99 protein-coding genes and 2 tRNA genes (1 of these 101 only partly in view) are annotated in these 99,689 nt (G+C 74.7%); 60 read left to right on the top strand and 41 right to left on the bottom strand.

Going from position 1 to position 99,689, the window contains the following annotated elements; all coding sequences use genetic code 11:
* Nucleotides 1–260 precede the first annotated feature (260 nt).
* Both LPA27_RS01070 and LPA27_RS01065 read left to right on the top strand, forming a co-directional pair.
* Nucleotides 261–1,880, top strand: a complete 1,620-nt coding sequence (locus tag LPA27_RS01070; protein WP_082503379.1) for an MDR family MFS transporter — start codon at nt 261–263, stop codon at nt 1,878–1,880.
* Complete coding sequence (locus LPA27_RS01065; protein WP_228941182.1) at nt 1,880–2,332, top strand: MarR family winged helix-turn-helix transcriptional regulator; 453 nt, start codon at nt 1,880–1,882, stop codon at nt 2,330–2,332. Before LPA27_RS01070 ends, LPA27_RS01065 begins: the two co-directional genes overlap by 1 nt.
* A gap of 85 nt (nt 2,333–2,417) precedes the next feature.
* Here LPA27_RS01065 and LPA27_RS01060 read toward each other — a convergent pair whose 3' ends face one another.
* Both LPA27_RS01060 and LPA27_RS01055 read right to left on the bottom strand, forming a co-directional pair.
* Nucleotides 2,418–4,040: an alpha-amylase family glycosyl hydrolase gene (locus LPA27_RS01060; RefSeq protein WP_228941181.1), complete on the bottom strand. Its 1,623-nt coding sequence runs from the start codon at nt 4,038–4,040 to the stop codon at nt 2,418–2,420.
* 68 nt (nt 4,041–4,108) lie between these two features.
* The gene (locus LPA27_RS01055) at nt 4,109–5,467 is read right to left on the bottom strand and encodes a cryptochrome/photolyase family protein (protein ID WP_228941180.1); all 1,359 of its coding nucleotides are present in this window, start codon (nt 5,465–5,467) and stop codon (nt 4,109–4,111) included.
* A gap of 107 nt (nt 5,468–5,574) precedes the next feature.
* Here LPA27_RS01055 and LPA27_RS01050 point away from each other — a divergent pair, with 107 nt between their 5' ends.
* Both LPA27_RS01050 and LPA27_RS01045 read left to right on the top strand, forming a co-directional pair.
* Nucleotides 5,575–6,261 (top strand): metal-dependent transcriptional regulator, encoded by a 687-nt coding sequence (locus tag LPA27_RS01050; RefSeq protein WP_056865706.1) that lies wholly within the window; start codon nt 5,575–5,577, stop codon nt 6,259–6,261.
* A gap of 255 nt (nt 6,262–6,516) precedes the next feature.
* The gene (locus LPA27_RS01045) at nt 6,517–6,900 is read left to right on the top strand and encodes a hypothetical protein (RefSeq protein WP_156698073.1); all 384 of its coding nucleotides are present in this window, start codon (nt 6,517–6,519) and stop codon (nt 6,898–6,900) included.
* 36 nt (nt 6,901–6,936) lie between these two features.
* On the opposite strand, the gene LPA27_RS01040 is transcribed toward LPA27_RS01045, so the two are convergent.
* The 3 genes from LPA27_RS01040 to LPA27_RS01030 are packed head-to-tail and all read right to left on the bottom strand — an operon-like array spanning nt 6,937 to nt 10,105.
* On the bottom strand, nt 6,937–7,830 hold the full coding sequence (locus tag LPA27_RS01040) for an NAD-dependent protein deacetylase (RefSeq protein WP_082503378.1): 894 nt from the start codon (nt 7,828–7,830) through the stop codon (nt 6,937–6,939).
* The gene (locus LPA27_RS01035) at nt 7,827–8,096 is read right to left on the bottom strand and encodes a DUF2277 domain-containing protein (protein WP_228941179.1); all 270 of its coding nucleotides are present in this window, start codon (nt 8,094–8,096) and stop codon (nt 7,827–7,829) included. The genes LPA27_RS01040 and LPA27_RS01035 overlap by 4 nt, the downstream gene beginning before the upstream one ends.
* Nucleotides 8,097–8,116: 20 nt before the next feature.
* Entirely contained in the window at nt 8,117–10,105 is a 1,989-nt protein-coding gene (locus LPA27_RS01030) for a beta-propeller domain-containing protein (RefSeq protein WP_228941178.1), read from the bottom strand.
* A 163-nt stretch (nt 10,106–10,268) separates the two neighbouring features.
* On the opposite strand from LPA27_RS01030, the gene LPA27_RS01025 reads away from it, so the two are divergent.
* Complete coding sequence (locus LPA27_RS01025; protein ID WP_228941177.1) at nt 10,269–11,441, top strand: saccharopine dehydrogenase family protein; 1,173 nt, start codon at nt 10,269–10,271, stop codon at nt 11,439–11,441.
* Nucleotides 11,442–11,468: 27 nt separating this feature from the next.
* On the opposite strand, the gene LPA27_RS01020 is transcribed toward LPA27_RS01025, so the two are convergent.
* Both LPA27_RS01020 and LPA27_RS01015 read right to left on the bottom strand, forming a co-directional pair.
* Complete coding sequence (locus LPA27_RS01020) at nt 11,469–12,212, bottom strand: SDR family NAD(P)-dependent oxidoreductase (RefSeq protein ID WP_228941176.1); 744 nt, start codon at nt 12,210–12,212, stop codon at nt 11,469–11,471.
* 85 nt (nt 12,213–12,297) lie between these two features.
* Nucleotides 12,298–12,370 (bottom strand) — tRNA-Arg (locus LPA27_RS01015).
* A gap of 178 nt (nt 12,371–12,548) precedes the next feature.
* Here LPA27_RS01015 and LPA27_RS01010 point away from each other — a divergent pair.
* A complete protein-coding gene (locus LPA27_RS01010) occupies nt 12,549–13,778 on the top strand; it encodes an LCP family protein (protein WP_228941175.1) in 1,230 nt (409 codons plus the stop codon).
* Nucleotides 13,778–13,972, top strand: a complete 195-nt coding sequence (locus LPA27_RS01005; protein ID WP_228941174.1) for a hypothetical protein — start codon at nt 13,778–13,780, stop codon at nt 13,970–13,972. Before LPA27_RS01010 ends, LPA27_RS01005 begins: the two co-directional genes overlap by 1 nt.
* 43 nt (nt 13,973–14,015) lie before the next feature.
* Here LPA27_RS01005 and LPA27_RS01000 read toward each other — a convergent pair whose 3' ends face one another.
* The 3 genes from LPA27_RS01000 to LPA27_RS00990 form a co-directional block, all read right to left on the bottom strand.
* The gene (locus LPA27_RS01000) at nt 14,016–14,387 is read right to left on the bottom strand and encodes an MscL family protein (protein ID WP_228941173.1); all 372 of its coding nucleotides are present in this window, start codon (nt 14,385–14,387) and stop codon (nt 14,016–14,018) included.
* Nucleotides 14,388–14,438: 51 nt separating this feature from the next.
* Nucleotides 14,439–15,146: an SAF domain-containing protein gene (locus LPA27_RS19200; protein ID WP_267477171.1), complete on the bottom strand. Its 708-nt coding sequence runs from the start codon at nt 15,144–15,146 to the stop codon at nt 14,439–14,441.
* Between the two features lie 77 nt (nt 15,147–15,223).
* Nucleotides 15,224–15,574, bottom strand: coding sequence for an FmdB family zinc ribbon protein (locus LPA27_RS00990; protein WP_228941172.1), 351 nt, complete (start codon nt 15,572–15,574; stop codon nt 15,224–15,226).
* Nucleotides 15,575–15,670: 96 nt separating this feature from the next.
* Between LPA27_RS00990 and LPA27_RS00985 the strand changes: the two genes are divergently transcribed.
* On the top strand, nt 15,671–18,361 hold the full coding sequence (locus tag LPA27_RS00985; protein WP_082500539.1) for a penicillin acylase family protein: 2,691 nt from the start codon (nt 15,671–15,673) through the stop codon (nt 18,359–18,361).
* A gap of 33 nt (nt 18,362–18,394) precedes the next feature.
* Here the strand turns inward: LPA27_RS00985 and LPA27_RS00980 are convergent, their stop codons facing one another.
* A complete protein-coding gene (locus tag LPA27_RS00980; protein WP_228941171.1) occupies nt 18,395–18,991 on the bottom strand; it encodes a 5-formyltetrahydrofolate cyclo-ligase in 597 nt (198 codons plus the stop codon).
* A 23-nt stretch (nt 18,992–19,014) separates the two neighbouring features.
* Between LPA27_RS00980 and LPA27_RS00975 the strand changes: the two genes are divergently transcribed.
* From LPA27_RS00975 to LPA27_RS00945, 7 genes are all read left to right on the top strand, one after another.
* Nucleotides 19,015–20,433, top strand: coding sequence for a UTP--glucose-1-phosphate uridylyltransferase (locus LPA27_RS00975; protein ID WP_228941170.1), 1,419 nt, complete (start codon nt 19,015–19,017; stop codon nt 20,431–20,433).
* Complete coding sequence (gene glp, locus LPA27_RS00970; protein WP_056865806.1) at nt 20,426–21,658, top strand: gephyrin-like molybdotransferase Glp; 1,233 nt, start codon at nt 20,426–20,428, stop codon at nt 21,656–21,658. The genes LPA27_RS00975 and glp overlap by 8 nt, the downstream gene beginning before the upstream one ends.
* Nucleotides 21,658–22,137, top strand: a complete 480-nt coding sequence (moaC, locus tag LPA27_RS00965) for a cyclic pyranopterin monophosphate synthase MoaC (protein WP_193663813.1) — start codon at nt 21,658–21,660, stop codon at nt 22,135–22,137. The genes glp and moaC overlap by 1 nt, the downstream gene beginning before the upstream one ends.
* Nucleotides 22,134–22,646, top strand: coding sequence for a MogA/MoaB family molybdenum cofactor biosynthesis protein (locus tag LPA27_RS00960; RefSeq protein WP_228941169.1), 513 nt, complete (start codon nt 22,134–22,136; stop codon nt 22,644–22,646). Before moaC ends, LPA27_RS00960 begins: the two co-directional genes overlap by 4 nt.
* The gene (locus LPA27_RS00955) at nt 22,643–23,248 is read left to right on the top strand and encodes a GNAT family N-acetyltransferase (protein WP_227489022.1); all 606 of its coding nucleotides are present in this window, start codon (nt 22,643–22,645) and stop codon (nt 23,246–23,248) included. Before LPA27_RS00960 ends, LPA27_RS00955 begins: the two co-directional genes overlap by 4 nt.
* A gap of 78 nt (nt 23,249–23,326) precedes the next feature.
* Nucleotides 23,327–24,343, top strand: a complete 1,017-nt coding sequence (locus LPA27_RS00950) for a hypothetical protein (protein WP_056865719.1) — start codon at nt 23,327–23,329, stop codon at nt 24,341–24,343.
* A gap of 83 nt (nt 24,344–24,426) precedes the next feature.
* Nucleotides 24,427–24,499, top strand: a tRNA-Ala gene (locus LPA27_RS00945).
* 25 nt (nt 24,500–24,524) lie between these two features.
* Here the strand turns inward: LPA27_RS00945 and LPA27_RS00940 are convergent.
* The 3 genes from LPA27_RS00940 to LPA27_RS00930 all read right to left on the bottom strand — a co-directional run bounded on the left by LPA27_RS00940 (nt 24,525) and on the right by LPA27_RS00930 (nt 26,726).
* Nucleotides 24,525–25,361, bottom strand: coding sequence for an alpha/beta fold hydrolase (locus LPA27_RS00940; RefSeq protein WP_228941168.1), 837 nt, complete (start codon nt 25,359–25,361; stop codon nt 24,525–24,527).
* Between the two features lie 4 nt (nt 25,362–25,365).
* Nucleotides 25,366–25,530 (bottom strand): hypothetical protein, encoded by a 165-nt coding sequence (locus LPA27_RS00935; RefSeq protein ID WP_156698075.1) that lies wholly within the window; start codon nt 25,528–25,530, stop codon nt 25,366–25,368.
* 248 nt (nt 25,531–25,778) lie between these two features.
* The gene (locus LPA27_RS00930; protein WP_228941167.1) at nt 25,779–26,726 is read right to left on the bottom strand and encodes a universal stress protein; all 948 of its coding nucleotides are present in this window, start codon (nt 26,724–26,726) and stop codon (nt 25,779–25,781) included.
* A 162-nt stretch (nt 26,727–26,888) separates the two neighbouring features.
* On the opposite strand from LPA27_RS00930, the gene LPA27_RS00925 reads away from it, so the two are divergent.
* On the top strand, nt 26,889–27,848 hold the full coding sequence (locus LPA27_RS00925; protein WP_228941166.1) for a TauD/TfdA dioxygenase family protein: 960 nt from the start codon (nt 26,889–26,891) through the stop codon (nt 27,846–27,848).
* Nucleotides 27,848–29,224: an aldehyde dehydrogenase family protein gene (locus LPA27_RS00920; RefSeq protein ID WP_228941165.1), complete on the top strand. Its 1,377-nt coding sequence runs from the start codon at nt 27,848–27,850 to the stop codon at nt 29,222–29,224. Before LPA27_RS00925 ends, LPA27_RS00920 begins: the two co-directional genes overlap by 1 nt.
* 45 nt (nt 29,225–29,269) lie before the next feature.
* On the opposite strand, the gene LPA27_RS00915 is transcribed toward LPA27_RS00920, so the two are convergent.
* Nucleotides 29,270–29,563 carry a YiaA/YiaB family inner membrane protein gene (locus LPA27_RS00915; RefSeq protein ID WP_193663790.1) on the bottom strand — a complete coding sequence of 98 codons (294 nt, stop codon included), beginning with the start codon at nt 29,561–29,563 and terminating at the stop codon, nt 29,270–29,272.
* Between the two features lie 386 nt (nt 29,564–29,949).
* On the opposite strand from LPA27_RS00915, the gene LPA27_RS00910 reads away from it, so the two are divergent.
* Complete coding sequence (locus LPA27_RS00910; RefSeq protein ID WP_228941164.1) at nt 29,950–32,073, top strand: DEAD/DEAH box helicase; 2,124 nt, start codon at nt 29,950–29,952, stop codon at nt 32,071–32,073.
* Between the two features lie 31 nt (nt 32,074–32,104).
* On the opposite strand, the gene LPA27_RS00905 is transcribed toward LPA27_RS00910, so the two are convergent.
* Nucleotides 32,105–33,109 (bottom strand): hypothetical protein, encoded by a 1,005-nt coding sequence (locus tag LPA27_RS00905; protein WP_228941163.1) that lies wholly within the window; start codon nt 33,107–33,109, stop codon nt 32,105–32,107.
* A gap of 252 nt (nt 33,110–33,361) precedes the next feature.
* Between LPA27_RS00905 and LPA27_RS00900 the strand changes: the two genes are divergently transcribed.
* On the top strand, nt 33,362–34,180 hold the full coding sequence (locus tag LPA27_RS00900) for an alpha/beta hydrolase family protein (protein ID WP_228941162.1): 819 nt from the start codon (nt 33,362–33,364) through the stop codon (nt 34,178–34,180).
* Here LPA27_RS00900 and LPA27_RS00895 read toward each other — a convergent pair.
* The 3 genes from LPA27_RS00895 to LPA27_RS00885 all read right to left on the bottom strand — a co-directional run bounded on the left by LPA27_RS00895 (nt 34,092) and on the right by LPA27_RS00885 (nt 38,592).
* Nucleotides 34,092–36,332 (bottom strand): acyltransferase family protein, encoded by a 2,241-nt coding sequence (locus LPA27_RS00895; protein WP_228941161.1) that lies wholly within the window; start codon nt 36,330–36,332, stop codon nt 34,092–34,094. The two genes, LPA27_RS00900 and LPA27_RS00895, sit on opposite strands and share 89 nt — an antisense overlap.
* A gap of 71 nt (nt 36,333–36,403) precedes the next feature.
* The gene (locus LPA27_RS00890) at nt 36,404–36,829 is read right to left on the bottom strand and encodes a pyridoxamine 5'-phosphate oxidase family protein (RefSeq protein ID WP_193663781.1); all 426 of its coding nucleotides are present in this window, start codon (nt 36,827–36,829) and stop codon (nt 36,404–36,406) included.
* Between the two features lie 44 nt (nt 36,830–36,873).
* Complete coding sequence (locus LPA27_RS00885) at nt 36,874–38,592, bottom strand: dolichyl-phosphate-mannose--protein mannosyltransferase (protein WP_228941160.1); 1,719 nt, start codon at nt 38,590–38,592, stop codon at nt 36,874–36,876.
* Between the two features lie 94 nt (nt 38,593–38,686).
* Here LPA27_RS00885 and rsmI point away from each other — a divergent pair, with 94 nt between their 5' ends.
* The 8 genes from rsmI (at nt 38,687) to LPA27_RS00840 (ending at nt 47,676) form a co-directional block, all read left to right on the top strand.
* A complete protein-coding gene (gene rsmI, locus LPA27_RS00880) occupies nt 38,687–39,631 on the top strand; it encodes a 16S rRNA (cytidine(1402)-2'-O)-methyltransferase (protein ID WP_228941159.1) in 945 nt (314 codons plus the stop codon).
* Nucleotides 39,628–40,509, top strand: coding sequence for an alpha/beta fold hydrolase (locus tag LPA27_RS00875; protein ID WP_228941158.1), 882 nt, complete (start codon nt 39,628–39,630; stop codon nt 40,507–40,509). The genes rsmI and LPA27_RS00875 overlap by 4 nt, the downstream gene beginning before the upstream one ends.
* Nucleotides 40,506–41,429, top strand: a complete 924-nt coding sequence (locus tag LPA27_RS00870) for a TatD family hydrolase (RefSeq protein ID WP_228941157.1) — start codon at nt 40,506–40,508, stop codon at nt 41,427–41,429. Before LPA27_RS00875 ends, LPA27_RS00870 begins: the two co-directional genes overlap by 4 nt.
* A 329-nt stretch (nt 41,430–41,758) precedes the next feature.
* The gene (locus LPA27_RS19330) at nt 41,759–42,946 is read left to right on the top strand and encodes a ubiquitin-like domain-containing protein (protein WP_324251229.1); all 1,188 of its coding nucleotides are present in this window, start codon (nt 41,759–41,761) and stop codon (nt 42,944–42,946) included.
* Nucleotides 42,947–42,969: 23 nt separating this feature from the next.
* Nucleotides 42,970–43,899: a 16S rRNA (adenine(1518)-N(6)/adenine(1519)-N(6))-dimethyltransferase RsmA gene (gene rsmA, locus LPA27_RS00855; RefSeq protein ID WP_056865734.1), complete on the top strand. Its 930-nt coding sequence runs from the start codon at nt 42,970–42,972 to the stop codon at nt 43,897–43,899.
* Nucleotides 43,896–44,804: a 4-(cytidine 5'-diphospho)-2-C-methyl-D-erythritol kinase gene (locus LPA27_RS00850; RefSeq protein ID WP_056904896.1), complete on the top strand. Its 909-nt coding sequence runs from the start codon at nt 43,896–43,898 to the stop codon at nt 44,802–44,804. Before rsmA ends, LPA27_RS00850 begins: the two co-directional genes overlap by 4 nt.
* A gap of 1 nt (nt 44,805) precedes the next feature.
* A complete protein-coding gene (locus LPA27_RS00845; RefSeq protein ID WP_056865736.1) occupies nt 44,806–46,635 on the top strand; it encodes an ABC-F family ATP-binding cassette domain-containing protein in 1,830 nt (609 codons plus the stop codon).
* A gap of 126 nt (nt 46,636–46,761) precedes the next feature.
* On the top strand, nt 46,762–47,676 hold the full coding sequence (locus LPA27_RS00840; RefSeq protein WP_228941156.1) for a patatin-like phospholipase family protein: 915 nt from the start codon (nt 46,762–46,764) through the stop codon (nt 47,674–47,676).
* Between the two features lie 32 nt (nt 47,677–47,708).
* On the opposite strand, the gene LPA27_RS00835 is transcribed toward LPA27_RS00840, so the two are convergent.
* A complete protein-coding gene (locus tag LPA27_RS00835; RefSeq protein ID WP_056865738.1) occupies nt 47,709–48,194 on the bottom strand; it encodes a MarR family winged helix-turn-helix transcriptional regulator in 486 nt (161 codons plus the stop codon).
* Nucleotides 48,195–48,270: 76 nt separating this feature from the next.
* Here LPA27_RS00835 and LPA27_RS00830 point away from each other — a divergent pair, with 76 nt between their 5' ends.
* The 5 genes from LPA27_RS00830 (at nt 48,271) to LPA27_RS00810 (ending at nt 53,104) form a co-directional block, all read left to right on the top strand.
* Complete coding sequence (locus tag LPA27_RS00830; RefSeq protein ID WP_228941155.1) at nt 48,271–49,104, top strand: methyltransferase domain-containing protein; 834 nt, start codon at nt 48,271–48,273, stop codon at nt 49,102–49,104.
* On the top strand, nt 49,101–49,499 hold the full coding sequence (locus LPA27_RS00825) for a VOC family protein (protein WP_228941154.1): 399 nt from the start codon (nt 49,101–49,103) through the stop codon (nt 49,497–49,499). The genes LPA27_RS00830 and LPA27_RS00825 overlap by 4 nt, the downstream gene beginning before the upstream one ends.
* Before the next feature lie 311 nt (nt 49,500–49,810).
* A complete protein-coding gene (locus LPA27_RS00820; RefSeq protein WP_228941153.1) occupies nt 49,811–50,332 on the top strand; it encodes a hotdog fold domain-containing protein in 522 nt (173 codons plus the stop codon).
* Between the two features lie 73 nt (nt 50,333–50,405).
* Complete coding sequence (miaB, locus tag LPA27_RS00815; protein WP_267477170.1) at nt 50,406–51,968, top strand: tRNA (N6-isopentenyl adenosine(37)-C2)-methylthiotransferase MiaB; 1,563 nt, start codon at nt 50,406–50,408, stop codon at nt 51,966–51,968.
* A gap of 191 nt (nt 51,969–52,159) precedes the next feature.
* Nucleotides 52,160–53,104 (top strand): DUF559 domain-containing protein, encoded by a 945-nt coding sequence (locus LPA27_RS00810; RefSeq protein WP_228941152.1) that lies wholly within the window; start codon nt 52,160–52,162, stop codon nt 53,102–53,104.
* A 46-nt stretch (nt 53,105–53,150) separates the two neighbouring features.
* Here the strand turns inward: LPA27_RS00810 and LPA27_RS00805 are convergent, their stop codons facing one another.
* The 4 genes from LPA27_RS00805 to LPA27_RS00790 form a co-directional block, all read right to left on the bottom strand.
* On the bottom strand, nt 53,151–53,447 hold the full coding sequence (locus tag LPA27_RS00805) for a hypothetical protein (RefSeq protein WP_228941151.1): 297 nt from the start codon (nt 53,445–53,447) through the stop codon (nt 53,151–53,153).
* Between the two features lie 77 nt (nt 53,448–53,524).
* Nucleotides 53,525–54,052, bottom strand: coding sequence for an NUDIX hydrolase (locus LPA27_RS00800; RefSeq protein ID WP_228941150.1), 528 nt, complete (start codon nt 54,050–54,052; stop codon nt 53,525–53,527).
* On the bottom strand, nt 54,049–54,213 hold the full coding sequence (locus LPA27_RS00795; protein WP_156718300.1) for a hypothetical protein: 165 nt from the start codon (nt 54,211–54,213) through the stop codon (nt 54,049–54,051). Before LPA27_RS00795 ends, LPA27_RS00800 begins: the two co-directional genes overlap by 4 nt.
* A complete protein-coding gene (locus tag LPA27_RS00790; protein ID WP_056865743.1) occupies nt 54,210–54,488 on the bottom strand; it encodes an antitoxin in 279 nt (92 codons plus the stop codon). Before LPA27_RS00790 ends, LPA27_RS00795 begins: the two co-directional genes overlap by 4 nt.
* A gap of 91 nt (nt 54,489–54,579) precedes the next feature.
* On the opposite strand from LPA27_RS00790, the gene miaA reads away from it, so the two are divergent.
* The 6 genes from miaA to LPA27_RS00760 all read left to right on the top strand — a co-directional run bounded on the left by miaA (nt 54,580) and on the right by LPA27_RS00760 (nt 60,664).
* Complete coding sequence (gene miaA, locus LPA27_RS00785) at nt 54,580–55,548, top strand: tRNA (adenosine(37)-N6)-dimethylallyltransferase MiaA (RefSeq protein ID WP_056865744.1); 969 nt, start codon at nt 54,580–54,582, stop codon at nt 55,546–55,548.
* Complete coding sequence (locus tag LPA27_RS00780) at nt 55,545–56,087, top strand: dihydrofolate reductase family protein (protein ID WP_056865745.1); 543 nt, start codon at nt 55,545–55,547, stop codon at nt 56,085–56,087. Before miaA ends, LPA27_RS00780 begins: the two co-directional genes overlap by 4 nt.
* A 131-nt stretch (nt 56,088–56,218) precedes the next feature.
* A complete protein-coding gene (gene ggt, locus LPA27_RS00775; RefSeq protein ID WP_228941149.1) occupies nt 56,219–58,141 on the top strand; it encodes a gamma-glutamyltransferase in 1,923 nt (640 codons plus the stop codon).
* 16 nt (nt 58,142–58,157) lie between these two features.
* Nucleotides 58,158–59,030: a diaminopimelate epimerase gene (gene dapF, locus LPA27_RS00770; protein WP_228941148.1), complete on the top strand. Its 873-nt coding sequence runs from the start codon at nt 58,158–58,160 to the stop codon at nt 59,028–59,030.
* Between the two features lie 85 nt (nt 59,031–59,115).
* Nucleotides 59,116–59,892 carry an SDR family NAD(P)-dependent oxidoreductase gene (locus tag LPA27_RS00765; RefSeq protein ID WP_056865811.1) on the top strand — a complete coding sequence of 259 codons (777 nt, stop codon included), beginning with the start codon at nt 59,116–59,118 and terminating at the stop codon, nt 59,890–59,892.
* 79 nt (nt 59,893–59,971) lie between these two features.
* Nucleotides 59,972–60,664, top strand: coding sequence for an alpha/beta hydrolase (locus LPA27_RS00760; RefSeq protein ID WP_056865747.1), 693 nt, complete (start codon nt 59,972–59,974; stop codon nt 60,662–60,664).
* A gap of 18 nt (nt 60,665–60,682) precedes the next feature.
* On the opposite strand, the gene LPA27_RS00755 is transcribed toward LPA27_RS00760, so the two are convergent.
* Entirely contained in the window at nt 60,683–61,390 is a 708-nt protein-coding gene (locus LPA27_RS00755; RefSeq protein WP_228941147.1) for a nucleoside/nucleotide kinase family protein, read from the bottom strand.
* Between the two features lie 292 nt (nt 61,391–61,682).
* Here LPA27_RS00755 and hflX point away from each other — a divergent pair, with 292 nt between their 5' ends.
* Both hflX and LPA27_RS00745 read left to right on the top strand, forming a co-directional pair.
* A complete protein-coding gene (gene hflX, locus LPA27_RS00750; protein WP_228941191.1) occupies nt 61,683–63,062 on the top strand; it encodes a GTPase HflX in 1,380 nt (459 codons plus the stop codon).
* Nucleotides 63,063–63,115: 53 nt separating this feature from the next.
* A complete protein-coding gene (locus LPA27_RS00745; protein ID WP_228941146.1) occupies nt 63,116–63,844 on the top strand; it encodes an SGNH/GDSL hydrolase family protein in 729 nt (242 codons plus the stop codon).
* Here the strand turns inward: LPA27_RS00745 and LPA27_RS00740 are convergent.
* Complete coding sequence (locus LPA27_RS00740) at nt 63,819–64,718, bottom strand: alpha/beta fold hydrolase (protein WP_228941145.1); 900 nt, start codon at nt 64,716–64,718, stop codon at nt 63,819–63,821. The two genes, LPA27_RS00745 and LPA27_RS00740, sit on opposite strands and share 26 nt — an antisense overlap.
* A 108-nt stretch (nt 64,719–64,826) precedes the next feature.
* Between LPA27_RS00740 and LPA27_RS00735 the strand changes: the two genes are divergently transcribed.
* Nucleotides 64,827–66,869 (top strand): ATP-dependent DNA helicase, encoded by a 2,043-nt coding sequence (locus LPA27_RS00735; protein ID WP_416383221.1) that lies wholly within the window; start codon nt 64,827–64,829, stop codon nt 66,867–66,869.
* 4 nt (nt 66,870–66,873) lie between these two features.
* Here the strand turns inward: LPA27_RS00735 and LPA27_RS00730 are convergent, their stop codons facing one another.
* From LPA27_RS00730 to lexA, 4 genes are all read right to left on the bottom strand, one after another.
* The gene (locus tag LPA27_RS00730; RefSeq protein WP_228941144.1) at nt 66,874–68,199 is read right to left on the bottom strand and encodes an alkaline phosphatase family protein; all 1,326 of its coding nucleotides are present in this window, start codon (nt 68,197–68,199) and stop codon (nt 66,874–66,876) included.
* Nucleotides 68,199–69,980, bottom strand: a complete 1,782-nt coding sequence (locus LPA27_RS00725) for an alkaline phosphatase D family protein (RefSeq protein WP_228941143.1) — start codon at nt 69,978–69,980, stop codon at nt 68,199–68,201. Before LPA27_RS00725 ends, LPA27_RS00730 begins: the two co-directional genes overlap by 1 nt.
* Before the next feature lie 83 nt (nt 69,981–70,063).
* Nucleotides 70,064–71,761, bottom strand: a complete 1,698-nt coding sequence (locus tag LPA27_RS00720) for an MXAN_6640 family putative metalloprotease (protein ID WP_228941142.1) — start codon at nt 71,759–71,761, stop codon at nt 70,064–70,066.
* Between the two features lie 134 nt (nt 71,762–71,895).
* Nucleotides 71,896–72,672: a transcriptional repressor LexA gene (gene lexA, locus LPA27_RS00715; RefSeq protein WP_228941141.1), complete on the bottom strand. Its 777-nt coding sequence runs from the start codon at nt 72,670–72,672 to the stop codon at nt 71,896–71,898.
* A gap of 370 nt (nt 72,673–73,042) precedes the next feature.
* Here lexA and LPA27_RS00710 point away from each other — a divergent pair, with 370 nt between their 5' ends.
* The gene (locus LPA27_RS00710) at nt 73,043–73,372 is read left to right on the top strand and encodes a LysM peptidoglycan-binding domain-containing protein (protein ID WP_228941140.1); all 330 of its coding nucleotides are present in this window, start codon (nt 73,043–73,045) and stop codon (nt 73,370–73,372) included.
* Nucleotides 73,373–73,509: 137 nt separating this feature from the next.
* Here the strand turns inward: LPA27_RS00710 and LPA27_RS00705 are convergent, their stop codons facing one another.
* Complete coding sequence (locus LPA27_RS00705) at nt 73,510–73,875, bottom strand: hypothetical protein (RefSeq protein WP_228941139.1); 366 nt, start codon at nt 73,873–73,875, stop codon at nt 73,510–73,512.
* A gap of 116 nt (nt 73,876–73,991) precedes the next feature.
* On the opposite strand from LPA27_RS00705, the gene LPA27_RS00700 reads away from it, so the two are divergent.
* Nucleotides 73,992–74,495, top strand: coding sequence for a mismatch-specific DNA-glycosylase (locus tag LPA27_RS00700; protein WP_228941138.1), 504 nt, complete (start codon nt 73,992–73,994; stop codon nt 74,493–74,495).
* A 4-nt stretch (nt 74,496–74,499) separates the two neighbouring features.
* On the opposite strand, the gene LPA27_RS00695 is transcribed toward LPA27_RS00700, so the two are convergent.
* A complete protein-coding gene (locus LPA27_RS00695) occupies nt 74,500–75,519 on the bottom strand; it encodes an alcohol dehydrogenase catalytic domain-containing protein (protein ID WP_228941137.1) in 1,020 nt (339 codons plus the stop codon).
* Nucleotides 75,520–75,954: 435 nt separating this feature from the next.
* On the opposite strand from LPA27_RS00695, the gene nrdR reads away from it, so the two are divergent.
* Together nrdR and LPA27_RS00685 are read left to right on the top strand one after the other, a co-directional pair.
* On the top strand, nt 75,955–76,455 hold the full coding sequence (gene nrdR, locus LPA27_RS00690; protein ID WP_056904883.1) for a transcriptional regulator NrdR: 501 nt from the start codon (nt 75,955–75,957) through the stop codon (nt 76,453–76,455).
* Nucleotides 76,456–76,659: 204 nt separating this feature from the next.
* Nucleotides 76,660–79,563 carry a vitamin B12-dependent ribonucleotide reductase gene (locus LPA27_RS00685; RefSeq protein WP_056904882.1) on the top strand — a complete coding sequence of 968 codons (2,904 nt, stop codon included), beginning with the start codon at nt 76,660–76,662 and terminating at the stop codon, nt 79,561–79,563.
* A 150-nt stretch (nt 79,564–79,713) separates the two neighbouring features.
* Here LPA27_RS00685 and LPA27_RS00680 read toward each other — a convergent pair whose 3' ends face one another.
* On the bottom strand, nt 79,714–79,866 hold the full coding sequence (locus LPA27_RS00680; protein ID WP_228941136.1) for a hypothetical protein: 153 nt from the start codon (nt 79,864–79,866) through the stop codon (nt 79,714–79,716).
* Nucleotides 79,867–80,036: 170 nt separating this feature from the next.
* On the bottom strand, nt 80,037–80,900 hold the full coding sequence (locus LPA27_RS00675; RefSeq protein ID WP_228941135.1) for a tryptophan 2,3-dioxygenase: 864 nt from the start codon (nt 80,898–80,900) through the stop codon (nt 80,037–80,039).
* Between the two features lie 182 nt (nt 80,901–81,082).
* Between LPA27_RS00675 and LPA27_RS00670 the strand changes: the two genes are divergently transcribed.
* The 4 genes from LPA27_RS00670 (at nt 81,083) to LPA27_RS00655 (ending at nt 86,465) form a co-directional block, all read left to right on the top strand.
* Complete coding sequence (locus LPA27_RS00670; protein ID WP_228941134.1) at nt 81,083–82,381, top strand: T3SS (YopN, CesT) and YbjN peptide-binding chaperone 1; 1,299 nt, start codon at nt 81,083–81,085, stop codon at nt 82,379–82,381.
* Between the two features lie 122 nt (nt 82,382–82,503).
* On the top strand, nt 82,504–83,463 hold the full coding sequence (locus tag LPA27_RS00665) for a nuclease-related domain-containing protein (RefSeq protein WP_228941133.1): 960 nt from the start codon (nt 82,504–82,506) through the stop codon (nt 83,461–83,463).
* A 166-nt stretch (nt 83,464–83,629) separates the two neighbouring features.
* Nucleotides 83,630–85,006 carry an NAD-dependent succinate-semialdehyde dehydrogenase gene (locus tag LPA27_RS00660; RefSeq protein ID WP_056904877.1) on the top strand — a complete coding sequence of 459 codons (1,377 nt, stop codon included), beginning with the start codon at nt 83,630–83,632 and terminating at the stop codon, nt 85,004–85,006.
* 304 nt (nt 85,007–85,310) lie between these two features.
* Nucleotides 85,311–86,465 (top strand): magnesium and cobalt transport protein CorA, encoded by a 1,155-nt coding sequence (locus LPA27_RS00655; protein ID WP_228941132.1) that lies wholly within the window; start codon nt 85,311–85,313, stop codon nt 86,463–86,465.
* 55 nt (nt 86,466–86,520) lie between these two features.
* Here the strand turns inward: LPA27_RS00655 and LPA27_RS00650 are convergent, their stop codons facing one another.
* On the bottom strand, nt 86,521–87,183 hold the full coding sequence (locus LPA27_RS00650; protein ID WP_228941131.1) for a hypothetical protein: 663 nt from the start codon (nt 87,181–87,183) through the stop codon (nt 86,521–86,523).
* Nucleotides 87,184–87,388: 205 nt separating this feature from the next.
* Here LPA27_RS00650 and LPA27_RS00645 point away from each other — a divergent pair, with 205 nt between their 5' ends.
* The gene (locus LPA27_RS00645; protein ID WP_228941130.1) at nt 87,389–89,041 is read left to right on the top strand and encodes an alkaline phosphatase D family protein; all 1,653 of its coding nucleotides are present in this window, start codon (nt 87,389–87,391) and stop codon (nt 89,039–89,041) included.
* A 24-nt stretch (nt 89,042–89,065) separates the two neighbouring features.
* On the opposite strand, the gene LPA27_RS00640 is transcribed toward LPA27_RS00645, so the two are convergent.
* On the bottom strand, nt 89,066–89,473 hold the full coding sequence (locus LPA27_RS00640) for a VOC family protein (protein ID WP_056904876.1): 408 nt from the start codon (nt 89,471–89,473) through the stop codon (nt 89,066–89,068).
* A 385-nt stretch (nt 89,474–89,858) separates the two neighbouring features.
* Here LPA27_RS00640 and LPA27_RS00635 point away from each other — a divergent pair, with 385 nt between their 5' ends.
* The 5 genes from LPA27_RS00635 (at nt 89,859) to LPA27_RS00615 (ending at nt 94,415) form a co-directional block, all read left to right on the top strand.
* Nucleotides 89,859–90,416, top strand: coding sequence for a C40 family peptidase (locus LPA27_RS00635; RefSeq protein WP_228941129.1), 558 nt, complete (start codon nt 89,859–89,861; stop codon nt 90,414–90,416).
* 212 nt (nt 90,417–90,628) lie between these two features.
* Complete coding sequence (locus tag LPA27_RS00630) at nt 90,629–91,663, top strand: hypothetical protein (protein ID WP_228941128.1); 1,035 nt, start codon at nt 90,629–90,631, stop codon at nt 91,661–91,663.
* A 31-nt stretch (nt 91,664–91,694) separates the two neighbouring features.
* Nucleotides 91,695–92,819: a 23S rRNA (uracil(747)-C(5))-methyltransferase RlmC gene (gene rlmC / locus LPA27_RS00625; RefSeq protein ID WP_228941127.1), complete on the top strand. Its 1,125-nt coding sequence runs from the start codon at nt 91,695–91,697 to the stop codon at nt 92,817–92,819.
* 62 nt (nt 92,820–92,881) lie between these two features.
* Nucleotides 92,882–93,877 (top strand): aldo/keto reductase, encoded by a 996-nt coding sequence (locus tag LPA27_RS00620; protein WP_228941126.1) that lies wholly within the window; start codon nt 92,882–92,884, stop codon nt 93,875–93,877.
* A 55-nt stretch (nt 93,878–93,932) separates the two neighbouring features.
* Nucleotides 93,933–94,415, top strand: coding sequence for a winged helix-turn-helix domain-containing protein (locus tag LPA27_RS00615; RefSeq protein WP_228941125.1), 483 nt, complete (start codon nt 93,933–93,935; stop codon nt 94,413–94,415).
* Nucleotides 94,416–94,439: 24 nt separating this feature from the next.
* On the opposite strand, the gene LPA27_RS00610 is transcribed toward LPA27_RS00615, so the two are convergent.
* A complete protein-coding gene (locus LPA27_RS00610) occupies nt 94,440–95,060 on the bottom strand; it encodes a hypothetical protein (protein ID WP_056904870.1) in 621 nt (206 codons plus the stop codon).
* Between the two features lie 17 nt (nt 95,061–95,077).
* Between LPA27_RS00610 and LPA27_RS00605 the strand changes: the two genes are divergently transcribed.
* The 5 genes from LPA27_RS00605 to LPA27_RS00585 all read left to right on the top strand — a co-directional run bounded on the left by LPA27_RS00605 (nt 95,078) and on the right by LPA27_RS00585 (nt 98,087).
* Nucleotides 95,078–95,254, top strand: a complete 177-nt coding sequence (locus tag LPA27_RS00605; RefSeq protein ID WP_228941124.1) for a hypothetical protein — start codon at nt 95,078–95,080, stop codon at nt 95,252–95,254.
* A 154-nt stretch (nt 95,255–95,408) separates the two neighbouring features.
* A complete protein-coding gene (locus LPA27_RS00600) occupies nt 95,409–96,074 on the top strand; it encodes a SprT-like domain-containing protein (RefSeq protein WP_056904869.1) in 666 nt (221 codons plus the stop codon).
* An 85-nt stretch (nt 96,075–96,159) separates the two neighbouring features.
* Nucleotides 96,160–96,846, top strand: a complete 687-nt coding sequence (locus LPA27_RS00595) for a DUF6629 family protein (RefSeq protein ID WP_228941123.1) — start codon at nt 96,160–96,162, stop codon at nt 96,844–96,846.
* Nucleotides 96,843–97,175, top strand: a complete 333-nt coding sequence (locus LPA27_RS00590; protein ID WP_228941122.1) for a TraR/DksA family transcriptional regulator — start codon at nt 96,843–96,845, stop codon at nt 97,173–97,175. Before LPA27_RS00595 ends, LPA27_RS00590 begins: the two co-directional genes overlap by 4 nt.
* 105 nt (nt 97,176–97,280) lie before the next feature.
* Entirely contained in the window at nt 97,281–98,087 is an 807-nt protein-coding gene (locus LPA27_RS00585; protein ID WP_228941121.1) for a PT domain-containing protein, read from the top strand.
* 24 nt (nt 98,088–98,111) lie between these two features.
* Here LPA27_RS00585 and LPA27_RS00580 read toward each other — a convergent pair whose 3' ends face one another.
* The 4 genes in view from LPA27_RS00580 to LPA27_RS00565 are tightly spaced (at most 23 nt apart) and all read right to left on the bottom strand, a layout consistent with a single transcriptional unit that may run on beyond the window.
* Nucleotides 98,112–98,417 carry a contact-dependent growth inhibition system immunity protein gene (locus LPA27_RS00580; RefSeq protein WP_228941120.1) on the bottom strand — a complete coding sequence of 102 codons (306 nt, stop codon included), beginning with the start codon at nt 98,415–98,417 and terminating at the stop codon, nt 98,112–98,114.
* Nucleotides 98,414–98,788 carry a contact-dependent growth inhibition system immunity protein gene (locus LPA27_RS00575; RefSeq protein ID WP_228941119.1) on the bottom strand — a complete coding sequence of 125 codons (375 nt, stop codon included), beginning with the start codon at nt 98,786–98,788 and terminating at the stop codon, nt 98,414–98,416. The genes LPA27_RS00580 and LPA27_RS00575 overlap by 4 nt, the downstream gene beginning before the upstream one ends.
* 11 nt (nt 98,789–98,799) lie before the next feature.
* Nucleotides 98,800–99,096 carry a contact-dependent growth inhibition system immunity protein gene (locus tag LPA27_RS00570; RefSeq protein WP_228941118.1) on the bottom strand — a complete coding sequence of 99 codons (297 nt, stop codon included), beginning with the start codon at nt 99,094–99,096 and terminating at the stop codon, nt 98,800–98,802.
* A 23-nt stretch (nt 99,097–99,119) separates the two neighbouring features.
* A protein-coding gene (locus LPA27_RS00565) for an RNase A-like domain-containing protein (protein WP_228941117.1) crosses the window boundary here: on the bottom strand, nt 99,120–99,689 show its 3' portion. The gene runs 861 nt beyond the window's last position; 570 of the gene's 1,431 nt are visible here — the last part of the coding sequence; the start codon falls outside the window, past its right edge; it ends in the stop codon at nt 99,120–99,122.

The raw sequence follows: 99,689 nt of genomic DNA, 5'->3' as shown, positions 1-99,689 counted from the left end.
CACCCTCGAGTCCGCCACCGCCCTGGCCACCATGGCCACCGAGCTCAAAGCCCTCGTGGCCCGCTTCCAGGTCTGAGAGGGAGGCGTCACCGGGGTCGGCGTGACCCGACCCACAGGAAGAATGGTTGTCGGGGGCAACGGTCGGGAATACCGTTGCCCTCGACAACCTTCTACCCGTCGTGAAGCGAGCAGACCCCGTGACCCAGACGTCCCCGTCCACCCCGGCCCCTCCGGCGGCCCCGCCCGTGGCGGACGCGCCGATGACGCACCGCCAGATCCTGGAGGCGATGAGTGGCCTGCTGCTGGCGATGTTCGTGGCGATGCTGTCGAGCACGGTGGTCACCAACGCCCTGCCGACCATCGTCGCCGACCTCGACGGCAGCCAGACCGGCTACACCTGGGTCGTCGTCGCCACGCTGCTGGCCATGACCGCCACCACCCCGATCTGGGGCAAGCTGGCCGACCTGTTCAGCAAGAAGCTGCTGGTGCAGCTCGCGCTGGTGATCTACTCGATCGGCTCGCTCATCGCCGCCTTCGCGCCGTCGATGGAGGTGCTGATCGGCTCCCGTGTCATCCAGGGCCTCGGCGTCGGCGGCCTCACCGCACTCGTGCAGGTCGTCATCGCCAGCATGGTCTCGCCGCGCGAGCGCGGTCGCTACTCCGGCTACATCGGCGCCACGTTCGCGCTGGCCACGGTCAGCGGGCCCCTCATCGGTGGCCTCATCGTCGACTCGCCCCTGGGCTGGCGCGGCTGCTTCTTCGTGGGTCTGCCCGTCGCCGCGCTCGCCTTCGTGCTGCTCCAGAAGACCCTGCACCTGCCCGTGGTGCGGCGCCAGGTCTCCATCGACTACCTCGGCGCCACCCTCATCATGGCCGGCGTCAGCATCCTGCTGGTCTGGGTCAGCCTCGCCGGCAACCAGTTCGCCTGGGCCTCGGCCACCACCGCCGCCATGGTCGTAGGCGGTCTCCTGGTCATCGCCGCCGCCCTCTACGTCGAGGGCCGGGTCGCGGCGGAGCCGATCATCCCGCTGCACCTGTTCAAGGACCGCACCATCGCGCTCGCGACCGTCGCCTCCACGCTCATCGGCGTGGCGATGTTCGGCTCCACCGTCTACCTCAGCCAGTACTTCCAGGTCGCCCGGGGCATGACCCCGACCGAGGCCGGCCTGATGTCGATCGCCATGGTCGGCGGTCTGCTCGTCTCCAGCATCGTCACCGGCCGGATCATCTCCGAGACCGGCCTGTGGAAGCGCTACCTCGTCGGCGGCATGGTGCTGGTCGTGGTCGCCCTGGGCCTGCTCGGCACCATCGACGACACCACCAGCCTGGTCGTCATCGGCCTCTTCATGGCCGTCCTGGGCGTCGGCCTGGGCGCCACGATGCAGAACCTCGTGCTCGCGGTGCAGAACAACGTGGCGCTCAAGGACATGGGCGCCGCCAGCTCCGTCGTCGCCTTCTTCCGCTCCCTCGGCGGCTCGGCCGGCGTCTCGGCCCTCGGTGCGCTGCTGAGCGTGCAGGTGGCCGACAAGGTCGCCAGCGGCCTCGCGGCCATCGGCGTGAGCGGGGGCAGCGAGACCGAGAGCCACTCCATCCCCGACCTGGACACCCTGCCCGGCCCGGTGCGCGAGATCTTCCAGTCGGCCTTCGGCGAGTCCTTCGGCCACCTGTTCCTCGTGGCCACGCCCTTCGCGGTGCTCGCCCTGGTCTGCGTGCTCTTCATCGAGGAGGTGCCGCTGCGCACCACCAACGACCTGGTGCCCGACGAGGCGGCCGACGGGTCCGACGGGGCCTCCGACCCCCTCGACGGCCTCGAGGACGCGCTCACCGACGGCGGGCGCCACCGCGCCGACGCCGAGCACCCCACTACGCTGCGGTCCTGATGACCGCGCGCACGGAGCACCTGATGAAGCTCGAGCAGGAGGTCGGCGTGCTGATCCGCCGGGTCCGCCGCGTGATCGGCGAGCGCGCGCTCGCCGTCCACGAGGAGCTGCAGCCGGCCTCCTACCTCATGCTCAGCTACCTCGCCGACCACGGCGCGATGCGCTCCTCGTCGATGGCGGAGGCCTTCCACATCGACAAGGGCGCCATCAGCCGCCAGGTGCAGCACCTCGCCGACCTGGGGCTCGTGGAGCGCACCCGCGACCCCGAGGACGGCCGGGCCTCCCTGGTCGCCGCGACCGACGAGGCGGTGCGCCGTCTCACCGACGTGCAGGAGCACCGCCGCAAGTTCCTCGACGAGCGGCTCGGCGACTGGGACGAGAGCGAGCTGGCGGCCTTCGCCGACGTCCTCCACCGCTACAACAGCGCGCTCAACCAGCCGACCGACCGCTGACCGTCTGCCGACGGACCGCCGACCGGCCGCCGGCCCGGGACTCCCGGGACCGGCGGCCGGTCGGTGTCGTACGGTGGGCGGGTGCTCAGTCGCCGGTGGTGAGCCAGACCGCGGTGTCGACCGGCAGCAGGTCGGAGACCGGGCCGCTGCTGGCCACGACGTCGCCAGCGGGGCGGGTCACCGGCGTCTCGCCGCAGTTGACCACGACGGTGAGCGGGCCGCGGCGGAAGGCGAGCACGTCGCGGCCGAGGTCGAGCAGCTCGACCTCGTCGCCCGCGGTCTCCGCGAAGGCACGGCGTGCCGCGAGCGCCTTCTGGTAGAACGCCAGCGTCGAGTCGGGGTCGGCCTGCTGGGCGGCCACCGTCAGCGGGGCCCAGTCGTCGGGCTGCGGCAGCCACGGCTGGGCGTCGCCGGGGCCGAAGCCGTAGGGGGCGGCGTCGCCGCTCCACGGCACCGGCACGCGGCAGCCGTCGCGGCCGACCTCGCCGGTGCGGAACCACGACGGGTCCTGGCGGTGCTCGGGCTCGACGTCGACCTGCTCCAGGCCCAGCTCCTCGCCCTCGTAGAGGTACGACGAGCCCGGCAGCGCCAGCATGGCCAGGGTGGCGGCGCGCGCCCGCGCCAGGCCGACCGCACCGCCGCCGTAGCGCGTCACGTGGCGCACGACGTCGTGGTTGCTCAGCACCCAGGTGGGGCTCGCACCCACGCCGGAGAGGGCCTCGAGGGTGCCGGTGACGACCGAGGCGAACTCCTCGGCCGACCAGGGGGCGAGCAGCCAGGAGAAGTTGAAGGACTGGTGCATCTCGTCGGGGCGCACGAAGCGGGCCATCGACTCGGCCGACTGCGTCCACGCCTCGGCGACCATCATCCGGTCGCCCTCGTAGGAGTCGAGGACCGTGCGCCAGCGCCGGTAGACCTCGTGCACCTCGGGCTGGTCCCACATCGGCTCGTCGCGCATGGTCCGCTCGACCATGCTGGAGACCGCCTCGGGGTTGATCTCGCCGCTGGCCGGGGTGTCGCCCTCGTCGACGACCTGGTCGCGCAGCGACTCCTCCTTGACCAGGCCGTGGGCCACGTCGACCCGGAAGCCGTCGACGCCACGGTCGAGCCAGAAGCGCAGGACGTCCTCGAACATGTCGCCGACCTCGGGGTTGCGCCAGTCGAGGTCGGGCTGGGTGGAGTCGAAGAGGTGGAGGTACCACTGTCCGTCCTCGACCCGCGTCCAGGCGGGCCCGCCGAAGACCGAGCTCCAGTTGTTCGGCGGCTGCGAGCCGTCCTCGCCCCTGCCCTCCCGGAAGAGGTAGCGGGCGCGCTCCGCGCTGCCCGGCCCGGCGGCCAGGGCGGCCTGGAACCACACGTGGGCGTCGGAGGTGTGGTTGGGCACGAGGTCGACGATCAGCTTGAGGCCGAGCTCGTGCGCGGTGGCGACGAGACGGTCGGCGTCCTCGAGGGTCCCGAAGAGGGGGTCGATGTCGCGGTAGTCGGCCACGTCGTAGCCGTGGTCCTTCTGCGGCGAGGTGTAGAAGGGCGAGATCCACAGCGCGTCGACGCCGAGGTCGCGCAGGTAGGGCAGGCGCGAGGTGATGCCCGGGAGGTCGCCGATGCCGTCGCCGTCGCTGTCGGCGAACGAGCGGGGGTAGACCTGGTAGATGACGGCGTGACGCCACCACTCCGGGGCCTCGGGGCTCTTTGGATCGTTCAAAGTCATGCCCACAAGTCCATCACACGATCCGGCCCCCTGCCCAGCCCTCGCGGGCCGGGCCGGACCGCCTCGTGTCAGCGGTCCTTGATCGCCGCGTAGCGGTCCAGCGCCTCCAGCCGCTCCGCCTTGTGGTCGACGATCGGCTCGGGGTAGCCGGCCGCCTCCCGGTCCTGCGAGGACGGCTCGTGCGGGTCGGCGGCCTCGGCCAGCTCCGGCACCCAGCGACGCACGTAGGCGGCCTCGGGGTCGAACTTGCGGCCCTGGGTCGTGGGGTTGAAGACCCGGAAGAAGGGCGAGGCGTCGGTGCCGCTGCCGGCGGTCCACTGCCAGCCGTGGTTGTTGCTGGCCAGGTCGCCGTCGACCAGCCAGTGCAGGAAGTGGCCGGCGCCCAGCTGCCACTCCAGGTGCAGGTCCTTGACCAGGAAGCTCGCGGTGATCATCCGCACCCGGTTGTGCATCCAGCCGGTCGCCCGCAGCTGGCGCATGCCGGCGTCGACGATCGGGAAACCCGTGCGGCCCTCCTGCCAGGCGGCGAGCTGCTCGCCGGGGGAGTCGTAGGCCATCCGGGCGTACTCCGGCTTGAGGTAGTCGCGCGCCGTCTCGGGGCGCCGCGCCAGCACGTCGGCGTAGAACTCGCGCCACGCCAGCTCGGTGCGGTAGGTCGCCGCGCCCCGCGAGCGGCGCTGCGCCAGGTCGGCCAGCAGCGTGCGCGGGTGGACCTCGCCGTACTTGAGGTGCACCGACATCCGGCTGGTGCCCTCCACCCCGGGGCGGTCGCGGTCGTCGTCGTAGTCGTCGACACGGTCCAGGAACTCCTCCCAGCGGGCGCGCGCGGCCCTCTCGCCGGCCTCGGGCAGCTCGAGCCCGGCGGGGAGGTCGGGGTCGGGCACGTCGGTGGTGCCGTCCTCGAGCTCGACCCAGCTCCCGCCCGACGGCGGGTCGACCGGCGCCCGCCAGCCGTGGTCGTTCCAGGCACGGGAGAAGGGGGTGAACACCTGGTAGGCCTTGCCGGAGCCGTTGACGACCCGACCCGGCGCCACGGCGTACGGCGAGCCCGTGCGCACCAGCTCGATCCCGGCCTCGCCGAGCGCCTCCTCCACCCGCTCGTCGCGCTCGCGGCCGTAGGGCCCGAAGTCGGCCGCGACGTGCACGCGCCGTGCGCCGACCGCCTTCGCGGCCAGCACCACCCGGCGCACCGGGTCGCCACGCACCACCGACAGCCGCGTGTGCCGCTGCCGCAGCTGCGCGTCGAGGGCGCGCAGCGAGGCGCCGAGGTAGGCGCGGCGGCTCGGCCCGGCCGGGTCCCACAGGTGGGGGTCGAGCACGAAGAGCGGCAGCACCGCCCCGTCGGAGGCGGCCTCGAGCAGCGCGGGGTTGTCGCCCAGGCGCAGGTCGCGGCGGAACCACATCACGGAGGTCGTCGAGTCAGCCACCCGGCGACCCTGCCACCACCGCGTCGCCGCGGCCTCCCCCCTCCGGTCCCGTTCCGCCACGCCGGGCGCCGGTCGGGACGAGTCGCGCGATGGGGGACAATGGGGGTGTGAGCGACCTCATCGACACCACCGAGATGTACCTGCGCACGATTTACGAGCTCGTCGAGGAGGGCATCGTCCCGCTGCGCGCGCGGATCGCCGAGCGGCTGCACCAGAGCGGCCCCACGGTCTCGCAGACGGTGGCGCGCATGGAGCGCGACGGCTTGCTGACGGTGCAGGGCGACCGGCACCTCGAGCTGACCGAGGAGGGTGACCGGCTCGCCACCCGCGTCATGCGCAAGCACCGCCTCGCCGAGCGGCTGCTCATCGACGTGATCGGCCTCGACTGGGAGCTGGTGCACGAGGAGGCCTGCCGCTGGGAGCACGTCATGTCGGAGACCGTGGAGCGCCGGCTGCTGGAGCTGCTCGACCACCCGACCGAGTCGCCCTACGGCAACCCCATCCCGGGCCTGGAGGAGCTGGGCCAGAGCCGGGTCGGGGAGGAGTTCATGGCCGGGGTCGAGTCGCTGGCCGACGTCGCCTCGGCCGAGGAGGGCCGGGTGCTCGTGCGGCGCATCTCGGAGGAGATGCAGAAGGACGAGGCGCTGATGAGCGCCCTGCGCCGGGTCGGCGCCCTGCCCGACAAGACCGTCACGGTGGTGCAGACCGGCGAGGGCGTGCTGGTCGGGTCCGGTGGCGAGACCGCCGAGATCGTCCTCGACGCCGCCGACCACATCTTCGTCAAGCGCCTCTGAGCCTCGGCCGTCGCCGACCGGGCCGTCCCCGCACTGCGGGGATGGCCCGTTGCTTTACCCCTGTGCTGCGGAACGCGCACCACGTGCGGTGTCGGGTGACCGAAATCGCGGCGCTCTCAGGGGCGGGCGGGCATGATGGTGCTCGACGCACGACTCTCGGAGCACTGGTCCAGACCGGTGCGGTGCGCCGTGACCGCCGGCGTCCCCCCTCGTTGTCCCTGCACACGCACGTACCTGGACCTGAGGGAGGTCGCCATGAGCATGGCGAGGGGAGTGCTCGAGATGGAGCTCGTGGAGGTGCCGGCGACGGCGCTCGAGCTCGGTGTGCTCGAGGGAGACATCGTGGTCAGCCACGTCGGCACGCGCCTCACGCGCGGCCTGGAGATCGACGAGGAGGTCGTCGTGCTCACCGCCGACGGCGAGTTCCTCAGCGCCCGCGTGGTCGACCTGGAGTTCGACCTGGCCGACACCCGCTACGTCCTGCGCCGCGGCGTGCGGATGCCCCCCGAGCTGGCCTGGGAGCGCCTCGAGCAGGGCGACGGCCTCGCGCCGCGCGGCCCCGCCGCCGGGTCGGGCGAGTCGGTGCAGTCCCTGCTCGACCTGCTGGGCGACCTGCGCGACCGCGACCGCCGCGACTGACCGGTCGCAGGACCCGACCCGGGTCCGGCCCGGGACTCAGCCGACGCGCCGCGCGGCGAGGTCGGCCAGGAAGCCCGAGCACCCGGCCTCCACGGCGTACGTCGCGAGCGCGTCGCCGCGCGTGGCGCCACGGTTGACCACGACCACCGGGGTGCCGGCGCGCGCCGCCCGGCGCACGAACCGGAAGCCGCTCATCACCGTCAGGCTCGACCCGACGACCAGCAGCGCACCTCCCGCGCCCAGTGCGTCGACGGCGTCGTAGCAGCGCTGCACCCGCGGGGCCGGCACGTTCTCGCCGAAGAACACCACGTCGGGCTTCAGGATGCCGCCGCAGTCGCAGTCGGGCACCACGAAGGACTCCGTGAGCGACGCCTCGAGCTCGACGTCGCCGTCGGGCCGGGTCTCGGCGTCGTCGTGCCCTGCGCCGAAGTCGGGGTTGAGGGCGCTGAGCCGCTCGTGCAGCGCCGCGCGCGAGGTCGTGCGGCGGCAGCCCAGGCAGACCACGTCGGCGATCCGTCCGTGCAGGGCCACCAGGCGCGGGCTGCCCGCGCGCTCGTGCAGTCCGTCGACGTTCTGGGTGATCAGCAGGTCGGGGTCGACCTCGACGAGCGCGCGGTGCCCGGTGTTGGGGTCGGCATGACGCATCCGGCCCCAGCCCAGGTGGCTGCGGGCCCAGTAGCGGCGGCGAGCCTCGGGGGTGGCCACGAACTCCTGGTAGGTCATCGGGGTGCGGGTCGGCGCCTGCGGCCCGCGGTAGTCGGGGATCCCGGAGTCGGTGGAGAGCCCGGCGCCGGTCAGCACGACGAGGTCGCGGTCGGCGAGCAGGTCGAGGGCGGCGGCACGGGTGGCCGGGTCGTGGGCGGTCGCGTCGGGGTCGCGCTGCTGCGACGGGGAGGTCGCGGCGGGGGAGCGGGTGGGCAGCAGGCTCACCGGGCGTACCTCACCTCGGCCCGCGCACGCGCCTTGGTCGCCTCGACCTCGCGGTCCTTGGGCGGCGCGGCGGTCACGAGGTCGTCGAGGAGGTGCTGGGTCAGGTGGGCGATCTCGCGCACGGCGCGGTCGAAGGCCTCCTGGTTGGCCTGCGAGGGCTTGGAGCTGCCGCTCACCTTGCGCACGTACTGCAGCGCCGCCGCCGTGACCTCGTCTCGCGTGGCCGGCGGCTCGAAGTTGTGGAGCTGGCGGATGTTGCGGCACATGCGACGAGCCTACGCCGCCCTCAGCGGGCCGGCGGCTGCTCGGAGCCCGGTGCCGGATCGGGCACGGGGGCGAGCCGGGCCGCGTCGAGCAGGGTCGTGGACCGGTCGGTGAGCAGCACGACCCGCCGGTCGGCCAGCAGCACCGTGCGCACGCCGCGGGCCTCGGTGCCACGCGGCAGGGGCAGGGTGCGGGCCGAGACGCGACCGTCGGTGAGCGACACCACGGCCAGGTGCGGTCGGGTGCGACCCGGTCCGTCGACCACGCTCAGCGCGGTCCGGGCGCCGGGCAGCCAGGTCAGCTGCCGCGGGTCGACCGACGCGCCCAGCGTGGTGCCGGCGGCGAAGTGGTGGACGCCCAGGGGGCGGGGGTCCGCGAGGTCGCCCAGGTCGAAGAGACCGACCTGCGCACCCCACGCGCCGCGGTCGGGACCCTCGCCGATCCCCAGCAGTCGGCGCGGCCCGAGCGGGTGGAGGTGGGCGGAGAACCCGGGCACCGTCAGGGTCCCGAGCAGCCGCGGCCGGTCGGGGTCGGAGAGGTCGACGGTGTGGAGCGGGTCGACCCGGCGGAAGGTCACCACGATCGCGAGGTCGTCGAACCACCTCACCGACTCGATGCTCTCGAAGCGGCCCAGCCCGTCGACCCGGCCCGCCTCGACGAGCCGGTCGCCGTCGCGGCGCAGGGTGGCCACGGCGTTGGCCGGCCCGGTGCCGGCACCGGGGCCGAGGGCCAGGCGGAGCACCCCGTCGGCCTCGTCCATGGCCCACCGGTCGGCGAGCGTGCCGAGCACCTCACCGGAGGCGACGTAGGAGGTGGAGACGCCCTCGAGGTCGAGCTCGTGCACCGTGGTGAGCCCGGTGCCGGTCGCGCCGGTGGGGTCCCAGCCCGCCCAGGCGGGGGCGGTGGCGACGTAGAGCCGCTCGGCGGAGGCGTAGGCGAGGTCGGTGTCGACCAGCAGGCCGGAGCCGCTCGGGTCGACCAGGCTCCGCGCCGCCGCCTCCGGGGTGGCCGCGTCGAGGCCGAGCACCGCCAGCGTGCCGAGACCGGCCTCCTGCGACGGCACGGCGACGTCGTCGCAGGTCACGGCGGGCGCGGTGGTCGACGCGCCGTCGGCAGTCAGGTCGTCCACGGTGGCCCCGGGCAACCAGTCGGCCGCGGTGGCGGCGCGCACGACCTCGCGGTTGGCCAGGGTGGCCGCGGTGCTCCCGCCCGCGCGGCGCGGCGTGGTGAAGGGCAGGTCGGGCAGGCCAGAGGACAGCACGAGCCGCACCACCGTGCCGTGCTGCACCGCCCGCACGAGGCCCGCGTCGTACGCCGTCGACGCGGTCACCCGCGGGTCGGTCGGGTCGGAGACGTCGACGGTCAGGACCCTGGTCGAGGGCGCGGTCGAGGTCGACGCCGGCGTGCCGGCGATCCGCGGGGTGGTCGCCGCGGCCCGGTCGCGGCCCACGACCACGACGGTGTCGCCCACCAGCAGCAGCTCGGGGTCGACCAGCGACGTCGCGGTCAGGTCGAGCGAGCCGAGCCCGACGACCTGCGCGCCGCCCACGTCGTGGGTGCTCAGCGTGCCGCCGGCGACGCGCACCAGCAGGGAGCCCTCGGTCTTGACGGTGTCGGGCTCGTCGACGCCGGCCTCCTGCACCGTGGTGCCGGTGGCGCTGGGGTCGGCCCGGGTCATGCCCGCGGTGGGGCCGCTCGCCGCCCGGTCCGACGCGGCGAGCTCCGGCGCGCCGCCCCGCGCCGCGAAGAAGGGGGAGTCGAGGAAGAAGTACGGGTCCTCCCAGCCGTGGGGGCCGACGAGGTCCTCGCCCAGGTCGGCGTACGCCGCTGCGAGGTCGGCGCACGAGTCGGCGGGTGCCAGGTCGCCGCCGAGCCAGGTGGCCTGTGCGGTCCCGTCGCCGGTGGTTCGGAGGCCGGCGGTCCCGAGGGCGGGGCCGGCCGGGCCGGCGGCGGGCCCGTCGTCCGCCGGCGCTGCGCCGCACCCGGCCGCGAGCGCGCCGGTGAGCAGCACGGCGAGCAGCGTCGCGACCGGGGGGCCGGGCCGCCCGGCGCGGGCCCGACGGGGCGCGACGACGGGGCGGAGGAGGCGGTGCGTGGGGGTGGCGGGCACGGGGCTGTGACGGCGGGTGGCCCGCGCTGGTTCCCGGCGACGGCGCGGTGCGAGGATGACGGGCATGCCCGACTCCCGCGAGCTCGACCTCGTCCTCTTCGGCGCCACCGGCTTCACCGGGGGCCTCACCGCCGAGTACCTCGCCCGCACCGCGCCCACCGGGCTGCGCTGGGCCCTGGTGGGTCGCAGCCGCGACAAGCTCGAGCGCGTGCGCGCCCGCCTGGTCAGGATCGACCCCGCCCTCGCCGACCTGCCGCTCCTCGAGGCCGACGCCACCGACGCCGCGGGCCTGGCCGACCTGGCGGCACGCACGAAGGTCGTCGTCACCACCGTCGGGCCCTACCTCCAGCACGGCGAGCCGCTGGTGCGCGCCTGCGCCGAGGCCGGCACCGACTACGTCGACCTGACCGGCGAGCCGGAGTTCGTCGACCGCATGTACGTCGCCCACCACGCCACGGCTGCCCGCACCGGTGCCCGGATCGTGCACGCCTGCGGCTTCGACTCGATCCCGCACGACCTCGGTGCGCTCTACACGGTGCAGCAGCTGCGGGCCAGCGGCCCGGTGGCCATGCGGGGCGTGGTCCGCGCCAGCGGCATGGTCTCGGGCGGCACCTTCCACTCCGCCATCGGCGCCTTCGCCCGGGCCAAGCAGATGAGCGAGGCCCTCAAGGCCCGCCGCCGTGCCGAGCCGCGACCCGAGGGCCGCTCCTCGCGCGCGGTCGCCGGCAAGCCCCACCGCGACAAGGCCCTCGGTCTGTGGCTGCTGCCGATGCCCACCATCGACCCCCAGGTCGTCGCGCGCAGCGGGGCGGCGCTGGAGGCCTACGGGCCGGAGTTCCGCTACTCCCACTTCGCCGGCACCAAGACGCTGCGCTACGCCGCCGGCGGTGCGCTCGGCGTCTCCGCGATCGGCCTGGCCGCCCAGGTGCGCCCGCTGCGCAACGCGCTCCTCGGCCGGATCAAGCAGGGCGAGGGCCCCGACGAGAGCCGCCGTGCGCGGTCGTGGTTCACCGTCGACTTCGTCGCGGAGAGCGAGGGACGCTCGATCCACACCCGCGTGTCCGGCGGCGACCCGGGCTACTCCGAGACCGCGAAGATGCTCGCCGAGTCGGCGCTGTGCCTGGTGCTCGACGAGCTGCACGCCACCGCCGGCTGCGTCACCACGGCCCAGGCGATGGGTGACGCGCTCGTCGCGCGGCTGGTCGCCGCCGGCCTCACCTTCGAGGTCGTGGCCTGAGTCCCGCCTCGGCGGGTGGGTCGGCGCCTAGGCCCACAGCGACCCGGGTCGGCCCCCGTCGAGGGTGACCACGCCGCCGTTGACGATCGCGGCGTGGGGCGAGCAGAGGAACGTCACCGCCGTCGCCACCTCGTCGGCGGTGATCGCACGCCCCAGGGCGTTGTCGGCGGCCTTGACCAGGTAGTGGCCGTCGTCGGCGTTGCGCTCGGTGACGGTGAGGCCGGGGTGCACGCACACGGCGCTGACGCCCTGCGGCCCGAGCTCGTCGGCGAGGTTCTTGGTGAGCGCCACGACCGCGATGTTGCGCACGGAGCCGGTGATCGAGCCGGTCTTGCGGGCGTTCATGCCGGAGACGTTGACGATCCGCCCGCCCCCGTCGAGCAGGTACGCCGCCGCCGCGCGCACGACGCGGGCGTAGCCCAGCGCCTTGGTGTCCATCTCCACCAGGAACTCCGCGTCGTCGAGGCCGGCCAGCCCCGGGGTGCGCCCGCCGCTCGCCCGCGGAGCGGCGGCGTTGACCACCACGTCCAGGCCGCCGAGCTCGCCCGCGGCGCGCTCCACCGCGGCCCGCACGGCGGCGTCGTCGGTGGTGTCGGCCTGCACCGTCACCGCCCCCTCGAGCGACGCCGCGGCCCGCTGCAGCGCCTCGCCGTCGCGGGCCAGCAGCGCCACCCGCGCCCCCTCCGCGCTGAGGCGACGCGCCGTCGCCAGGCCGATGCCGCGGTTGCCGCCGGTGACGAGCGCGCGGGCGCCCGAGAGTCCCAGGTCCATGTGCCCGAGCCTAGGTCGCCGCTGCCAGCGCGGCGCCGTGGCCGGACGGCCGGTCGTGTGGACCGCCGACCGCGCCAGCCGTGGGTGCCCCAGGCAAGAGTCGAACTTGCGACCTTTCGCTTAGGAGGCGGCTGCTCTATCCACTGAGCTACTGGGGCGGGTGCGTCGTGCGCGCCGACATCCTGCCACGTCGCCGACCTCCCTCCACGCGCAGACCGCGATGTGCGGCACGTCCGGCGCGGCGGTTGGGCGCGCGAGGTGATTTGGGTGTAACGCGGCTGTCGCCCCACACTAGGTCGACCCGTCTACCGTGGGTCCGCATCCCCGACTCCCGAGGTGACAGTGCCCGACCAGACCGAGCGCGGCTCGACCGGCCAGCCCGACGTGGCGACTCCCGACACCGCCGTGACCCGCACCGGGAAGCGACGCGCTCGACGACGCCGCTCCCACACGGTCCTCAAGGTCGTGCTCACCACGGTGCTCGTGCTCGGCATGGTGTCGGGGCTCTCGGTGACCTACCTCTACCGCCACCTCAGCGGCAACCTCACGGTGCTCGACATCGACGACCAGATCGTGGGCGAGCGCCCCGACAAGGTCGAGGTGGCCGGACCCCAGGAGCCGCTCAACATCCTCGTCATGGGCTCCGACAGCCGCGACGGGGAGGGCAACAACATCGACGGGCTCACCGGCGGCGGCGAGCGCTCCGACACCACGATCTTCCTGCACCTCTCGGCCGACCGCGAGCGCGCCTACGGCGTGAGCATCCCGCGCGACTCGATGGTCGACCGCGCCAGCTGCAGGACCGGCGACGGCGAGACCATCCCGGCGGCGTCCTACCAGATGTGGAACACCGCCTTCGAGCTCGCCGGGCCCGCCTGCACGGTGCAGCAGTTCGAGCACCTCACCGACATCCGCCTCGACCACTTCGTCGTCGTCGACTTCGAGGGCTTCGAGGACATGGTCGACGCCGTGGGCGGCGTCGAGATGTGCATCCCCGAGACCATCGACGACCGAGCCCACGGGATCTACCTCGAGGCCGGCACCCGCGAGCTCGAGGGCCGCGAGGCGCTCAACTACGTGCGCGAGCGCTACGCCGTCTCCGGCGGCAGCGACATCGGTCGCATGAAGCGCCAGCAGGCCTTCATCGCGTCCATGGCCCACACCGTGGTCTCGGCCAACACCCTGGCCAACCCCGCGCGGCTGCTCGGCTTCCTCGAGGCCGCCACCGAGTCGCTCACCCTCGACGACGACATGGGCAGCCTGGCCAAGATCGCCAAGCTGGGCTACGAGTTCCGCGACATCGGGCTGGACAAGATCCAGTTCCTCACCATCCCCAACACCGTCGACCCCACCGACCCCAACCGGCTGGTGTGGACCGACCAGGCCAACGACGTCTGGAACGCGCTGCGCAAGGACGAGCCCCTCACCAAGGAGCTCACCAGCAGCGCCATCAGCGCCGGCAACGTGCCCGGCACGACCGGGGCCGGCGGCTCCGGGGGCAGCGGCGAAGGGGCCGGCTCCGCGGCGAAGGCCGAGGAGCTGCGCGCCGCCGGTCTGTGCGCCTGATGGCGACCGCGGGCGACGCGCCGGGTGCCCTCCCGCCGGAGACGGCGTGGCAGCGCCGCAAGCGCCTGGCCGAGATCTTCGGCGACGCGCTCCCCGAGACCACCCGCGACGAGCGGGACGCCTCGGGGGAGCGCGAGCGCCGCGACGGCGACACCTGGCTGCGCGAGCAGGTGCCGCCGCACCACGGGTCCTGACCGACGGGTCCCGGCCCGCCGGGCGGGCCGGTCCCGGCCCGGATCAGGCGCCGGGGGTCTGCTGGCCCTTGAGCGCGTCGCGGATCTCGCGCAGCAGCATCGTGTCCTCGGGCGTGCCGGGAGGGGCGCTGGGGAAGTAGCGCTCCTTGGCCTTGGTGAAGGGCGTGACGATGAAGAAGTAGACGACCGCGGCCATGATCACGAACGAGATGAGCGCGGTCAGCCACGCGCCGACGGAGACGCCGCCGGGGTTGTAGCTGGAGAAGTTCGGCGTGCCCCCGATCTTGCCGATCAGGTCCATCAGCACGTCGACGGTCGCGGTGACCACGGCGGCGAAGGCTGCGGCCATGATGAAGGCCGTGGCCAGCTCGACCAGGTTGCCGCGGAGCAGGAAGTTCTTGAATCCACCGAGCATGGGCTCTCCCTCGGGTGCGCGGGACGAGCCGGTCCCGCCCCGGGCGGCACGTTAGCGGGCCCACGCCCAGGTGAGGAAGGTGCGCACGGCCGCGTCGGCCAGACCCGCGACCAGCACGTCGGGTGCGGCGACCACCACCACGCGACCGGTCGTCCCCAGCCCCGCGCCTCCCTGGCCGCCGGTGCCGGTCGACGCCGCGTCGCCCGGCAGCGCGACCACCTGCACGCCCGGCGCCACCACCCGGGGCTCGGCGCCCTGCGGGTCGGTGGCGATGAGGTCGATCCGGTCGCCCACGCGCAGCAGGCCGGCCATCTCGGCGTCGGGCAGCCGCACCGGCACCGCGGTGAGGCCCTCGGGGGCGAGGGCGGGCCCGACCAGGCGCACGTCGGTCACGGCCTCGCCGCGGCGCAGCGGCGCCGCCAGCACCCGCCCCACCGGGTCGGGCGCCAGGCCGGCCGGCTGCGTGCCCGGCACCTGCTCGACGCGCACCAGGTCGGCGGCGGTGAGCTCGGTGCCGGCCGGCAGGTCGTGCGCCGCCACGAGCAGCGGGCGGGTCGGCGCCGCCGGGGCGGTCGCGGCCCGGAGGCCGGCGACCACCGCGATCGCGGTCAGCAGCGCGGCGAGCACCCGGCGCCGGGCGAGCACGGCGCGCCGGACGGCGCGCAACGGCTCCCGCCACCGGCGACGCGACCGGGCGTGGGGCCCGTCGGCAGCCGTCGTGCGTGGCCGGTCGGCGACGGACGCGGGGAAGGAGCGCATGGCCCGACGCTAGGCCGGATCGCCGGGCCGTGCGGCGGCCTCTCCACAGGCGCGGTGCCCGGCCGGGTCGGCCCGGGTCAGCTCGAGCTGGCGGCCGGCTTCGCGGAGGAGGACGAGGAGGTCGACGGCGTGGAGGACGAGCCCGACGAGGACGAGCCGGAGTCCGACCCCTTCGACGAGCCCGACCCGCCCGAGGCGGCCGGCGCGGCGGGCGTGGTCGAGGACGACCCGGCGTCGGAGGAGGTCGTGGTGGAGCGGCTGTCGTTGCGGTAGAAGCCGGAGCCCTTGAAGACGACGCCCACGGCGTTGAACACCTTGCGCAGGCGCCCGTGGCACTGGGGGCACTCGGTGAGCGAGGCGTCGGAGAAGCTCTGGAACTGCTCGAAGGCGTGCCCGCACTCGGTGCAGGCGTACTGGTAGGTCGGCACGGTTCTCCCCGGTCGGACTCGACGGCTTCCGGGGGAGGGATTGGCACTCCGACCCGGCGACTGCCAATGCTACGCCAAGGCACAATGAGGTCCACCATGACCGACCCCGCCGCCCCGTCCTCGCCCGATCCGACCCAGGTCGGCCCGGCCTCGTGGCCGCGGCGCACCCGCCGGGCCTGGGCCTCCGGCTGGGTCGTCTTCCGCGGCCTGCCCCGCTCGCTGCGTGTCTCGACGTACGTCGTGGTGGGTCTCGTGCTGGTGCTGCTCGCGGGCCTGGTGACGGCCACGGTGGTGGTGCGCCGGCCCTTCCCGCAGACCACGGGCGAGGCCAGCCTGCCGGGCCTGGAGGGCGAGGTGGAGGTCGTGCGCGACGACCACGGCGTGCCCCAGCTCTACGGCGACTCGGTGGAGGACCTCGTGCGCGCCCAGGGCTACGTGCAGGCCCAGGAGCGCTTCTACGAGATGGACGTGCGCCGTCACGCCACCGCCGGCCGGCTGGCCGAGCTCTTCGGCGAGGCCGCCCTGGAGAGCGACCTGGTGGTGCGCACGATGGGCTGGCGCCGGGTGGCCGAGGAGGAGCTCGGCCTGCTCGAGCCCGAGACCCGCGCCGCGCTGGAGGCCTACAGCGAGGGCGTCAACGCCTACCTCGACCAGCACGACCCCTCCGAGATCGCGATCGAGTACACCCTGCTCGACCTCAGCGGCCTCGACTACCGCCCCGCCGACTGGACGCCGGTCGACTCCCTCGCCTGGCTCAAGGCCATGGCGTGGGACCTGCGCGGCAACATGTCCGACGAGATCGACCGGGTGCTCACCGCCGCCGACGTCGGCCCGGAGCGCGCGGCCGAGCTCTGGCCGCCCTACCCGTACGACGAGCACGCGCCGATCGTCGACCAGGGGGCGGTGGTGGACGACGTCTTCGAGCAGGACGCCGAGCGGGGCGGCTCCCGCAACCCGGTCCGCCCGCCGTGGCGCGCCGACCAGGTCGCGGCCCTGCGCGCGGTCGGTCGCGGTCTGGAGGACCTGCCGGCGTGGCTGGGGCGCGGCGACGGCGTCGGCAGCAACTCCTGGGTCGTCGACGGCGAGCACTCCACGACCGGCGCGCCGATCCTGGCCAACGACCCCCATCTCGGGGTCGGGCTGCCCGGGGTCTGGATGCAGATGGGCCTGCACTGCCGCACGGTGTCGCCCGCCTGCGCCCTCGACGTCGCCGGCTTCACCTTCTCCGGGGTGCCGGGGGTGGTGATCGGCCACAACGCCGACATCGCCTGGGGCTTCACCAACCTCGGCCCCGACGTCACCGACCTCTACCTCGAGCGCGTCGACGGCGACAGCTGGATCCAGGACGGCGAGCGCCGCCCGCTGCGCACCCGCACCGAGACCGTGGAGGTGCGCGACGGCGACGACGTCACCCTCGAGGTGCGCGCCACCGCCCACGGGCCGATCCTCTCCGACGTCTCCGAGGCGATCGGCCGGGTCGCCGACGCCGAGGCGGCCGACCCGCCCGGGGGAGCGGTGCGCGAGGGCGAGGAGCTCGCGGTGTCGCTGCAGTGGACCGCGCTGCGCCCGGCCCCGACCGCCGACGCGATCCTCCAGCTGAACCTGGCCACCGACTGGGACTCCTTCCGGGCCGCGGCCTCCTCCTTCGCCGTGCCGGCGCAGAACCTCGTCTACGCCGACCGCGAGGGCCACATCGGCTACCAGGCGCCGGGGCGGATCCCGATCCGCAAGTCGGGCAACGACGGGCGGCTGCCCGCCGCGGGCTGGCGCTCGGAGAACGACTGGACCGGTGACTACCTGCCCTTCAGCTCGCTGCCCCACGTGCTCGACCCCGAGGACGGCTTCGTCGTCACCGCCAACCAGGCCGTGGTCGCGCAGGACTTCCCCTCCTTCTTCACCGACGACTGGGACCGCGGCTACCGCTCCCAGCGCATCCGCGACGTGCTGGAGGACCGCTTCGCCGACGGCGGCACGGTGTCGGTGGGCGACATGACCGACCTGCAGCTCGACACCGCCAGCGCGCTGGGGCCGGTGCTCACGCCGTACCTGCTCCAGCAGCGGATGCCCGGCGGCTACTACACCGGCGGGCAGCGCCAGCTGCGCGACTGGGACTTCACCCAGCCCGCCGAGGGTCCGCAGAGCGCGGCGGCGGCCTACTTCAACGTCGTGTGGCGCACGGTGCTGCAGCAGACCTTCGACGACGAGCTCTCACCCGAGGTGCGCCCCGACGGCGGCCAGCGCTGGTGGGCCGTCATGGAGCGGCTGCTGCGCGAGCCCCGGGACCCGTGGTGGGACGACGTCACCACCGAGGACGTGGTCGAGACCCGCGACGACGTGCTGCGCCAGTCGATGCTCGACGCCCGCGACGAGCTGACGCGCCTCGACGCCCACGACGCCGACGACTGGGAGTGGGGCCACCTGCACCGCCTCGAGCTGCGCGAGCAGACCCTCGGCGACTCCGGCATCGCGCCCGTGGAGTGGCTGGTCAACCGCGGCGGGTGGAAGGCCGGCGGCGGCGGCTCCGCGGTCGACGCCACGGCGTGGGACGCGGCCGAGGGCTACACCGTGACCGCGGCCCCCTCGATGCGGATGGTGGTGTCGCTGGCCGACCTCGACGACTCGCGGTGGATCAACCTCACCGGCGTCAGCGGCCACCCCTTCCACCCCCACTACACCGACCAGACCGACCTGTGGGCGCGCGGCGAGACCCTGGCCTGGGCCTTCAGCCCCGACGCCGTGCGCGCCGCCGCCGACGACACGATGACGCTGGCGCCCGCCGAGGAGTAGACCCGAGGAGCAGGCCGCGTGTCAGGCCGCGGGTCAGCGCAGTCGCACCACGCCGGCGGGGCTGACGGCGGCGGTGACCGGGAGGTCGTGGGCGTCGACGGGCACGTCGAGGCCGACCTCCTCGTCGTGCAGCAGCACGCAGGTGAAGGTGCCGACCGGCACCCGCGCGAGCGCCCGGTCGTAGGAGCCGCCCCCGCGGCCGAGCCGCTCCCCGCGCGGTGAGACGGCCAGGCCCGGCACGAGCACCACGTCGGCGGTCGCGACGGACTCGGGGCCCAGCCTCCGGCCGACGGGCTCCAGCAGGCCCCGGCCGGCGCGGGCGAGCGAGCCCGGCCCGGCGTACGCCGCCCAGTCGAGGTCGTCGTCGGGGAGCAGCACGGGCAGCAGCACGCGGCGCCCCGAGGCCTCGAGGGCGTCGAGCAGGGGAGCGGTGCCGGGCTCGTCCCCGACCGCGACGTAGGCCGCGACCGTCGCCGCGCGGCGCACCTCGGGCGCGGCCAGCAGGTGGGCCGCCACGGCCGCCGCGACCTCCGCCCGCTCGCTCAGCGGGCGCCGACGACGGGCGGTGACGAGCCGGTCGCGCAGGGCGGTCTTGGCCGCGGATCGGGCGGGAGGTTGCGAGGCGGCCACCCCGGAAGCCTACGATCGACATCATGGGTTCACCTGGCTTGCACATGGCGCGCGACAAGATGGCCGCCGCGGGGGTCGACGAGGTCGCGATCGACACGTTCTCCCACTACTACCGCCTCCTCGAGCACGGCGAGACCGGGATGATCCCGGAGTCGACCATCGAGCCGGTCGACATGGAGTCGCTGGCCGACGTCGAGGTCTCCGACGAGGTCGCCGCGCAGGCCATCCGCACCACCGCGGTGATCAAGCTCAACGGCGGCCTCGGCACCTCGATGGGCATGGACCGCGCCAAGTCGCTGCTGTGCGTGCGCCGCGGGCTGTCCTTCCTCGACATCATCGCCCGCCAGGTGCTGCACCTGCGCAGGCAGTACGACGCCAACCTGCCGCTGATCTTCATGAACTCCTTCCGCACCTCGGGCGACACCATGGCCGCCCTCGCGCGCTACGACGACCTGCCGGTCGCCGGTCTGCCGCTGGAGTTCCTGCAGAACAAGGAGCCCAAGCTGCGGCTCAAGGACCTCGCCCCGGTCGAGTACCCCAAGGACCCCGACCTGGAGTGGTGTCCGCCCGGGCACGGTGACCTCTACACCGCGCTGCGGGGCACGGGCCTGCTCGACGAGCTGATCGCGGCGGGCTACGAGCGCGTCTTCGTCTCCAACTCCGACAACCTCGGCGCCGTGCCCGACGCCCGGGTCGCCGGCTGGTTCGCCGCGAGCGGCGCGCCCTTCGCCATCGAGGCCGTGCGCCGCACCCCCTCGGACCGCAAGGGCGGCCACTTCGCGCGCCGTCGCTCCGACGGCCGGATCGTGCTGCGCGAGACCGCGCAGACCCTCGACGCCGACAAGGACGCCCTGGCCGACCTCGACCGGCACCGGTTCTGCTCGACCAACAACCTGTGGTTCGACCTGGCCGCGATGAAGGCGGCCCTCGACCAGCGCGACGGCATCCTCGGCCTGCCCATGATCCGCAACGTCAAGAACGTCGACCCCGGCGACAGGTCCACCACCGAGGTCGTGCAGATCGAGACCGCGATGGGTGCCGCGATCGAGGTCTTCGAGGGCTCCACGCTCATCGAGGTCGGGCGCGACCGCTTCGTGCCGGTCAAGACGACCAACGACCTGCTGGTGCTGCGCTCCGACGTCTACGACCTGGGGCGCGACTTCGTGCTCGACCAGACCGCCGACGAGGTGCCCTTCGTCGACCTCGACGGCGACTTCTACAAGCTGGTCGGCGAGTTCGACAAGCGCTTCCCCGAGGGCGCGCCCTCGATGAAGGGCGCCTCCTCGCTGCGCGTCGAGGGCGACTTCACCTTCGGCAAGGGCGTGCAGGTCGTCGGCGACGTCGCGCTCTCGGCGCGCTCGGCCCAGCGCCTGCCCGGCGGCGAGGTCCTCACCGGCGAGGCCTCCACGGCCGGCGCCACCGACGGTCGTGCCCGTGGCTGACGCCCCGATCACCGTCGAGCAGCACCTCGCGCGGGTGCTCGAGGCGATCACCCCGCTCGGCCACGTGCAGCAGCCGCTGATGGAGACCCTCGGCCTCGCGGCAGCCGAGTCGGTCACCGCCGGCATCGCGCTGCCCTCCTTCGACAACTCCGCCATGGACGGCTACGCCGTGCGCCACGCCGACGTCGCCGACGCCGGCGAGGAGTCGCCCGTCGAGCTGCCCGTGGTCGGCGAGATCGGCGCCGGCAACGCCCAGCTGCTGACGCTGCCCCCCGGCACGGCGGCCAAGATCATGACCGGCGCGCCGGTGCCCAGCGGCGCCGACTGCGTCGTGCCCTACGAGTGGACCGACCACGGGGTCGCGCGCGTGCGCATCGAGCGCTCGCCCTCGCCGGGCCAGCACGTGCGGGTGGCCGGCGACGACGTCTCGGTGGGCGACCTGCTCATCGAGGAGGGCACCGTCCTGGGCCCGCGCCACCTCGGGCTGCTCGCCTCGGTGGGCCGCGCCAGCGTCGCCTCCCGGCCCCGCCCGCGGGTGGTCATCCTCTCCACCGGCACCGAGCTGCGCGAGCCCGGGCAGCCGCTGGGCCACGACTCGATCTACGACGGCAACTCCTACCTCCTGGCCGCCGCCGCGCGTCGCGCCGGGGCGCTGGCCTACCGCGTCGGGATCGTGCCCGACCAGCCGCGCGCCTTCCTCGACGCGCTGGCCGACCAGCTCGTGCGCGCCGACGTCGTGGTGACCTCGGGCGGGGTCTCGATGGGCGACTTCGACGTGGTCAAGGAGGCGCTGCGGCCGCTGGGCACGGTGTGGTTCGGCCCCGTGGCGATGCAGCCGGGCAAGCCCCAGGGCTTCGGCACCGTGGGCGACGACGCCACGCCGATCTTCTGCCTGCCGGGCAACCCGGTGTCTTCCTACATCTCCTTCGAGATGTTCGTGCTGCCGGCGCTGCGCAAGATGATGGGCATCACCCCCCACTCCCGCCCCCTGGTGCAGGCCCGCCTGACCCACGCCATCACCTCGCCGCCGGGTCGGCGCCAGTTCCTGCGCGGGGAGTACGACGCCGCCTCGGGGCAGGCCACCGTCACCCCGGTCGGCGGGTCGGGCTCGCACCTGGTCGGCGACCTCGCGGCCTCCGACGCGCTCATCGTGGTGCCCGAGGACACGCTGTCGATCGGCGCCGGCGAGCCGGTGCAGGTCATCCGGCTCGACGAGGAGTTCTGATGGGCGAGCGCCCGGGCGGGCTCACCCACGTCGACGAGACCGGCGCCGCGCGCATGGTCGACGTCTCGGCCAAGGCCGTCACCGCCCGCACGGCCTCGGCCTCCGGGCGGGTGCTCGTCTCGCCCGAGGTGGTCGGCCTGCTGCGCGGGGAGGGCGTGCCGAAGGGCGACGCGCTGGCCGTGGCCCGCATCGCCGGCATCATGGGCGCCAAGCAGACCCCCGCCCTGATCCCCCTGTGCCACCCACTCGCGGTCTCCGGCGTCACCGTCGACCTCGCCGTGGCCGACGACGCCGTGGAGATCCTCGCGACCGTGCGCACCACTGACCGCACCGGTGTGGAGATGGAGGCGCTCACCGCGGTCTCGGTCGCCGCGCTCACGGTCGTCGACATGGTCAAGGCAGTCGACAAGGGCGCGGTGATCACCGACGTGCGCGTCGAGACCAAGACCGGCGGGAAGTCGGGGGACTGGGCGCGATGACCCCCGAGCCGACGACACCGGCCGCGCCCGCCCACGGCCTCCCCGCCGCGGTGGTCGTGGCCTCCAACCGCGCCTCCGCCGGTGTGTACGCCGACACCACGGGACCGCTCATCGTCGAGGCCCTCCTCGGGCTGGGCTTCGAGGTCGGCGAGCCGGCGGTCGTGCCCGACGGGGAGCCGGTCGCCGCGGCGATCCGCGCCGCGGTCGAGGCGGGGGCACGCGTGGTCCTCACCACCGGCGGCACCGGTCTCACCCCCACCGACCGCACCCCGGAGGCCACCCGCAGCGTGGTCGAGCGCGAGGTGCCGGGCATCGCCGAGGCCATCCGTGCGCACGGCGTCGCCCAGGGCGTGCCGACGGCGATGCTGTCGCGCGGGATCGCCGGCGTCGTCGGCACCACCCTGGTCGTCAACCTCCCCGGCTCGCGCGGCGGCGTCAAGGACGGCCTGGCGGTGCTGACGCCCGTGCTGGTGCACGCGGCCGAGCAGGTCGTGGGGAGCGACCATTGAGCCGTGACCAGCGCCCCCCGCGGTCGGCCTGGCCGGTGGCCCTGCGCCACGAGGAGGTCACCGTGCGTCCGCTGCGCCGCGGCGACGCCGACGCCTGGCGCGCGACGAGGCGTCGCAACGCCGCCTGGCTGATGCCGTGGGACGCCACGGTGCCGCCGGGCGGCGACGACCGGCCCACGACCTTCCGGGCGCTGGTGCGCCGGTTGCACCGCCAGGCCCGCCACGACACGACGTACCCCTTCGTCGTCGAGGTGGACGGCCGCTTCGTGGGCCAGGTGACCGTCAACAACGTGGTGCGGGGCTCCGCGCTCTTCGCCTCGGTGGGCTACTGGCTCGACCGCGACGCCGCGGGACGCGGCATCATGCCGCGCGCGGTGGCGATGGTCATCGACCACTGCTTCACCGGGCTGGGCCTGCACCGCATCGAGGTCGCGATCCGCCCGGAGAACTCCAACTCCCTGCGCGTGGTCGAGAAGCTGGGGCTCACCGAGGTCGGCTACGCCCCGCGCTACCTCCACATCGACGGCGCCTGGCGCGACCACCGGCTCTACGCCGTCACCGCGGAGGACTGCCCCGACGGGCTACTGCGCCGGGTGGTCTGAGCCCGCTCCCGGCAGCTGATCTGCGACACACGGGTTGACATCCGAGAGCCCCTGAGGCAGTGAACCTAGGCTGCGGGGGTGGACCTGAGCGCATTCATCTTCCTCGCCCTCGCCGTGGCGTGGGCCGTCTACCTGGTCCCGAAGGCCCTGCGCCACCACGACGAGGTGACGCGGAGCCGCTCGGTGGAGCGCTTCTCCCAGAGCATGCGGGTGCTGGCCCGGCGCGAGCCGGTCGACCGGCGCGACGCACGCCTGGTGGTGCAGCCCGGCCGGGCGCCCTCGGGCCCCGTGGTGACCACCAAGGGCGGTGCCGCGGCCGGCCCCGCCGGCGAGGCCGTGCGCCTGGAGTCCACGGTGTCCGTCTCCTCCCCGGCACCCGCGCCCCCGACCGACGCGACGGTCGACGCCGCCGGGGCTCCGACCCGTACGCCGTCGCCGGTGGCCCGTCGCGCGGCCGCGCGCAGCGCCGCGCGCCGCCGTCGCAACGTGCTGGCCGTCCTGCTGCTGGCCCTCGTCGTGGTCGGCGTGCTCGCCGCGACCGCGGTGGTCTCCTGGTGGTCGCTCACCGCCCCCGGCGCCCTGCTGGTGGCCTGGCTGGTGGCCTGCCGGCTGATGGTGCGCCAGGAGCGCGGTCTGGGCCGCGCCCGCCGCGCGCCCGCCACCCCGGCCGGCACCGCTGCCGCCGGGACCGGCGGGACCGGCGCGACCGAGGACGCCCCCCACGCCGCCGTCACCTTCGTCTCCGAGGTCGTGCTCGACGTGGCCCTGGCCGCCGGGCCCCTCGAGGCGCCCGCGCCCGAGCCGCGCGAGGAGTTCGAGCTGCCCGGCGAGGTGACCGAGGAGATCAGCGCCGTGCAGGCCGACCCCACCCCGGACGCCGCCCTGTGGGACCCCGTGCCGGTCACGCTGCCCACCTACGTCTCCAAGCCCGCCGCGGCCCGCCGCACGGTGCGCACCATCGACCTCGACGACACCGGCGTGTGGACCTCCGGGCGCTCCGAGGCCGACTCGGCGCTGGCCCGCGAGGCCGACGACCAGGCCCGCGCGGCCAAGGCCGCCCGCGAGGAGGGGTCCTCGCGCCGCACGGGCTCCTGACGGGCATCGGATTCGTGACGGCGCCGCGACGGTGCTAACGTTTCCCACCGCATCGCCCGCCGCTCGTCGGCGGTGACGCACCCGGGGCTGTGGCGCAGTTGGTAGCGCGTCTCGTTCGCAATGAGAAGGCCAGGGGTTCGAATCCCCTCAGCTCCACCGATCGACGCAAGGCCCGCAGCCCTCAGGCTGCGGGCCTTCGTCGTGCCAGGCGCAGGGCGTCGGCGATCGCGGGCCAGGCCAGCGCCCCGAGCCGCTGCGGCGCGCCCGCGTCGCCGCCGACCTGGTAGGGCCGGCGCAGGTCGGGCGCGTCCTCGCCGGGCAGCACCACGGGGTGACCGGCGGCGGGATCGACCAGCACCGTGGTCGTGAGTCCGGCCGCGGCGCGGCGCGCGGCGATCCGCCGGGCCTGTCCCTCGCTGTCCCACACCCGGTCGTCGCCGCCGGCCACGAGCACCACGTCGCCGCCGATCCGCTCCACCGGGAGGGTGGCCGCGGCCACCACTCCGAGCGCGGCCCGCGCGCGACTGCGCTCGTAGACCTCCACGAAGGCCGGGTCGGGCGGCGGGGTCCAGGTGCGGTCGAGCGGCACGAACGGCACCGGCTCGCCGCGACGGGTCCACTTCGGGAGCGGCGGGTCGTCGTCGGCCTCCCGGGCGCCCTCCCAGGCCACGTCGGTGGGCGCCAGTGCCACCACGGCGTCGATGCGCTCGTCGTGGCAGGCCAGCAGCAGCGCGGCCTCCGCGCCGTACGACGTGCCGAGTGCGGCCACCCGCTCGCACGAGGTAGCCAGCCGGTCGAGGGCGCCGGCGAAGGTCTCCAGCGGCACCTCGCACGGCTGGGCCGGCTGGCCCTGCCCGCCGAACCACCGCAGCGCCACCGCGGTGGCGCCGTGGGCGGCGGGGAGGTCGGCGCGTCCTGTGTCGAGGCGGCCGCTGGAGCCGGCCAGCACCAGCACGCCGGTGCCGCGGTCGGCCGCGGGCACGGGAGCGGACCAGTGGACGTCGGGGGTGGGCCTCACGCCCTCAGCGTCGCACGATCCTCACGCTGACCAGCTCGTGGCCGTCAGGGGCCTCGGCGTCGAGCAGGGCCAGGAAGTCGGCGGTGGAGCGGGGGTCGGGGCCCTCCACGTGGCGCTCGACCTCCTCACCCCACGCGTTGCGCGGTCGGTAGGTGCAGGTGAGCTTCATCGTGCGACCGTACGCGTCTCGCCGTGCCGCCGTGGCCCGCCGCCACCGGCGTGACGCTGCCGTGACGGAGGGCTGACGCGTGGGTGCCGCCCCGCGCCCGGCCCTGCCCCCGCCCGGAGCCCGCCGAGTCCCTCGAGGAGGTGACCTCCGCGGCGCGGCGGCGGGACCTTCGGCCCTCAGCGCCCCCGCGGCCCGCCGCTGGCCGGGCTCGCCCGGCACCGCGACCACCTGAGCGCGAGGGGGCCGGTTCAGGGCGCCGGCACCGGCACGACGGCGACGGCTCCGAGGGCGTGCTCGACCACGATGGGGGCCACCGAGCCGTAGAGCAGGTCCTCCAGCGGTCCGTCGACCTGGTGGCCGACGACCACCAGGTCGGCGTCGCGTGAGGCCTCGACGAGGTTGTGGTCGGCGAAGCCCCGGCCCAGCCTGACCTCCACGTCGACCTCGGGGAACTTCTCGGCCATCCCGGCCAGCGACTCGGCCACCAGGGCCTGCTCGTCGGCGAGCTCGGGGGCGGGCAGCCCGCGCTGGACCGCCAGGGCCTCGGTGGCGTCGAAGTAGGAGTGCTGCACGATCAGGGGGCGCCCGCGGAAGGACGCCATCCGGAAGGCGAACTCGACGGCCGGGAGGGAGCGCGCGGTGCCGTCGACACCGACCAGCACGCCGGTCCTCGGGCGCTGCGGGTGGTCGGGTCGGCGCACCACCACCGGGCAGGAGGCGTGCTTGGAGACCGAGACGCTCACCGAGCCGAGGAGCAGGCTGCGCAGCGGGCCGCGGCCGCGGGAGCCGAGGACGACCATCGCGGCCTGGCGCGAGAGCCCGAGCAGCACGCCACGCGGGTCGGCGCTCGACATCACGCGGTGCACGACCACGCCGGGCGCCCGCTCGTGGGCGGTGGCCTCGGCGGCGGCCAGCAGCGCGGCCCCGCCCTCGCGCACCTGGTCGAGCAGCAGGCCGTAGTCGATCGCCGTGGTGGCGTACATGCCGGACGCCGGCACCTGCACGGGCTCGAGCACGTGCACCACGGTCAGCGGGCGCTGCTCGAGGTCGGCCTGGTCGCAGGCCCACACCAGCGCCTGGGCCGCGGTCTCCGACCCGTCGACGCCCACGACGATGCTGCCCGGCGGCACGTGGGCGGTCTCGCCGGCGCTCGCGGCGGGCAGGGTCTGGTCGTCGGGGCGAGGGGAGAGGTCCATGCCCCCAGCCTCGACGCACCGTGCGCCGCGGGGCAGGGGCGGACGTCCTGACGTCGGGGGTCGTGCGTCCCGGCCCCGCCGCGAGTCGAACCCGAGTAACTCACGTGTGTCACTATGGTTTGGTACGCCATCCGACCCGACCCGACGCGCGCAGGAGCAGCCATGACCAGCACCCTCGACCGCCCCGAGGCCGCCCACGGCGGCGACCGGCTCGACGTCCACCGGCTCGACGTCCACCAGCTCGGCGCCCGTATCGGGGCGCGCGTCGACGGCGTGCGCCTCGGGGGCGACCTCGACGCGGCGACGGTCGCGGCCGTGCGCGGGGCCCTCCTGCGTCACAAGGTCGTCTTCTTCCGCGGCCAGGACCACCTCGACGACGCCGCGCACCAGGCCTTCGCCGAGACCATGGGCCCCCTCACGACCGCCCACCCGACCGTCAACACCGGCAGCGCCCGGGTCTTCACGGTCACTGCCGACAAGGGCATGGCCGCCAACGCCTGGCACACCGACGTGACCTTCGTCGACCGGGTGCCCGCGATCAGCGTCCTGCGCGCCGTGGAGCTCCCGCCCTTCGGGGGCAACACGGTGTGGGCCAACACGGTGGCCGCCTACGACGCGCTGCCCGCCTCGCTGCGCGCCCTGGTCGACGACCTCTGGGCCGTCCACACCAACTCCTACGACTACGCCCAGCACGAGGAGGACTCCGAGGAGCCCGACGCGCGCTACACCCGCGCCGACTTCACCTCCCAGCTCTTCGAGACCGAGCACCCCGTGGTGCGCGTGCACCCCGAGACGGGGGAGCGCTCGCTGGTGCTGGGCCACTTCGTCAAGGCCTTCAGCGGCCTCAACTCCGCGGAGTCCGTGGCGGTCTTCACCCTGCTCCAGAACAGGATCACCCGGCTGGAGAACACGATCCGCTGGACCTGGCAGCCCGGTGACGTGGCCATGTGGGACAACCGCGCCACCCAGCACTACGCCGTGGCCGACTTCGGCACGGCCTACCGCGAGATGCGCCGCATCACCGTGGCCGGTGACGTGCCGGTGAGCATCGACGGGCGTCGCAGCCGGGTGCTGCGCGGCGACGCGCAGGCCTACTCGCGCATCGACGAGCTGATCAGCTGATGCCGCTGCTCGACCTCGTCGACCCCGCGACCGGCGGCGTGCGCTCGAGCCTGGCGACCAGCGACACCGCTGCGGTGACCCGCGCGGTCGACGCCGCCGCCGCGGCCTTCCCCGACTGGTCGCGCAGCACGCCGGGGGCGCGTGCCGACGCGCTCCTCGCCCTCGCCGGCCTCGTGGAGGAGCACGCCGAGGAGCTGGCGCTGCTGGACTCCGAGGACGTCGGCAAGCCGGTCCACCACGCCCGCGAGGAGCTGCCCGGGGTGGTCGACAACCTGCGCTTCCTCGCCGGCGCGTCCCGGGTGCCGAGCGCCGGCTCCGCCGGGGAGTACGCCGCCGGTCGCACCTCCACGCTGCGCCGCGAGCCGCTCGGTGTGGTCGCCCTCGTCACGCCGTGGAACTACCCGCTGCTCGAGGCCGTCTGGAAGGTCGCCCCGGCGCTGGCCGCCGGCAACACCGCGGTGGTCAAGCCCTCCGAGCTGACCCCGCGCTCGACGCTGCGACTGGTCGAGCTGGCCTCCCGCGTGCTGCCCGCGGGGGTGCTCGGGGTGGTGCTCGGCGGGGCAGAGGTGGGCCAGGCCCTCGTGCGCGACCCGCGGGTGCGTCTGGTCTCGCTGACCGGTGACAGCGCCACCGGCAGCGCGGTCGCGGCGACCGCGGCCGAGTCGCTGACCCGGGTGCACCTCGAGCTGGGCGGCAAGGCGCCCGTCGTGGTCTGCGACGACGCCGACCTCGACGACGCCGTCGCCACCCTGGTGCCGGCCGGCTTCCTCAACGCCGGCCAGGACTGCACCGCGGCGTGCCGGGTGCTGGTGGCCGACTCCGTCCACGACGCCTTCCTGGCGGCGTACGTCGAGGCCGTGCGCGACCTGCGCGTCGGCGACCCCGCCGACGAGGACACCCGGCTGGGCCCGCTGGTCAGCCGGCGCCAGCTCGACCGCGTGGCCGGCTTCGTCGACCGCGCGGTCGCGGGCGGGGCCCGGGTCGAGGTGGGCGGGCGCCGGCTCGAGCGTCCCGGCTGGTTCTACGCGCCCACCGTGCTGACCGGGGTGGGGCAGCGCGACGAGGTGGTGCAGCGCGAGGTCTTCGGCCCGGTGGTGACGGTGCAGCGGGCTCCCGACGACGAGGCCCTGCTGGCCCTGGCCAACGACGTCGAGCAGGGGCTCGCGGCCAGCGTCTGGACCGCGAGCCTGGCCCGGGCCGACCGCTTCACCCGAGGCCTCGACTTCGGCACGGTGTGGGTCAACGACCACCTGACGACGGTCTCGGAGATGCCGTTCGGCGGGTTCGGTGCGTCGGGCTACGGCGCGGAGCTGTCGACCCGCTCGATCGACGACTACTCCCGCTTCAAGCACGTGATGACGCGCGTGCCGCGCTGAGCGGCGCGCGCCCGGGCCGACCGGTGCCGACCCGGGCGGGGAGGCTCAGGAGACGGCGCGGAAGGGGTCGTGCTCGGCCAGCAGCTTGTCGACGCGGGCCTGGTCGAGACGGGTGGTGACCGCGCTGTTCTCCTGGTTGTCGCGCACGACCTTGGCCAGGGTGAAGGAGGAGGAGACCAGGAAGAGCGTGGTCATCGCGAGGAAGGCCCGCACCCACGGGTCGACCGGCAGGTAGAGCACGGCGATCGCGAGGCCGAGCAGGGCGGCGCCGAAGGAGATCGCGGCCTGGGCGAAGAAGGCCGTGGTGTTCTGGGTGCTGCGGGGGTTCGGCGAGCTCATGGTGGTCCTCCTGGTCGGGGCCGGGGTGGCCGGTGTGCCCACCAGCCTGGCGGCGCCCGCCGCGCCGCGCCTGAGCCCGAGTGCTCAACCGGCCCGGGTGCGGCTACCATGGTCGCGGCGCCTCCGGGTGCCCCGGCGCCCGTGGCGCCAGGGGCGGCCCGCAGCCGCCAGGCGGTCACCACCCGGTGACCGCGGCTCCACGCCGAGACCGGCAGCAGCCCCTCGGCGTCCCGAACCCCCGTGGTCGGGTCGGGGCCGAGACACGCGATGGACACGTGACGCAGCGGCCGCCCGGCCCGTGCGTCCGAGACGGTCGCCGCGCCGCCGGCGCGGGCCGCCACCCCGCGACGGGGTCGTGCACGCCGGGCGCTCCAGAGGAGGAGTACGTGGCTCGACGAGACCAGCGCCGCTCAGGCGGGTCCCGCACCGCGACGCGCCAACGGCGCGTGCGCGACATCGACAACGAGGGCATCATCCCGGTGCTGGCGCGTGCCGTGCGCGAGGTCGAGAACGGCGTGGCCCGCGGGTCGGTCGCCTCCTCGCTGCGCACCAAGTTCCAGGTCGTCGCGATCCTGGTGCGCGAGGAGCGGGCCCGCGTCAAGGCCGACGAGGAGGTCACCGAGGCCCAGCGCGCCGAGCAGCTCAAGCGCCTCGACGGCGTCGCCACCATCCTGGCCAAGACCGCGGCGCGCGACACCTCCCTGCTGCAGCTGCTCGCCGAGGACGCGCGGCTCTCGGAGTCGGCCGCGCTGCTCAAGCGCGAGATGCTCGAGGCCGCCGGCATCGAGCAGCGCGTCGTGGCCGACCGCGAGGAGACCCCGGTGACCGGCCTGGCCGAGAAGCGGATCGTGCCGCAGTCGGTCATCGCCCGGAAGCTGGCCAACCCCTTCCTGGTGCCCGACTTCGCCAACGCCGAGCCCACCGAGCCGCGCCCGCGGCGCCTGGCCGGCTGGGAGCTCATCGGCCCCCTGCTGCGCTCCTTCGAGTACGCCGGCGGCCACTCCGCGTGCATGCCGCTGCCCGACACCGCCTCCGTCGCGGCGCCGGGCCGCCTGGAGCTGATGCACCACCAGGCGCAGGTCGTGCAGGCCGCCGCCGACGGCCACCGCACCTTCCTGCTGGCCGACGAGCCGGGCCTGGGCAAGACCGCCCAGGCGCTGCTGGCCGCGCAGGCGGCGGGGGCCTACCCGCTGCTCGTCGTGGTGCCCAACGTGGTGAAGACCAACTGGGCCCGCGAGGCCGAGCGCTGGACGCCGCACCGCGCGGTCACGGTGGTCCACGGCAACGGCGACACCGTCGACGGCTTCGCCGACATCGTGGTGGTCAACTACGAGATCCTCGACCGCCACGTCGGCTGGCTGGGCGACCTCGGCTTCCGCGGCATGGTGGTCGACGAGGCTCACTTCATCAAGAACAAGACCTCCCAGCGCTCCCAGCACGTGCTCCAGCTCTCCGAGCGGATCCGCGCCCGCATCGCCCGGCCGCTGCTGATGGCGCTCACCGGCACGCCGCTGATCAACGACATCGAGGACTTCCGCGCCATCTGGCAGTTCCTCGGCTGGACCGACGACAAGACCCCGCGCGCCCGGCTGATGGAGAAGCTGGAGGAGACCGGGATGACCCCGGCCGACCCGGCGTTCTACCCCGCGGCCCGCGCGGCCGTGGTCGACATGGGCATCGTGCGGCGCCGCAAGGTCGACGTGGCCTCCGACATCCCCGCACGACGCGTCGCCGACCTGCCCGTCGAGCTCGACGACGAGATCGGCCGCTCCATCCGCGAGGCCGAGCGCGAGCTGGCCCGCCGCATGGTCGCGCGCTACGACACCGCGCTGGCCACCCGCACCTCGGGCCGCACCGTGGCCGGCATCGACCACGAGCTGGTGCGCCGGGTCGCGACGTGGGAGCGCGAGGACACCACGACCACGAAGACCGACGAGAACGTGTTCTCGATGATGCGGCGCATCGGCCAGGCCAAGGCCGGCCTCGCGGCCGACTACGCCGCGCAGCTGGCGCGCAACGTCGGCAAGGTCGTCTTCTTCGCCAAGCACCTCGACGTCATGGACGTCGCGGAGGAGACCTTCGCCAAGCGGGGCATCAGCTACGCCTCGATCCGCGGCGACCAGACCCCGCGCGTGCGGCAGAAGAACATCGACGCCTTCGTGGAGGACCCCGACGTCCAGATCGTCGTCTGCTCGCTGATGGCGGCCGGCGTGGGGCTCAACCTGCAGGTGGCCTCCAACCTGGTGCTCGCCGAGCTGTCGTGGACCGACGCGGAGCAGACCCAGGCCATCGACCGGATCCACCGCATCGGCCAGGCCGAGCCGGTGACGGCGTGGCGGATCATCGCGGCGCAGACCATCGACACCAAGGTCGCCGAGCTCATCGACAGCAAGGCCGGCCTGGCCGCCCGGGCGCTCGACGGCTCCGACGACGAGGTGTCCAGCTCGGTCGACGTGCAGCTGGAGGCGCTGGTCGCGCTGCTGACCGAGGCGCTCCAGGCGCGCGGCTGAGAGCCGTCCCGGGGCCCGGCCCCGGGGCGGCTCAGCGAGCGGTCGCGGGGCTGCCGGTGCCGAAGACCAGCTCGGGGCCGGTCGGCAGCTGGAACTCCGCGCTGACCGGTCGGCACCGCGGTGCCCTGACGTCGCAGGCGACGACCACGGTGCGCCCGCTGGGCCCGGCCGAGGAGCCGTCGGCGCTCGCCGCGCCGTAGTAGGTGTCCTGGTCGATCCAGCCGCCGAGCTGGAACCACCGCTCGCCCGGGTCGAAGCGCACCGGCACCCCCGAGGCGGCGTCGTAGGCCCGGGGCGGGGTCGCGGCGCCCAGGGGGTGGAGCAGGTCGCCGGCCGGCGACAGCAGGGCGCGGGCGTCGGGCCGCTCACCGTCGCGGGCCAGCCTCAGGTGGCCCGCCGTCGTCCGCACGACGTCGACCTCGGAGCCCAGGGAGCGGTCCACCCGCAGGTCGTCGGGGGCCGGCCCGCCCGGCCCGCCGTCGAGCGGCAGCCGGGTGACGCCCTCGACCAGGGGGTCGGCGACGTAGGCGGCGTCCTCGTCGAACCCGACGAACGTCGGGGGCTGCGCGGCGTAGAGCGCGGCGACGTCGACCGTGGGCCGCGCGGGACGGGTCCGCAGCACCTCTTTGCCGGTGGTCACGTCGAGCACGACGGCGACCGCCGCCGCGACGCCGGCCGCGTCGGTGGGCCCGTGCACCCGGTCGAGCAGGCCCAGGTGCCGCCCGTCGGTGGACAGGGCCAGCCGGTCGGTGTCCACCTCCGCGACCGCCACGGGGTCGGCGCCGTCGGTGAACCACAGCGTGCCGCGGGCCAGGTAGTAGACGCCGGCGGTCGTCACGACGAACGCCTCGGGCGCGGGGCGCACGTCGAGCACGACGTCACCCACGTGCAGCGACCGCCCGACGGCCCACGCCGGCGCGGCGACGTCGTAGGTCGGGGCTCCGACCGGCACCGTCAGGTCGCCGGCCCCGCCCTCCTCACCCGCCGGTGCGCACCCGGCGAGCGCCGCGCAGAGCGCGAGCAGGAGGGCTGCCACCCGGGTGCGCGTGCGTCGCGAGAGCATCCGCCCACCGCCGTTCCTCGGCCCGTGCGGGGGCTCCGAGCAGCTCCCGCGTCGACGCCTCCCTTCCTACCCGGCGCCCCGCCCGCGGACCCGCGGATCCCAGCGGGCGGCCATCACGATCCGGTCTCGATCCGCGGCGCCGGACCGGTGGGGTCGACAGGAACGCTGCCACCGATCTGCCGGATCGATGTGGGAAACAGCCCGCCGCGGTTGATAATCGACGCCATGACCTCGCCGTCGACGATCCCCGGAGCCCCTCGGCGTCGCTCGTCGGTGCCCAAGCGCGCGGCCCAGGCCGTGATCGCCGGGGTCCTCGCGCTCGGGCTCGTGCTCGCCACGACCGGGGCCAGCGGCGAGCACCCCGGTGAGCAGGTCACCTCGGTGCTCGCGGGACAGCCGGTGCGCCTCAACCTGCCGCCCACCGACGAGCCCAAGGGTGTGGCCGTCTTCTTCCACGGCCAGGGCGGCAACGTCAACGACAAGATGGACGGTCCGTGGCTCGACGCGCTGCGGCGCGACGGCTGGGTGGTCGCCTCGTCCCTCTTCCACCGGGAGGCCTGGGGCAACCCCGCCTCCACCGAGGACACCGAGCGCCTCATCGCGTGGGCCGAGGAGCAGGGCGGCGCGGAGGTCAAGCTCTTCATCGGCACCTCGATGGGCGCCACCACCTCGCTCAACGCCGTCGTGCACGGCATCGAGTCGCCGCCGTGCTGGTACGGCGTGAAGGCCGCCGTCGACATGCGCACGATGGGCAACGTGCCGGGCGCCGACGGCTTCATCCGCGCCGCCTACGACGGCGAGCCGTGGCCCTTCGTCCGCAACCCCGTGGACAACGCCTCGCGCTTCCCCGCCGACGTGCGCTACCGCTTCGTCGCCTCGCCCGTCGACCCCTACGTGCCCTTCGAGGACAACACCGAGGTCATGGCGGGGCGGCTGCGCGAGGCCGGCGCCGAGGTCACGGTGCGGCCGGTGCAGGGCCCCCACGACGACCCGTCGCACTACAGCGCCTTCGACCTGGTGCGCTTCGCGAACTCCTGCGCCTGAGCAGGCCCAGCGACACCCCCAGCGGGCGGGCCAGCTGCTCGGCGTACTGCGTGGTGACGTGCCCGCCGTCGCGGTAGGGCACCGTCGAGCCGACCACGGCGGGGCAGTCGTCGCCCGCGCAGAACCACTGCCGCGTGCGCACCGAAGCGACACCGACGGCGTCCGCCGCCCGCACCTGTGCGGCGGCCGCGGCGCGGTGGTCGGGCCGCTCGTGGGTCAGGCAGGCCCGCAGCGACCGCGGGCGCGAGGACAGGCACGGCCCCGGGTCGTCGGCCAGGATCGGCACGTCGGCCAGCAGCACCGTCCGCCCCGCCGCGGCGTCGAGTCGCTCCAGCAGGGCGGTCGTGCCGCGGCGCACCGCGCGGGCGGTCTCCTCGGGGTCGTCGACCACCTCGCCGTCGACGAGCACGCCCCTGCTGGTGCCCGGTGAGCTCGAGACGACCACGAGGTCGGGCTGGAGCCGCTCGACCTGCTCCAGCGCCCAGCGCTTGAAGTCGTCGCAGGCGGTGAAGGGCTCCGTGGTGCCGCCGCGCAGCGAGGTCACCAGCCACGGCACGCACTGGGGCTTGGCCAGGTAGTAGGCGCGGTAGCCGGCCTGCTCCGCGATCGGCTCGAGCGCCGGGATCCAGTGGCGGGCGTGGGAGTCGCCCAGCAGCACCACGGTGCGCTCGGCGTCCTGGTCGCCGCGGGGACACAGCTCGCGGTTGGTGTCGTCGCGGTAGTCGCAGCCGGCGAGGTCGGCGGTGGAGTCGAGCAGGCGGGTCAGCGGGGGGCTGAGGCGACGCGGCACGGCACGCCCCTCACGGCTGGCCCGCGCCGAGGCGCGCACCAGGGCGGTGGCCGGGTCGTCGGTGCCGAGCTCGCGCCGCCAGTCGTCGGGCAGCGTGATCGCCGCGCCGCGGCCGACCTCGCCCTGCGTGCGCTGCACGTAGGCGCCGGCGGCCACCGCCGAGGACACGACGAGGGCCAGCGTGGTGGGGTAGAGCACCAGCCCGCGCCACGGCAGCGCGAGGCCGCGGGCGCGGCGTACGGGGTCCTCGACGAGGCGCGTGGTGAGCGCGGCCAGCAGCAGGGTCAGCCCGGCCAGGGCGATCTTCTCGCCGAGCGTGAGCGCCCGGTCGACGTGCACGGAGGGGATGACGACGAGCGGCCAGTGCCACAGGTAGATCGAGTACGACCAGCCGCCGAGCAGCTGCAGCGCACGCAGCGACAGCGCCCGGTCGACCAGGGAGCGCGTGGCCGTCGCGCCGGCGAGCAGCACCGCGAGGGTGCCGAGCACGGGCACCAGCGCGGCGGTGCCGGGGAAGGGGGTGGCCGGCGTCAGCCGCAGGCAGGCCCAGCCGACGGCGGCCAGCCCGGCCAGCGCCAGCGGCTCGACGACCGCGCGGGGCAGGGTGCGCCTCGCGGGCCAGGCGGCGACGGCCACCGCACCGAGCGCCCCCAGAGCCAGCTCCCAGGCGCGGGCCAGGCTCGAGAAGTACGCCGCCGTCGGGGTCTCGCCCGTGCGGTGCGCCGACCAGGCCAGGCTGGCGGCGGCCACGACCACCAGCACACCGGCCAGCGCTCCCAGCGGCACCGGCTGGGCGGGCGGGGCGGTCTGGTCGGGCCCGGCGGCCCGGTCGGAGGCCCGGGCCCGGTGGCGGCTCCGGGCCAGGAGCACGACGGCGAGCAGCAGCAGCGGCCACACGACGTAGAACTGCTCCTCGACCGCCAGCGACCAGTAGTGCTGGACCGGCGAGGGGGAGAGGTCCTGCGCGAAGTAGTCGGTGCCGCGCTCGGCGAAGCGGACGTTGGCCGCGAAGGCCGCGGCCCACACGACGTCGACGAACGCCTCGGGGGCGCGCAGCGGGCCCAGCCACAGCGCCGAGGCGACCGCGCTGGCCACCAGGACCAGCGAGGCCGCCGGCAGGATCCGTCGGGCGCGGCGGGCGTAGAAGTCGGTGAGCGAGAGGCCGCCCGTGCGGGCGACCTCGCGCAGCATCAGCTGGGTGATGAGGAAGCCCGAGACGACGAAGAACACGTCGACGCCGACGAACCCCCCGGTGAGGGGGCCGAGGCCGAGGTGGCCCAGGACGACGGTGACGACCGCGACGGCACGCAGTCCCTGGATGTCGGTGCGCAGGTGCGTTGCGCGCGCGGGGGACGGGCTCACTGGCCACCACGCTAACCACCGCGCGCGCTCGGCGAGCCGGGTGGGGGACCCTCGGCGCGGCGGCGCCCGGGTCAGGCGGCGCGCAGCAGTCCGGGGCCGAAGACGAAGCGGGCGACCTCGATCCGCAGGGCCACGCGGGCGGGGTTCTCCCGCGGCTGGCGGTAGCGCGCGGCGTACCGCTCCTCGGCCCGGGCGACCTGCTCCCGGTCGTCGACCACCTCGGCGGTGCCCTCCACGGTCGACCACCGCGCGCCGTCGACCTGGCAGGCGGCCACCAGCCGGGAGCCCGCCGGGTCGGCGAGGTTGAGCGCCTTGCGGCTGGTCGCCGAGGTGATCACCCACGCGCAGGCGCGCTCCGGGTCGAGCGCGACCCCCACCGGCACGACGTGCGGGCGCCCGTCGGGCCGCAGGGTGGTCAGCGTGCACAGGTGGCGCTCGGTCCAGAAGGCCAGCAGCGGCTCGGGCAGGCTGTCCCAGCCGGGGGTGAAGGCGCTCATGACGGGCAGCCTAGGCGTCGCCGGTCACCGTGGCCGGCCCGACCTCAGATCCAGCGCGCGAACCACATCCGGTCCAGCCACTCGCCGTTGGTGAGCAGCCCGTTGGTCCAGATCGGCCAGAACCACGCGAAGTTGACCAGGGTCAGCACGAGGAAGGCCCCGGCGACGACGACGCCGACGGTGCGGCGGGTGGAGGGGCCGCGCCTCCGGCCGACCAGCGCCCCGATGGCCAGCGTCAACGACAGGACGATGAAGGGCAGGGTGACGATGGCGTAGAAGGAGAAGATCGGCCGGTCGTCGTAGGCCAGCCACGGCAGCCAGGTCGAGGCCACGCCGACCACGGCGAGGCCGTGGCGCCAGTCGCGGGCCCCGAGCCACATCGCGGCCGAGAACACCAGTGCCAGGATGCCGGCCCACCAGATCGTCGGGGTGCCCAGCAGGAGCACCTGACGCAGGCAGTCGCTGCCCTCCGGGGCGGTGCAGCCGCGGGTGCCGGGCTGGATGCCGGTGTCGGCGGCCACGCCGACCGAGCGGTTGAGCAGCAGCCACCCCGCGGGCTTCGAGGCGTAGCTGTGGGTGGAGCAGTCGAGGAAGTTGGTGTGGAAGGTGTAGACGTCCTGGTGGTAGTACCAGAGCGAGCGCAGCGACTGCACGACCTCGGCCGGGCCGGAGGCGTCGGGCTCGGTGGCGGTGGGCCAGCGCGCGTCGGGGTCGGGGTCGTCGGAGACGAAGGAGTCGCCGTCGCAGTGGCCCTGCCCGGTGAACTGCGTGTACTGCGTGGAGGAGAGCGCCTCCTCGTACTGCCCGGCGTGCACCAGCCACCCGCCCCACGTGCCGACGTAGACCACCGCGGCGACGCCGACCAGCTGCACGAAGGCCGGCAGGCCGTCGACCACCGCCGAGCGGAGCACGGCCGCGCGCACGCCGAAGGAGCGCCGCGCCCCGCTGCTCCACAGCCACACCAGGACGCCGAGCGCGGCGAGGGGGTAGAGCGCGGTCCACTTGGTGCCGATCGCCAGGCCGAAGCAGATCCCGCCCAGCAGCAGCCACGGGCGCAGCAGCAGCCCGCGCACGGGTCCCCACCCTCCGGTGAGCGGCACGGGCTGCAGGCGGGCCATGCGGGCGCGGTGCCAGTCGCGGTCGTTGACCAGGCACGCCACCGCGCAGAGGGTGAAGAAGGCCAGGAAGATGTCGAGCAGCGCCAGGCGCGACAGCACGAACTGCAGCCCGTCGAGCATGAGCAGCAGCCCCGCGACCAGGCCGAGCACGGTCGACCCGGTGACCCGTCGCGCCAGCCGGCACATCACGAGCACCATGAGGGCGCCCACGACGGCCGAGGCGACCCGCCAGCCGAAGGGCTCCATGCCGAAGACCTTCTCGCCCAGCCCGATCAGCCACTTGCCGACCTCGGGGTGCACGATCATCGACGGCTCGCCCTTCCACACCCCCGTGGTCGTGCCGGCGAGGATCTTCTCGTCGGCACCGTCGACGTACTCGCGGACGTAGCCGTGGTTGACCAGCGACCACGCGTCCTTGGCGTAGTAGGTCTCGTCGAACTCGAAGACCTTCGGCTCGCCCAGGCGCCACAGCCGCAGCACGAGCGCGAGCAGGGCGAGGCCCAGCGCGGCCGACCAGCCGATGAAGGGGTCCTCGACGCCCAGCCGGCCCCTGGCCCGCTGCAACGCGGTCGGGAGGGTCTCGCCCGCCGCGGTCCCGGAGAGCCCGCGTGCCGCTCCCGGGTGCGGCGCCTGCGTGGTCGTCACGGGGGTGGACTCTACGGGGCGCCACCCCGGCGCCGCGGGGCTTCGGGGCCGAGGGGCGACCGCGACGCGGTGCGGGATCGGGCATGATCGGCCCATGCCTGCCGCCCCCGACCCCGCCCGCACCGGGCCGCCCCGGGAGCCGGGGGAGCCGGGAGTGCTCGTGCTGGCCGCGACCCCGATCGGTCGCGTCGCCGACGCCCCGCCCCGGCTGTCGCAGGAGCTGGGGGACGCCGACGTCGTCGCCGCGGAGGACACCCGCCGGCTGCGGCGCCTCACCACCGACCTCGGGGTGACGGTGACCGGGCGCGTCGTGTCGTACTTCGAGGGCAACGAGAGCGCCCGCACCCCCGCGCTGCTCGAGAGCCTGCTGGCTGGCGACCGCGTGCTGCTGGTGACCGACGCGGGCATGCCGAGCGTCTCCGACCCGGGCTACCGCCTCGTGGCGGCCGCCGTGGAGGCCGGGGTCCTCGTGACCGCCGTGCCGGGACCGAGCGCCGTGCTCACCGCGCTCGCGGTGAGCGGGCTGCCGGTCGACCGGTTCTGCTTCGAGGGCTTCCTGCCGCGCAAGGCCGGCGAGCGGGCCCGTCGCCTGGCCTCGCTGGCCGCCGAGGAGCGCACGATGGTGTTCTTCGAGGCCCCCCACCGCACCGAGGCCGCGCTCGCCGCGATGGCGCAGGCCTGGGGCGAGGACCGCGCCGGCGCGGTGTGTCGCGAGCTGACGAAGACCCACGAGGAGGTCCGGCGCGGGCCGCTCGGCGAGCTGGTGACCTGGGCCGCCGAGGGCGTGCGGGGCGAGGTGACGATCGTGGTGTCGGGGGCGGCTGTCACCATGGCCGTCGACAACGACCCCGCCAGCCTGCGGGCCGCCGTGGCGGACCTCGAGGCCGGCGGCACCCGCCGCAAGGAGGCGATCGTGGAGGTGGCCCGCATGGCCGGAGTGCCCAAGCGCGAGGTCTACGACCTCGTCCACAAGCAGGTCCCCCAGCAGACCGGGGAGCAGACCGGGGAGCACGGACCCGCCGGGGGTGGGGTCCGGTGAGCACCCGCCACCCCGACCGCGTCACCGAGGTCCACCGCGACGGGCTGGTGCTCGACGTCCTCGACGAGGGCCCCCTCGACGGCGACCCCGTCGTGCTGCTGCACGGCTTCCCCGAGCGCGCCACCTGCTGGCGCTCGGTGGCTCCGCTGCTGCACGCGCAGGGCCTGCGCACCTTCGCCCTCGACCAGCGCGGCTACTCCCCGCGCGCCCGTCCCCGCGGCCGCCGCGCCTACCGCGTCGCCGAGCTCTCCGCCGACGTCGCCGCCCTGCTCGACCTGCTGGTGGGCGAGCCCGGGCCCGGCGGCGTGCGCGGCCAGGAGAGCAAGGTCCACGTCGTCGGCCACGACTGGGGCGCCATCGTGGCCTGGCACGTCGCCACGACCCGCCCCGACCTGGTGCGCTCGCTCACCGCCTTCTCCGTGCCCCACCCCGCTGCCTTCGTCTCCTCGCTCGTCTCCTCGCGCCAGGGCTTGCGCAGCTGGTACGTCGGGGCCTTCCAGCTCCCGGGCGGTGCGGAGTGGCTGGCGGGACGCGGCACGTTCGAGCGGCTGCTGCGCCGCGGGGGGATGAGCGCCGACGAGGTGGCCCGCTTCCGCCGCGAGATCCTCGACGACGGCGCCCTGCCCGGGGGCCTGGCGTGGTACCGCGCGCTGCCCTGGACCGACCGCGACGCCGCCCGGCAGCAGGTCACCGTGCCGACCACGATGGTGTGGAGCGACGGCGACTCCTTCATCGACCGCGGCGCGGTCGAGCGCTGCGGTCGCCACGTCGACGCGCCCTACCGCCTGGTCGTGATGCCGGGGGTCACCCACTGGATCCCGACGCAGGCCCCGGAGCCCGCCGCGGCCGCGATCCTGGCGCGCGCCGAGGCCTCGTGACCGGGCCCGACCCCGCGGCGGGGCCGGCGGGCCCCACCCGTGCCCGGGCCGCGGTCGACGAGCGGGGCAGCCGGCGCAACCGCGAGCGGCCGCCGGCTCCCGACCCGCTGCCGCACCCGGTGGTCGACAACCACTGCCACCTCGACATCGCCGACGCGGGCGAGGGCGACGACTGGCTCTCCACCGCCGACGCCCTGGCCGCGGCCGCGGACGTGGGCGTGACGCGCATCGTGCAGATCGGCTGCGACCTGCCCGGTGCCCGCTGGGCGGTGGAGGCCGCCGCCGCGCACGACGCGCTCGTCGCCGGCGTCGCGCTGCACCCCAACGAGGCCCCGCGCCTGGCCGCGGAGGGGCGCCTGGAGGAGGCCCTCGCCGAGATCGAGGAGCTGGCGCGGGCCCACGACAAGGTCCGCGCGGTGGGGGAGACGGGCCTCGACTTCTTCCGCACCGGCGAGGACGGCCGGGCGGCCCAGGAGGAGTCCTTCCGCCGTCACGTCGACCTGGCCAAGCGGCTCGACAAGACCCTCGTCATCCACGACCGCGACGCCCACCAGGCCGTCCTCGACGTGCTCGACTCCGAGGGGGCGCCGGAGCGCTGGGTGATGCACTGCTTCTCCGGCGACGCCGGCTTCGCCCGGGCCTGCCTCGACCGTGGCGCCCACCTGAGCTTCGCCGGCACCGTGACGTTCAAGAACGCCGACGCCCTGCGCGAGGCGCTCGCCGTGGTGCCGCGCGACCGGCTCCTGGTGGAGACCGACGCGCCCTTCCTCACCCCGACGCCGTGGCGTGGTCGACCCAACGCCTCCTACCTCGTGCCGCTGACCGTGCGGACGATGGCGGAGGTGCGCGGTGACGACCTCGAGCAGCTCTGCGCGGCGCTCGACGCGGCCACCGAGGCCGCCTTCGGGGGCTCCTGGTGAGTGTTTTTACCTTCCGCCCCGCCCGACCGGGCGGGTCACGGCGTTCTGCCTGGTGAGGCGGGCTGAGACCCGTCCCTACCCGGGCCCCGGCCCGGGGAGAGCCTGCTCACGTTTTCCGCAAGATCCGCCCGACGGGTTTGCGTGAGCCCCGCACCGGCTGGTCCTCTGGAGCACAGACCGCCGGGATCGGGACCGATCCGGCCGGGCCGCCGACGCTCGCACAGCGAGCGCGGGCAGCGCCCCCGCACCCCTCCCGCCGCCGCGCGGGAGCGGCGCGCGGGAGCAGGCCGGGCCTCCCGAGAACCGGAGAGCACGACGTTCGGAGCAGTGTGCCTTCCCAGCAGACGAGCAGCCTCGCCCACCGTGTGGGCGCCCTCATCGCCGCAGCAGGGCGCAGCCGCGCCCTGGTCGTCGGACTCACCGCCGTGGTGGTGCTGGCCGTGGCCGGCACGACCCTCGGCTACGCCTCCCTCGGCAAGTCGGTGACGGTCTCGCTCGACGGCCAGGAGCGCGAGATCACCTCGCGCGCCGGCACCGTCGGCGAGGTCCTCGAGGCCGAGGGCATCGAGGTGGGCCAGCACGACGAGGTCGCCCCCGACCTCGGTGAGTCCGTCGAGGACGGCAGTGCGATCAGCGTGCGCTTCGGCCGCCCGCTCGAGGTGAGCGTCGACGGCGAGGAGGAGACCTACTGGGTCACCGCCACCGACGTCGCCGGGGCCCTCGACCAGATCGGCCGCGGGTTCACCGACGCCGACCTGTCGCTGAGCCGTGGCGGCTTCATCGACCGCAGCGGCGCCTCGCTCCAGGTGGTCACGCCCAAGCGGCTCACGCTGGCGCTGGCCGGCAAGAAGCCGGTGGAGCGCGAGATCACCGCGCTGACCGTCGAGGACGCCCTCGACGAGCTCGGCGTCGAGGTCGACCGGAGCGACAAGGTCCGTCCCTCCCTCGACACCGCGCTCGAGGACGGCGACACGCTGGTCTTCACCGACATCCGACGCGTCGAGCGCACGGTCAAGGGCGAGAGCCTGCCCTTCGGCACCGTCGAGCGCTCCGACTCCTCGCTCTACGACGACCAGACCTCGGTGGTGCGCGAGGGCCGCGCCGGCAGCCGCAACGCCACCTACGCCGTGACCATCCGCAACGGCGAGGTCGTGGCCCGCAAGCTCGTGCGCAGCACCCTCACCTCGGCGCCGGTCGACCGCGTCGTCGCGGTCGGCACCAAGGAGCGCCCCGCCCCGGAGCCCGAGCCCGCAGCCCCCGTCTACAGCGACGGCGGCACCGTGTGGGACAGCCTCGCCCAGTGCGAGTCGGGCGGCAACTGGGCCATCAACACCGGCAACGGCTACTACGGCGGCCTCCAGTTCAGCCTCGGCACCTGGCAGGCCTACGGCGGCACCGGTCTGCCGAGCAGCGCCTCGCGCGAGACCCAGATCGCCATCGCCACCAAGGTGCGCGACGCCTCCGGCGGCTACGGCGCCTGGCCGGGCTGCGCGGCGTCCCTCGGCCTGCCGACCTGAGTGCTGGCACTACGCTGAAGCGCATGTCCCACCCCTCCGCCGGTCCCGCGGTCCCACGACTGCTCGGGCCGGCGGAGGTGCGTCTGCTGGCGGCCGAGCTCGACCTGCGCCCCACCAAGCAGCGCGGCCAGAACTTCGTCATCGACGCCAACACCGTGCGTCGCATCGTGCGCGCGGCCGAGGTCACCGCCGCCGACACGGTGCTCGAGGTCGGCCCCGGCCTCGGCTCGCTCACGCTGGCCCTGCTGGAGACCGCGGGCCGGGTCGTGGCCGTGGAGGTCGACCCCCTGCTGGCCGGTCGCCTGCCCGCCACGATCCAGGAGTTCGCGCCCGCCCAGGCCGACCGCTTCGAGGTCGTGCTGGCCGACGCCATGCGCGTCGCGGAGATCCCCGGGCCGCCGCCGACCGCCCTGGTGGCCAACCTGCCCTACAACGTCTCGGTGCCGGTGCTGCTGCACCTGCTCGGGCTGCTGCCCAGCCTGGAGCGCGGCCTGGTCATGGTGCAGGCCGAGGTCGCCGACCGGCTCGCCGCCGAGCCCGGCTCGAAGGTCTACGGCGTGCCCTCGGTCAAGGCGGCGTGGTACGCCGACGTGCGCCGCGCCGGCTCCGTGGGCCGCAACGTGTTCTGGCCCGCGCCCAACGTCGACTCCGGGCTGGTCGCCTGGACCCGCCGCGAGCCGCCCGCCACCACCGCGACCCGCGCCGAGGTCTTCGCCGTGGTCGACGCCGCCTTCGCCCAGCGCCGCAAGGCCCTGCGCGGGGTCCTGAGGGGCCTCGCCGGCTCGGCGGGGGCCGCGACCGCCGCGCTCGAGGCCGCGGGGGTCGACCCGATGGCTCGCGGTGAGTCGTTGCGCGTCACCGACTTCGTGCGGATCGCCGAGGCGCTCGGGGCCGTCGCCGGGCCCGGCCCTGACGGCTCCGTCGGCTCGGGCCCGGGGGAGGCGCCGGCGTGAGCGTCACGGTGCGGGCCCCCGCGAAGATCAACCTCCACCTCGGCGTCGGCTCGCTCGGCGCCGACGGATTCCACCCGCTCGCCACGGTCTACCAGGCCATCGGCCTCTACGACGACGTCACCGTGCACGACGCTCCCTCGTGGGCCGTGGAGGTGCGGGGCGACCGCCACGTCCGCGTGCTCGACGTGCCCGCCGACGACGACAACCTCGCGGTGCGCGCCGGGCGCGCCCTGCTGGCCCACCACGGCCTCGAGCGGGCCGCGCGCATCGAGATCCACAAGGGCATCCCGGTGGCGGGGGGCATGGCCGGCGGCTCGGCCGACGCTGCGGCCACCCTGGTGGCCCTCGACCGGCTCTGGGACCTGCAGACCCCCGACGACGACCTGCTGGAGGTGGCCGGCCGGCTGGGCAGCGACGTGCCCTTCGCCCTCCTGGGCGGCACGGCCCTCGGCGAGGGCCACGGGGAGCAGGTCAGCGCGGTCGACGACGCCGGTGCGTGGTGGTGGGTGGCGGTGCTCAGCGACCGCGGTCTCTCCACCCCCGACGTCTACCGGCGCTTCGACGAGCGGCTCGACGGTCTGCGCCTGCCGGCGCCCGAGGTGCCCGGCGCGCTGCGGGTCGCGCTCGGCCAGGGCGACCCCGGCCGCCTGGCCCAGACCCTCGCCAACGACCTGCAGGCGCCCGCGCTCGACCTGCGACCCGACCTGGCCGCGGTCTTCGAGGCAGGCGCCTCGGTCGGTGCGCTGGCCTCGCTGCTCTCCGGCTCCGGGCCCACGGTGCTCATGCTGTGCGACGGGATGCCCCACGCCCAGGAGGTCACCGCCGGCCTCACCGCGCTGGGTCACGAGTCCGTGCTGGCGGCCCCCGGTCCGGTCGCCGGCGCCCACGTGGTCGAATACGCCTGACATGCCCAACCTCCTCAACCTCGAGCGCGTCTCGAAGTCCTACGGCGTGCGGCCCCTGCTCACCGACGTCTCGCTCGGCATCGGCGCCGGCGAGCGCATCGGCATCGTGGGCCGCAACGGCGACGGCAAGACCACGCTGCTCGAGGTCATGACCGGCCTCGAGGAGCCCGACACCGGTCGCGTCTCGCGCCAGCGCGGGCTGCTGGTGGGCTACCTCCACCAGGGCGACGAGCTGCTCGACACCCACACCGTGCGCGAGGCCGTGCTGGGCGGGCGCTCCGACCACGAGTGGGCCGCCGACTCCCGCACCCGCGAGGTGGTCGAGGTGCTGCTGGCGGGCGTCACCCTCGACCGCTCGGTCGCGGGCCTGTCCGGTGGCGAGCGCCGCCGCTGCTCGCTGGCCGCCCTGCTGCTGGGCGAGCACGACCTGGTCGTGCTGGACGAGCCCACCAACCACCTCGACGTCGAGGCCGTGGCCTGGCTGGCCGCCCACCTGGTGCAGCGCAGCTCGGCGATGGTCGTGGTGACCCACGACCGCTGGTTCCTCGACGAGGTGTGCCAGTGGACCTGGGAGGTCCACGACGGCCAGGTCGACGCCTACGAGGGCGGCTACGCCTCCTTCGTGCTGGCCAAGGCCGAGCGCTCCCGCCAGGCGGCCGCCGCCGAGACCCGCCGCTCCAACCTGGCCCGCAAGGAGCTGGCCTGGCTGCGCCGCGGCCCGCCGGCGCGCACCTCGAAGCCGAAGTTCCGCATCGACGCCGCCAACGCCCTCATCGAGGACGTGCCGCCGCCGCGCGACCGGCTCGAGCTGCAGCGCTTCGCGACCCAGCGCCTGGGCAAGGACGTCGTCGACCTCGAGGACGTCGACCTCGTGCGCGGAGAGCGACGTCTGCTCCACCACGCCACCTGGCGCCTGGGCCCGGGGGACCGCGTCGGCATCGTCGGCGTCAACGGCGCCGGCAAGACCTCCGTGCTCTCGCTGCTCTCCGGCGCTCTGGCCCCGGCCTCGGGCAAGGTCAAGCACGGCCGCACGGTCGCGCTGCAGCACCTCACCCAGCAGCTCGACGACCTCGACCCCGACGGTCGCGTGCTGCCCACGCTGGAGTCGATCCGGCGCGTCAGCAAGACCCTCGACGGGGTGGAGCTGACCGCGACCTCGCTGCTCGAGCGCTTCGGCTTCACCGGTGACAAGCTCACCACCCGCATCGGCGACCTCTCCGGTGGGGAGCGCCGTCGCTTCCAGCTGCTGCGGCTGCTGCTGACCGAGCCCAACGTGCTGCTGCTCGACGAGCCCACCAACGACCTCGACATCGACACCCTCAACGTGCTCGAGGACTTCCTCGACGGCTGGCCCGGCACCCTCGTCGTGGTCTCCCACGACCGCTACTTCCTCGAGCGGGTCACCGACTCGGTGTGGGCCCTGCTCGGCGACGGTCAGATCGCGATGCTGCCGCGCGGCGTCGACGAGTACCTCGAGCGGCGCACCGCGGCCCTCGCGGTCTCCACGACCCCCACCACGAGCGAGGCCGCGGCGACGGCCGCCGCCGCAGCAGCGGTCGCCGCCACCCCGGCGGGCACCGCCCCGGCGGCGTCGTCGGCGCGCGCCAAGGCCGGCTCGGCCGAGGAGCGCGCAGCGCGCAAGGCGGTGGCCCGGATCGAGAAGCGCCTGGCCCGCATCGCCGAGCAGGAGGCCGCCCTCAACGCCCAGGTGGTCGAGCACGCCCAGGACTACGCCCGCCTGGCCGACCTGGGCGCCGAGCTCGCCGTGCTGGCCGACGAGCGTGACGAGCTCGAGCTGGAGTGGCTCGAGGCCGCCGAGGTGCTGGAGTAGCCACCCGCGGGCCCTCTCCCCCGGGAGGGTGACCGGGGCCCGATTTTCCTGGCGTGAGGTGCGTCACTCAGGTCTCATGGGGGTACGCCGATGAGGACGGTGTACCCCCGACCGCGAGGAGGCCCGATGACGACCACCCGTCACCGCGACGTGCTCGTGCTCTCCGGTGGTGCCTCGCGGGGCGCCGTGCAGGTCGGCATGGTGCAGGCGCTGCTCGAGTCGGGCGTGCGCCCCGCCGCCTACGTCGGCACCTCGGTGGGCGCCCTCAACGCGACCTTCCTGGGCAGCCACGACGGACCCGACGCGGGCGAGCAGCTCGCGCGACGCTGGCGCGGCATCGACACGCGTGAGGTCTTCGCGGTCGGCCACGGGACCCGTCGGGGACACCTCGCGCGACACCCGGCCCCGCTCTGCGCCGCCGACGGGGTCGCGCGGCTGGTGCGGCGCTGGGCGCCGTACGTGAGGCTGGAGGACCTGCCGGTGCCGGTGCGCGTGGTCACCACGCGCCTCGACAGCGGGGTGGCGGTCTACCACGACCGCGGCGACCTCCTCGACGTGCTGCTCGCCTCGACCGCGCTGCCCGGCGTCTTCGACCCGGTGCGCCTCGCCGACCCGACCTCGGGCTGGCAGGTGCCGCACGTCGACGGCGGCCTCGCCGACCTCGTGCCCGTCGCCGGCGCCCGCGCGCTGGCGCCCACCCGGGTCTGGGTGCTCGACGCCACGGTGCCGACCCGCATCGAGCGGGTGCGCTCTCCGCTCGACGCCCTGCTGGCCGGCCTCGCGGAGTCGTTGCGGGTGCGCCCCGCGGTCGACCTCGGCGACATCGAGGTGCACCACCTGACCGCCCCCGACCTGGGCGTGAGGATGCACGACTTCCGCCGCACCGAGGAGCACATCACGCTGGGCCGGGCCTCGGTCGCCGCCGCCCTGGCCGGGCCGGCCGACCAGGTCGAGCCCGTCGCTGTCCCCGTCGAGGCCCCGGTGACCGGGCCCGCGGCCCCGGTCGCGCCACAGCGGCCCGAGCCGTCGGTCGCCGCCTGACGCGGGCCGGTCCGCGCGGGGACGGGCGCGGGTCAGGAGAAGGGCACGAGCAGGGTGCGCAGCAGGCGGGCCAGCTGCTCGCGCTCGCGCACCGGGAGGTCGACCAGCAGCGCGTGCTCGGCGGCGATGAGGGCGCCGAAGGCCTCGTCGACCGCCGTCTTGCCCTGCGGGGTGAGCCGCACGATGACCCCACGCCGGTCGTCGGGGTCGGGGGAGCGCTCCACGAAGCCGCGGGCGGCGAGCCGGTCGACCCGATTCGTCATGGTGCCGCTGGTCACGAGGGTCTCGCGCAGCAGCCGTCCGGGGGAGAGCTCGTAGGGGGCGCCGGCGCGACGCAGCGCGGCCAGGACGTCGAACTCCCACGACTCCACGTCGGCGGCGGTGAAGGCCTCGCGGCGGGCCAGGTCGAGGTGGCGGGCGAGGCGGGAGATCCGGCTGAAGACGGCCACCGGGGCGAGGTCGAGGTCGGAGCGCTCGCGCGCCCACGCCTCGATCAGCTCGTCGACCTCGTCCCGCATGGGGCAAGCCTAGGCCAGATCGAGAATCTTGACGTCAAGAGGTGTTAGTGTCTTGACGTCAAGACACTTCTCACGCGTGAACACCCGACGGATCGAGGACGACGTGCACGACCTGACCTGGGACCCCGAGCGCTACCTCACCTACGCCGACCAGCGCGGTCGTCCCTTCGTGGAGCTGCTCGCCCGCGTCGGCGCCACCACCCCCGACCTCGCCCCCGCCGACGTGCTCGACCTGGGCTGCGGCCCGGGCAACCTCACCGAGCTGCTCGCCCGGCGCTGGCCCGACGCCACCGTGCGCGGCCTCGACAGCAGCGCCGAGATGGTCGCCGCGGCCCGCGAGCGGGGCGGGCCGGTCGACTACGAGGTCGGCGACCTGCGCGACTGGGCCGACCGCGCCGAGGAGCAGGTCGACGTGCTGCTGACCAACGCCACGCTCCAGTGGCTGCCGGGCCACCTCGAGCTGCTGCCGCGCCTGGTCGCGCGCGTGCGCCCGGGCGGCTGGTTCGCCATGCAGGTGCCGGGCAACACCGGCGAGCCCAGCCACGAGCTGCGCCGCGAGCTCGCCGCGGAGGCGCCGTACGCCGCCCACACCGCGGGGGTCTCCTCGCCCGCCAGCCACGACGCCGTCGCCTACCTCGACGCGCTGGTCGCGGCCGGCTGCGTCGACGTCGACGCGTGGGAGACCACCTACGTGCACGTGCTCACCGGCGAGGACCCCGTGTTCACCTGGGTCTCCGGCACGGGCGCGCGACCGACCCTCCAGGCCCTGTCCGACGCGCTGCGGCCCGACTTCGAGGCCGAGCTGCGTCGCCGCCTGGCCCGCGCCTACCCCCGTCGCGCCGACGGGTCGGTGCTGCTGCCCTTCCGCCGGGTCTTCGCCGTCGCGCGGGTGCCGGAGGCCCGGCGGTGAGCGCCCGGCTCCACCACGTGCAGGTGTCGTGCCCGCCCGGGGGCGAGGACGACGCGCGCCGCCTCTGGGTCGGGGCGCTGGGTCTGGTCGAGGTCGAGAAGCCGCCGGCGCTGCGCGCGCGGGGCGGGGCGTGGTTCCGCTCCTACGACGAGCAGGGCCGGGTCGTCGCTGAGGTGCACGTGGGCGCCGAGGCCGACATGGTGCCCGCCCGCCGCGCCCACCCGGCGCTGCTGCTCGACGACGAGGCGGCCCTCGAGGCCGCCGCCGACCGTGTCGCCGCGCTGGGCCTGGAGGTCGACCGCAGCGAGCGCGGCACCTTCCCCGGCCACCTGCGCCTGCACGTCAGGGACGCCGCGGGCAACCGCGTCGAGCTGCTCGCCCCGGGGCCGGACTGAGGGATCGGGCCGGGGGGTCGGACCAGGGTCCGGGGCCGGGCGGCAGCGCCGCCCGAGGGCGACCCCTCGGGCCAGGCGGGGGGAGCCCGTCCCGAGGGGCCGTCCACGTGCGGCGCCGCCGGCGCCGGCCGTGACGGCCGTGGTGCCGGGGCGCGGTGGGGGCGCGGCCCGGCCGGTGCGGTCGACGGTAGCACCGGCGAGGCCTCCGGGTCCGACCGGTCGAGACCTGCGGTGCGGCGGTCCTGGACGTGCCGCGCGGGCGGTGGGACGGGTGCTGGCGGCGAAAGTTACCGTCGAGTAATGTGCGGGTCATGAGTCAGGTCCTCTCGCTGTGGCGCACCACCAGCAACCTCCCCGTGATCGGCCGGAGCGTCGGCACCCGGGTGTTCTCGGTCCTCTTCGGTCAGAAGGCGCCCTACTTCGCCTCGATCCGCCCACGCTTCACCGTGCTGGAGCCCCACCGCGCCGAGCTCGTGATCCCGAAGCGCCGCGCCGTGCACAACCACATCGGCACCGTGCACGCCATCGCGCTGTGCAACGGCCTCGAGGCGGCCATGGGGGCCCTGGCCGAGGCCTCGATCCCCTCCGACAAGCGCTGGATCCCCCAGGGCATGGAGGTCCGCTACACCGCCAAGGCGACCAGCGACATCACCTGCATCGCCGAGACCGACCCCGAGCAGTGGTCCTCCGAGGCGCTGCCCGCCGCCGGGGGCGAGGTGCCCGTGCGGGTGCGCGGTGTGCGCGACGACGGCACGGTCGTCATCGAGGGCGTCATCCGGCTCTGGGTCACCCCCAAGCCCGCCCGCACCCCCAAGCCCGCCCGCACCTCCTGACCCGGAGGCCGGCCCGGGGGGCCGCGGCGCGCGTTGGGTGGGCGCCACGGTGCCGCCGTACCCTGGGACGGCCATGACTGCTGCCCCCGAGACCGTCCCCGCCACCGTCGAGTCCGCCGAGGCCACGGCCGACGTCGCGGCGGCCACCCGCACCTACGAGGTCCGCACCTACGGGTGCCAGATGAACGTCCACGACTCCGAGCGCCTCACCGGCCTGCTGGAGGACGCCGGCTACGCCCCCTTCGCCCGCCCCGGCGGCGGCGAGGCCGGCACCACCGTGGAGGCCGTGCCCGACGTGGTGGTCTTCAACACCTGCGCCGTGCGGGAGAACGCCGACAACAAGCTCTACGGCAACCTGGGCCACCTCGCCTCGGTCAAGGCCCGCCACCCCGGCATGCAGATCGCCGTCGGCGGCTGCCTGGCGCAGAAGGACCGCTCGACGATCACCGAGCGCGCGCCCTACGTCGACGTCGTCTTCGGCACCCACAACATCGGCTCGCTCCCGGTGCTGCTGGAGCGGGCCCGGGTGCAGGAGGAGGCGCAGGTCGAGATCCTCGAGTCGCTCGACGTCTTCCCCTCCACGCTGCCGACCAAGCGCGAGTCGGCGTACGCCGCCTGGGTGAGCGTGTCGGTGGGCTGCAACAACACCTGCACCTTCTGCATCGTGCCCGCGCTGCGCGGCAAGGAGCGGGACCGCCGCCCCGGGGAGATCCTGGCCGAGATCGAGGCGCTGGTGGCCGAGGGCGTCAGCGAGGTCACCCTGCTGGGGCAGAACGTCAACGCCTACGGCGTGGAGTTCGGCGACCGGCAGGCCTTCTCCCGGCTGCTGCGCGCCTGCGGGAGCATCGAGGGGCTCGAGCGGGTCCGCTTCACCTCGCCGCACCCCGCGGAGTTCACCGACGACGTCATCGAGGCGATGGCCGAGACCCCCAACGTCATGCCCTCGCTGCACATGCCGCTGCAGTCGGGCTCCGACAAGGTGCTCAGGGACATGCGCCGCTCCTACCGCTCGGCGAAGTTCCTCGGGATCATCGAGCGGGTGCGTGCCGCGATCCCCGACGCCGCGATCACCACCGACATCATCGTCGGCTTCCCCGGGGAGACCGAGGACGACTTCGCCGAGACCCTGCGCGTGGTCCGCGAGTCGCGCTTCGCCAGCGCCTTCACCTTCCAGTACTCCAAGCGCCCCGGCACCCCCGCCGCGACGCTGCCCGACCAGGTGCCGCCAGCGGTGGTCAAGGAGCGCTACCAGCGCCTGGCCGCCCTGGTCGACGAGATCGCCTGGGAGGAGAACAAGGCCCTCGTGGGGCGCAGCGTCGAGCTGATGGTGGCCGAGGGCGAGGGCCGCAAGGACGCCGAGACGCTGCGGCTCTCGGGACGTGCGCCCGACAACCGTCTCGTGCACTTCGCCGCCCCCGAGGAGCGCGTGCGCCCCGGCGACCGGGTCACGGTGGAGATCACCCACGCCGCTCCGCACCACCTGGTCGCCGACCGCGTGCTCGGCTCGCGACGCACCCGGTCGGGCGACGCGTGGGAGGCCCGCACCGCCGCCCCCGCCGCCAGCGCCGGCGTGGGGCTCGGCATGCCGGGCGTCGGCGTGCCGGCCCCGCTGCCGCCCGTCAACGCCTGCGGCTGACCCGCCCCGAGCGGTCGGGGCCGGTGGGCGCCGTAGCCGAACGGGCACAGTCGTCACGTGCCGCCCGGCGGGCTGCGGTACGACGGGGCGCGGCCGGCGGGTCGGGACGCCGGCGGGCGACTGTGCCCGTTCGGCTCCGCGGCTGTGGAGAGCACCCGCACCACCACGCCTGCGCCGGGCACCATCGGCGCATGGCGTCGGCGTGCGTGGTGGAGGTGCTGACCCGGCTCGGCGGGGTGGCCTCGCGGCACGACCTGGTGGAGGCGGTGGGGAGTCGGGCCGAGGTCGACCGCGCGCTCGCTGCCGGCGACGTGGTGGTGCTGGCCCGCGGCCGCTACGCGCTGCCGGCGGTGGACGAGGCGCGCGCCGCCGCCCACCGGCTGACCGGCACGGTGTCCCACCTCAGCGCCGCGCTCCACTGGGGCTGGGCGGTGCTCACGCCGCCGTCGCGACCGGTGGTCACGGTGCCGCGCAACCGCAGGGTCACGCCGTCGCAGGCACGCGGCGTGCAGGTGCGCTGGTCGCGCCTCGACCCCGCCGTGGACGTCGAGGACGGTGTCACCGCACCGGAGCGCACGCTGCGCGACTGCCTGCGCCACCTGCCCTTCGCCGAGGGCCTCGCCGTCGCCGACTCCGCGCTGCGCGCAGGGGTGCCGCGGTCAGCGCTCGACCGAGTGGCGCGGGAGGCACGTGGTCCTGCGACCGCGCAGGTGCGGCGCGTGGCGGGCGAGGCGAGCCACCTGGCCAGCGGCCCCTTCGAGTCGGCGCTGCGGGCCGCGGCCCTTGACGTACCGGGGCTGCGGGTGGAGCCCCAGGTGAGCATCCACGACCCGGGCTTCCTGGGGCGTCCCGACCTCCTCGATCGGCGGCTGCGCCTGGTGCTGGAGGCCGACTCGTTCGCGTGGCACGGATCGCGCAGCGCACTCGCCGAGGACTGCCTGCGCTACAACGCCCTCAGCGTGGCCGGGTGGCTCGTGCTGCGCTTCTCCTACGAGGAGGTCGTCGGCCGGCCGCACCGTGTCACCGAGACGCTGCGGGCCGCCGTGGCCGAACGGGCACAGTGGCTGTGCCCGGGGTGCTGCACCGTCCGTGACCCGCGCGACGTCGCGGGTCGACGACCGTGCGGGCCGGGCTGACCGGCACTGTGCCCGTCGGCCTCCTGCGACCCGCGGGCGGGAGCGGTCAGACGGGGGCGTCCTCGTCGTCGGCGTCGGGACCCTCGTCCTCGCCGCCGGGGGCGCGGGTGGCCTTGGTGCTGGTGTCCTCGGGCTCGCGGGTGGCCACGGGGGAGTCCTCGGTGGCCGGGTTCGACTCCGGGGGGAGGTCGGGCACGATGACCTCCTGCTCGCCGGTGTCGAGGGCGTCGGCGCCGCCGGGGTTGGGCTCGCCGGGCTCGATCGAGGGCTCCGGCATCGGGCCCAGGTCGCCCTGGTCCAGCGCGGTGGTCTCGTCGGTCTGGTCCTGGGGGGTCTCGCTCATCGGGGCCTCCTGGGTGTCGGGGGTCGGGCGTGCGGTTGTCGGGTGGAGGGCTGCGGCGGCGGGTCCCGCCGGGCGCGTCAGAAGCCGAAGGTCGAGTACGGCGTGGTCGTGCCGGCGCCGATGGCCGAGAGCACGGCCCGCTCGTGGGGCACCACGGGCTGCGGCAGCTCGCCGAGCTCGCCGAGACCCACCCAGCGCAGGCCGGCGCACTTCTCGGGCTCGACGACGCGCGGCTCCCCGGTCCAGGCGCGCGCGGTGAAGAAGAAGTCGATGCGCTCGTCGATCGGCTCGCCGCCACGGGTGCGGTGCATCGCGGTGACGAAGGTGAGGTCGAGGTCGCTCACGTCGAGCTCCTCGGTGGCCTCGCGCTGGGCGGCGGCGTAGGCCGTCTCGCCCTGCTCCACGTGGCCGGCGGCGGCCGCGGCCCAGTGGTCGTCCATGTAGCCGGTGCCCCGGCGCAGCTGCAGCAGCACCTCGGTGCCGTGGGCCCCGTCGCGGGTGAGGAAGACGTAGGCCGCCGGGACGACGACGAAGCGACCGAGCTCCTGGGGGGTGCGGCCGGTGGTCCGGGTGGCCGGGTCGGCCGGGGTGGAGGCGGTGGTCATTGGGACGGCTGGTCCAGGGAGGTCTCGGCGTTCTCCTCCTGGGCGGCCTCGGCGGCCTGGTCGCCGTCGCCGCCGCCGGGCAGGTCGCTGGAGTGCTCCCCGGGCGGCTCCTCGGTGAGGTCGTAGGCGTCGTTGCGCTCCTCGGGCACGGGCTGGCTCATCGGGGGCCTCCTGCAGGGCCGGTGGGGCCGGTCGGACCCGCGGGGCCGGCGGGCCCGTCGCGGAAGTCGTCGTTCTTGCCGTCGAGCTTGTCGAGGCCGTCCTTGGCCTTGGCCACGCCCTTGGCGATCTTGTCGCTGTGCTTGCCGCCGGTGCGCTTGTCGGCGGCCGCGGCGGCCTTGTCGATGCCACCGGAGATCTTGTCGCCGTGCTTGTCGACGGCGTCGCTGACCTGGCGCTTGACCTTGTCGAGCCTGGCCTTGTCGAAGAGGCCCATGTCGTCTCCTGTGTCGCCTCGGGATGGCTGGGATGTCGCGTCGTGCCGGGTGGTCGCCGCGCGGGCGGCCCGTGCTTGCCACACTAACGACATGACCAGCGCCGACGGGACGCCCGAGGGGGTGTGCGGACCCGTGCCCGTGGTGGCGGTCGTCGGGGCGACGGCCTCGGGCAAGACCGCGCTGTCGCTCGACCTGGCCGAGGCGCTGGGCGGCGAGGTGGTCAACACCGACGCCATGCAGGTCTACCGCGGCATGGACGTCGGCACGGCCAAGCTCCCCGTCGAGGAGCGCCGCGGTGTGCCGCACCACCTGCTCGACGTGCTCGACGTGCGCGGGTCGGCCAGCGTCGCGCAGTTCCAGCGGTGGGCCCGCGACGTGGTCGACGACCTCCGCGGGCGACGTCGCGTGCCGGTGCTGGTGGGCGGCTCGGCGCTCTACACGCGCGCCGTGCTCGACCGCTTCGACTTCCCGGGCACCGACGAGGCGCTGCGCTCGCGCCTGGAGGCGGAGCTGGCCGAGGTCGGGCCGGCGGCGATGCACGCCCGCCTCGCCGCCGTCGACCCGGAGGCCGCCTCCCGCATCCTGGTCGAGAACGGTCGGCGCACGGTGCGCGCGCTCGAGGTGGTCGAGCTCACCGGTCGCCCCTACAGCGCCTCCCTGCCTCGCCTGGAGTACGTCGGGCCCGCGACCGTGCAGGTGGGCGTGGACATCGACCGGCCGACCCTCGACGCCCGCATCGAGCAGCGGGTCGACGCGATGTTCGCCGGCGGCCTGGTGGCCGAGGTGGAGCGGCTGCTGGGCGAGGGCCTGGCCGAGGGGCGCACGGCGGTGCGGGCCATCGGCTACCGCGAGGTCGCGGCGTACCTCGCCGGGGAGCTGGGGCTCGAGGAGGCGCGCGAGCGCACCGTGAGCGCGACGCGGCGCTTCGCGCGGCGCCAGGACGGGTGGTTCCGTAAGGACCCCCGCGTCGTGTGGGTGCGCCACGACGACCCGGAGCGGCTCGAGCGGGCGCTGGAGGCTGTGCGCCGCGCCGTGGACGGGGCAGGATCGACCCCGTGACCCGGGTGACCTACTACACCGCGACCACGCTCGACGGCTTCCTCGCCGACGAGCACGACTCCCTGGACTGGCTCTTCACCCAGGACACCGACGCCGACGGGCCCATGGGCTACACCGGCTTCATCGCCGGCATCGGGGCGATGGTGATGGGTGCGACCACCTACCAGTGGCTGCTCGACCACGCCGCCGCCACCGGCGAGCCGTGGGGCTACGACATCCCGTGCTGGGTCTTCACCCACCGCACCTTCCCCGAGGCCGAGGGCGACGTCCGGTTCGTCGGCGGCGGGGTGGAGGAGGTCTGGCCCGAGGTCGTGGCGGGAGCGGCCGGGCGCGACGTGTGGGTCGTCGGCGGCGGCGACCTGGCGGCGCAGTGGGCGCTGGCCGGCCACCTCGACCGCCTGGTGGTCTCGATCGCGCCGGTCACGCTGGGGGCGGGGCGCCCGCTCTTCCCCCGTCCCTTCGACCTCAGGCTGGTCGACCTGGCCCGCAACGGCGACCTGCTCTGCGCGACCTACGACGTGGTGGGCCCGCGCGGCTGAGACCGCGCCGAGGGGGTCGCCACCGCGGGCCCGTGAGGCCTGCCGTCCGTCGGCGACCTGGTGCAGGATGGGCGGCACCCGCAGGCCGCCCCCGGGCCGCCGCCGACCACCCCACCTCTCGGAGCCCCGTGATGCGACGCCCCCGCCCGCCCCGTCCCTCCCGCCTGGCCGCCGCGGTCGCGGCGCTCTCCTGCGCCCTGGTGGCCGCGCCGGCCCTCGCCGCGCCCGACGCCCCCGACATCGGCTCGGACGTCGGCCACGTCGGCGCAGGCGGACCCGCCGACGCGCCCGCCGCCCGCGCCGGCGTGCCGCCCAAGCGGGCCACCGCGGTCGGCACCGGGGGCGCCGTCACCTCGGTCGACCCCTACGCGACCCGCGTCGGCATGGCCGTGCTCAAGCGCGGCGGCAACGCCGTCGACGCCGCCGTCGCCACGGCGGCGGCGCTGGGCGTGACCGAGCCCTACAGCGCCGGCATCGGCGGCGGGGGCTACCTCGTGCACCTCGACGGGCGCACCGGGAAGGTGTCCACCGTCGACGGGCGCGAGACCGCCCCGCTGTCGATCCCGCGCGACGCCTTCCTCGACCCCGGGACCGGTGAGCCCTACCCGTTCACCCCCGACCTGGTGACCAGCGGCGTCTCGGTCGGCACGCCCGGCACCCTCGCCACCTGGGAGCGGGCCCTCGAGCGGTGGGGCAGCGTGCCGCTGCGCCGCGCGCTGAGGCCGGCCGCCCGGCTGGCCCGCACCGGCTTCGAGGTCGACCAGACCTTCGCCGACCAGACCGAGGACAACGTCGAGCGCTTCTCGGCCTTCCGGTCCACCAAGCGGCTCTTCCTGCCCGGGGGCGAGGTCCCGGCCGTGGGCTCGACCTTCCGCAACCCCGACCTGGCCGACACCTACGACCTCGTCGGCCGGCGCGGCACCCGTGCGTTCTACCGCGGCGACCTGGCCGGCGACGTCGTGCGCGCCGCGCGGCGCCCACCGGTCACGGCCTCGACCGACCTGCCGGTGCCCCGCGGGCACCTCCAGCGCCGCGACCTCGCCGCCTACCGCGCGGTCGACCGGGCCCCGACCCGGGTCGACTACCGCGGCTACGACGTGTGGGGCATGGCCGGGTCCTCCAGCGGCGGCACGACCGTCGGCGAGGCGCTCCAGGTGCTCGAGCAGTTCCCCCTGCCGGAGCTCGACGACGCCGACGTGCTCCACCACTACCTCGAGGCCAGTGCCCTGGCCTTCGCCGACCGCGCGGAGTACGTCGGCGACCCCGCCTTCGTCGACGTGCCCCGCCGGCGGCTGCTCTCGGAGGGGTTCGCGGCCTCCCGGGCCTGCCTGATCGACCCCGACCGCGCCGCGACGAAGCCCGTGGCCGCGGGCGACCTCGACGCCACCGGGGCCGACTGCGACACCGCCCGCGCCGGGGCGGTCGCGGAGGACCACGAGAACGTCGAGACCACCCACCTCACCACCGCCGACCGCTGGGGCGACGTCGTCTCCTACACCCTCACCATCGAGCAGACCGGCGGGTCGGGCATCGTCGTGCCCGGGCGCGGCTTCCTGCTCAACAACGAGCTCACCGACTTCAGCCTCGAGTTCGACCGCTCCGACCCCAACCGGCTCCAGCCCGGCAAGCGCCCGCGCAGCTCCATGGCGCCCACGATCATCACCGAGCAGCTCGGCGACGGCGCGGGGGAGCGCACCGTGCCGGTCCTGGCGATCGGCTCGCCCGGCGGGTCGACGATCATCACCACGGTGCTGCAGAGCATCGTGGGCTACCTCGACCGCAGCCTGCCGATCACCGAGGTCGTCGCCGACCCGCGCGGCTCCCAGCGCAACACCCCCGCCGTCAGCGCCGAGCCCGGGTTCATCGACCTCTACGGCGCCGCCCTGGAGGCCTACGGCCACGACCTCCAGCCCGCCGGCGACGCCTTCACCTCGCAGGCCGAGATCGGCGCCCTCACCGCGATCGAGTTCGGCCCCCGCAGGCGGCTCACCGCCGTCGCGGAGCCGGAGCGCCGCGGCGGGGGCTCGGCCCGGGTCCTCGACCCGACCGGCTGAGCGGGAGGATCGACCCATGCCCGCGCACCGCACGCCCTACCCCTTCCTCAAGGGGCACGGCACCGAGAACGACTTCGTGCTCCTGCCCGACCACGACGGCACGGTCCACGGCGACCTCGACCCCGCCAGGGTCAGGGCGCTGTGCGACCGCCGCGCGGGCATCGGGGGCGACGGCGTGCTGCGCGTCGTGCGCACGGCGGCCCTCGACGGCGGGGTGGTCGGCCCCGGCTCGCCCGCACCGGAGGGCGCCGCGGAGTGGTTCATGGACTACCGCAACGCCGACGGGTCGGTCTCGGAGATGTGCGGCAACGGCATCCGGGTCTTCGCCCGCCACCTGGTCGAGGAGGGCCTCGCCGACCCGGCGCGCCCCCTCCCGGTGGCCACGCGCGACGGGGTCAAGACCATCCGGCTCGACGGCGACCTGGTCACCGTCGACATGGGCTCGCCGGCCCTGCTCGGCCACACGGAGGTCACGGTCGGCACGACCCGCTGGCCGGCGCGGCACGTCGACATGGGCAACCCCCACGCGGTGACCTTCGTCGACGACCTCGCCCCCGCCGGGCCCGTCGGGGCGCTGCGCGAGGCCCCCGGGCACGACCCCGCGGTCTACCCCGCGGGCGTCAACGTGGAGTTCGTCGTACGCCGGGGGGAGCGGCACGTCGCGATGCGGGTGCACGAGCGCGGCTCCGGCGAGACCCGCTCCTGCGGCACTGGGGCCTGCGCGGTCATGGTGGCGGCGGCCGAGGCCGACGGACTCGGACCGGCCGACGCCGCGGAGTACCGCGTCGACCTGCCGGGCGGCACGCTCACGATCGCCTGGACCCCGCAGGACCGCGTGCTGATGACCGGCCCGGCCGTCGTGGTCGCCCGCGGCACCACCGCGCTGTAGCACCCGCGCCGACCGTGACAGCGGCGCTGTCGCGGGAGTACCAGGAGGTGGGAGCGGGTACTCCGCGCCCACTATGCTCGCGGCCATGGACATCAACGGATGCAGTGCCATCGTCACGGGCGGGGCGTCGGGCATCGGCGCGGCCGCCGCCCGCCAGCTCGCCGCCAAGGGAGCGGTCGTCGTGGTCGCCGACCTCCAGGCCGACAAGGGCGAGGCCCTGGCCCACGAGATCGGGGGCGTCTTCGCCCAGGTCGACGTCACCGACACCGAGCAGATCAAGGCCGCCGTCACCGCCGCGGCCCAGATCGCGCCGCTGCGCGCGGTGGTCAACTCCGCCGGCATCGGCTGGGCGCAGCGCACGATCGGCCGCGACGGGGAGTTCGACTCCGCCCACGACCTCGAGGCCTACACCCGCGTCATCGCGATCAACCTCATCGGCACCTTCGACATGACCCGGATCGCCGCCACGGCGATGAGCCGCAACGAGCCCGACGCCGACGGCTGCCGCGGCGCCATCGCCAACCTGACCAGCGTCGCGGCCTTCGACGGCCAGATCGGCCAGGCGGCCTACTCCTCCTCCAAGGGCGGCGTGGTCGGCATGACCCTGCCCGTGGCGCGCGACCTCTCGGCCTCCGGCATCCGTCTCAACACCATCGCGCCGGGCCTGGTCGACACCCCGATCTACGGCGAGGGCGAGGACGCCGAGGCGTTCAAGGCCAAGCTGGGCCAGAGCGTGCTCTTCCCGCACCGCCTGGGTCGCCCCGAGGAGCTGGCCAGCATGGTGGTCGAGACGATCACGAACTCCTACATGAACGCCGAGGTCATCCGCGTCGACGGCGGCATCCGGATGCCTCCGAAGTGACGCTCCCGGGCCGCTGCGGCGGCCCTCCCTCGGCCGGCGGGGTGGGGCGCGGCTCGAGCGCTCGCGGGAGACTGGGGCGGTGACCGGTCCCCTGGAAGCCGCCCCCCGCCTCGTGGCGACCCACGCCCCCCGCGACCCCGAGGGCGTCGTGGTCGTGCTCCACGGCGGCGCCAACCGGCAGGGCGACCCGCGGGTCAGCCCCACGCAGCTCTCGGTGCTGCGCATGGTGCCGACCGCGCGGCGGGTGGCCCGCGCGGGCGGCCGACGCCTGGCCGTCGTACGCCTGCTCAACAGCCACCGGGGCTGGGCCGCCGACCACACCCCGCTCGACGACCTGCGCTGGGCGATGGCCCGGCTGCGCGAGCAGTACGGCGACCTGCCGGTCGGCCTGGTCGGTCACTCCCTCGGCGGGCGCGCCGCCCTCCTCGGCGGCGCGCAGGACGGCGTGGTGAGCGTGGTGGCCCTCAACCCGTGGGTCTACCCGACCGACGGGGTGCCGCTGCCGGGGCGCCGCGTGCTGGTGGTGCACGGCCAGCAGGACCGCATCGCCCAGCCCTCGCACGCCGAGGCCGTCGCCCGTCGCATCGCCGCCTCCACCGAGGTGGGCTTCATCCGGGTGCCGGAGGGCAAGCACGCGATGCTGCGCCACGGCGGGGACTTCGACGGCTACGCCGCGCAGTTCAGCGTCGCCTCCCTGCTCGGCGCCGACGCCGTGCGCCTCGACCCGCCCGTCGCCCAGGTCCTCGCCGGCGAGGAGTGGGTCACCGCCTGAGCGGCCCGGTGCGGCCGCTCAGCCGAGCCGCAGGTCGCTGAGGTCGAGCACGAGGTCGGCGCGGGGCGCGGCGGCCTCCACGAGCCGGGCGTTGGGCCCGTCGACCCGCTCGACCCAGGCCCGCGCCTCGGCGGGCGACTTGCCGAACTCCTCGTGACGCGCCACCAGGCGCGCGAGCCGCAGCGGCTCCGCGACGCGCAGGTGCCACACCGCGTCGAGCTGGTCGTGCACCCGGGCCCAGGCCCCGTCGAGCAGCAGGTAGTTGCCCTCCACGACCACGAGGTCGACGCCGCCGGGCACCGGCAGCGCGCCGGCCAGCGGCTGCTCCAGGCCGCGCTCGAAGGCCGGTGCCATCACCAGCGACTCCCGGCCGCGCACCCGGGTCAGCAGCGCCGCGCAGCCCTCGGGGTCGAAGGTCTCCGGCGCGCCCTTGCGTGCGAGGAGCCCGCGGCGCCGCAGCTCGACGTCGGCGAGGTGGAAGCCGTCCATCGGCACGACCGCCGTGCCCGAGCGCGCCGCCAGCAGCGCGGCGAAGGTCGACTTGCCGGCCCCGGGCGCGCCGGTGAGGCCGAGCATCCGCTCCCCGCGCTCGCGCAGGCCCGTCAGCAGCGCGTCGAGGGCGGTGTCGAGGGCGGGTCCGTGGGAGGGCAGCCGGGTGACGCCGGGAGCGCCCGGGGCGTCGGGGCGGCTCGTGGCGCCGGGGCCGGCAGCGGTCGGGTGGGGCACCCGTCGATGATCGCGCAGCGCGGGCGCCGGTGGGCGGATCCGGCGCGGCCGGGGGAGTAAACCCGCTCGCGGTGTTGTTCCCCCACACCTACCCTGGAGGCATATGACCCACGCACACGACCTCACCCTCGACACCGACCTCGAGCCCGACCTCGACTCCGGGCTCGACTCCGGGCTCGACTCCGGGCTCGACTCCGCGCTGGCCGAGACGGCCGACTGGGAGGACCCCGACGTCGAGTCGGGCTACGCCGCCGACGGGCCCGACCCGGAGGACGACCCCACCACGGGCGCCATGGACCTCGCCGAGCGCCACCAGCTGCGCCGCGTGGCCAGCCTGCGCACCGAGCTCGAGGACATCACCGAGGTCGAGTACCGCCAGCTTCGTCTCGAGCGCGTCGTGCTGGTCGGGGTGTGGACCGAGGGCACCACCCAGGACGCCGAGAACTCCATGGCCGAGCTGGCGCTGCTGGCCGAGACCGCGGGCTCGGAGGTCCTCGACGCGATCTACCAGCGTCGCCAGTCGCCCGACCCGGCGACGTACGTCGGTCGCGGCAAGGTGGAGGGCCTCAAGGAGATCGTCGCGGCCACCGGCGCCGACACCGTCATCTGCGACGGTGAGCTGGCCCCCAGCCAGCTGAGGAACCTCGAGGACCGGCTCAAGGTCAAGGTCGTCGACCGCACGGCGCTGATCCTCGACATCTTCGCCCAGCACGCGAAGTCCAAGGAGGGCCAGGCCCAGACCGAGCTGGCCCAGCTCAACTACATGAAGCAGCGCCTGCGCGGCTGGGGTGGCAACCTCTCGCGCCAGGCCGGTGGCCGGGTCGCCGCCGGCGCCGGCATCGGTGGTCGCGGTCCGGGTGAGACCAAGATCGAGACCGACCGCCGCCGCATCAACACCAAGATCGCCAAGCTGCGTCGCGAGCTCAAGGAGATGAAGGGCACCCGCGACACCAAGCGGGCCGACCGCAAGCGCCACCAGATCCCCGCGGTCGCGATCGCCGGCTACACCAACGCCGGCAAGTCCTCCCTGCTCAACCGGCTCACCAGCGCCGGCGTGCTCGTCGAGGACTCCCTCTTCGCCACCCTCGACCCGACCACGCGCCGCACCACCACCTCCGACGGTCGCGTCTACACGATGAGCGACACCGTCGGCTTCGTGCGCCACCTGCCCCACCAGCTGGTCGAGTCCTTCCGCTCCACGCTGGAGGAGGTGGCCGACGCCGACCTGCTGCTCCACGTCGTCGACGGCTCCCACCCCGACCCCGAGGGCCAGCTGGCCGCCGTGCGGGAGGTGCTGGCCGAGATCGACGCCGGCGACGTGCCCGAGCTGGTGGTCATCAACAAGGCCGACGCGGCCGACCCCATGGTCATCGCCCGGCTGCGGGCCCGTGAGCCCCACTCCGTGGTCGTCTCCGCCCGCACCGGCGAGGGCATCGCCGAGGCCCTGGCCGTGATCGAGGCCGAGCTGCCCCACCCGGAGGTCGCCTTCGAGGCGCTGCTGCCCTACGACCGGGGCGACCTGGTCAACCGGCTGCACCAGGAGGGCGAGATCGACAGCATCGAGCACACCGCCGACGGGTCCGTCGTGCGCGGCCGCGCGACCGAGGCGCTGGCCGGCGAGCTCGCGCCCTACCTCCTCGACGCGGGCGTCGGCACCGCCACGATCGGGTAACGACCGGTCCCGATGTGCTGCGCGGCCCCCGGGTCGTGCCGCACCCTGGTCGCGTGGGGATCCTCGGGACGCGCCGTCGGCGCCTGCTCGCCGGCGTGGCCGGGCTCGGAGCCGTCGTGGCGACGCTGCCGCTGTGGCTGGGGGCCGGCGCGACCGGTGAGGGCGCCTCGCGCTGCGAGACCTTCGCCGCGCAGTCGGCCGCCCGCGCCGCGGCCGTCTCCGGCAGCGGCGCGCCAGTGCTCGTCGTGGGTGACTCCTACTCCGCCGGCCTCGGCCTCGACGACCTCACCGCGTCGTGGCCCGCCCGGCTGCCCGGCGAGGTGCACGTGGCGGGCTTCTCCGGCTCCGGCTTCAGCCCCGGTGCCTCCTCCTGCGGCGCCCGGGTCGCCTACGACCGCCGCGCCCCCGAGGCGCTGGCCCGCCTCGCCGCCGACGACCCCGCCGGCGCCGACGACGCCGTCGTGGTGCTCGAGGGCGGCCTCAACGACGTCGACCAGCCCTCGGGCGAGATCGCGGCCGGCTTCGAGCGGCTGCTGGCCGGTCTCGAGGGCCACCGCGTGGTCGTGGTCGGCCCGCCGCTCGCGCCCGAGCGCGCCGCCGCGGTGCCCCGCGTCGACGCGCTGCTGGGCGAGCTGGCCCGCGCCCACGGAGCGGCGTACGTCGCCACCTCGGGGCTCGACCTGACCTACCTGCCCGACCGGCTGCACCTCACGCCCGAGGGCCACCGGGTCTTCGGCGACCACGTCGCCGCGGCGCTCAGCGCAGGCCAGCCAGCCCGGTGAGGTCGGCCAGCACCTCGTCGAGGCGCGCCACCAGCGACAGGTGGCCCTCGTCCTCGAAGAGGTGCGCCCGCGCGCCGGGCACGTGCTCGGCCAGCCACGCGCCGTGGGAGTAGGGGACCATCGCGTCCTCGCGGCCCTGCCAGACCGCCACCGGCACGGTGATCGAGGCCAGGTCGAAGCCCCACGGCGCGACGCAGGCCAGGCCGTCGTCGCGCACCCCGACCACGCCCTGGGCGCCGGCGCGGCGGAAGGTCTCGGCCAGCCACTCGGCGTAGGTGCCGTCGAGGGCCGCCTGGTCGACGGGGGTGAGCAGACCGCCCATGGCCTCGGTGAGGTCGGCGGGGGAGGCCTGGAGCACCGGCAGGAACTCGCGCTCGAGGTAGGCGGCGTAGGCCTCGGGCCCCGCGGCGGCCGCGGTGTACTCCGCGACGTTCTCCGGGGCCATGCCCGCCGACCAGTCGAGCCCTGCGCCGTCGTGCGGCGCCACCCCGGCCAGGGTGGCCGCGGCCCGGCAGCGCCCGGGCAGCAGCGCCGCGGTGGCCAGGGCGCGCGGCCCGCCGCCCGACCAGCCGAGGGTCACCAGCTCGTCGACGCCGAGGTGCTCGAGCAGCTCGACGGCGTCGGCGACGTCGTCGGCCATGCGCGGCGGGCCCTGCTCGGGGCGCCGGGGGCTCGAGCCGCCGTAGCCGGCGCGGGAGAAGGTGATCAGGCGCAGCCCCGCCCGTCGCGCGGCCTCGTCGACGGGGGCGTAGGCGACGGCCGCGCTGGGGGAGCCGGAGTGGTAGAGCCAGGGGAAGCCGTCGGGGTCGCCGCCGGTGAGGTGCTCCAGGGTGCGGCCGTCGGCCAGCGTCAGGGTGTCCGTGAGGGTGTCCACCTCGGCAGCCTAGGTGGTGCGGCACCGGTCCGACCCCGTCCCGACGGGGGTTCTCCACCGCTGCCGCTCGGGGCGCGTCGGGCTGTCGGCGAGCGCGGTTAGGGTTCTCTGGTGCCGCAGACCCCCGCCCCCAGCCAGACCGCCCCCGCGGCGCCCGCCGCGAGCCCCGGCGACGCCCGCGCGGTCACCCGGGTGCTCTCGGCGGCCGTGGCCGCGCTCGGCGGGCAGGAGCGGGCGGGCCAGGTGCAGATGGCCGAGGCCGTCTCGCGCGCGCTGGAGTCGGAGGAGCACCTGCTCGTCCAGGCCGGCACCGGCACGGGCAAGTCGCTGGGCTACCTCGTGCCCTCCCTGGTCCACGACGGCCGGGTGGTCGTCGCCACCGCCACCCTGGCCCTCCAGCACCAGCTCGTGGAGCGCGACCTGCCCCGCCTGGTCGAGGCGGTCAAGGACCAGCCCGGCGTCGACACCTCCTACGCCGTGCTCAAGGGCCGCTCCAACTACGCCTGCCTCCACCGCATCCGCGAGGGGGTGCCCGACGACCAGGGCGCGCTGGTGCAGATGCCCGAGGGCTCGATGGGCCAGAAGGTCCTCGAGCTGCGGGCCTGGGCCGAGGAGGAGGCCGAGCAGGGCGGGTCGGGCGAGCGCGACGCCGCGCCGCGCCACACCGACCGCGAGTGGCGCCAGGTCAGCGTGGGCCACCGTGACTGCCTGGGCGCCAGCAAGTGCCCCTTCGGCCAGGAGTGCTTCGTCGAGCTCGCGCGCGAGAAGGCCCAGCGCTCCCACCTCATCGTCACCAACCACTCGCTGCTGGCCATCGACGCCATCGAGGGCGTGCCGATGATCCCCGACTACGACGCGGTGGTCATCGACGAGGCCCACGAGCTCACCGCCCGGGTCACCCAGGCCGCCACCGACGAGCTGGCCGTCGGCGACGTCGAGCGCGCCGCGCGCCGCTCCCAGCGCTGGGTCGACGGCAGCGAGGCCGACGACCTCGCCGACGCCGCCGGCGCGCTGCGCGACGCCATGGACGCCGCCACCCCGGGGCGCTTCGAGCAGCTGCCGCAGCAGCTCGGCGACGCCCTCGAGCTGGTGCGCGACGCCGCGCGCACCTGCCTGTCGGCCTACCCCCGCGAGCAGAAGGAGGCCGGCGAGGGCGGCGACGCCGGGCGCGCGCAGGCCCGCGGCTCGGTGCAGGAGGTCTTCACCACCGCCGAGCGGATGGCGGGTCTCTCCGAGCACGACGTGCTCTGGCTCAACGAGGGCGGCCAGGCCGGGGCCTCGCGCATCCCCCCGCGGCTCCACGTCGCGCCGCTGCAGGTGTGGGGCCCGATGCGCGACAAGCTGCTCTCGGAGAAGACAGTGGTCTTCACCAGCGCCACCCTCATGCTCGGCGGCGACTTCGCCAACGTCGCGACCGGCGTGGGCCTCAAGCCCTCCGAGCGCGTCGACGTCGGCAGCGACGTCACCGGCTCGGGGGCGCTGCCCTGGCGCGGGATCGACGTCGGCAGCCCCTTCGACTACGGCCAGCAGGCGATCCTCTACGTCGCCCGCCACCTGCCGCCCCCGGGGCGCGACGGGCTCGCTAAGGCCCAGCTCGACGAGATCGTCGACCTCGTCGACGCCGCCGACGGCCGCACCCTCGGGCTCTTCTCCAGCCGCCGGGCCGCCGAGGCCGCGGCCGAGGCGGTGCGCGAGCGGCTGCCGCACCTGACCACGCTGGCGCAGGGCGACGCTCAGCTGCCCGAGCTGGCCAAGCAGTTCGTCTCCGACCCCCACACCTGCCTCTTCGGCACGCTCACGCTGTGGCAGGGCCTCGACGTGCCCGGCGAGACCTGCCAGCTCGTGCTCATCGACCGGATCCCCTTCCCGCGGCCCGACGACCCGCTGATGAGCGCCCGGCAGCGCGCCGCCGACAAGGCCGGCGGCAACGGCTTCATGCAGGTCGCCGCCACCCACGCCGCCCTGCTCATGGCCCAGGGCGCCGGCCGGCTGATCCGCACCACCAGCGACCGCGGCGTCGTGGCCGTGCTCGACCCCCGGCTGGCCACCGCCCGCTACGGCGGCTTCCTCAAGGCCAGCCTGCCGCCGATGTGGACCACGACCGACCCGGCCGTGGTCCGCAAGGCCCTCGCGCGCCTCGCCGCCGGCTGAGGGCTCAGACCCGGGCGCGACCCTCGTAGAGCGCCGCGCCCGACGGCAGTCCGAAGAACGACGCCACGGTGGGGGCCACGTCGAGGGTGCGGGCGTGGGCCGAGGACGTCTTCCCCCGCGGCACCCGCGGGTGGCCGCCGGCGAGGAAGAACGGGATGGCCCGGGTGGCCGGGTGCCCGTGGTTGCCGGGGATCGGGTTCGAGGTCAGCGGGTCGGGGTCGCTGAAGCGCCACCCCGCCCGGCAGAAGACCACGACGTCGCCGGCCTCGGGGCCCAGGCGCAGCCACCCGGCGCGGCGGTCCCACGCCTTCAGCACGCCCTCGGCCTCCTCCGCGATCGCGCGGATGCGGCGTACGGCCTCGGCGCGCCGGCTCGACGGACCGGTCCAGTAGACGAGGTCGGCGCCGCCGTTGTCGGCGATGACGACGTTGCCGGCGAGGAGGGGGTCGGCCTCGAGCGGGGCCTGCAGCGAGACGACCTGGGTGGGCAGCGACCAGTCCATCGAGTGGTCGGCGAGCACGACGAGCATCGAGTGCTCCCAGCGGCCCGAGCTCTTGAGCTCCTCGACGAACCGACCGACCAGGGCGTCGGTGGCCGCCAGTGCGGTGCGGCGCGCGAGCTGGAGGGTCGTGCCGGTGAGGTCGGAGTGGCCGAAGCGGTCGATGTCGCCGAGGTTGACGAAGACCAGGTGCGGGTCGAACTCCTCCAGCATCGCGAGCGTGGCCTGCATGGTGAAGACGTCGGGGGCGTAGCCGGCCACCGGGATGATCGGCATCGGCTCCCAGCGGTGGGTGGCGCGCTCGCCGAAGACGCCGTAGAGGTACTCCTTCGACAGCACCGTGCCCGTGCGCAGGCCGCGGCGGTTGAGCCGCTCGATCACCGTCGGCACCTTGATGTCGCTGGCGCGGTCCATGTCGCGGATCGCGCCGAGCTCGCGGTCGAGGATCGCGTTGGCCGGCACGCCGGTGCGGTCGGGGCGCTGGCCGGTCATCATCATCACGTGGTTGGGGATGGTCTCCATGACCGGCATGGAGGAGGCGCGCGGGAAGCGCAGTCCGCCGCCGCGCAGGGCGTGGAGGTTCGGGGTCAGGCCGCTGTCGATCTCCTCGGGCCGGCAGCCGTCGACGACGAGCACGTAGGCCCGCCTGCGGGTGTCGGCCCCGCCGGCGGCCCGGGCGGCCTGCGTGCCGGCGAGGGTGGAGAAGAGCAGTCCGGCGGCGCCGGCCGTGATCGCCGTACGCCGACCGGTGCGCAGCTCGCCGAGGCCGCGGGCGAAGGGGCGCTCCTCGCGGCTGTCGTGGTGGCCGGCGTGGGGGGTGGGCGTGCACATCAGGCGTCACCCCCGACGGGGGCGTCGACCTGCTCGATCCGGCTGGTGCCGGCGGCGGTGGCGAAGGAGACCGACCACGTGATCGCGGTGTCGCGGTCGTCGCGGGCCCCGATGACGTACCAGTCCATCTGGGCGCGGGCGGGGGTGACGTCGAGGACCGAGAAGCCGTGGTCGTCGAAGTCGAGGTACTTGATGTGGCGGTTGTTGGCCAGGATGACCTGCTCGACCAGGGTGGAGGTGGTGTCCGGCGGGGTGCCGGTGATGTCCTTGAGGTTGTTGGAGGTCACCGAGGTGCACACGAACTCCACGCCCAGGGAGTCGCCGACCACCGGGTAGGTGGAGGTGTCGAGCGGCAGCTCGCAGGCCCAGGCGGAGTGGATGTCGCCGGTGAGGAACACGGTGTCCTTCACCTGGTGGTCGTCGAGGTGGGTCAGCACCTCGCGGCGGTCGGCGGTGTAGCCGTCCCACTGGTCGACGTTGTAGGGCGCACCGTCGCCGGGCAGCAGCCCCGTCACGTCGTTGACCGGCTGGACCAGCGCGTCGGGCAGGTCGGCGAAGGTGACCGGCGCGATCATCACGGGGTTGCCCACCACCTTCCACTGCGGCTGGTGGTCGCGGCTGAGGGAGTCCTTGAGCCAGGCCATCTGGCGCGCGCCGGTGAGGGTGCGGTCGGGGTCGCTCACGGCCGGGTCGACGGCCGGGGTGGCCACCTGCTGGTCGCGGTAGGTGCGCAGGTCGAGCATGCTGATCTCCAGCAGCGTGCCGAAGCGCAGCCGCCGGAAGAGCCGGGCGCCGTCGCCCAGCGCGGCCGTGCCGTCCATGCGCACGGGCATCCACTCGTCGTAGGCGCGGTGGGCGCGGGCGCGCCGGCGCCGGTAGTCGCCCTCACCGCCCTCGCCGGTGCCGGGGGTGTGGTTCTCCGCCCCGCCCCGCCACTGGTCGTTGGTGACCTCGTGGTCGTCCCAGGTGACGATCCAGGCGTAGCGGGCGTGGGCGTCCTGGAGGTCGGGGTCCTGCTTGTACTGCGCGTGGCGCTGGCGGTAGTCGGCCAGCGAGACCATCTCGTGGTCGGGCACGTGGCGGCGCACGTCGACGTTGTCGGCGCCCATGCCGTACTCGCCGGGACCGTACTCGTAGAGGTAGTCGCCGAGGTGGACGATCGCGTGCAGGTCCTCGCGCGCGGCGAGCCCGCGGTAGGCGGAGAAGAACCCGGCCTGGAGGTTGGCGCACGACACCACGCCGAAGCGGAGGTGGTCGGGGGAGGCCTGGGGCGCGGGGGCGGTGCGGGTGCGACCGGTGCGACTGGCCTGGCCGTCGAGGCGGAAGCGGTAGTAGTACTCGGTCGACGGGCGCAGGCCGGTGGCGTCGACCTTGACGGTGTGGTCGCGGCTGGGCCCGGTGCGCACGCGACCGCGGCGCACCACGCGGCGGAAGCGGGGGTCGGTGGCGACCTCCCAGACCACCTCGACGGAGGGTCCCCGGCCCGATCCGGGGGTGCTGCCCGGGGTCGGGGTGACCCGGGTCCACAGCACCACGGCGTCGGGCAGCGGGTCGCCGGAGGCCACCCCGTGGCGGAAGACGCGGGCGCGGCGGGCCGCGGGCCGCGAGGGGGCCGCGGTGGCGCGGTCGGCGCCGACGCGCAGGCCGAGGGCGCCGACGCCGACCGCACCCCCGGCCAGGACCGTACGCCGGCGCGGGGCCGGAGCGGTCGCGGTCGGGCCGGCCGGGCCGGTCGGGCCGGTGTCGCGGGAGGGCTGCGGGGCGGTGTCGCTCGTGGTCACGACGCGTTCAACGACGCGGCGGCGGCGCCGTGACGGCCTTGCCGCGACCCGCACCGATCGTTCACCTGCCGGGCGCGGTCCCGTCACCCGGCAGGGACGACCCGCCCGGTGAGGGTGGAGCGGAGGCCGTCGTCGACCGGGCGACCACCGCAGGGCCACGTGCTCGTCCCGCCGTTGCTGCAGTTGCGGTAGCGGGTGCTGGCGTTGACCAGCGTGACCTCGACGTAGGAGGTGCGGGCCGAGGAGAAGCCGACCCGGGTGGCGGCGTCACCGGCGCGGTCCAGCCGCAGGACCCGGGTCGAGGGCGTGCCGGAGGTGGGCACGACGGTGACGACCGCCGCGGAGCCCCGCGTCGGGGACGGCAGGTCGAGGGACAGCCGCAGCCGCCAGCCGCCCCCGAGGCCGGCACCCGGGGTGAAGCGCTGGCTGGCGCTGCTGAGGTGGTCGAGGTAGACCTGCTGGGCGCCCACGGAGCGCTTCGAGCCCGTCAGGGTCGTGCGCTTCCACAGGGGGGCCTTGGGGTAGGACTGCGCCCTGCCCTCGGCGTAGGCGCGGCCGGGGCGCAGGTTGGCGTCGGCGAAGCGGGCGAAGGACTCGCTCAGGGACACGTCGTGCTGGCGGCGCAGCACCTGCTCGACGGCCTGGGTGGAGTACTCGTCACGGTCGCCGGCGGCGGCGCCGGCGCGCTCCCAGATCTTGCGCACCAGCACGGGCAGTCCGCCGACCGCGGCGGGGTGGCGCTCGGTGAGGTGGCGGAAGAAGATCCAGTCGCCGTAGACCGCGAGGTCCTCGTCGCGGTCCATCGACTGCCGCGGGTGGGAGAGCGGGCTGTCGGCGAGGTACTGCACGTTGTCGTTCACCGAGTCGAAGAGCTCGTCCTCGGCCCAGGTGGCGGTGGCCTCGATGAGCCAGCCGTCCTCGCCGGCGTCGTAGGCGTACTGGACGGCGTGGAAGTACTCGTGCGCCGCGGTCACCTGGAGGTTCTCGGTCGGCAGGTTCGTGGGGAACTGCCCGGTGCGGTAGTCGTTGTCGAGCACGCAGTAGGCGGGCACGGCGCGCGCGTCGTCGGGCACGTCGTCGTCGGAGGTGCAGTAGCCGTAGAAGCTCATGCTGCCGACGTCGCCGAGGTAGACGTCGGTGCGGGCGTCGCCGCCCTTGGCGCCGTCGGGCAGCGGCGTGCGGTAGCCCGCGCCGGCGTAGGTGTCGTGCACGTCCTGCAGCGTCGAGAGCGCGAAGTCGACGTAGTCGGGGACCCCGTTGCTCGCGCCGCCGTCACCGTCGCCGTCGTCCTTGGCGGAGACGTTGTTGCCCCTGCTCTGGTCGGTGCCGTCCGTGACGTAGTGCACGCAGAGGTCGTCGGTGCAGATGCGCTGCACGGCGTCGCCCTCGTAGTCGAGGTAGCCGTCACCGCGCCTGTCGGTCGGCCGGGCGAGGTAGGCCGCGGCCTCCGCGCGGTCGGCGGGGGAGAGGGCGTCCATGCTCAGCGCGAGGTCGCGCAGCGCCCCCGTGAGGTCGGCCTCGCCGGCCTGCGTGAGGGTCTGCTGGGCCTCCGCGGGGCTGGTCGCCGGGTCGACCAGCGTCTCGACCACTGCGAGGGCCGCGAGGGCGTGCTCGTCCGGCGTCTCGGTCCCGTCCACACCGGGCAGCCCAGGGAGCCCGGGGACCTCGGGCAGGTCGACCTGGGGGGCGGCCACGGCCGTGCCGGGCAGGGCCGAGACCGTCAGGGTCGAGACGGACAGGGCGCCCGCGAGGAGCAGGGCGGACAGGGGACGAAGGCGCACGTCGGGCACTCCAGTGGGTCGAGGGTTCCGGCTCTCGCTCCAGGCTCTCACGGGTCGCCGACACGCACGCCGGCCCGTCCTCCGCGGGGAGGACGGGCCGGCCCCGGGGTGTCCCGGGTGGGTGCGGCGGCGGGCTAGACGCTGCGCAGGACCGCGGTGACGACGCCCAGGATCGTGGCGTGGGTGCCGTCGATCGGGTCGTAGGCCTCGTTGTGCGGCAGCAGCCAGACCTGGCCGTTCTTGCGCTGCAGGGTCTTCACCGTCGCCTCGCCGTCGATGAGGGCGGCGACGATGGTGCCGTTGTCGGCGGTCTGCTCCTTGCGGATGACGACGTAGTCGCCGCTGCAGATCGCCGCGTCGATCATCGAGTCGCCCACGACCTCGAGCAGGAAGAGCTGCCCCTCGCCGACGAGCTGCTTGGGCAGGGGGAAGACGTCCTGCACCTGCTCCTCGGCCAGGATCGGGCCGCCGGCCGCGATCCGGCCGACGACCGGGACGTAGGTGGCGGCCGGCACGGAGTCGCCGACACCGGTCTCGTCGTAACCGCTCTCCTCGGCCGCCGAGATCGACCGGCGGGCGGCCATCACCTCGGGCAGGAAGACCTCCAGCGCCCGGGGCCGGTTGGGGTCGCGCTTGAGGAAGCCCTTCTCCTCGAGCACCTTGAGCTGGTGGGCGACGCTCGAGGTGCTGGTGAGGCCGACAGCGTTGCCGATCTCGCGCATGCTCGGCGGGTAGCCGCGCTTCTCGATCGCGTCGCGGATGGTGGCCAGCACCCGCAGCTGCCGCGGGGTGAGGCCGGTGGCGTCGGGTGCACCGTCGGGCAGCTCGGTCACCGTGCCGTCCGCCGTGCCGTCGGTCGGGCCCTCCGTGGGACCGCCCCCGGTCCGCCCCCGGGTGTCCTTGGTCGCCATCGTCTGCCTCTCCGCTGGTCGGTGCCACCGATCGGTGTCGCTGGTCGCCCGGTCGGGCGACGTGCTCACCATGCCAGGAGGCTCCGAGGGTTTCAAACACCTGTTCGAACGGCGTGTCGGACCGTTCGCGACGCCCAAGGCCCGCGGGTCCGGGCCTCCCTGCCGGACGGGCGGTCGAACAGATGTTCGTCCGACCCCTTGTGCTGTTCGAACGCGTGATCTAACGTCGTACACATGTTCGATCGAACGTGTGGTCGATCCGGTGCTCGACGGCGGTCCTCCAGGACTGTCGGTGGTCACCACTAGACATCACTTCGTCCACCTCGAGCTCCACCCCACGGCTGACCGCCCCCTTCCCCAGGAGGTCCCCATGAGCACCACGATCCAGCACCCCGCCGCATCCCGTGTCGCCACGCACCACGTGCGGCTGACCCGGCGTGGGCGACTCGTGGTGTTCACGCTCTCGCTCCTGGCCATCCTCGCCGTCGGCGTGTGGTTGGCCGCCGGGTCGGTGGCCACCTCCCAGGCGCAGCCCACCGAGGTGATCGTGGTCGGCACCGGCGAGACGCTGTGGGACATCGCGGCCGACGTCGCCGACGACGGTGACGTGCGCTCGACGATCGTCGAGATCCAGCAGCTCAACGACCTCGACGGCGGCATGGTCGCCGCGGGCCAGCGTCTGCGCATCCCGCTGGCGTGACCTCGGGCGCCGTCGTCGGCGCCCCCATCGACATCACCGGTCGCTTCGACCCCGGCCGGTGAGCAGCGGGGAAGGTGCAGGAGGGCGGGCCCCACCGGGCCCGCCCTCCTCTGCCGTCCAGGGGTGCTGCCAGCCGGTCAGCGCGCCGCGCGGCGTCCGCCGGGCGGGCGCGGCGCGGTCGGCTCGAGGTCCTCGCCGTCGCCGTCCGGGGCGGCGCCGGTCGGTGTGCTGGTGATGCCGAGCTCGCGGAGCAGGCGTGCCACCAGCAGGAGGCCGACGAAGAGACACGCCACGGCCCCGACCGAGGCCAGGGCGAGGAACGCCCAGGAGCCGGAGTCGCCGTCGCGGGCAGTGGTGCCGAAGTCGATCGCGGCGTAGACGAGGTAGCCCCAGGCCACGACGGCCGCCGTCACGGCCAGGGCCAGCGCCAGCAGGCGCGGGCGCAGCTGGCGGGGCGGCCGGGTGCCCTTGCGCGAGCCTGCTCGCTTGCCCGCTGTCGCCACGGGCTCATTCTGTCCGATCGTCCGTGAGTTCGCAGCGCGACACCACCATCGCGTCGCGCCCGTCGACCCGGTGCCCTGACCCGGTGGCTGGACCCGGTGGCTGGCACGGTGGGGGCATGGAGGTCCTCCCCGACATCGTGGCCGCGGAGCCGGCGATCGTGTTCTGCGGCCTGGCCGGCGCCGACTCGACCCGCACCCGGGAGCACTACTACGACTCGCCCGGCAACTCCTTCTGGGAGTCGGTGCACCTGTCCGGTCTCTCGCCGCGTCGGTTGCGGCCGGAGGAGGACCGTGAGGTGGCCGCCCTCGGTCTCGGCCTCACCGACCTGGTCGGCCACTGGGACCCGCGGTGGGTCGAGGTCGACGAGCTCGTCGCCAAGGTGGGGCGCTGGCGGCCCGACTGGCTGGCCTTCACCAGCAAGGGTGTCGCCCACGAGGCCGCGCGTGCGCTGGGTCGACGCGCGCACCCCCGTCTCGGCGCCCACGACTGGTACGTCGGGACCGCGCAGGTCTTCGTGCTGCCCGGGACGAGCGGGGCCAACCATCGTCGGGACTACGACGGTCGGCCCACGCGCGTCGCGTGGTGGCGCGAGCTGGCCCAGCTGGCCGGTCGCGCCTGAGTCCTCAGTTGACGGTGAGCACCATCCGGAAGCGCGCGTCGCCGGCCATCATCCGGGCGTAGGCCTCGTTGGCCTGCTCCAGCGGCATGGTCTCGATCTGCGCCTCGACGCCGGTGAGGGCGCTGAAGTTCAGGGTGTCCTCGCTGTCGGCCGCGGTGCCCGAGGCGTGACCGGCCACGGAGCCGTTGATCGGGATGAGGGCGGCGGCCGGCACGGGGATGGGCTGCTCGGCCGCGCCGACCACGACCAGCTCGCCGTCGACGCCCAGGCCGGGGATGGTGGAGGCGACGGCCTCGCCGTTGGTGACAGTGGAGAGCACGACGCGGGCGCCGCCGAGCTTGGCCAGCTCCTCGCCGGGGTCGGTGGCGGTGGAGTCGATGTAGGTGTGCGCGCCCAGGCCCAGGGCGAGGTCGGCCTTCTCGGTGCCGCGGGCGATGGCGGCGACGCGGAAGCCCATCTTGGCGGCGTACTGCACGCCGAGGTGGCCCAGGCCGCCGACGCCGAGCACGGCGACCAGGTCGCCGGGGCGCGCGCCCGTGCGGCGCAGGCCGTTGTAGGTCGTGACGCCCGCGCACATCAGGGGGGCGGCGAGCTCGGGGGCGAGCTCCTCGGGCATGGCGGCCATGGCCGCGGCGGGCACCAGCACGTAGTCGGCGTAACCGCCGTCGCGCTGGACGCCGGGGATCTGGGTGTTCTCGCAGGCGATCAGTGCGCCCATCCGGCAGGGGCGGCACCAGCCGCAGGCTCCGCCGTACCAGCCGACGCCGACGCGCTGGCCCTCGCGCCAGCCCTGCACGCCCTCGCCCAGGCTGTGCACGGAGCCGGCGACCTCGTGGCCGGGCACCACGGGGAAGCTGACGCCGGGGTAGACGCCCTCGCGGGCGAACATGTCGCTGTGGCAGACGCCGCAGGCGGCGACCTTCACCACGGCCTCGCCGGGTCCCGGGGTCGGCACCGGGCGCTCCTCGAGGGTGAACTCCTGGCTCTTGGCCTTGACCACCATGGCTCGCATCGTCTCGCTCATGGCTCGGACGCTAGGCCGAGCGGGGCACCGACCGGCTCACCCCATGCGGCAGGACGGGGAGCCCGTCGAGCCCGTGGAGCCGCGACACGCCCGGACCGCGGTCGGTACGGACCACCGTGCGGTCACCCTCGCACCCCGCTGACCTGCGGGTTTGGCGGAGCCCCCGACGCGACTCGGCGGGACACGCCGAACAGGTTGCGCGGTGTGCGCGACGGGCGTACGGTTCCCCTACATCTAGTACTTACACGGATGTAGTTATCCACATCTAGTGCACAGCGCCAGGGTGGATGGTTCACAAGAGGCCCGGTGTTCTCCACATGACCGGCCGCTTTATCCACAGCTCCTGGCCACCCGACGAGGGTGTCACAGGCGCGCCGCCACGCTCCCGCAGCCGTCCCGCACCGTCCGTTCGACCCGTCCGAGAGGAGACCTGTCGTGCACTGCCCGTTCTGCCACCACGCCGACACCAAGGTCCTCGACTCGCGGGTCGGCGACGACGGCGGCTCGGTGCGCCGGCGTCGGCAGTGCCTGGCGTGCAAGGAGCGGTTCACCACCGTCGAGCTCATGCCGCTCGCCGTGGTGAAGCGCTCCGGCGCGACCGAGCCGTTCCACCGCGAGAAGGCCGTCGCCGGTGCCCGCAAGGCCTGCAAGGGCCGGCCGGTCACCGAGGACGACCTGGCCTGCCTCGGCCAGGCCGTCGAGGACGCCCTGCGCGGCCTCGGCCAGGCCGAGGTGCCCGCCCACGAGGTGGGGCTGGCCATCCTCGCGCCGCTGCGGGAGCTCGACGAGGTGGCCTACCTCCGCTTCGCCAGCGTCTACAAGGCCTTCGAGTCCGCCGAGGACTTCGAGGCCGAGATCGCCCAGCTGCGCACCCACCGCGCCGAGCAGCTCACCGAGCTGGTCGAGGGGCGCGACCCCCAGCCCACCACGGGCTGACCCAGACCGCCCGGCAGGCAGTGGGGAAGCTGCCTGCCGGGCGCACCACCTCCTCCCCACCGGACCGACCCCCACGCCGGTCCGCCCGCCGAGTGTCGGTGGTCAGCGCGACCATCGACACGAGCCCGACCACGCACCACACGACCAGCACGCGACACAGCCAATACGCGACACAGCCAGCACGCGACACAGGGAGAGCAGCACATGACGGAGACGATGAGCGGGGCCCAGACCGGCGCCTCGGCGGCGGGCAAGGGCCTGACCTTCGAGCGCACGTTCAGCACCGCCGGCGTGCACCCCTACGACGAGATCACCTGGGAGCGCCGCGACGTCGTCCAGACCAACTGGAAGACCGGCGCCACCGTCTTCGAGCAGAAGAACGTGGAGTTCCCCGACTTCTGGTCGGTCAACGCCTCCACGATCGTCACCACCAAGTACTTCCGCGGCGCCGTCGGCTCCGACACCCGCGAGCAGAGCCTGCGCGAGCTCGTCGACCGGGTCGTGAAGACCTACCGCAAGGGCGGCGAGGACAACGGCTACTTCGCGTCCCCGGCCGACGCCGAGGTCTTCGAGCACGAGCTGACCTGGCTGCTGGTGCACCAGTACTTCTCGTTCAACTCCCCGGTGTGGTTCAACGTCGGCACGCCCTCCCCGCAGCAGGTCTCGGCCTGCTTCATCCTCTCGGTCGACGACTCCATGGACTCGATCCTGAACTGGTACAAGGAGGAGGGCTTCATCTTCAAGGGCGGCTCCGGCGCCGGCCTCAACCTCTCCCGCATCCGCTCCTCCAAGGAGCTGCTCTCCTCCGGCGGCACCGCCTCGGGCCCCGTCTCCTTCATGCGTGGCGCCGACGCCTCCGCCGGCACCATCAAGTCCGGCGGCGCCACGCGCCGCGCGGCGAAGATGGTCGTGCTCGACGTCGACCACCCCGACATCGAGGAGTTCGTGGCGACCAAGGCGCGCGAGGAGGACAAGATCCGCGCCCTGCGCGACGCCGGCTTCGACATGGACCTCGGCGGCGACGACATCACCTCGGTGCAGTACCAGAACGCCAACAACTCCGTGCGCGTCTCCGACGAGTTCATGCGCGCGGTCGAGAACGGCACCGACTTCGGCCTGCGCTCGCGCAAGGACGGCTCGGTCATCGAGACCGTCGACGCCCGCGACCTGTGGCGCAAGATCGCCACCGCTGCGTGGGAGTGCGCCGACCCGGGCATGCAGTACGACGACACCATCAACGACTGGCACACCAACCCCGAGACCGGTCGCATCACCGCGTCCAACCCCTGCTCCGAGTACATGTCGCTCGACAACTCCTCGTGCAACCTCGCCAGCCTCAACCTGCTGAAGTTCCTCAAGGACGACGACACCTTCGACGGCGCGCTGTTCGCGAAGGCCGTGGAGTTCATCATCACCGCGATGGACATCTCCATCTGCTTCGCCGACTTCCCGACCGAGTCCATCGGCCAGACCACCCGCGACTACCGCCAGCTCGGCATCGGCTACGCCAACCTCGGCGCGCTGCTCATGGCCATGGGCCTGGGCTACGACTCCGACGGCGGCCGCGCCATGGCCGCCACCATCACCTCGCTGATGACCGGCACCTCCTACAAGCGCTCGGCCGAGATCGCCGGCGTCGTGGGCCCCTACACCGGCTACGCCCGCAACGCCGACGCCCACAAGCGCGTCATGCGCAAGCACCAGGCCGCCAACGACACGGTGCGCCCGGTCCACATCGCCGACGAGCAGGTCCACAAGCTGGCCACGGCCGCGTGGGCCCAGGTGCAGGAGCTCGGCGCCAAGCACGGCTTCCGCAACGCGCAGGCCTCGGTGCTCGCGCCCACCGGCACCATCGGCTTCATGATGGACTGCGACACCACCGGCATCGAGCCCGACTTCTCGCTGGTCAAGTTCAAGAAGCTCGTCGGCGGCGGCTCCATGCAGATCGTCAACCAGACCATCCCGCGCGCCCTGCGCAAGATGGGCTACCAGCCCGAGCAGGTCGAGGCGATCGTCGACCACATCGCCGCCGAGGGTCACGTCATCGACGCCCCGGGCCTGCGCCAGGAGCACTACGAGGTTTTCGACACCGCCATGGGCGCCCGCGCCCTGGCCCCGATGGGCCACGTGCGGATGATGGCGGCCTGCCAGCCGTTCCTGTCCGGCGCGATCTCCAAGACCGTCAACCTCCCCGAGACCGCCACGGTCGAGGAGATCGAGGACGTCTACTTCCAGTCCTGGAAGCTCGGCCTCAAGGCCACCGCGGTCTACCGCGACAACTGCAAGGTCGGCCAGCCCATGTCGAGCGGCAAGGGCGACAACAAGGGCACCGACTCCAACAAGAGCGCCGACGCCGCCCCGGTCGAGACCAAGGTCGTCGAGAAGGTCGTCTACGCCCCGACCCGCAAGCGTCTGCCCAAGTCGCGCGTCTCGCGCACCACCTCCTTCACCGTGGGTGGCGCCGAGGGCTACATGACCTCGGGTGCGCACGCCGACGGCGAGCTCGGCGAGATCTTCCTCAAGCTCGGCAAGCAGGGCTCGACCCTGGCCGGCGTCATGGACGCGTTCTCGATCGCGGTCAGCATCGGCCTGCAGTACGGCGTGCCGCTGGAGACCTACGTCTCGAAGTTCACCAACCTGCGCTTCGAGCCCGCCGGCCTCACCGACGACCCCGACGTGCGGATGAGCCAGTCGATCATGGACTACATCTTCCGCCGCCTGGCCCTGGACTACCTGCCCTTCGAGCAGCGCCAGGCCATGGGGATCTACTCCGCCGACGAGCGTCAGCGCTACCTCGAGACCGGCTCCTACGAGCCCGTCGTCGAGACCGGTGGCGCCGCGGAGCTCATCGACGAGCCGGTCGCCTCGGCGCCGGTCGCCGAGCCCGAGACCGTCGAGGGTGTCGTCACCCACGACACCGAGGGCGCCTCGCAGCGCGAGGTCCCGGCCCAGCCGGCCAAGGAGGCCCACACCTCCGCCGAGCTGATGGAGAAGATCACCGGCACCGCGATCGACTCCCCGCTGTGCTTCACCTGCGGCACCAAGATGCGTCCCGCCGGCTCCTGCTACGTCTGCGAGGGCTGCGGCAGCACCTCCGGCTGCAGCTGACGCCTCCAGAATCGCCACCGGCCCGGTCCCTCCTGCACGGAGGGGCCGGGCCGGTGGCCGTTGCGGACGCGACGGAGCCCGGCTGCTGTGCGGTGACGGTGGGCTTGCGCGGTGCAGCGGCGACCGAGCCGTCCCCAGGAATCCCGACCGTCACGGGACCTGGGCGAGCCCCCACAGGGACAGGGTGGTCACGAGCGGCAGGGCCGCCACCGTGAGGCCGAGGGCCGTGGTGCCGCGGCTCCCGGCCGGCCGCTGGACGATCAGGGCGAGGGCCAGGAAGCCGGTGGTGGTGAAGGCGAGCACGGTGGGCGTGAAGGGGAACGTTCCGCCGCAGACGTGCGCTGCCCACCCGGTGAGTCGCGCGCAGGTGCCGGCCTACGTGGTGTCGCACGTGGGGCCCCAGTCGATGAGCAGGTAGCCGCCCAGGCTGCCGGTGACCACCCACACCGCAGCGAGGAGCGGCCGCGGCGACGTCACGACGGGCCGCCGCCGATGCCCGTGCGTACGGAGTAGAGCTCGGGGAAGAACGTGAGCTCCAGCGCCCGCTGGAGGAAGCCGACGCCGGAGCTGCCGCCGGTGCCGGTCTTGAAGCCGATGGTGCGCTGCACAGTGCGCAGGTGGCGGAAGCGCCACAGCTGGAAGGCGTCCTCGAGGTCGACGAGGTCCTCGCAGATCGCGTAGCCCTCCCAGTGGGTGCGCGGGTCGTCGTAGAGGGCGGCGAGCACCGGCACGAGGTCGGGCCGCTCGACCCAGGCCTCGCGGACGTCGCGGCCCAGGACGTCGGCGGGCACGTCGTGGCCGTGACGGGCCAGGAAGGCCAGCAGGGCGTCGTACACGGTGGGGGTGTCGAGCAGGTCCTGCAGATCGGCGCGCACGGTCGGCTTGGCGTCGAAGACGCGGAGCATGCGGGCGTTCTTGTTGCCGAGGATGAACTCCACCCCGCGGTACTGGTGGGACTGGAAGCCCGACGAGGGGCCGAGGGCGTCGCGGAACCCGCCGTACTCGCTGGGGGTGAGCGTGGCCAGCACCGACCACTGCTCGGTGAGGGTGCGGAAGATGTGCTTGACCCGGGCCAGCGCCTTGCGGGCCCGGTCGACGTCGTCGGCCTCGAGGTAGCCGCGCACGCCGCGCAGCTCGTGGAGGACGAGCTTGAACCACAGCTCGGTGGTCTGGTGCTGGACGATGAAGAGCAGCTCGTCGGGGTGGACCGGGTCGCTGACCGGGTGCTGTGCGGAGAGCAGCCGGTCGAGGTCGAGGTAGGTGCCGTAGTCCAGCGCCTCGTGCAGGTCGGTGCGGATGCCCTCCTCGAGGGGTCGCTCACCGTGCTCCAGGGCCATCGGGTCTCCTCCGGTCGGGGTCGACCCCCGGGTCGGTGGCCGCGGCCACGTCACACGGAGGCGGCCGTGCCAGAGCCTGCCACGCCGCCGGACCGAGCAGGCCCCGACTGTCGGTGGTCGGCCCTAGCGTGACGGGCATCGCAGCGGCACCGGGTCGCGGCGCGACGGGGACGGGGCGTGCGGTGACGCAGCTGACGGGATCGTGGCGGGAGCTCCGCCGGCGACTGGGCGACCGGCTGGCCGAGCTCGGGGACGGCGAGGTGGTGTCCCTCGGGCTCGAGGTCGTGGACACGGACACGGGCCAGAGGCCCGGTGTCAGGCTGACCGGGTGGGGCGCGGGCATGGTGCGGGCGGAGTTGGTGGCGGGTGCAGGCGCCGATGCGGCCGTCCGCCGGGGTCTGCTCGACCTCGGGTGGCTCGACCCCGCCGCGGAGCCGGGCGAGGAGGTCGACGCCGCGGTCCGGGGCCTCCTCGACCGCCCGCGAGCGAGAGCCGACGAGCTGGCGGCGCTGGCCGTGTGCACGCTCATCGAGGTCCTCGGCTGTCCTGACCCGGCGTTCCTCGTGACCGATCTCGACCTCCGGGGCCTCCGGTCGGCGGGCGGGCAGGAGCCGCCACGGACGTCACCGGCCCCGCTGGCCACGATGCCCGAGGGCGTCGAGCACCTGCAGGAGATGGTCGACGAGGTGCTCCTGGAGATGTCGGAGGGTGAGGAGCTCGAGCGCGACGAGGACGGCGACGTGCCGGTCCGGGTCGGCCTGTCGACGGTGTTCGTGCGGGTCCTCGACGACGTGCCGGTGGTGCGCCTCTTCGGGTGGCTGGCCGTCGACCTGCCCGACCACGCTGCAGCGCTGCGCGAGGTCGCCCTGCTCGCCGCGCGCATGCCGTTCCTGCAGCTGCGGGCTGTGGAGGGCGAGATCGAGTTCGGCCACGACCTGCACGCCCTGCCCTTCGCGCCCATGCAGCTGCGGGTCGTGCTCTCGCGGATCATGCAGGAGATCGACGAGGCCGCGCGCGACACCGTGGCGCGGCTCGGTGGCCGGCGCTACCTCCAGCCGCCGACGGAGCCGGCGCCGGCAGCCCGCACGGCGGCCTTCGAGCGCCTGGCACGCCTCGGGCCCGGAGCCGTCGACCTCGCGGAGGCCACGCCCCTGGCCGCCGTGGTCGAGCTCATGGCCGACGCCCGGGTCGCCCCGGAGCTGGTGGCCGAGCTGTTCGACCACGACCGGCGCCTCATCGTGGCCCACCTCGTGGGTGTGCGTGCCGGCCACCTCGACGTGACCGGCGTCGACGTCGAGGAGCTGCTCGCCGGGCTGCGCGCTGCGCTGCGCCTGGTGGTGTGGCGTCAGTCCCGCGAGCGCGAGTCCGCCCCGCCGCGTCCCGTGGTGGCCCGGAGGCGCGAGCGCCAGCTCTCGTTGCTGCCCGACGACGATCCCGGGCTCGAGCTGTTCGACCCGGGGGAGGAGGCGCGCTGGGCCTGAGGAGGCACGGCCCGAGGAGACGCCCCCCGATGGGGCGCCTGCGGTTCCTCAACCCTGCTGGGCGGCTGCCGATGACGTCTTTACCTTGACGTCGACGGCCGCGCAGGCCACGAGGGAGCACCATGACCGACCCGTCCGCCGGGGAGTCCGCCGAGGCCGTGGCCCGCCGCCACCGGGAGAAGATCGCCCGACTCGAGCGCGCCGCGGAGAGGTGGGAGCGCGGCGCCGCCGGTGAGCGCGCCACCGCCGACGTGCTCGCGACGCTCCCGGCGGAGTGGACGGCGTTCCACGACATCCGGTGGCCGGGTCGCAAGCTCGCCAACGTCGACCACGTGGTCCTCGGCCCGGGCGGGGTCTTCGTCGTCGACACCAAGAACTGGTCGGGGGTGGTCGAGGTGCGTGACGACGTCCTGCGGCAGGGCGGGTGGAAGCGCGAGCGGGAGGTCGCCGCTGCCGCCGAGGCGGCCATCGCCGTCAGTCTGGCCACACCGCACGTCAGCTCGCAGCTGGCCGTGCCGGTGCTGTGCTTCGTCCGCGAGGAGCGGGTCGAGGGCTGGGCCCGCGACGTCATGGTCTGCTCGACGTCGACGCTGACCGAGATGCTCCTCTCACGACCGACCGTGCTCGAGCGCGATCAGCTCCGCCAGATCTGGGACGCGTTGCGCGCTATGCCACGGGCGACCGGGCCCGCGTCGCACGCGCCCGTGGCGAACGAGGTCGAGTCGACCAAGACCGAGTCGACCGGGCCCGTGTCGCTCGGAGCCGGGGGGTCGGCCGCGCGCCGGAAGAAGCCGCCTGCCCGGACTTCCGGTCCGGGCAGGACGACGGCGCCGCCGCGCCCCGGCCCGTCGGGTCCCCGCCGTTCGCTGGCCGCCCTGGCGGCGACCCTGGTCGTCGGGGCCCTGGGCGGGGTCTACCTCTCGTCTGCTGGCGACGCCGACGAGCCGTCGGCCCCGGACCGCAGTCGCACCGGGACGACGGGCGGTCGGTCCGGCGGCGGGCCCGACGGTGCCGGGGCGGGTGCGGCCCGGGGCGGTGCCGACGCGGTGCAGCCGGCGCAGCGCCCCCGTCGCAGCGACTGAGAGGGGGGCCGGCGACACGGCCCGCCGGCGGGCCGGGTGGGCGTGGCTGCGACCACCCCGTCGGGCCCTTGCGCGGTGCTGCGCGCGGACTACCGTCGATGAGGCCGGTGAGCGCGGCACCAACGAGGGTGCGGCGTGATCGCCGGCGGCACGGAAAGGACGCGAGATGAGCGACTACCAGGTGGTCAACCCGTCGACGGGCAAGGTCGAGAAGGAGTACCCGACGGCGACCGATGCCGAGGTGCAGGACGCGCTGACGCGCTCCCACGCGGCGTACGGCCAGTGGCGCACCACCGACAAGGCCGAGCGCACCGCGGTGCTGCACAAGGTGGCCGATCTCTTCGACGAGCGCATCGACGACCTCGCCGCGATCATCGCCCGCGAGATGGGCAAGCCGCTGCGCGAGGGCAAGGGCGAGCTGCAGCTGGTGGCCTCGATCTTCCGCTACTACGCCGACGAGGGCCCGGGCCTGCTGGCCGACGAGCCGCTGAGCCCGTCGATGGGCGGCAACGCGGTCGTGCGCAAGGAGGCTGTGGGGGCCCTGCTGGGGATCATGCCGTGGAACTTCCCGTACTACCAGGTGGCCCGGTTCGCCGCGCCCAACCTGATGATCGGCAACACCATCCTGCTCAAGCACGCCCCGCAGTGCCCGGAGTCGGCGCTGGCGATCGAGCAGATCTTCCACGACGCCGGCCTGCCGGCCGACGCCTACATCAACCTCTTCGCCACCAACGACCAGGCCGCCGACATCATCGCCGACCCCCGCGTCGTGGGTGTCTCGGTCACCGGCAGCGAGCGCGCCGGCGCCGCGGTGGCCGAGGTCGCGGGCCGCAACCTCAAGAAGGTCGTGCTCGAGCTCGGCGGCTCCGACCCCTTCATCGTGCTCGACGCCTCCGACCTCGGTGCGGCGGTCAAGACCGCCGTGCGCGGACGCATGGGCAACGCCGGACAGGCCTGCAACGCCGCCAAGCGGATGATCGTGGTCGACGACCTCTACGACGACTTCGTCGAGCAGTTCACGCAGAGGATGTCGGCCCTGCAGCCGGGCGACCCCTTCGAGGACGGCACCGGCTTCGGCCCGCTGTCCTCCGAGGGCGCCGCGCAGACCCTGGTCGAGCAGCTCGAGGACGCCAAGGCCAAGGGCGCGACCGTGCGCACCGGCGGCAACCGCGTCGACCGCCCGGGCTCCTTCGTCGAGGCCACGGTGCTGACCGACGTCACCCCCGACATGCGGGCCTACGGCGAGGAGCTCTTCGGACCCGCCGCCGTCGTCTACCGCGTGGCCGACGCCGCGGAGGCCGTCGAGTTGGCCAACGCCTCCTCCTTCGGCCTCGGCGGCGTGGTGTGGAGCGACGACGTCGAGAAGGCCCAGCAGGTCGCCGACCAGCTCGACACCGGCATGGTGTGGATCAACAGTGCCCAGGGCACGGCCGCCGACCTGCCCTTCGGTGGCACCAAGCGCTCGGGCGTGGGCCGGGAGCTCGGCCCCTACGGCATCGACGAGTTCGTCAACAAGAAGCTCATCTACACCCCCCAGGGCTGACCCGGGGAGGCCGCCCCGCAGACCCGCGGGTGAACGGCGCACGACCGCACGGGGCCGGTCGGACGAACACCGTCCGGCCGGCCCCGCGTGGCGTGCGGGAGCGGCAGCGGCGGTTTCCGCGCAGCCGCGCCGCGGCCTATCGTGGACGCTGAGACAGACGAGCCACGGGCGTGGCGCAGACGGACGGGGGAGGTGGTCGCCGTGAGCGGTGAACCTCCCAGTCGTCCCCGTCCCGCTGCCTGAGGCAGCCCCGCCCGCCGCGCCCACCGCCCGGCGCAGCCCGTCCGCGGAGGAGTCTCCCGTCATGTCCGAGCGCCCGTTCCTGCCCCTGCGCCACCTCGCCGGCCGTCGTCGTGCGCCCCACCCCGCGCCCGCAGCGCCGTCCGCCCCGTCGGCCCCCGACGGCGCGCGGGTGGGCCACGAGACCCTCGTCGACGCCGCGGTCTACGTCGACGGTGACCGCGTCGAGTCGCTGAGCAGCCTCGCCGACACCTACCGCTGCCTGCGCGAGCGCGGCGACGAGGCCCCCGACGACGGCGCCATCGCCTGGATCGGGCTCTACCGCCCCGACCAGCACGACCTGGCCTCGCTGGCCGAGGAGTTCGACCTGCACGAGCTGGCGCTGGAGGACGCGATCCTCGCCCACCAGCGTCCCAAGCTGGAGCGCTACGACGACACCCTCTTCGTCGTGCTGCGCGCCGCGAGGTACGTCGACGCCACGGAGGAGGTGGAGTTCGGCGAGGTGCACGTCTTCGTCGGCCCCGACTTCGTGGTCAACGTGCGCCACAGCGAGGCCCCCGACCTGGCCGCCGTGCGCCGCCGCCTGGAGAGCAACCCCGACCTGCTGCGGCTGGGACCCGAGGCGATCCTCTACGCCATCCTCGACCGGGTCGTCGACGGCTACGCCCCGGTCGTCGCGGGCCTGGAGAACGACATCGACGAGATCGAGGTGCAGGTCTTCACCGGCGACCCGGGCGTCTCGCGGCGCATCTACGAGCTGACCCGCGAGGTCATCGAGTTCCAGCGGGCCACCGGCCCGCTGCTCACCGTCGTGCGGCGCCTGACCCTGGGCTTCGCGAAGTACCGCACCGACGAGGAGCTCCAGCGCTACCTGCGCGACGTCGAGGACCACCTCGTGACCGTCACCGAGAAGGTCGACGGCCTGCGTCAACTGCTGCGCGACATCCTCACCGTCAACGCCACCCTCGTGGCCCAGCAGCAGAACGAGGAGATGAAGAACCTCAGCGAGGTCAGCATCTCCCAGAACGAGGAGGTCAAGCGGATCTCGGCCTGGGCCGCGATCCTCTTCGCGCCGACCCTGGTCGGCACGGTCTACGGCATGAACTTCGACTCGATGCCCGAGCTGCACTGGCGCTTCGGCTACCCGATGGCCGTGGTCATGATGTTCATGGTCAGCGTCGTGCTCTACGTGGTCTTCCGCCGGCGCCGCTGGATCTGAGCAGACTGGATCTGAGCAGACCCGCGGACGCCGGCGGACCACGCCGGGGTGGTGCTCAGGCGCAGTTGTCGCACTCGCCGGTGGGCGGGATGGCCATGAAGCAGGTGGGGCAGATGTCGGGCTGCGCCTCCTCGCGGTTCTTCTTCCGCTCGCGGGTGACGACCATGTCGTAGCGCGGGGAGAGCGCGGCGTTGCCACCGTCGGCCGGGAGGGTGGCGTCGGCCCAGCGGTAGCACTCCATGCGGGCCAGGGCGGCGTGCTTCTCGCGGGCCAGCGGGTCGCTGATCGGGTCGGCGTCCTGCAGGCGCAGCACCTCGTCGTAGGCCTCGCCGACGGTGCCGTGCACGCCGTGGACCACCAGGGCGGTCAGCGGGGGCTCGCCGGCGGCGTGGACCTCGGCCGCGACGCGGGCCAGCACGCGCCCGATCCAGTTGCTGGGGTTGCTGCGGGTGCGCACGCCGGTGTCGGCCTGCAGCCGCCCGGCGAACTCGGTGTGGGTGATCAGGCCGTGGTAGGTGCCGGCCACCTCGGTCAGCACCGGGCGCGCGGCGGTGACCCAGACGTCCTCGCCCTCGGCGGCGGTCACGGGCTCGGCGGGCGCCTCCGGCTCGGAGGTCTCCTCCGGGTCCGGGGTCTCCGTCTCGTCGCGGTCGTCCTCGAGGGCCTCGTCGGGCTCCACGTCGGTCGGGCTGGCAGGGGTCGTCGTCTCGAGGCTCATGACGTCCGTACTGGAGCTGGCACGTGTCGGGCGTGGTCGCGCGGCGCCGTGCCCCGGCTCCCTCACCCTCGACTGTACGGCGAGGACGCCAGTCGCACCGAATGCGCCGGTCGGCCCACGTGCGTGCCGGGCCCCCTCCGGAGGCGACCGGCGAGGTTCACCCGCAGGACCACCCCGCGCCACCTCGGTGGTGTGGCCTCGGGGCATGAGCGATCTCGGACGCCCCTCCAGCAGCCCCTCCAGCAGCCCCGTCAGCAGCCCGGCCGGCAGTGCCACCTCCACGCCGGTGGGCCGCCGTTCGCTGCTGCGCGCGGGCGCGCTCACCGCCGGCGCGCTGACCACGCTGGGTGCCACGAGCGGGGTGGCGGCCACCTCGCCGCAGGCGCGGCAGGCCGCGTCCGCCGGCGGGCTGGTGACGCGACGCCTGACGCTGCCCTCGGGCGTGCAGAGCGGTGACGTCACCCCGCGCACCGCCGTGCTGTGGGCGCGCTCGAGCGGGCGCGGGCGGCTCGTGGCCCACCTGCGCAGCGGTCGACGACGCCGTGTCGTCCGCGGTCCCTGGGCCACCGACGCCTCCGACCTGACCGCCAAGATCGCCCTCGACGGGCTCGCCCCGGGCCGGGAGTGGGAGGCGGAGCTGGCCTTCGAGGACGAGCAGGGCCGGCGCGGCGAGGCCCGGGTCGCGCGGTTCACGACCCCGTCGCTGCGCCCGGCGGCCACCAGCTTCGTGTGGACCGGCGACACCTGTGGCCAGGGCTGGGGGATCAACCCCGACCTCGGCGGGCTGCGGGGCTACGCCGCGATGCACGCCACGCGTCCCGACCTCTTCGTCCACGCCGGCGACACCGTCTACTCCGACGGCCCGATCGCCGCGGAGGTCGTCGAGCCCGACGGGCAGGTCTGGCGCAACCTGGTCATCCCCGAGGTGACCAAGGTCGCCGAGACCCTCGCGGAGTTCCGCGGGCGCCACCGCTACAACCTGATGGACGACAACGTGCGCGCCTTCTACGCCGACACCCCCGTCGTCGCGCAGTGGGACGACCACGAGACCACCAACAACTGGTGGCCCGGGGAGGTGCTCACCGACGAGCGCTACACCGCCGAGCGTCGCGTCGACGTGCTCGCCGCCCGCGCCCGCCGCGCCTGGCAGGAGTGGCAGCCGATCGCCGACCCCCGCGCCCACGGGCGCGGCAGCGGCTTCGCCGAGGCCCGGATCTACCGCAAGGTCTCGCGCGGGGCCCACCTCGACGTCTTCTGCCTCGACATGCGCACCTTCAAGGACCCCAACACCCCCGGACTGGAGCAGGAGCGCACCGGCGTCCTGGGCCGCGAGCAGCTCGACTGGCTGGTGCGGGAGGTGCGCCGCTCGACCGCGACCTGGAAGGTGATCTCCGCCGACCTGCCGATCGGGCTCGTCGTGCCCGACGGCAGCGCCCAGGAGGGCCTGGCCAACCGCGATCCCGGCGCCCCGCTCGGCAAGGAGCAGGAGATCGCCGAGGTGCTCAGCGCCTTCAAGCGCCACGGTGTGCGCAACACCGTGTGGATCACCGCCGACGTGCACTACTGCGCGGCCCACCACTACGACCCGGCACGCGCCGGCTTCACCGACTTCGACCCCTTCTGGGAGTTCGTGGCCGGGCCGATCGCCTCGGGCACCTTCGGACCCAACGACCTCGACGGCACCTTCGGGCCCGAGGTGGTCTTCAGCAAGGTCGCGGGCACGCCGGGGGAGTCGCCGCGGGCGGGCAACCAGTTCTTCGGCCACGCCGCGATCGACCGCGCCGGGCTGCTGACCATGAGCCTGCGCGACCAGTCCGGCGCGGTGCTGTTCAGCCGCGACCTCGAGCCGCAGCGCTAGCGGCGTACGTCGTGCCGCGCCGGATCAGGCCGGGGCCGCGATGTTGACCAGCCACGTGACGCCGAAGCGGTCGGCGCACTGGCCGAAGACGTCGCCCCACACCTGCCGCTCCAGCGGCACGTGCACCTGGCCGCCCTCGGCCAGTGCCTCGAACCAGCCTCGCAGCCGGGGCTCGTCGTCGCCGCTCAGGCTGAGGGTCACGGTGTCGCCGGGGGTCACGGTCATGCCCGGCGGGACGTCGGCGGCCATCAGCGTGACGCCGTGCTCGCCGCGCAGCATGGCGTGCATGACCAGGTCGGCGTGCTCGCCCTGCTCGCCCATCTGCGCGAACGTCATCACGTCGAGCTCGCCGCCGAAGAGCGACTGGTAGGAGGTCATCGCCTCGCGGGCGGTGCCGTGGAGGTGGAGGTAGGGGTTCAGCAGGACCGGCATCGGGGCTCCTCAGGGCGGTGGTCGGGCGGTCGCGGGGACCGGTGTGTCGAGGTGCAGACCGGTGGTGTCCTGCGAAGTCATCGGCGTGACGCCGGGCGGCGGTGAGAAGGGTCACCGGGTGTCGGCTTGATCGGCACCCGGGGGGCCGTGGCAGCCTCGGTGCCTCCTCCGGCACACCGGAGGCACCCGGCCCGAGCCGAGGCCCGTCACGGCGCCGGGGTGACCCCAGCAGCACGCAGTGACGGGCGCGGGAGAACCGAGCAGGACGCCGCGGCGCAGGCCGCGGCTCGGGGTGGAGCCGGAGCGACCGCGAGGGAGCGCCGGCCGGGCACAGGCGCCCGAACCCGACAGGACCCCTTCCGCAGGCGATGCCTGAGGACCACCGATGACCCACACCCGCATGCGCACCCTCGGGGCGACCCTCGTCGCCGCCATGGCCACCAGCACGGTGCTCGGCACCGGGCTCACCCTCGACACCGCCCGCGCCGCGGACGCGGCACCGGCCGAGCGCCAGACCACCCAGGCCGCCCAGACCACGGAGGCCACCGGGACCACCCGGACCGCCGACGCCCGCCGTGACGACGGCCCGACCCGTGCGGAGCGGATCCTGGGCGTGGCCCGCGCCCAGGCCGACGACGTCTACCGCTACGGCGCCGCCGGGCCCGACGCCTTCGACTGCTCGGGCTTCACGCAGTTCGTCTTCCGCAACGCCGTCGGCGAGGCGCTGCCGCACTCCTCGGCGGCCCAGGTCGACCGCACCCAGCGCGTCACCCCCGCCGAGGCCCGCCCCGGCGACCTGGTCTTCTTCTACGACGGCGGCGGGGTCTACCACGTCGGCATCTACGCCGGCGACGGCTACATGTGGAACGCCGCCAACTCCGAGGCCGACGTCGAGCGCACGAAGATCTGGACCGACCAGCGGTTCTTCGGCCGGGTGCGCTGAGCCCGGCAGGCCCGTCCCGGCCCACCAGTCGGGGCCACTCGTCCGCGGTGCACCCCCCTCCGGCGCTCGCCCGGAGGGGGGTGTTTCCCCAGATGTGGGCATCAGTTCGCCGGCTCCCGCAGACGTGGGGGGTGCACCGCCCTAGACTCCGAGGACCGGGCACCCCCACCCGGCTCTCGGTCTCGTGTGCGCGGAGGCAGCAGGTGCGGCAGGTGCTGGTCAGGTCCGGAGTGGTCCTCGGCGTGCTGGGCGCGCTCCTGGTGCCCTCGCTCTCCTCCCCGGCCTCCGCCGCGGGCGACGCCACCGTCGTGGTGCGCGGCACCGACCTGCCCGTGGGTGGCCCGATCGAGCTGTCGTACGTCGGGTGCGCGCGGCTCTACGAGCGCACGGCCGAGGTGCCGCAGCCGTTCGTCGGGCTGGGCCCCGACCAGGCGCCCGCGGGCGAGCGGAGCCTGCGCTACGACCTCGCCGGCGGCACGGCGCTGGGCTCGCTGAGCTACGCCCGCTCGATGGCCTCGACCACGACCTCCGGCCTCTCGGTGCAGGCGCCGCGCGGCGCCGCGGGCGTCGCGTGGGTGGGCTACCAGGAGCCCGCCGACTTCGGCACCACCACCTACTGGTTCGGCCGCGCCGACGTCTCGGCGCCCGCCGGGGCGTGGACCGGCGTGGAGACCACCGGCCTCACCTACACCTGGTCGCGCTACGACATGGCCACCCGCCGCGCCGTCGGCGGCGCCACCGCCGCCCCCTCGACGCTCGCGGCGATGATCGCCGAGCGCGGCGACGGGCCCGGCTTCCGCACGGTCGGCTTCGGCTGCGACGGCAACCGCTTCGCCCTCGACGCGCTGCGCGTCGGCGACGCCACCGGCACGACCACCTACGACCTCGAGGGCCTGACCACCACGACCGTCATGGCCGCTCGCCCGGCCCCGAGGGGCACGGTGCTCACCGGCGTCCTGCGCGACGGCTCCGGCGAGCCGGTCGTGCGCGGCACGCTCGTGCTCGAGCGCCAGGTCGCCGGCGGCTGGGAGACCGTGCAGGTCGTCCCCGCCGAGGCCGTCGACGCCACGGTCACCGTCACCCCGGAGCAGACCACGACCTACCGCTGGCGCTTCGCCGACCGGCCCCTGGCCGAGGGCAGCGTCTCCGAGCCGACCACGGTCACCGTGGCTCCCGGCCAGCAGCCGACCCAGCAGCCCAGCCAGCAGCCCACCCAGCAGTCCACCCGGCAGCCCGCCCAGCGCTGACCCCTGCGGGCCCGGCCCGTAGCCTCGCCCCGTGCAGTGCCACCACTTCGACGCGGGTCGCTGCCGCTCGTGCGCCTGGATGGGTCAGGCCTACGACGACCAGGTCGCCGCCAAGCAGCGTCACTGCCGCGGGCTGCTGGCCGCGTGGCCCGACCTGACGTGGCTGGAGCCCCACCGCAGTCGCGAGGAGGGCTTCCGCAACAAGGCCAAGATGGTGGTCGCCGGCACGCTCGAGGCCCCGACGCTGGGGATCCTCGACCCGTCGGGGGCCGGCGTCGACCTGCGCGACTGCGGCCTGCACGAGCCCGGCCTGGCCGCCGCCCTGCCCGCCCTGGCCGACTTCGTCACCCGCGCCGCGGTGGCGCCGTACGACCTCGCGACGCGGCGCGGCGAGCTCAAGCACCTGCTCGTGACCCGCTCGCCCGACGGTGAGCTCATGGTGCGCTTCGTGCTGCGCTCCACCGAGCCGGTCACCCGGATCCGCAAGCACCTCCCGGCCCTCCACGCCGCGCTGCCCGAGCTGGTGGTGGTCTCGGCCAACGTGCAGCCCGAGCACAAGGCCGTGCTGGAGGGCGAGCGCGAGATCGCGCTGAGCCCGCGCGAGACGCTGGCGATGCGGGTCAACGGGCTCACCCTGCGGCTGCGGCCCCAGGGCTTCTTCCAGACCAACACCGAGGTCGCGGCCGCGCTCTACCGCCAGGGCCGCGACTGGGTCGAGGAGATCGCCCCGGCCTCGGTGTGGGACCTCTACTGCGGGGTCGGCGGCTTCGCGCTGCACGTCGCGGCCCCCGGGCGCCTGGTCACCGGGGTGGAGGTCAGCGAGGAGGCGGTCGCCGCCGCCCGCGCCACCGCCGAGTACGCCCGGCTGCCGGGCCTGCGCTTCGAGGCCGCCGACGCCACGACGTGGGCGCAGGCGCAGGAGGCCGGCCCCGAGCTGGTGGTGCTCAACCCGCCGCGGCGCGGCGTCGGGCCCGAGCTGTGCGCGTGGCTGGAGGGCTCCGGGGTCGGCCACGTCGTCTACTCCAGCTGCAACGCCGTCTCGCTGGCCCGCGACCTGGCCGCGCTGCCGTCCTTCGCCCCGCGCCGGGCGCGGTTGTTCGACATGTTCCCCCAGACCACCCACCACGAGGTGATGGTGCTGCTCGAGCGCCGCTGACGGGTCACCGACGGGTCGCCGACGGGTCGGGGGCGTGGGCCGGCGTGGCTAGAGTCGCGGCCATGGACCACCGCACCCTGGGCCGCACCGGCCGTGACGTCTCCACCGTCGGACTCGGCACCTGGCAGCTCGGCGCCGACTGGGGCGAGGTGAGCGAGCACGACGCCCGCGCCGTGCTCGAGACCTCCCTGGAGGCCGGGGTGACGCTGTTCGACACCGCCGACGTCTACGGCGACGGCCGCAGCGAGCAGGTCATCGGCCGCTTCGTGGCCGACCACCCCGACGCCGCGCTCACCGTGGCCACCAAGATGGGCCGCCGCGCCGAGCAGGTGCCGGAGAGCTACACCCTCGAGCACTTCCGCGGGTGGGTCGACCGCTCGCGCCGCAACCTCGGCGTCGACCGGCTCGACCTGGTGCAGCTGCATTGCCCGCCGTCGGCCACCGTGACCGCCGACGCCACCTACGAGGCCCTCGACACCCTCGTCGCCGACGGGGCGATCGCCGCCTACGGCCTCAGCGTCGAGACCACCGACCAGGCCCTCGACGCCATCGCGCGCCCCCACGTGGCCAGCGTGCAGATCATCCTCAACGCCTTCCGGCTCAAGCCGCTCGACGCCGTGCTGCCCGCCGCGGAGGAGGCCGGCGTCGGCATCCTGGCGCGCGTGCCGCTGGCCTCGGGCCTGCTCAGCGGGACCTACGACGAGACCACCACCTTCGCCGCCGACGACCACCGCACCTACAACCGTGACGGCAGCGCCTTCGACGTCGGTGAGACCTTCTCCGGGGTCGACTTCGCCACCGGCGTGCGGGCCGCCCAGGAGTTCTCCGCCCTGGTCGCCGAGCACGGCCCCGAGGGCGCCACGCCCGCCCAGGTCGCCCTGGCCTGGGTCTGGCAGCAGCCCGGCGTCACCACCGTCATCCCCGGCGCCCGCAACCCCGGGCAGGCCCGCGCCAACGCCGCCGCCGGCGCGCTGCCCCCGCTGGCCCCCGCCCTGCTCGAGGGCGTCCGCGACCTCTACGACGCGCGCTTCCGCGCCCAGGTGCACCACCGCTGGTGATCCTGCCCGGGCCCCGTGTGGCCGGGAGCGGCGGGCACGACGTACGGTCGGGGGCGTGGCCGAGGACTACTGCGAGCTGTGTGACCTGCCGCTGAGCACCTGTGTGCACGGGATGCCGAAGCGTCCCCCCGAGCCCGTGGCGCCACCCCAGGCGACACCGGTGCGCCGCCGCAGCACGGCGGCGCCCTCGGGGTCCACCGCGCGGGTGCCGGGCTCCTCCAAGCCGACTGCTGCACCGGCCAAGCTGCGGCGCCGCACCCACCAGGACGACTTCAAGCCCTACATCATCCGGGTGCTCCAGGAGGTCGGCGGGGAGCGCGAGGCCGAGCTGGTGATGCTCGAGCTCGAGGAGCGCATGGCCGAGGTGCTGCGCGAGGGCGACCGCGAGGTCGGCCCCACCGGCGAGGTGCGCTGGCGCACCGCCGTGCGGTGGGCGCGCAAGGAGCTCGCCGACGACGGCTTCCTGGTGGCCCCCCGCCCGGGCGTGTGGCAGCTCACCGACCGCGGCGCCGAGCTGCCCGCCGACGCCCTGGACTGACCCCGCCGCGCGGCCGGGCGCCGCTCAGGGCACGGCGACGGCGATCTCGTCGCCGAGCCGCGCGCCGCGCAGCAGCCCCATCTCGTCGCCCGACCAGAACATGCCCGGGTCGTAGAAGTTCGTGGGACGGTCGTCGTCGAGCAGCCCCATCGCGGTGTAGGTGGCGGCGACCACCTCGGCGCAGTAGGTCAGCTCGGCCGGGGCGGCCCGCCGGATCCGGCCCCGCGCCCAGCGCCCGGCCAGCGCGACCGTCGAGGGGAACGGCGTGCCGTCGAGGCGGGCGACCGTGCGCAGCACGGCGTCCTCCATCTCGCGGGTCACCGCGGTGTCGAGCTGGCGCAGCCAGGCGCGCTGCTCGTAGCGCCCGCACCACTGCTGCACCGCCTCGCGCAGGTCGTGCAGCTGCACCCCGCGCTGGTGCTGCCCGGTCCACACGTCGCGCAGGCCCTTGCCCAGCTCGGCGTGCCACATCAGCGGCGGCAGGTCATCGAGCACGACCGCCATGCCGACGTGGTTGACCGGCGCGTTGGTCAGCACCCGGATAGCGTGGTCGGCGGTGGAGCGCCCGCGGAAGAGCCACAGGTCGCCGGTGCGCGTGAGGTCCACGGCCTCGTCGAGGGACAGCGGGGCGGACGGCGAGGACATGAGGAGGAGTCTGCTCGATGAGGTCGACGAAGGTGTGGAGGCTGCTCGGCGTCGCCGGGCTCGCCGGGGTCGCGGCCACCGGGGTGGTCGTCGTGCGCGACCAGCGGCGCCGGTCGACCCTCGGCGCCGACGAGGTCCGCGCCCGGCTGCACGAGCGGCTGGCCCAGGCCGACGGGGCCGAACGAGCCGACTGAGCCGACGGGGCCGAACGAGCCGACTGAGCCTGTTTCGCTAGCGAAACCGTGGTGCGCGTGGTCCGGCCCGGCCGGCACCGGCAGGTCCCCCCGGTCGCCGGTGTCCTGTGGATCGCCCCGCCCGCCTGTCGGCGTCGCGACGTACGGTCCTGCCATGGACCTGAGCGATGCCTTCGCCCTCGCCGAGCACCTGCTCGAGCGACACGGGCCGCCGGGGTGGCGCGTGGAGCTCGACTCCGCCAAGCGTCGGGCCGGGGTGTGCCGCTTCGGGCCGCGGGTGATCGGGCTCAGCGCCCCGCTGACGGTGCTGCACTCCGAGGCCGAGGTCCGCGACACGATCCTCCACGAGATCGCCCACGCGCTGGTGGGCCCGCGCCACGGTCACGACGAGACCTGGCGCCGCACCGCCCTCGCGCTGGGCTCCTCGGGGCGTCGCTGCGTGCCCGCCGACGCCCCGGGCGTCGAGCCGGCCTGGCTCGGGGTGTGCGCGGCGGGACACACCTCGGGGCGCCACCGCCGCCCCGAGCGGGTCATGACCTGCGGGCGCTGCTCACGCCGCTTCGACCTCGCCCACGTGCTGACCTGGACCCACCACGGCCGCCCGGCGGTGCACCACCCCAACTACGAGGCCGAGCTGGCCCTGCTGCGCACGGGCGGTCGACCCACCCGGCTGCCGGTCGGCTCCCGGGTGCGGGTCACGGTCGCGGGGGAGCACCACGGCCGGGTCGGTGTCGTGGTGAAGGTCGGCCGCACGAGCTACCACCTGCGCGCCGGCCGGGCGGTGCTGCGCGTGCCCTTCGCCTGGGTCGAGTCGGTCTGACCCGGCGGCGCTCGCCGCCCCGGTCGCCGCGCCGGTCTCCCCCCGGGTGAGCACCACGGCGCGGCCCGGGTGCTCCACTGGTCGCGTGTGCTTCTCCCTCCAGGCCGACCTCGTCGCCGGCGCCGTCGTCCTGCCCCTCGGCGCGCTGGCCCTGCGCGAGGTGCGCGCGCCCCGCGAGCTGCCGTTGGCCGCGCTCCCGGTGCTCTTCGCGGTCCACCAGCTGGTGGAGGCCCTGGTCTGGGCCGGTGCCGACGGGCTGGTCTCCGACACCACCGCCCACCGCGCCGCGCTGGCCTACGTCGTCTTCGCCCTGCCCTTCCTGCCGCTCTACCTCCCGCTGGCGGTGCTCCTGGTCGCCCGGCCCGACCGGCGCGGTCTCGTCGCGCCCTTCGTGGCGCTCGGGGGAGCCGTCGGCGCCTACATGGCCTGGCACCTGTGGACGGGCGGGGTGCGGACCACGGTGCGCGACCACGCGATCGTCTACTACGTCGGCCTGGGCGAGCCCGAGATCTCCACCGGCCTCTACATCGTGGCCGTGGTCGGCGCCTGCGTCCTGGCCGGCCACCGCTGGATCACGGCCTTCGGCCTGGCCAACCTCGTCGGCCTGCTCGTCGTCGGCTACGCCTACGCCGACGCCTTCGCCTCGCTGTGGTGCGTCTGGGCCGCGGTCTCCTCGGTGCTGATCCTGGTGCACCTCGCGCGGGTCGAGCGTGGGGCCGACCCGCGCGGTGACGGGGAGAGCCTGCAGCCACGCACGGACGCCGCCCGGTGAGCGGCCCGCGCGAGCGGCTGCTGGCCGAGCGCGAGCGGGTGGCCTCGCGGCTGCGCGACCTCGATGGCGACCACCGCGGCGTGGTCGAGGCCTCCCGCGACACCAACGCCGACGACGAGCACGACCCCGAGGGCGCCACGATCGCCTTCGAGCGCTCCCAGGTCGACGCGCTGGCCAGGCAGGCGCGCCACCACCTCGACGAGGTCGACGCCGCCCTGGCCCGGGAGTCCGCCGGCGACTACGGCCGCTGCGAGCGCTGCGGCAGCGAGATCCCGGCCGAGCGGCTCGACGTACGGCCCACGGCGCGGACCTGCGTGACCTGCGCCTGACCCCGGTCCACCGGCGCGACGCGCCCGGGCTGCGCCGGGCCCCGTGTCGATCGACACAGCGCACGGGGTTGGGAGTCGCGGCGTCGGCTCCATACTGGGAGACGTATGGCTGACGAGACCCCCACACCCCAGAAGCTCGACATCGACTGGCTGAAGACCGCCGCCGGTGCGCTCGCCGCAGTGTCCTCCGCGGTGCTGCTCTCGACCCTGGGTGCCGCCGGCACCCTCATCGGCGCCGCGGTCGGCTCCGTGGCCGCGACCGTGGGCACCGCCCTCTACTCCGAGGGTCTGGCCCGCAGCCGTGCCGCGGCCGCGAAGGCCCAGGAGGCGGCCCTGTCGAAGGTCGGCATCGCGCAGGCGGAGGTACGCCGCGCCGGGCGCAGCGACGCCGACACCGCGGCCGTCGAGGCCCACCTGGACCACGCCGACGAGAAGCTCGCCGAGGCCAAGGCCGGCCTCGACGAGGCCGTGCTGGAGTCGCGCACCGGCTGGCGCGACCGGCTCGCCGGCCTGCCGTGGAAGCGGATCGCGATCCTGGCCGCCGGCATGTTCCTGGTCGTCATGGTGGCGCTGTCGCTCTTCGAGGTGGTCTCGGGACGCTCGGTCTCCAGCTACACCGGCGGCAGCGACCGCGACGGCGGCACCACGATCTCCCGCCTCACGGGCGGCTCGTCCGCCGGCGACGACGAGCCCACCCGGGACCCCAGCCAGGGCAGCGACCCGTCCGACGCCTCCACCCCCACCGCCGACCCCACGGCCGAGCCCACCGACGACCCGACCGCCGAGCCGAGCGAGGAGCCGACCGAGGAGCCGACGGAGGAGCCCAGCGACGAGCCGACCGAGGAGCCGACCACGGCGCCCTCCACCACCCCGACCCCCAGCGCCGTCCCCACTCCGACGCCGACCTCCTGACCGCTCCTCGAGGGGCCGAGCCCCTCAGTCGTGCTCGGGCGGCAGCCGGAGGACGCGGCGGGCCGACATCGCGGCGACGACCTCCAGCCAGCCGCGGTTGGTCCGCCCGTCCAGACGTGGCGAGTAGCAGAAGCCGGCCTTGTCCAGGACGTCGTCGAGCTGACTCTCGCTCAGGTCGGAGGCGATGAGTCGGTCGACCTCTGTCAGCAACTCGACCACGGACTCGGGTTCGTCGTCGAGGAAGTGAGCGACCACCGCCTCCGGCGTCGGGTAGTCATAGCTCCAGGTCTGGTAGAAGTACGCCCCGCCGAGCAGCTCGAACGCGCTCATCGGTCCTCCTCGACGCCGCTAGGGTGCGGCGGACCGATGGACGGGAGGCCCAGCCCGGGGGAGGGGGTCGCCGGAGTGTGAAAGCCACGAGCGGTGACGGCGACGGCTTCCAGCCAGCCCCGGAATGTCCGGCCGTCGTCGGAGGGGAGGTAGTCGGCCCCCGCGGCCGTCGACCATGCGTCCAACTCGGCCTCATCAGTGGTGGCCGCAAGGAGGACCTGTACCTCGTCCGCGAGCGCGGCGGCTCGCCCTGGTGCGTCACCGAGGAAGGCCCGGACGGCGTCGTCGACGTGGGCGAACTCCTGGCGCCAGGACTGGTAGAGGTAGGTGGCGAAGCAGGCTCGCAGTGTCGGCAGATCTGCTGGGTCCACGAGCATCCCTGTCACTCCCTGCTGGGGGGCCCGCCTGTTTCGGCGATACCCAACAGGCCCTGGAGGTACTCCCGATGCGTGATGCCGTCGCCCGGGGGCCAGTACTGAGAACCGAGCCCTTCGAGGATGCGGCGGAGGTCGTCCTCGGAGTGGTCGCCGTCGAGAAGGGTCCGGACGTCCCTGGCAAGGGTGCTCGCCTTGTGCGGCTCCAACGCCAGGTACTCACGGGCGACGTCGTCGACAGTCGCGAAATCATCGGGCCAGTCCTGGTGCAGGAAGCCAGCTACGAACTCGGACAGGGTGGGCACAGCAGGGTGCATGCGGCGGCCTCTCAGGGCTCGGGGAAGGCGGTCAGGATACGAAAACCTTGAGGCATCTCTGGGTCCCGACGCAGGACGATCCGGAGTCCCCTGACTCGTTCCAGGAGCCCCCCGCGGTGCAGGACTGTCCCGCTGACATCGTCCATCACGCCTCGGTAGGTCCATGTGGCGTCGCTACCGCGGAGCCAATCGTCGATCGAGGCGCTGTGCTTCGACAGGACCCGGTGGAGGATCGCCTCGGCCGTGGGAAGGTCGTCGAAGGACCCGACCATGGAGCGTGTCGGTTCGCGGTCGAGTCGTCCTTGGAGCCAGTCGGTCGAGCGGCCCACGTGCCGCTCGATCGTGTGCGACCCGCGCACCTCGTGCGTGCGCAGCCACCCTGGGCCGGGGTCCCAGGGCCTGGGAGCGACGACCCGGATCTGCCCCGCCTCGTCGGAGAGCCCACCGGAGCGGGCGTAGCGGAACTTCTCCAGCCGGCCGCGGGCGATGGTGACGCGGACGGCGGCGTTGCGCACGGAGGCGGCGAGCACCTCGTTGGCGGCCCGCAGCCGGGCCGCCACGGCGAGGACGTCGGGGGTGAT

Source organism: Nocardioides sp. Leaf374 (assembly GCF_916862475.1).
GTDB lineage: Bacteria > Actinomycetota > Actinomycetes > Propionibacteriales > Nocardioidaceae > Nocardioides > Nocardioides kribbensis.
The sequence above is the reverse complement of the archived record's forward strand: the minus strand, read 5'-3'. Positions and strand labels throughout refer to the sequence as shown.

What these genes read in the sequence shown, in the direction of transcription:
- LPA27_RS01070 (WP_082503379.1), top strand. Translation starts at nt 261, where the DNA reads ATGACGCACCGCCAGATCCTGGAGGCGATGAGTGGCCTGCTGCTGGCG.
- LPA27_RS01065 (WP_228941182.1), top strand. Translation starts at nt 1,880, where the DNA reads ATGACCGCGCGCACGGAGCACCTGATGAAGCTCGAGCAGGAGGTCGGC.
- LPA27_RS01060 (WP_228941181.1), bottom strand. Translation starts at nt 4,040, where the DNA reads ATGACTTTGAACGATCCAAAGAGCCCCGAGGCCCCGGAGTGGTGGCGT.
- LPA27_RS01045 (WP_156698073.1), top strand. Translation starts at nt 6,517, where the DNA reads ATGAGCATGGCGAGGGGAGTGCTCGAGATGGAGCTCGTGGAGGTGCCG.
- LPA27_RS01035 (WP_228941179.1), bottom strand. Translation starts at nt 8,096, where the DNA reads ATGTGCCGCAACATCCGCCAGCTCCACAACTTCGAGCCGCCGGCCACG.
- LPA27_RS01025 (WP_228941177.1), top strand. Translation starts at nt 10,269, where the DNA reads ATGCCCGACTCCCGCGAGCTCGACCTCGTCCTCTTCGGCGCCACCGGC.
- LPA27_RS01020 (WP_228941176.1), bottom strand. Translation starts at nt 12,212, where the DNA reads ATGGACCTGGGACTCTCGGGCGCCCGCGCGCTCGTCACCGGCGGCAAC.
- LPA27_RS01005 (WP_228941174.1), top strand. Translation starts at nt 13,778, where the DNA reads ATGGCGACCGCGGGCGACGCGCCGGGTGCCCTCCCGCCGGAGACGGCG.
- LPA27_RS01000 (WP_228941173.1), bottom strand. Translation starts at nt 14,387, where the DNA reads ATGCTCGGTGGATTCAAGAACTTCCTGCTCCGCGGCAACCTGGTCGAG.
- LPA27_RS19200 (WP_267477171.1), bottom strand. Translation starts at nt 15,146, where the DNA reads ATGCGCTCCTTCCCCGCGTCCGTCGCCGACCGGCCACGCACGACGGCT.
- LPA27_RS00985 (WP_082500539.1), top strand. Translation starts at nt 15,671, where the DNA reads ATGACCGACCCCGCCGCCCCGTCCTCGCCCGATCCGACCCAGGTCGGC.
- LPA27_RS00975 (WP_228941170.1), top strand. Translation starts at nt 19,015, where the DNA reads ATGGGTTCACCTGGCTTGCACATGGCGCGCGACAAGATGGCCGCCGCG.
- moaC (WP_193663813.1), top strand. Translation starts at nt 21,658, where the DNA reads ATGGGCGAGCGCCCGGGCGGGCTCACCCACGTCGACGAGACCGGCGCC.
- LPA27_RS00960 (WP_228941169.1), top strand. Translation starts at nt 22,134, where the DNA reads ATGACCCCCGAGCCGACGACACCGGCCGCGCCCGCCCACGGCCTCCCC.
- LPA27_RS00935 (WP_156698075.1), bottom strand. Translation starts at nt 25,530, where the DNA reads ATGAAGCTCACCTGCACCTACCGACCGCGCAACGCGTGGGGTGAGGAG.
- LPA27_RS00930 (WP_228941167.1), bottom strand. Translation starts at nt 26,726, where the DNA reads ATGGACCTCTCCCCTCGCCCCGACGACCAGACCCTGCCCGCCGCGAGC.
- LPA27_RS00925 (WP_228941166.1), top strand. Translation starts at nt 26,889, where the DNA reads ATGACCAGCACCCTCGACCGCCCCGAGGCCGCCCACGGCGGCGACCGG.
- LPA27_RS00920 (WP_228941165.1), top strand. Translation starts at nt 27,848, where the DNA reads ATGCCGCTGCTCGACCTCGTCGACCCCGCGACCGGCGGCGTGCGCTCG.
- LPA27_RS00915 (WP_193663790.1), bottom strand. Translation starts at nt 29,563, where the DNA reads ATGAGCTCGCCGAACCCCCGCAGCACCCAGAACACCACGGCCTTCTTC.
- LPA27_RS00900 (WP_228941162.1), top strand. Translation starts at nt 33,362, where the DNA reads ATGACCTCGCCGTCGACGATCCCCGGAGCCCCTCGGCGTCGCTCGTCG.
- LPA27_RS00890 (WP_193663781.1), bottom strand. Translation starts at nt 36,829, where the DNA reads ATGAGCGCCTTCACCCCCGGCTGGGACAGCCTGCCCGAGCCGCTGCTG.
- rsmI (WP_228941159.1), top strand. Translation starts at nt 38,687, where the DNA reads ATGCCTGCCGCCCCCGACCCCGCCCGCACCGGGCCGCCCCGGGAGCCG.
- rsmA (WP_056865734.1), top strand. Translation starts at nt 42,970, where the DNA reads ATGTCCCACCCCTCCGCCGGTCCCGCGGTCCCACGACTGCTCGGGCCG.
- LPA27_RS00845 (WP_056865736.1), top strand. Translation starts at nt 44,806, where the DNA reads ATGCCCAACCTCCTCAACCTCGAGCGCGTCTCGAAGTCCTACGGCGTG.
- LPA27_RS00840 (WP_228941156.1), top strand. Translation starts at nt 46,762, where the DNA reads ATGACGACCACCCGTCACCGCGACGTGCTCGTGCTCTCCGGTGGTGCC.
- LPA27_RS00835 (WP_056865738.1), bottom strand. Translation starts at nt 48,194, where the DNA reads ATGCGGGACGAGGTCGACGAGCTGATCGAGGCGTGGGCGCGCGAGCGC.
- LPA27_RS00820 (WP_228941153.1), top strand. Translation starts at nt 49,811, where the DNA reads ATGAGTCAGGTCCTCTCGCTGTGGCGCACCACCAGCAACCTCCCCGTG.
- miaB (WP_267477170.1), top strand. Translation starts at nt 50,406, where the DNA reads ATGACTGCTGCCCCCGAGACCGTCCCCGCCACCGTCGAGTCCGCCGAG.
- LPA27_RS00810 (WP_228941152.1), top strand. Translation starts at nt 52,160, where the DNA reads ATGGCGTCGGCGTGCGTGGTGGAGGTGCTGACCCGGCTCGGCGGGGTG.
- LPA27_RS00805 (WP_228941151.1), bottom strand. Translation starts at nt 53,447, where the DNA reads ATGAGCGAGACCCCCCAGGACCAGACCGACGAGACCACCGCGCTGGAC.
- LPA27_RS00800 (WP_228941150.1), bottom strand. Translation starts at nt 54,052, where the DNA reads ATGACCACCGCCTCCACCCCGGCCGACCCGGCCACCCGGACCACCGGC.
- LPA27_RS00795 (WP_156718300.1), bottom strand. Translation starts at nt 54,213, where the DNA reads ATGAGCCAGCCCGTGCCCGAGGAGCGCAACGACGCCTACGACCTCACC.
- LPA27_RS00790 (WP_056865743.1), bottom strand. Translation starts at nt 54,488, where the DNA reads ATGGGCCTCTTCGACAAGGCCAGGCTCGACAAGGTCAAGCGCCAGGTC.
- miaA (WP_056865744.1), top strand. Translation starts at nt 54,580, where the DNA reads ATGACCAGCGCCGACGGGACGCCCGAGGGGGTGTGCGGACCCGTGCCC.
- ggt (WP_228941149.1), top strand. Translation starts at nt 56,219, where the DNA reads ATGCGACGCCCCCGCCCGCCCCGTCCCTCCCGCCTGGCCGCCGCGGTC.
- dapF (WP_228941148.1), top strand. Translation starts at nt 58,158, where the DNA reads ATGCCCGCGCACCGCACGCCCTACCCCTTCCTCAAGGGGCACGGCACC.
- LPA27_RS00765 (WP_056865811.1), top strand. Translation starts at nt 59,116, where the DNA reads ATGGACATCAACGGATGCAGTGCCATCGTCACGGGCGGGGCGTCGGGC.
- hflX (WP_228941191.1), top strand. Translation starts at nt 61,683, where the DNA reads ATGGACCTCGCCGAGCGCCACCAGCTGCGCCGCGTGGCCAGCCTGCGC.
- LPA27_RS00730 (WP_228941144.1), bottom strand. Translation starts at nt 68,199, where the DNA reads ATGTGCACGCCCACCCCCCACGCCGGCCACCACGACAGCCGCGAGGAG.
- lexA (WP_228941141.1), bottom strand. Translation starts at nt 72,672, where the DNA reads ATGGCGACCAAGGACACCCGGGGGCGGACCGGGGGCGGTCCCACGGAG.
- LPA27_RS00710 (WP_228941140.1), top strand. Translation starts at nt 73,043, where the DNA reads ATGAGCACCACGATCCAGCACCCCGCCGCATCCCGTGTCGCCACGCAC.
- LPA27_RS00700 (WP_228941138.1), top strand. Translation starts at nt 73,992, where the DNA reads ATGGAGGTCCTCCCCGACATCGTGGCCGCGGAGCCGGCGATCGTGTTC.
- LPA27_RS00695 (WP_228941137.1), bottom strand. Translation starts at nt 75,519, where the DNA reads ATGAGCGAGACGATGCGAGCCATGGTGGTCAAGGCCAAGAGCCAGGAG.
- LPA27_RS00685 (WP_056904882.1), top strand. Translation starts at nt 76,660, where the DNA reads ATGACGGAGACGATGAGCGGGGCCCAGACCGGCGCCTCGGCGGCGGGC.
- LPA27_RS00675 (WP_228941135.1), bottom strand. Translation starts at nt 80,900, where the DNA reads ATGGCCCTGGAGCACGGTGAGCGACCCCTCGAGGAGGGCATCCGCACC.
- LPA27_RS00665 (WP_228941133.1), top strand. Translation starts at nt 82,504, where the DNA reads ATGACCGACCCGTCCGCCGGGGAGTCCGCCGAGGCCGTGGCCCGCCGC.
- LPA27_RS00660 (WP_056904877.1), top strand. Translation starts at nt 83,630, where the DNA reads ATGAGCGACTACCAGGTGGTCAACCCGTCGACGGGCAAGGTCGAGAAG.
- LPA27_RS00655 (WP_228941132.1), top strand. Translation starts at nt 85,311, where the DNA reads ATGTCCGAGCGCCCGTTCCTGCCCCTGCGCCACCTCGCCGGCCGTCGT.
- LPA27_RS00650 (WP_228941131.1), bottom strand. Translation starts at nt 87,183, where the DNA reads ATGAGCCTCGAGACGACGACCCCTGCCAGCCCGACCGACGTGGAGCCC.
- LPA27_RS00645 (WP_228941130.1), top strand. Translation starts at nt 87,389, where the DNA reads ATGAGCGATCTCGGACGCCCCTCCAGCAGCCCCTCCAGCAGCCCCGTC.
- LPA27_RS00640 (WP_056904876.1), bottom strand. Translation starts at nt 89,473, where the DNA reads ATGCCGGTCCTGCTGAACCCCTACCTCCACCTCCACGGCACCGCCCGC.
- LPA27_RS00635 (WP_228941129.1), top strand. Translation starts at nt 89,859, where the DNA reads ATGACCCACACCCGCATGCGCACCCTCGGGGCGACCCTCGTCGCCGCC.
- LPA27_RS00620 (WP_228941126.1), top strand. Translation starts at nt 92,882, where the DNA reads ATGGACCACCGCACCCTGGGCCGCACCGGCCGTGACGTCTCCACCGTC.
- LPA27_RS00610 (WP_056904870.1), bottom strand. Translation starts at nt 95,060, where the DNA reads ATGTCCTCGCCGTCCGCCCCGCTGTCCCTCGACGAGGCCGTGGACCTC.
- LPA27_RS00605 (WP_228941124.1), top strand. Translation starts at nt 95,078, where the DNA reads ATGAGGTCGACGAAGGTGTGGAGGCTGCTCGGCGTCGCCGGGCTCGCC.
- LPA27_RS00600 (WP_056904869.1), top strand. Translation starts at nt 95,409, where the DNA reads ATGGACCTGAGCGATGCCTTCGCCCTCGCCGAGCACCTGCTCGAGCGA.
- LPA27_RS00585 (WP_228941121.1), top strand. Translation starts at nt 97,281, where the DNA reads ATGGCTGACGAGACCCCCACACCCCAGAAGCTCGACATCGACTGGCTG.
- LPA27_RS00580 (WP_228941120.1), bottom strand. Translation starts at nt 98,417, where the DNA reads ATGAGCGCGTTCGAGCTGCTCGGCGGGGCGTACTTCTACCAGACCTGG.